The sequence below is a fragment of the Pseudomonas sp. 9.1(2019) genome, assembly GCF_009910445.1.
Lineage (GTDB): Bacteria > Pseudomonadota > Gammaproteobacteria > Pseudomonadales > Pseudomonadaceae > Aquipseudomonas > Aquipseudomonas paraversuta.
Map to the genome: position 1 here is coordinate 1 of NZ_VBWF01000009.1, position 84621 is coordinate 84621.

Genomic DNA, 84621 nt, shown 5'->3' on the forward strand with positions numbered 1-84621 from the left:
CGTGAAACGGCTACCCGCACGCCCACCCGACAATCCCTTGAAGTCCAGACCCAGCAATGGCGTAAAGACGGCAAGCTGACCCAGCGCGAACTGACCCGTGACGGTGTTCTGGTCCGGAGTGAAAGCTTCGACTACGATCTGCGCGGACGGATGATTGCTCACCGTCTGCACGGTGAGGATTTACCGCAGGATGCCCACGGCAAAACCTACCGCGAGCAGCACTTTCAATACGACGCCCTAGACAATATTCGTCGACTGGAAACGGTCTTTACCGACGCCAGTTCCAACAATGTCAGTACATTTACCTATGACCCCGCCGATCTCACCCAGCTGCTCAGTGTCAGCCACAGCCGCGCCGATTACCCGGCACCGGTAACCCTGGAGTACGACGCGCTGGGCAATTTACTGAAGGATGAACGGGGTAATCCGCTGCACTACGATGCCCTGGGCCGACTCATTGGCGTCACCCTGCCTACCGGCCAGCGCCGCTGGCACTACGGCCCGGCGGGCAACATCATCAAGACCGAGGACACTAATGGCCCGCGTTGGCGTTACCACACCGGCGGTCAACTCAGTTGCGAGGTGGGTGAAACCACCCAGACCCGCTGGGTGCGGGCCGGTGACGTTCCGGTGGCTGAAAGCCGTCTTGCAACGGCGGTGCGCGAAGTGATGCTGCTGGGCACCGACGCCCAGGGTTCGATAACCACTGAGGCCAACGACGGGATCAATGCCCCGGTCTACGGCGCCTACGGCCAGAGCCAGCCCGGCACCAGCCGACTGGGCTACGCCGGCGAATTGCGCGAACAGGACAGCGGCTGGTACTTCCTGGGCGATTACCGCATCTATAACCCGGTGCTGATGCGTTTTCACAGCCGTGACAGCCTCAGCCCCTTCGGCGAAGGCGGGCTCAATGGCTATGCCTACTGCGCCGGGGATCCGGTCAACCGCATCGACCCGTCGGGGCATTCGTGGCTGGACTGGCTGTTGCCGGCGGCCGGCATCGCCCTGGCCGTAATCGGCACCGTGGCCTCCCTGGGTGCATTGGCGGCGCCCACTGCGGCGCTGACCGCCAGCTATGTAACGGCGGTCACCACCGCGACCCTGAGCGTGGTGTCGCTGGCAGCGGACGTGGCCTCGATAGCCTTGCTGGCCAGCGGCAATGAAAACGCCGGGCGGATTCTGGGCTGGGTGGGCATGGCAACGGGGCTGGCCTCGGCGGCCCCGTCGATGGCCGGGGCTGCCGCCAAGGGGGTCAAAAAGGCCGGGAAGTTCGTGGGCAGCTGGCAGCACAAACTGCAGCATGCCGGGGGAGCTCCAGGAGGGGGGCGGGCTTTTAACCCTGCGACGCTTCAGCACTCAGCTTTAAATGCAATGGCCCCTAAGGAAGCCTGGCTTGCTACTCGCAGTATGAACCCTTCAGGAGGAGCAAATAATATTATGTACGCTGCTGCTCAACGGTACAGCAGCGTCAGTAGGGAAACTTCTATAGAAGTTCGAAACTTTTACAGGCTCAACCCGACGAAGGCTGCGTTGCCACAGAACACTATTCCATCCACGACCGTTAGAAGTATGGATGGCATTACCGTGATGCCTGTTTTTCAGAACAATCCGGATTATGTTAATGATGTCAGGCAAATAGCTGCCAACATACACCCGGCGTATCCACCTGAGGTCTTGCAGGGCTACAACATAAACACTAACTCTCTAGCCATCACCGCCCCTGAGTTTTACGAAGCGACATTTATTCGTACGCATATATGGGATCTGCCTTACGAAAATGATTTTGTGAAATATGTAACCCAGGATGGATTATGGATAAGGGATCAAACCAGATGGCAGGAGAACTTTATGCTCTGGCGTCTCTAGGAAAGTCTTGACTCGCCACCATTTTTTATATTCCAGCCTTTTGGGAATTCAAAAAATGGTGGCCCACCAAAAGTCAGGTTTGAGCAAGGGCTGACTACGGTTGCCAGCATACTCGCCATCAACGATGTGCATTTGTCTGATGCGCAGCCCGATCGAGGTGTTCAGACCAGACGGCTCCTTGAGCAAAGCCGGTTTTTTTGAATATTGAAGTGTTACCGGAGACGGCAGTACCTATCTGAAAATGATGGGTACTGCCGTACGCTTTGGTTCGAATCTCCAGCCATCAGGCACTGGAACGTCCGGTGGCCTGCCAGCAATCAGCCTCTTTGTGGTTTTCTTGATTCAATATTTTTTCTTGAACAGCCACTTTCTCCGTGATTTTGCGCATCACCGACGCGCCCCCTCCCACAATCAACAATGGTTGGGCATCTTCCCCACGTATTAAAAGATACTTTTTGTGCCGCCCCCCCCCTACAACACTTGCTCATTGTTAGCCCTCAGCGAGGGACCCTATTTTGCTACCCCTTTCTAGCGAAACAAGGAGTAAGACACATGACTGAGCACACCTCCGTACCCCTATCCGCCGCCAGCCTGCTCAGCAGCGGCGACGTATATTCCGGGGCCTACAACTTTATGAGCAGCATCAGTGCCGGGGTCGATGCGCGCACCGGTGCGTTCTCTGCATCGATCAGCCTGCCCACCGGCGCCGCCAACGATTTGCGCGGCCCTATCAGCCAGTTGCGCCTGAGCCATAGCCCGCTGATGACTGCCGATCAGGGCTTTGGTCAGGGCTGGATGCTCGGCACCACTTCCTGGGATGGAGCCAGCCAGCAACTGCAACTCAATTCCGGCGAGCGCTTTCGCGGTGAGATTGTCGGTCAGAGCATGCGCTTCCCGGATGTGCGCTTGCCGGTAGTTGCAGTGGCCGTTCAGCGTCAGGAAATGTGGGTCACGCATAACGATGGCAGCTGTGAACGCCTGATCCCGCTGGCCGGACACCCCAGCCTGTGGGTAGTCAGCACCCTGGTGGGGGCCGATGGCAGCGCCCTGAATTTTGACTGGCGTTCGGTCGGCAATGGGGCGTACCTGCAAAAAGTCAGCGATGCCCAAGGCCGCACGGTGCTGGCACTGGCCTACGAGGGCGTAACAACCCGTCTGACGTTGCAACCGGATACCCCCGCACAGGTGGTGATGTCATTTCATCGGGTCTCCGGGCTGTTGCGCCGGGTAACGGTGGACGGCCTTCCCGACAGTGGCTGGCAGTTTGAGTACAGCACTGCGACTTCCGGATTACTGCTGCTGAGCAAATGTACCCAGCCCACCGGCAGCACCGAGGAAGTGACCTACAGCGAAGCCAACGGCCTCAACCTGCCTGCAGGGGCGCCGTTTGCGCGGATGCCGGTGGTCAGTCAGACCCGCAAGGACCCGGGGGACGGCCAGCCGGTGCAACTGGTTCGTTATGACTACGGTCTGTATGGCAGCAACAACTATTTTGGCTGGCCGGCAGTGCGTCAGTGGCGCAACCGCGAGGACAATCTCTATCACCTGACCGGTGCCGGCGATTTTCTTTATGGCTCCACCGAAACCCTGATGGATGCCCGGGGCACGCCCCTGCAAACCATCAGCCGCACCTTTAACCGCTTCCACCTGCTGACCCGCGAACGCACCTTGCAGGGCCAGACCCTGCAGGAAACCGAAACCACCTATTACGACGAGCCCTGGCTGCCCATTGCCCGGCAACTGCCTTACTTCCAGTTCCCGCGCAAGGTCATTACCCGCAAGGCGCAGCTGGATGGCCAACGGGTGCTGCGAGAACTAGTTACCGAAGAAGAAACCCGCTACGACGAGCTGGGTAACCCGGTGTGGCACCGCAATGCATTGGGGGCCGTTGAAGAGTCCGAGTACTATCCGGTAACCGGTGAGAGCGACGACTGCCCGGCCGACCCTCTGGGCCGCATCGCCCGTCTGAAAAGTCGTACGGTCAGTCCGCCACCCGGCACCGAAGGCCCGGTCAAGCAGACCCGCTACCGTTATCAGGCGCTGCCGGTACGTCAGGATGCTCCGGCGTTTGCCTTGCCTACCTTTGTTCAAAGCAGCGAGGAACAGCTACTGCTGGTCGAAGGTGAAAAATTTAGTGAGCTGGGCCGCTCGACGCAAAATTTCATTAACGATCCGGCCTCGCCCCATCACGCTCGCATGCTCAGCGAAACCCAGACGGTAGAGGGTAAAAGCACTACCCGGGCCTACAGCTACAGCCTGACCCAAGCCCCAAACGCCCGCTCTCTTGAGCGCGCAGTCCTGCAGGAAAATGTGACAGTCACCGGGCACGATGGGCACTCAACTGTTGCCCAATCCTCACAGGATCTGTACTCGGGCCTGATGGTCACCGAGCAGACCGACGAGCAGCTGCGCATGGCCTTTGCCCACGATGCCCTGGGGCGTGTGACTCAGGAAGTCGCGGCCCCGGATTCAGCCTTCGAGGCCAAGGTCAACTGGGCCTATTCCTTGTCAGCGAACGAGCGCTGCCAGACCCGAATCGGCGCTTCCGGGCGTAAGGAAACTGTCTGGCTCGATGGCATGGCCCGGGAAATCCGCCGGGAAAAACAGACCGACAGCGGTGAGACCTATACCGCCTGGACCGCGGAATATGACGTGCTGGGCCGGGTGTTCCGTGAAACGACTTACGATCCCGGTAACGAAGACGTTCCGGCCCTGAGCCTGACCACTGAACGCACCTTTGATGACTGGGGCAATGTGCTGACCGCAACCGGCGCGGACGGTGTCACTCAACACACCCTGGCCGACCCGGTAGCCCTGACCGGCAGCAGCTGGCAGACCGACGCCAAGGGCGTGGCCGGGGCCAAAACCGTGACCACCCATACCCTGGATGGCAAGCCGCTGACCGAGAGACTGTATTGCGCAGACGGCGTACTTCAGCACGAACTGAGCTGGACCTATGACGGCTTGGGCCGCTGTATCAGCCAGTCCGATGCCATGGGCCTGGAGACCCGCCAAGAATGGGATGTGCGGGACCGACTACTGTCCACCACCCTGCCCGACGGCAGTGTCATCAAGCGCACCTACGCCGAAGGCCATGACGGTGAATTGCCGGCCACGGTATCGATCACTCATCCGTCTTTGGGCACTAATGAAGTACTGCTGGGCGAGCGTAAATATGACGGTCTGGGCCGACTGGTGTGGGAAAAGGTCGGGCAGAGTGTCTCTGAATGGGAATATGCCGAAGGCGAAATTCACGCCCATAGCCAAATCCTGCCCGACGGTACCCGGGTGAAGAGTGAGCGCCAACCGGAACTGGGCGGTGCATTGCTGTCGCTGCAAGCCCCCGGCATCAGCGTGTTCAATCAATACGATCCGCTAAGCGGCCTTTTACTGGAATCCCGGGGCAATCTGGGTCTGCAAAAAGATCACTGGTCACCGTCCGGCCAATTGAGCAAAGCCGACTACGCCTGGCACGGCGATCAGCCGCGCTCGCAACAGCAAAGCACCACCCCGGCGGGCACAGTGACGCGCCTGACCGATGCCGACGGTGCCGAACAGCGCTGCCAGTACGACGAATTGGGTCGCTTGATTCAACAGCAAGGCCCTGACGTCACGGTGACCCTCTCCTACGATGCGGCCTCGCGGATTCACCAGCAGCGAACCCAATCAAACGATGGCTCGCGGGATATGACCGTAACCCTGGGCTACGACAGCCTGGGTCGCCCGGCCCGTCGTGAAACGGCTACCCGAACGCCGAATGCACAGCATGTAGAAGTGCAGACCCAGCAATGGCGTAAAGACGGCAAGCTTGCGCAGCGTGAACTGACCCGTGACGGTGTTCTGGTCCGTAGTGAAAGCTTCGACTACGACCTGCGCGGACGGATGATTGCCCATCGCCTTGCAGGCCCGTCGTTACCCGAAGATGCCCACGGCAAAACCTACCGAGAGCAACACTTCCAGTACGACGCCCTCGACAATATTCGTCGACTGGAAACGGTGTTTGCCGACGCCAGCGCCAACAATGTCAGTACATTTACCTATAACCCTGCCGACCTCACCCAACTGCTTAGCCTCAGCCACAGCCGAAGCGATTACCCGGCACCGGTAACCCTGGAGTACGACGCGCTGGGTAATCTCAAACGCGACGAGCGCGGTAATCCACTGCACTACGACGCCCTGGGCCGACTGATCGGGGTAACCCTGCCTACCGGCGAGCGCCGCTGGCACTACGGCCCGGCGGGCAACATCATCAAGACCGAAGACTCTACCGGCCCGCGCTGGCGTTACCACACCGGCGGCCAGCTCAGCTGTGAGATGGGTGAAAACACCCAGACCCGCTGGGTACGGGCCGGTGACGTCCCGGTGGCAGAAAGCCGACTGGCATCGGCAGTGCGCGAAGTCATGCTGCTGGGCACCGACGCCCAGGGTTCGATAACCACTGAGGCCAACGACAGCCTGAACACCCCGGTCTACGGCGCCTACGGCCAGAGCCAGCCCGGCACCAGCCGACTGGGCTACGCTGGCGCCCTGCGCGAACAGGACAGCGGCTGGTACTTCCTGGGCGATTACCGCATCTACAACCCCGCACTGATGCGTTTCCACAGCCGTGACAGCCTCAGCCCCTTCGGCGAAGGCGGGCTCAATGGCTATGCCTATTGCGCCGGGGATCCGGTCAACCGCATCGATCCATCGGGCCACTCGTGGCTGGACTGGCTGTTGCCGGCGGCCGGCATCGCCCTGGCCGTGATCGGCACCGTGGCCTCCCTGGGTGCGTTGGCCGCGCCTACAGCGGCGCTGACCGCTAGCTATGTAACGGCCGTCACCACCGCGACCTTGAGTGTGGTGTCGCTGGCAGCGGATGTGGCCTCGATAGCCTTGCTGGCCACCGGCAATGAAAACGCCGGGCGGATTCTGGGCTGGGTGGGCATGGCAACCGGGCTGGCCTCGGCGGCCCCGTCTATGGCCGGGGCTGCCGCCAAGGGGGTCAAAAAGGCCGGCAAGTTTGTGGGCAGCTGGCAGCATAAATTGCAACATGCAGGGGGCGCTCCGGGGGGTAACCGGGCGTTTCCCGGCAGGGCTCATCGAGTGGCAACGAGCGCCCCACCCCCGCAAATGCAAAATATGAACTTTGCCTATTTACTGGAACAAACACCGATCCGGGACAGCTTTTTGCCGCACTTGTCCCGTGGTGACTTGCAGAACATAGGACAGACCAACAGAGCCAATAGAGCCGCCGTATATAATCCGACATCAAGCACGGCGGTCCAGCCATTAGAGCTGCCTTTTTCCGGGACCAGAGGTATGGAAAATGGAATACAGGTCGAGTACCGGAGGCCGGTTATCAACAACCCAAACTATGTCAACGAAGTGAGACAAATCATTACTGGCAATCACCCGCAGTATTATCCTTGGCAGGTTGCTGTTGAAACAGGTATTAACAACCCGTCCCGATTAAGAATTGTAGAGGCCTCGACTTACCAGGCTTACGAAACAGCAAGGGCTGCGGGTAACAGGTCCTGGCCAACAGGCTTCCAGAATTTTGAAGACGATTACAAATGGTTTGGCCCTCAGGGGGAACTTATGCGCAGAGGATGGGCCAATCGAATGCTGTAAGGGTTTCGATGGGCAACTTTTGATCCATTAAGTTTTTATTCCCCCTCCATCCGGCAATACCGCCAGCACAGCCCAATGCCTCGCATTGGGCTGTGCTGTTTAAAACCTGCTGTTGAAACGACCTGGTCTTTTTAGACACTAAAGACCTTGCCCGTTGTTCGCTATATAGCGGCCACTCCAGGCCGCAACCGGATACGACTTATGGCAAATTGAACGGGGTCACGATCTGCACCTGTGACGGGCTTATCGGACCTGCTTTCCATACCCGGTGATAGTGCAGGATATGCAGGAACACATGCCGGGCATCGACCTGCAGGTTGTGATCGATGATTGCGGCAATTTTTTCTTCGGCCAGCAATTGCCGGTTTTCTTCATCCAGATCATGCCCGATAAACACTTGCAGCGGCCGTCCAAGGGCGGCGAAAGCATCGACAATCGCCCGGTTGCCACCGCCCACGCTGTACACCGCCTGCAATCGCGGATGCTGTTCCAGGGCCAGGGTCACGCGGGCAAAGGTCGGTTCGTAGACCCCGAGCCCTTCACTGATGTCCAGTACCCGCAGGTGCGGCGCCCGCCCACGCAACCACATGCGAAAGCCCATTTCACGTTCTTCCTCGCCGCGAAAACGTTCGCTGCTGATCACCACCGCCACCTCTTGCGCCTCCGTACCCAGCCAGCGTGACAGCAAGTACGCTGCGGTTTGCCCGGCGTTGCGGTTGTCCATGCCGACGTACGCGATGCGATCACTCTGGGGTAAATCGGTGACCAGGGTCACCACCGGAATCCCGGCCGCCACCAGCCGGTTGACCGCAAGGTTGATCAATGGCTCATCCGCCGCCTTGAGCACCACCCCCTGACTGCCCTTCTCTGCGCAGCGCCGGATCAAGTCGTGCATGGCCTGGGGGTCGATCTCTTCGAACAGATGAAAACGCGGCGAAATACGAAACGGCGCCATGCTGCTCAGCTGTGCCGATATGGCTTCTTTTACCGCCGTACTGAAGCGCTCCGGGGTGTGCAGGATGACGTCGACATGAAAAGTGCGACCCATCGCCAGGCCACTTTTCTCCTGAGCTTCCAGCTCGCCCAGGGCCTGCTCGATACGCCGTTGAGTCTGCTGATGAAAACTGCCGCGCTGGTGCAGCACGCGGTCGACCGTGGCTTTGCTGACACCGGCCTGGGTAGCAATTTGCTTGATGGAGAAACGCTTGGCACGGCTGAGCATGATAATCCCCGGGCTTTTTCTTGAGGTTTTTATGAGGTCTTTTCTGCCAGTTATGAGGCTTGGCTGATGCTAGTCTCGGTTTCACGAGGTGTCACCCGACGATCTCGACAACAATAAAAAACCGCAGGAGACGTTCATGTCTGAAGCCGATTTTTCCACCCAGTTCGCAGGCCGTTTTTTTGTCGTTACCGGCAGTACTCAAGGCCTCGGCGCAGCCGTGGCCCATACCCTGGCGCGTCGCGGTGCAGCCGGGCTGATCATTTGCGGGCGCAGCCGTGACAAAGGCGCCGAGCAGGTGCGCCAGCTGGCACAACTGGACTGCCAGGCCTTTTTCGTCGAGGCCGACATGGAGCGTGTGGAAGATTGTCGCGCCGTGATCGAAGCCGCACGCAAACATTTCGGCACCTTGCACGGGTTGGTCAACTGCGCAGGCATGTCTGACCGAGGCAGCATTCTCGACACTTCGCCAGAACTGTTCGACCGCATCTTCGCAGTCAATGTGCGGGCACCGTTTTTCCTTATGCAAGAAGCCATCAAGCTGATGATCCGCCAGGGTGTTGAAGGCGCCATCGTCAATATCCAGAGCGTCAGCGGCCATGGCGGCCAATCGTTTCTCTCGGCTTACTCGACGTCCAAGGGCGCACTGGCGATCCTCACCAGGAACGTGGCCTTCAGCACCCTGCGCAACCGGATCAGGGTCAACGGTCTGAATATCGGCTGGATGGACACCCCCCACGAAGACCAGATCCAGCGCCAATACCACGGCGCACAGGATGGCTGGCTGGCCGAAGTGGAACAGTCGATGCCGTTCGGCCGGCTGCTCAAGCCTGAAGAAGTCGCCCGCAGCGTGGCCTTTTTGCTGTCCGCTGAGTCCGGAATGATGACCGGCTCGGTGATTGACCTGGAGCAAGGCGTGATGGGCTGTGGTGACGGTTCAACCCCGCGCCCGGACGCACCTTTGGCATTGGGTGATGCATGACCGGCGCCAGCGCTTTCGTCCGCCAGAGTGCAGTGGCTCTGAGTGACTTTGCCGCGCTGTGCGGGCAGTCTGCCAAAGCCGCGGATTACCCGGGTTGCGCCGGGGTCCAGAGCAATGTGGTGATCTATCACGCCGATACGCTACACAAGGCATTGCGTGACGACCCGCTACCGCTGATGAACCAGCTGCACCATTTGTTGCGCCATGGCCCCGGGGTGCTGGTGGTGCGCCAGGCCTATGGCGATCTGCAAGTGGTCGATCGCCATAGCCGGGTATTCGAAGCGATTCTTGCCCGCCAGGCACAGGCCGCAACCGGTGCCGATCATTTCGCCAAAGCAGGGAGCAACGGTCGCATATGGAACTCCCTGCAAAAGGCGGCGCTGTATTCACCCGAGTCGTTTATCGAGTACTACGCCAACCCTCTGATCGGGCTGATTGCCGAGGCGTGGCTGGGGCCGCATTTCCAGATCACGGCCCAGGTCAACGTGGTGCATCCCGGCGGCCAGGCGCAGCAGCCCCACCGTGATTATCACCTGGGTTTTCAGTCGGTGGACGAGGTGCAAAGGTACCCGTTGCCACTGCATGTGCTGTCGCAGTATCTGACCTTGCAGGGCGCCATCGCCCACACCGACATGCCGCTGGAAACCGGGCCGACCCTGTTGCTGCCGTTTTCCCAGCAATATGACTTGGGGTATCTGGCATGGCGGGACGAGGCATTTATCGACTACTTCAACCAGCACGCGGTGCAACTGGCGCTGAGCAAGGGCGATATGCTTTTTTTCAACCCGGCGCTGTTTCACGCCGCCGGCAGCAACCACACCGCCAACTGCCAGCGCATGGCCAATCTGCTGCAAATCAGTTCGGCGTTCGGTAAGACCATGGAAAGCCTGGACCGCGAAAGCATGATGCTGGCGCTCTATCCGGCGCTGCTCAAGGGGCTGCAACAGGATGAACTGGACGCCCGGGATCTGGCGGCAGTGATTGCTGCGGTCGCTGACGGCTATGCATTCCCCACCAACCTGGACACCGACCCGCCGCTTCACGGCCTGGCACCGCAGACCGGGCAGCAGTTGATGCTTGAGGCCCTGAACAAGCGCTGGTCGTATGAAGTCTTTGCGCAACAGGTCAGCCTGATGCGCAGCAAGCGTCAGGCCTGATCACCTTCGATACCACCCAACGGAATGATCTGCGCGCTGCCATGCCGCACCCCGCGTTCGGCCATGACGTGGCGCGCCAGTTCCGAAACTTCGCCAATGCTGCCCTTGAGCACCGACACTTCCATGCATTTGCCCTGATCCAGATGCACATGCAGGGTCGAGAGGGTCAGGTCATGGTGCTCATGGAAGGCGGTGTTCAAACGCTTGGACAACTCCCGGGTGCCGTGATCGTAGACATAGCTCAAGGTGGCCACGCAGGGCTCCTGCGGGTTGCGGTTCTGCGGTTCCAGCAAACCGGCGCGCAATAAATCGCGAATGGCTTCGGAGCGTCCCTGATAACCGTGGGTGCCAACCCGCTGGTCAATCGCAGTCAGCAAGGCATCGTCCAGCGTGATTGTGACCCTCTGCATCTAATCGGCCTCGCAGTTATGATCTTTTGACATAGACTTCATACCCAATGAGTGGACAGGCCAGCGGCCATCAACCTGAGGGAGACGCAGTGTGGAGCAGTCAAGGATGAAAAAACAACTTGCCTTATGGATGTCCGGAGTCTGCCTGAGTATGGGCCTGATCGCAGCCCACGCCGCCGACCCGGCCCCCACCCTCACCTATTCGTGGCCGACCAATGCCGGGCCGCTTGACCCCCGGGGTTACTCGCCAAACCAGATGTACGCCCAGGCCATGGTCTATGAGCCCCTGGTGCGGTACACCGACAAGGGCACGCTGGAACCCTGGCTCGCCACCCAATGGACAGTCTCGCCGGACGGCAAAACCTACACCTTTACCCTGCGTGACGCGGTGACCTTCAGCGATGGCAGCCCGTTCAATGCGGCCGCCGCCAAAGCCAGTCTGGACGCCGTACTGGCCAACAGCAAACGCCATCAGTGGATGGAACTGGTCTCCACCCTGGAGGGTGTTGAAGCACCGGACGAGCACACCCTGGTGCTCAAGCTGAAACACCCTTACTACCCGACCCTGATGGAACTGGCGCAAGTGCGCCCGCTGCGCTTCGGCGCACCACACGCCAAACCGGGTGCACCGGTGGGCACCGGGCCCTGGATCCTGGCGCAAACCCGACGCGGCGAATACGACCGCTTCGAGCGCAACGAACGCTATTGGGGGGCCAGACCGGCTTACGGCTCAGTGCTGGTGAAGGTCATCTCCGACCCCGACAGCCGCGCCATTGCCTTGCAGACCGGGGAGCTGGATCTGATTCAGGGCGCCGAGGGTGAAATCTCCCCCGGGACCTTTGTGCGCCTGCGCGACTCAGGTTTCAACACCGCCATTTCCGCGCCCCTGGCTACCCGTTCGGTGGCGATGAACACCGGCCTGGCCCCCACCAACGAACTGGCGGTGCGCCAGGCGATCAATCAGGCCGTGGACAAGGACACCATCATCGCCAAGGTCCTGCATGGTCTGGAACCCCGTGCCGACGCCCTGTTTTCCAACAACATGCCGTACACCGATCTGGGCCTCAAGGCCGCGCCCTACGACCCGCAGCAAGCGCGCCAGACCCTGCTGGCCGCCGGCTGGAAAGCCCCGTCGGGCAAGGGCATCCTTGAGAAGGACGGTCAGCCCCTGAGCATCGAACTGGTGTTTCTGGGCACCAGCGCCCTGCAAAAAAGCCTGGCCGAAATCATCCAGGGCGAGCTGGCCAAGGTCGGAATCGAGGTCAAGCTGCGGGCCGAGGAAGACGGCGCGCTGGTGCAGCGCCAGCGTGAAGGCCGCTTCGGCATGATCTTCGCCGATACCTGGGGCGCGCCTTACGACCCGCACTCCTTTGTCAGCTCCATGCGCTATGCCGGGCACGCCGACTATATGGCCCAGCGCGGCCTGCCGATGAAGGATGCCATCGACGCCAGGATCGCCGAAGTCCTGGGCCAGACCGATGAGCAACAGCGCGCCGAAGGCTACCGCGAAATCCTCACCACCCTGCACGATCAGGCGGTGTATTTGCCGATTTCCTATCTGACCGCCATCAGTGTCAGCCGCAACAATGTGGCTAACGTCCAGTTCGGCAGCACGCTGTTCGACGTGCCGTTCGAAGTCATGCACCCAGCCACCGGGAAGCCCTGAGCCATGCTGCGCTATATCATTTTGCGTCTGGTACTGCTGATCCCGGTGCTGCTGGGGGTGTCGCTGATCGTGTTCATCCTCCTGCACCTGGGCAATGGCGACCCGGCCCTGGATTACCTGCGCCTGTCGCAGATCCCGCCGACCGACACAGCACTGGCAGAGGCACGCCAGGCTTTGGGGCTGGATCGCCCGCTGCCCGAGCAGTACATCAGCTGGCTGTGGAATGCCCTGCACCTGGACTTCGGCACCTCCTACATCACCGGCCGCCCGGTGCTGGACGACCTGCTGTATTACCTGCCGGCCACTCTGCAACTGGGTGGCCTGGCCCTGCTCACCACTCTGCTCATGAGCATCCCGCTGGGCCTGGCCGCCGCGCGCTGGAAAGGCCGCTGGCCGGATCAGGTGGTGCGTTTCATCACCTTTATCGGTGTGTCGATGCCCAACTTCTGGCTGGCCTTTTTGCTGATCGCCCTGTTCTCCCTGTGGCTGGGCTGGTTGCCGCCGATGGGGCGTGGCGGGCCGCAGCACTTGCTGATGCCGGTACTGGCCATCGCGCTGATGTCGATGTCGATCAACGCCCGCCTGCTGCGCGCCAGCCTGCTGGATGTGCGCCAGCAGCGGCATGTGTTCTACGCCCGGGCCCGTGGCCTGAGCGAACGGCGGGTGTGGCGTGATCACATCCTGCGCAACGCCTGGATGCCGCTGGTGACCGCCACCGGCATGCATATCGGCGAACTGCTGGGGGGGGCATTAGTGATCGAAACCATCTTCGCCTGGCCCGGCGTCGGGCGCTTTGCGGTCAGTGCCGTGCTCAACCGCGACTTCCCGGTGATGCAGTGCTTCACCCTGTTGCTCACCACCCTGCTGGTGCTGTGCAACCTGGTGGTGGACATCTGCTACGCCTGGCTCGATCCGCGCACGCGTCTGTCGGGGGTGATGGCATGAGCACCTCAACCATGGCCTTGCCGGGTAAAAAACACGGGATGCGGGTCGGCTATCTGCTGGTCGGCCTGTTGCTGTTGATGGCACTGTTCGGGCCCTGGCTTGCGCCTTACGACGCGACCCTGGTGAGTCTGGATGATCGCCTGCTGCCCGCCAGCGCCAGCCACTGGCTGGGTACCGATCACCTTGGGCGCGACGTGCTTTCGCGCTTGATCGTCGGCACCCAGCTGTCCCTGGGCAGCGTGGTGCTGGTGCTGGCCCTGGTGCTGATCATGGGCGTGGTCATTGGCGGGATCGCCGGGATCGTTGGCGGCAAGGTCGACATGTTTCTGATGCGCCTGTGCGACATGTTCCTGACCTTCCCGACCCTGGTCCTGGCGTTCTTCCTGATTGCGCTGCTGGGCACCGGCCTGACCAACGTCATCATCGCCATCGCCCTGTCCCACTGGGCCTGGTACGCACGCATGGTGCGCGGCATGGTGCTGGCCCAGCGCAACCGCGACTATGTGCTGGCCTCACGCTTGGCCGGAGCCTCGCGCCTGACCCGTCTGCGCCAGCACGTGATGCCCAATGTGGTGGGACAGTTGCTGGTGCTGGCCTCGATGGATATCGGCCACATGATGCTGCACGTCTCGGGCCTGTCGTTCCTGGGTCTGGGCGTGAGCCCGCCGACTCCCGAATGGGGCGTGATGATCAACGACGCCAAGGAATTTATCTGGACCCAGCCGCAACTATTGCTGTGGCCGGGGCTGATGATTTTTATCTCGGTCATGGCCTTCAACCTGCTGGGCGACGCCTTGCGCGACCGGCTTGACCCCAGCGTGCTGGCGGAGATCAAGGAATGAAACATACCCTGAAAATCAGCGGCCTGACCCTCAAGCACCGGCAACGCACCCTGGTCGAGAGTGTCGAGCTGACCCTCAAGGCCGGCGAGGTGCATGCACTGGTGGGGGCCAGCGGTTCGGGGAAATCCCTGACCTGCCTGGGCATCCTCGACCTGTTGCCGCCCGGGGTGCACAGCAGCGGCGCCAGCCTGTTGCTGGACGGGCAGGCAGTTGCCGCCGCCAGCCTGCGCGGGCGCGAAGTGGCACTGGTACTGCAAAACCCGCGCAGTGCTTTCAACCCGGTCCGTTCACTGCGCCAGCACGCCTTGGAAACCCTGCAGGCGCGGGGCATACGGGGCGTCGACGCCGAGCAACTGATCCACGCCACCCTGCTTGAAGTCGGCCTGTTTGACGGCCAGCGGGTGCTCGATTCATTTGCCTTCCAGCTCAGCGGCGGCATGCTGCAACGGATGATGATTGCCCTGGCCCTGCTTGCCGACAGCCGATTCTTGCTGGCTGACGAGCCCACCAGCGATCTCGACGTGGTGGCCCAGGCGCGCTTTCTCGACCTGCTTGAACGACTGATGGTGCACCGTAATCTCGGGGTACTGCTGATCACCCATGACATGGGCGTCGTGGCCCGCTGCGCCGATCAGGTCACGGTCATGGCCCACGGCCGGATCGTCGAGCAGGCCGATGTGCATAGCCTGTTCCATGCCCCGCAGAGCCAGGAGGCGCGCACCCTGCTTGCGGCGCATCACTCGTTAACTATGGAGAGTTGCCCGGCATGAATTTATTCCAGATACGCAACCTCAGCCACGGCTATACCGCTGGCGCAATGTTCAGCAAACGGCATCGGGTGCAGGTGCTCAGCGAACTGAATCTGGACCTGCCCGAGGGCCAGAACCTTGGCCTGCTGGGGGGCAGCGGCAGCGGTAAAAGCACCCTCGCCCGCCTGTTGATGGGCCTGGAAAAGCCCGACCAGGGCAGCATCCACTTCAATGGCCAGGCGTTGCAGGGCACCCATCCGGAGTTTTTGCAGCGGGTGCAGATGGTGTTTCAGGATGCCCTCAGTGCTTTCAACCCCCAGCGCAGCATTGGCTGGAGCATTGCCGAGCCGTTGCGCCACCTTGCGGGCATGCACCGCGAGGCGTGCCAGGCCCGGGTTGAACAACTGTTGCAGCAGGTCAAACTCGAACCGGCCGACATCGACAAACTGCCGGCGCAACTCAGCGGCGGGCAGCTGCAAAGGGCCGGGATCGCCAGAGCCATGGCGGTTGGCCCGCAACTGATCATTCTTGACGAAGCCCTGTCCAACCTTGACCGGGTATTGCAGGTGCAGATTCTTGATTTGCTCGCAGAGGTGCGACGTGAATCCGGGACAGGGTTCTTGCTGATTACCCATGACCTGAGCCTGGTCCGGCGTTTTTGCCAGCGGGTGGTGGTGCTGGCCGACGGCAACCTGGTGGAAGACCGCGAAGTAACGCCGGGGATGCGCTTCGAGCATCCTGCGGCGCGCATTCTGCAGGAAGCCGTGCTGCCGGCGATGCCTGGGGCCCGACAGGTGGCCCCTCGCACGGCCAGCGCCTAGTCGCCGACCAGGCACGAAGCTGCGCCGGACTGCGCAGCAGCCCCCCGGGTGACGGGCTGCGCAGCCAGCCCCCGGGGATAGGGGGCTCAGGTCCCGCTTTTGACCTTGCTCCACAACCGGGTGCGTATCCGCTCCAGTTTGAGTGCCATGGGCTGAAGCGGGAACAGGGTCGCCATCACTGCCTCGGTCGGGTAAATATCAGTGTCATCGCGAATGACTTTGTCCACCAGCTCCCTGGCGTCCTGGTTGCCATTGGGGTATTTGAGGTGGTTAGAGGTACGGGCAATCACTTCGGGGCGCAGCATGTAATTGATAAACGCCAACCCCTGTTGCGGGTTAGGTGCATCATTGAGCAACACCAGGTTCTCGATCCAGATCGGTGCCCCTTCACGGGGGATGCTGTAGCCAATGGTGCGACCATTGCCAGCCGCCAGCGACGCCGTTTTCGCGTCCTGCACCCCGCCTGCCCAGCCCACCACCACGCAGACATTGCCATTGGCCAGATCGGTGATGAACCTCGACGAGTCAAAGTAACGGATATACGGCCGCACCTTGAGCAGCAATGCCTCGGCCTTTTGGTAATCCTGGGGGTTGCTGCTGTTTTGCGGCAGGCCAAGGTAATGCAGGGCAATGGAGATAATATCGCCCGGGGCATCAAGCATGGCCACGCCGCACTGGCTCAGTTTGCTGATGTTTTCTTCCTTGAAGATCAGGTCCCAGGAATCCACCGCAGCATCAGGACCGAGAGTCGCCCTGACCTTGTCCGCGTCGTAACCAATGCCCGTGGTGCCCCACAGATACGGCACCGCATAGCGATTACCGGGATCATTGTTTTGCATTTTCGCCAGAATGGCCGGGTCAAGGTGTGGCAGATTGGGTAACTGCGAGCGATCGAGCTCCTTCAGCACTCCGGCTTTTATCAAATTAGGCAGCACATCGTTGCTGGCGACCACCACGTCGTACCCGCTGCCTCCCACCATGAGTTTGCTCTGCATCACATCACTGCTGTCGTACACGTCATACACCGAGCTGATGCCGGTTTCAGCCTGGAAATTCTTCGTCGCATCCGGGGCAATAAAGTCATACCAGTTGTAGATATGCACCTGAGAATCCGCCGCCTGCACCTGGGCCAGACCGACACTCAACAGGGTGGCCAGGACCCAGTTGACACTGCGTTGACTTTTCATTGTGCAACTCCGGTCAGCAGCTCGCGGAGGCCATCTGGGTGGACGATCTGTTCGCCGGCAAGCAGCACACGGCGGTCCTTGAGATAGTCGTAATCACGGCGGGCGGACCTGAGCAGATCAAGGTCCAGCGCCACCACCTGTCGCACTTCTTCGCGTCCGGCCTCAAAGACCACCTGGCCATGGGGATCAACCACTGTACTGCCACCGGCAAATACCAGGCCGTCATCCCCTGCCCCGACGCGATTGACCATCACGGCAAAGATCTGGTTCTCCTGGGCCCGAGCCATGATGGCGGTACGATGCACCGCACCGTAGGGGTCCATATTGCCGTTGGTGACGATAATCAGATCAGCGCCCAGTTGCGCCAGCGCACGGCTGGTTTCGGGGAACTCGATGTCATAACAGATCAGCAAACCCACTCGAATCCCGCGCCATGGCACCGTGCTGAAACGATCGCCGGGGCAAAAATCACCGCGCTCGGTTGGCCACAGGTGGGTCTTGCGATAAGCCAGCGCTATGCCCTCGGGGGTCACCAGAACCGAGGTGTTGTAGTAGGTACCGTTGTGCTGTTCAGCCATGCCCAGCACCACCGAAACATCCCGCTCGCGCACGGCCTGCAACACCCTTTGCAGGGCCGGGCCATGCACAGGTTCGGCGACGCGGGCCAGCTCATCGGCGCCGACAAAGCCGCTCAGATGGGTCTCGGGGAACACCAGCAAATCGGTGCCGGCCTCACAAGTGGCGATGGCATTGAGGGTACGCGTCAGGTTATAAGCGGTGTCGCCGTCACGGCCTGCCAGTTGCATCAGTTCAATCTTCATCTCAGATCCTTGCACGGGGGATGAACCGAGTATGGAACGCGGCATCGCGCCAATAAATGACATCGATGGGGTAACCCCCTCTAGGTACAAAGATGAGTCTGACATTGCAGGATGTGGCCTGGCATGACGCCATGGGCCGGGTGATTGAAACCCTCGATCGCCCCAATTTCTGGACCGCGCTGGTGCGCTTGCTCGGCCGCTACCTGCCCGTGGACAACTGGGTGGTGCTGATTTACGGCGCCGGCAAGCCCCAGGTACTGGCCGAGTCCCCCGGTGCCGACGGCGCCGTGGACCCGCTGTTCCAGGACTACCTCAAGGGCCTGTACCTGCTGGACCCGTTCTATATCGCCAACCGCGAAGCGCCCCAGAGCGGGTTGTTCCAGCTGCAGGACGTGGCTCCCGAATGCTTTGAACAGACCGATTATTACCAGCGTTATTTCCGTCTGAATATCGTGACCGATGAGGTGCATATCAACGTGCAACTCGACAATGAACGCACCCTCAGCCTGTCCCTGGGCAGCCAGTGCCGGTTCAGCCTGGAACAGACCGCCCTGCTGGGACTGGTCCAGCCGTGGGTCGCGGCGCTGATGCGCCAACGCCTGCTGTTTGAACGCGATCCCGGGGAAGCGCCAGAACTGACGCCCAACTGGCAGGCTCGCCTGGAGGCGGCCACTGCACAGTTGAGTTCGCCCCTCACCGCACGGGAGATGGAAGTGGGCCGGCTATTACTCAGCGGCTGCTCGAACAAGGAAATCGCCCGCAAACTGGCAATCTCGGCCGAAACCGTAAAAGTGCATCGCAAACACATGTACAGCAAGCTGGGAATCAAGTCCCAGTCGGAACTGTTTTCACTGTTCCTGCAAGCCCAGCAATCGGTGTAGGCGCGAGGGTGAAATAAAGGGGGCTGTTTTTGACCCATTTTCGATAATGTTTTGTTACATTCATCCGCTATTCACCCTCAACCACCTGCAAAGGAATGCCCTGCACAATGGATTTCTCACTCAAGCAACTGGCCGCCGCAACCCTGATGATGGCCAGCCTCACAGCGTTCACCCCGGCAGCTATGGCCAATATCACCCCGCAGCAGAGCGAGCTCATTCTCAAGTCCTTCAGTGATAAATCGGTAACGGATTTCAGGCAGTTCCTGACCAGCCTGGCCAAGAGCGATCTGGCTAAAACCGATGACCTGGGCCCTGCGATCAATGCTTTTCTCGACAACAAAACCCTGTCCGCCGAGCAGCAGAACGAGATCTATCGCCTGCTGGGCCTGTACACGCGGATCAAGTACGGCAGCGCGGCCACCCAGACCCTGATCGAGCTGGTGGCCATCCCCACCGTCAACGTGGAAGGCGTGCCATCGTACAAGAACCCTGAATTCATCAAGATCGGCGACAAGATCAGAGACCTGGCCAAGGCCTTCAATCTGAACTATCGCAACGTCGATGGCCGGGTCTACGAGATCTCCCTGGAAGGCAAAGGCGATGAAGTGGTGGGCATCCACGCCCATGCCGACGTAGTACCGGTGAGCCCGGAAAACTGGGTACTGAAAGACGGCACCCGGCTTGACCCGTTCAAGGTCACCCTGATCGGCGACCGCATGTACGGCCGCGGCACCGAAGATGACAAGAACGGCATCGTGGTCACGCTGTACGCAATGAAGGTGATCAAGGAAGAAAACCTGCCACTGGCGCGCAATTTCAAGCTGCTGGTGGACACCACCGAGGAAACCAGTGGCGACGCCATTCCGTATTACTTCGAACACAACCCGACGCCCAACTACAACCTGGCACTGGATGGCGGCTACCCGGTGGTCATTGCCGAAAAAGGCTACGGCACGGTGATGGCCAACTTTGCACGGCGTAAAGCAGAAGGCCAGGGTGCAGAAATCACTTCGCTGACCGGCGGCCTGGCCACCAACCAGATCCCGTCGACATCAGTCGCCACTTTTGTCACTGACAAGCCTGCCGAGCTGGCCGCCAGCCTGCAAAAAGCCGGCATTGAATATGCCAGACGCAATGGTGAGAACTTCGAAGTGAGCGCCAAAGTGGTTGGCAAGGACGTGGTGCTGACCGTGACCGGCGTATCCGCCCACTCCTCCAAACCCGACTCCGGAGTAAACCCGGTGGCGCGGATGCTGGACTTCATCAACAGCCTCGAAGGTCAGGTAGCGCTCAAGCACAACCACATCACCGATGCGGCCCGTTATGCAGCCGACAACTGGGGCCTGGACTATCTGGGCGGCAAGTTGGGGATCGGTTTTGCCGATGATTTCATGGGGCCGCTGACCACTTCCCTGACCTATGTCGGGATGGACGACAACAACTTCAAACTGGCGGTCAACCTGCGCGTGCCCAAGGGTGAATCCCCGGAAGCGCTGAAAGCCGAAATCACCGAAAAACTGACGCAGTGGAGCAAGAACAACCATATCCCGTTGACCCTGGAGACCTCCATTGCCGAGCCGATGTACCGCAACCCTGAAGGCGAGTGGGTCAAGGCGCTGCTGGCGGTGGCCACTGAAAACCTGGGCATGGAACACAAGTTCGGCGCCTCCTCGGGTGCGACTTCGGTGCATGAACTGCCCAATGGCGTGCAATTCGGCCTGGCGATGCCCGGGGTCAAATACACCGGTCACAACGATAACGAGTTCAAGACAGTGAACCAGTTCATGCTGGACCTGCAGATCGTGACCGAAATGATGGCGCGCGTCGGCCAGCTGCCGAACCTCTGACCCGCCTCTGTGGGAGCTGGCTTGCCAGCGATGCATACACCGGGGTTTACCTGGTACACCGCACCGCTGCCATCGCGAGCAAGCTCGCTCCTACAGGTCCACCTGCCTACCCACCTGGCCAGCGAACCATGAATACTGTGGGCGCTGGCTTGCCAGCGATGCTTACACCGGCACCGCTGCCATCGCGAGCAAGCTCGCTCCTGCAGGTGCACCTGCCCACCCACCTGGCCAGCGAACCATGAATGCTGTGGGAGCTGGCTTGCCAGCGATGCTTACACCGGGATCGCTGCCATCGCGAGCAAGCTCGCTCCTACAGGTGCACCTGCCCACCTGCCTGGCCAGCGAACCATCATTACTGTGGGAGCTGGCTTGCCAGCGATGCTTACACCGGCACCGCTGCCATCGCGAGCAAGCTCGCTCCTGCAGGTGCACTTGCCCACCCACCTAGCCAGTGCACCATCATTTCTGTGGGAGCTGGCTTGCCAGCGATGCTTACACCGGGATCGCTGCCATCGCGAGCAAGCTCGCTCCTGCAGGTGCACCTGCCCACCCGCCCGGCCAGCGAACCATCACTATTGTGGGCTCAGGGTTGCCAGCCTACTTTGGCCAGGGCGCTAAGCAGGCGCTCTGGCTTGAGGGAAAACACCTGGCTGGCGCAACCCTTGAGGTCACTGGCAGCCAGCATGGCATTGAGAATGGCCTCTTCTACCGCGTCTGCGGCAGCCACGAACAACGGTGAGATGTAATCGTTATTGACCATCTGCAACTCGGTGGTCGGCGCCCCCGGATGACCAAAATCAGCCGCCGGCAAACTGCTGTTGCCCACCGAAAAGGCAATGAAGATATCGCCACTGGAATCCTCAGTGCCCCCTCCAACACGTGCCAGACCAACACTGGCCCGCTGCGCAAGCCGGGTGCATTGATGCGGCAACAAAGGCGCATCGGTAGCAATGGTAATCACGATGGAGCCCATCCCCGGTTCGCCGACATTGATCTCGCTCCTGAACGGCGACGGCACATCATTCAGTACCTTGCCGACCGGATACCCCGCCACCCGCAGCGCTTCTCGTACGCCGTAGTTGGCCTGCACCAGAGCGCCAACGGTCCAGCCGCCCTGCTCAGTGCTCAGCACCCGCGAAGCGGTGCCGATGCCACCCTTGAATTCATGGCAAATCATGCCCGTGCCACCACCCACATTGCCCTCCTGGACAGGGCCGGACCTTGCATCCTGCAGCGCCAGTTGCACATGCTCGGGGCGCACGTGCTGGCCCCAGATGTCATTCAAGGTGCCATCGTAGGTTTCCAGTACCACAGGCATGCACCAATAGGTGTGCTTCTTGCCCATTTCACGTTCTGCGGCCACCAGCGCATCGCGCACTACACCGACGCTGTGGGTGTTGGTATAGGCGATGGGCGTGGTCAGTAAACCGGCTTCGCGAATCCACTCCAGACCGGTTGCGTCACCGTTGCCGTTCAACACATGGACCCCGGCAAAACACGGCTGCAAATGCGCCGCACCGGCCCGCGGCTCAATGACCGTGACACCGGTATGGATGGAAGCTTCGGCGGTTTCTACATTCAGCGTGTGATGCCCGACCCGCACACCCGCAACATCGGTGATTGCGTTATAGAGGCCCGGGGTGCCCGAACCAATGGTTATGCCAAGCTCACGGATACGCATCGTTCTGCTCTCGTTGTGGTCAGTAAAGTGCGCCCAGTGTAGAAATCCGGGCAACACTTGACGATACCCCCCATTCACTACCCCAAAGAGGGTATGGATCAATCCTTTACTTGTCCGACTTGATGCTGGTCCAGGCCCGGGTGCGTACACGCTCGAGCTTCTGTGGCAGCGGCTGCACCACATACAGGTTGTTCAGGGCTTCGCTGGTCGGGGTCAGGTTGGGGTTGCCGGTAATGTCCTTGCTGATCAAGGGCAGCGAGTCTTTGTTGGCATTGGGATAACCGAGAAAATCGCTGATCGGGGCAATGACCTTGGGCTCCAGCAAGTTGTTGAGGAATTCATGGGCCTCGGCGACATTTTTCGCGCTTTTCGGAATGGCAAAGGTATCGAACCAGATGGGCGCGCCTTCCTTGGGCAGACGCCAGTCAACCACCACACCGTTGCCCGACTCTTTGGCCCGGTTGCCGAACTGGTAGAAGCTGCCGGAATAACCGATGGCCACGCAGATGTCACCGTTGGCAATGTCGGTCATGTATTTGGCCGAGTTGAAATAGGTGATGTAAGGACGAACCTTCAACATCAGTTCCTTGGCTTTTTCATAGTCGGCCGGGTTCTGGCTGTTCGGGTCCAGACCCAGATAGTGCAGGGCCAGCGGCAGGATCTCGGAAGGCGAGTCGAGCATGGCCACGCCGCAGGATTTCAGTTTTTCCATGTTCTCGGGTTTGAACACCAGGTCCCAGCTGTCCACCGGTGCATTGTCGCCCAGCGCGGCCTTGACCTTGGCCGGGTTGAAACCGATCAGCACCGTGCCGTACATGTAGGGCACCGCGTACTGGTTGCCGGGGTCGTTGGTCTGCAACAGCTTGAGCAAGGCCGGATCTTGATGCTGCCAGTTGGGCAGTTTGGATTTGTCCAGTTTCTGGAATACCCCGGCCTTGATCTGGGTATCGAGAAACTGGTTCGACGGCACCACCAGGTCATACCCGGAGTTGCCGGTCAGCAGCTTGGCCTCCAGGGATTCGTTGGTATCAAAGGTGTCCCAGATCACCTTGATCCCGGTTTGTTTGGCGAAGTCCTTGGGCACCGAAGGCAGGATGTAGTCTGCCCAGTTGTACACCCGCAATTCGCGCTGTTCGGCCTGTACGGCACTGGCCAGCAGGGTCAGTCCGCAGACGGTAAGGCCCAGTAAGCGTTTGATTGTGTGCATGCGTGTGTTCCCCGAAGTCGGCGTGAGATCGATATTTTTTATGTTCTGTACACGGCAGCGGCCTGCAAATGGCCAAGGGCAAGCTCGGCAAACTTTCTTGTTAGAGGGCGGGTGCTTTTGATTCTTGCCGACAACCCTGGCGCATCACAGTGGGAGGCAGGCCAAAAGGGGATAGTTATGGCCAATGTTTATGTCCGGATCCAGCCGTCGAGCCTGCAGGAACTGTTGCCCAGCCAACAGTGGATCAGCAAACACCTGCCCCAAAAACAGCAGCCGATGCGCCAACCCCCGCATTCAGGGGCTTTGTCTGTTGGTACGGAGTTTGCTCAAGGGTATTACCTGTCCACAGTCCGCTGCCCAACAGCCAAGGATCAACCATGTCTCAAGCGCTACAAGTCGTCGTCGTTTCCGGGGGAGCATTCAGCCCTTCACGCACCCTGGTGCTGGCCGAGGCGATTCTCGACGAACTGAAAACCCGGCTTACCCTCGAAAGTCACTTGATTGAGCTGGGCGATATCGCCCGGCAATTGGGCGGCGCCCTGTCACGCCAGGAGCTTGGCCCCGAGGTCGAAGCACAGATCCGGGCCATCGAGAACGCCGACCTGCTGATTGTTGCGACACCGGTCTATCGCGGCTCCTACCCGGGGCTGCTCAAGCACCTGTTCGATCTGGTGGATATCAACGGCCTGATCGATACCCCGGTGTTGCTGGCCGCCACCGGCGGCAGTGAGCGCCATGCCCTGGTGCTCGAACACCAGCTGCGGCCGCTGTTCGGTTTCTTTCAGGCACTGACCCTGCCGATCGGGGTGTATGCCGTCGAATCCGATTTTGCCAATTACCAGATAACCAGTGAGCCCTTGAAGACTCGCATCCGCCTTGCTGCAGAACGTGCCGCGCCGTTGTTCGGCGTGTCTGCCAGGAACCTGCTGAAAATCGCTTAAGGACTCTGTCATGGATGTGTTCTGGTTTCTTCCCACCCACGGCGACGGCCATTACCTGGGTACCACCCAGGGCGCCCGCCCGGTCACCCTCAACTACCTGAAACAGGTGGCCCAGGCGGCCGACGATCTGGGCTACCACGGGGTGCTGATCCCCACCGGCCGCTCGTGCGAAGACTCGTGGGTGATCGCCTCGGCACTGGTGCCGCTGACCGAGCGTTTACGTTATCTGGTGGCCATCCGCCCGGGGATCATTTCGCCGACGGTCTCGGCACGCATGGCCGCAACCCTGGACCGGCTGTCCGGCGGGCGCCTGCTGATCAATGTGGTGACTGGCGGCGACCCGGATGAAAACCGTGGCGACGGCAGCTTCCTCGATCACAGCGAGCGCTATGAAGTCACCGACGAATTCCTGAAAATCTGGCGCCGGGTCCTGCAAGGCGAAGCTGTGGATTTCGAAGGCAAGCACCTGCGCGTACAGAATGCCAAGGCGCTCTACCCGCCTGTGCAGAAACCCTATCCGCCGCTGTATTTCGGCGGCTCTTCCGAAGCCGCCCACGAACTGGCTGCCGAACAGGTCGACGTGTACCTGACCTGGGGCGAACCACCGGCGGCCGTGGCCGAAAAACTGGCCGATGTACGCCAGCGTGCTGCCCGCCAGGGCCGTACCCTGCGCTTCGGTATCCGCCTGCATGTCATCGTGCGCGAGACCGAACAGCAAGCCTGGGCAGCGGCTGACAAACTGATCGAACACATCAGCGACGAGACCATTGCCGCCGCCCAGAAGTCCTTCTCGCGCTTTGATTCTGAAGGCCAGCGGCGTATGGCCGCGCTGCATGACGGCCGTCGCGACAACCTGCAAATCGCCCCCAACCTGTGGGCCGGTGTCGGCCTGGTGCGCGGTGGCGCCGGTACTGCACTGGTGGGCAACCCGCAACAGGTGGCAGCGCGGATCATGGAGTACGCCGACCTTGGGATCGAGAGCTTCATCTTCTCCGGCTATCCGCATCTGGAAGAGGCCTACCGCTTTGCCGAGCTGGTATTCCCCTTGTTGCCCGAGCCGTATGCCAGCCTGGCTGGACGCGGCATCACCAACCTGACCGGCCCCTTTGGCGAAATGATCGCCAACGACGTCCTGCCGGCCAAAGCCTGAGGCCTGCCCTGTATCGAACCAACTGTAGGAGCGAGCTTACTGTGTAGGAGCGAGCTTGCCTCGCGAGCTCTTCACAGCAGCGCCGTAGATATAAAACCGCCCCAAACGGCTCGCGAGCAAGCTCGCTCCTACAGAAACACAGGGGCACAGCGGCAGGATTTTTTGAATGGAGGCCATAACCCGTGACAGCCCATCTACAAGACGCAGCACTTACCCCGCTGCACACCGCCCGGGCGCTGGCCAGCGAGTTCGCCCACAGCGCGGTCGAACGCGACGAGCGTGGCGGTACGCCCATTGCGCAACGGGATGCCCTGCGCGCCAGCGGCCTGCTGGCCATGAGTATTCCCCGCCAGTTCGGCGGCCTCGGCGCCAGCTGGAGCGATACCTTTGAGGTGGTGCGCGAGTTCGCCCGGGTCGACAGTTCCATTGCCCACGTATTGGGCTTTCATCACTTGATGCTGGCCACTGTCCGGCTGTTCGCACGCCCCGAGCAATGGCAGCCCTGGTTCGAACTGACCGCCCGCCAGAACTGGTTTTGGGGCAACGCCCTCAACCCGCTGGACACCCGCACCACCGTGCGCAATTTCGGCAGCTGGCGCGAATTCTCCGGTAAAAAAAGTTTCTGCTCCGGCGCCAGCGACTCGCAGATGCTGATCGCCTCGGCGGTGGATGAGGCCGCCGGTGGCAAGCTGTTGATCGCCGCCATTCCCAGCGCACGTACCGGCATTACCTTGCATGGCGACTGGGACAACATGGGCCAGCGCCAGACCGACAGTGGCAGTGCCACCTTCGAGCGGGTACGGGTCGAAGAGTCGGACTTGCTGCTCGATCCGGGACCTTTGAGCACCCCGTTCGCCTGCCTGCGGCCTCTGATTGCACAGCTGCATTTCGCCAACATTTTTCTCGGCATCGCTCAGGGCGCGTTCGAAGAGGCACGCCAGTACACCCTCGGTGAAACCCGCCCCTGGTTTAAATCCGGCGCCACGCAAAACCATCAGGACCCCTATGTACTGGGGCACTACGGCGATTTCTGGGTGGGCCTGGAAAGTGCCCGGCTGCTGGTCGAGCACGCCGCCGCGCAACTGGACAAGGCCTGGGCCAAGGGTCCCAGGCTCAGCGAACAGGAGCGCGGACAGGTGGCCGTCGCCATCGCCACCGCCAAAGTCGCCGCCCACCGCCACGGGCTGGAGCTGTGCAGCAAGGTTTTTGAAGTCACCGGCGCCCGCGCCACCCACGCCGCTGTAGGTCTGGACCGGCACTGGCGCAACCTGCGTACCCAAAGCCTGCACGATCCGCTGGATTACAAGCTTCAAGAATTGGGCGACTGGGCACTGAACCAGAACCTGCCTACTCCCACTTTCTATTCCTAGAGAAGCCTATGCAGCTTTTGACGCTACCGCCCTCACCCGCCCTGGCAACGTCGATCCGCGCCACCGCGCAAGTATTCGAAGACCCGAAATCCAGAGCGTTGCTGGCCCATTTGCAGCAGGTCGCCCCCAGCGAAGCCAGCGTACTGATCATTGGTGAAACCGGAACCGGCAAAGAACTGGTCGCCCGCCATCTTCACAACCTGAGCGCTCGCCGTAACCGGCCGTTCATTGCGGTCAACTGCGGCGCGTTTTCGGAGTCACTGGTGGAAGCGGAGCTGTTTGGGCACGAGAAAGGCGCCTTCACCGGCGCGCTCAGTGCCAAGGCCGGCTGGTTCGAAGAAGCTGACGGCGGCACCCTGTTCCTCGATGAAATCGGTGATTTGCCGATGGCCATCCAGGTCAAGCTGCTGCGGGTGCTGCAGGAGCGCGAGGTGGTGCGCCTGGGGTCGCGTAAAAGTATACCCATCGACGTGCGGGTGCTGGCTGCCACCAACGTGCAGCTGGAAAAGGCGATTAATGCCGGGCATTTTCGTGAGGACCTGTTTTATCGCCTGGACGTGGTAAGCCTTGAGCTGAGCCCGTTGCGCGAGCGGCCCGGCGACATCCTGCCGTTGATCCGGCACTTTATCGAGGCCTACAGCAAACGCCTGGGCTACGGCGAGGTACGGCTAAGTCCTGCAGCGCAAAGCAAGCTGCAGGGCTATGGCTGGCCGGGCAACATCCGCGAGCTGGAAAACGTGATCCATCACACGCTGTTGATCTGCCGCGATGGCCTGATCCAGAGTGGCGATTTGCGCCTGTCCAATATGCGCATCGAACGCCAGGAGGAGCCCGCCGGCACCGACAAATCTGCCGAAGCCCTGCTGGAGCGGGCCTTTCAGCAACTCTTTGAAGAACACCCCGCAGCCCTGCACCAGAAAGTCGAGGAGGTTCTGTTCCGCGCCGCCTACCGCTTCTGTCACTACAATCAGGTCCACACCGCCAACCTGCTGGGCCTGAGCCGCAACATCACCCGCTCCCGACTGATCAACATCGGCGAACTGGCGGTCAACAAACGCCGGCCCAATGACACACCGCAAAGCGAAAGAATGCTAAACCTGTGCATCTGAACTGTCCAAACACCTGCCCCATGAGGATTCGATGACTTATATCGCTGCCGAAAACCGCTATCAATCCATCCCTTATCGCCGTACCGGTCGCAGCGGGCTGCTGCTGCCAGCACTGTCTTTGGGCCTGTGGCACAACTTTGGCGACAGCACGCCGATCGACACCCAGCGCGCGCTGTTGCGTACTGCCTTCGACCTGGGCATCAACCACTTTGACCTGGCCAACAACTACGGCCCGCCCTACGGCAGTGCCGAGATCAACTTTGGCCGTTTATTGCGCGAAGACTTCAAGCACTACCGTGACGAGCTGATTATCTCCAGTAAAGCCGGCTGGGACATGTGGCCCGGCCCGTACGGCCAGGGCGGCGGTTCGCGCAAGTACGTACTGGCCAGCCTGGATCAGAGCCTGCAGCGCCTGGGGCTGGACTATGTCGACATCTTCTACTCGCACCGCTTCGATCCCGACACGCCACTGGAAGAAACCGCCAGCGCCCTGGCCACCGCAGTGCAACAGGGCAAGGCGCTGTACATCGGGATCTCCTCGTATTCCGGGGTAAAAACCCGCGAAATGGCGGCCTTGCTCAAAGAGTGGAAAGTGCCGTTGCTGATCCACCAGCCGGCGTACAACCTGCTTAATCGCTGGGTTGAAAAGGACCTGCTGGACACCACCGAGGAGCTGGGCACCGGCGTGATTGCCTTTACTCCGCTGGCTCAGGGGCTGCTGACCGACAAGTACCTCAACGGGGTTCCGGCCGATGCACGGGTCAATCGTCCGGGGGGTGGCTCGCTGCAAGCCTCGCATCTGTCCGACGCCAATATCGCCCATGTGCGTGCACTGAACGAGATCGCCAAACGCCGCGGCCAAAGCCTGGCCCAGATGGCGCTGGCCTGGACATTGCGCGATCCGCGGGTGACCTCGGCGCTGATAGGTGCCAGCCGGCCGGAGCAAATCATCGAGAACGTCGCGGCGTTGCAGAACCTGAGCTTCAGCGAGCTGGAACTGGCCGAGATCGACCGCTTCGCCCAGGAAGGCGGGATCAACCTCTGGCAGAAGCCCTCGCTGGCCGAATAACCAGGCGCCCACAGGTTCTGTAACCTTCAACATAAAACCCTGTAGGCGCTTGCTCGCGAGCTTTCTATCGAGCCTATATTGATGACCGAATGAACGCGGCCTTCTTGAGAAGCTCGCGAGCAAGCTCGCTCCTACAGGCGAGCTTGCCTGGCCAACCGCTCTGCCAGAGCCTTGGCCTGCAAGGCAACGTCGGTCACCGCAGTGCTTTCCCACCACATTCCGCGCAATGGAGGGCCCATGGCAAACAGCCGTGGCGCAGGCTGTGATGCCGCATCCAGCACGGCACCTGAAGCATCGGCAGCAATCCCCAACCCCAGATTTCCGGGCTGCACCAGCCCACGTCGCAACAGCTGTACCGGCAGCGGTTTATCCACCCGGCGCCAGTCGTACTCGATGCCGGTGGAGTTGATCAGCCCGTCACCTTCGACCCATACCGATTCGGTCTGCCCCCGGTAGCGCAGACGAATCCGTGGCCGACCGCCCACCGCGTCCACCCCTTGCAGGGAGGCTGCGGTAATCGTCAGGCGGCCTTCACTGAGCAGGCGTTGCAGTAACGCATTGCCCTGGGGTGGCGAACGGTGGTGATGACTTTCCCACCAGGGCCGCACATGGCGTACAAACTGACGCCGTTGCGCATCGCTGGCCTGGTTCCAGAGCCTGCCTATATGCACCCGTACCGTATCCAGCGGTGCTTGCCAGTCGATACCCCGGGCCTGTGCCAAACGACATTGGCGGCGCAGTTCACGGAACAATTGCAGGGGGCTGCGCAGCTGTGGTGCCAGGGTCAGAAAGTCTTCCCAAACCGGCGGCTGGCGTCGAACCTGGGGCAATAGCCCGTGGCGCGAGTAGACCTGGATCGGACCGCGATGCCCGGCCTGATGCAAGGTCTCCAGGGCATCGACCATGGTCAGCCCGGAGCCGATGATCAGTACCCGCGCATCCACCGGCAAACCACGCAAGGCTGCAACATCCCAGGGGTCCAGGGCAGCGGCATTGAGCCCGCTGGACTGGCGCTGGGCGGTACGCGCGGCCGGGAACATGCCGGTGGCCAGCACAGCTGCAGCGGCTTGCCATTGGCCACCGTCGCCAAGGGTCACTGTGACCCCCTGTTCATGGGTTTGCAGGTCCACCACGGCATCACGGACGTGGGTCAGGGTTGAACCTGCCGCGGCTCCGATTTGCTGTGCCTGCGCCAGTTTCTGCTGGGCATACAGCCCGAACAGCCCCCGTGGCGGGAACAGCTCGGCCACCGCTACATGCTGTTGATCGGACTCCGGCCAGCCACCAGCGGCGATGTGCGCTTCAAGCCAGCGGGTCAGGTCATCGGGATCGTCCGGCTCGACGCTCATGCGCGCCGCATTGCCGTTCAGGGTGTGCCCCGGTTGCGTCGCACTGTAGGCTTCGCCACGTCCCAGCTCGGGCCGGGGCTCCACCAGCACGATGCGCCGGGCACCTGGCAAGCGCAGCAGTTGCATGGCCAACAGGGTGCCGCTCAGGCCACCGCCAACAATCAAGACATCGGCCTCGCGGATGGCAGGGGTTGCCTGTCCGGCTTGTGGCTCGCTCATGGTATTCACTCGCTTTGGGGTTTTTACAGTTCGACCGGCAGGATCTTCTGCAGATCCTGCGGTGTCCAGCGTTGCGACTCAGGCGCGCTCTTTTTGTCGGCCGCGGTTCAATTCACCGAGGTTGCGCCAGGCCGCCCCCGGATGCCCGTCCGCCAGGCGCGGGCCTTCGCCGAACAGCTTCTCGCGCAAGGTGCCCTTGGTGTATTCCTTTTTGTAGACACCACGTTTTTGCAACTCCGGAACCAGCAACTCCACGGCATCAATAAAGGTCTCGTGGGTCACCGCATAGGCCAGATTGAAGCCGTCGACCCCGGTCTCTTCGACCCATTCTTCAAGCAGGTCGGCCACGGTTTCAGGGCCGCCGACGAACAGCGGGCCAAAGCCGCCGATACCCACCCAGTCGGCCAGTGCATTGGGGGTCCAGAGGGTATCTGGATCAGCGCTGGAGAAGGTTTCCACCGCCGATTTGATCGCATTGGTGGGCACGTTTTCAAGCGCCTGATCGGGCTTGAACTGGCTGAAGTCGATACCGGTCCAGCCCGAGATCAAGGCCATCGCGCCTTCGTAGCTGACATAGCTTTTGTATTCTTCAAACTTGGCTTTGGCCAGGGCATCGGTTTCGCCGAGGATCACCGTTTGCAAGTTGAAGATCAGGATTTTTGCCGGATCGCGGCCCGCCTCGGCAGCACGCCGACGGATATCGCTGACAGTTTTTTTCAGCAAGACCTTGGACGGCGCGGCGACAAACACGCATTCGGCCTGCTCGGCAGCAAACTGGCGGCCACGACTGGAAGCGCCGGCCTGATACAGCAGAGGCGTGCGCTGGGGCGAGGGTTCGCACAGGTGAATACCCGGCACCTGGAAGTGTTTGCCGACATGGCGGATCTCATGAATCTTGCTCGGGTCGCTGAATACCCGCCGCTCGCGATCGCGCAAGATCGCCCCCTCCTCCCAGCTGCCTTCCCACAGCTTGTAGCAAACTTGCAGGTACTCCTCGGCATAGTCGTAGCGCGCATCGTGCTCGGTCAGTGCTTGCTGGCCGATGTTCCTGGCGCCGCTTTCCAGATAGGAGGTGACTATGTTCCAGCCGGCACGGCCCTTGGTCAGGTGGTCGAGGGTCGACAGGCGGCGGGCGAAGGGATACGGGTGCTCGAATGACAGCGAAGCGGTAAGGCCGAACCCCAGGTGCTCGGTCACCAGCGCCATCGGTGGAATCAGCTGCAACGGATCATTGACCGGCACCTGGGCGCCCTGGCGGATGGCAGCATCACCGTTACCGCGGTAGACGTCATAGATACCCAGCACATCGGCGATAAACAGCCCGTCGAACTTGCCTCGCTCGAGGATTTTCGCCAGATCGGTCCAGTATTCGAGGTCCTTGTACTGCCATGAACGGTCACGGGGATGCGCCCACAGGCCGGGGGACTGGTGGCCAACACAGTTCATGTCAAAAGCGTTGAGACGGATTTCGCGGGACATCGAATTACTCCTGAAACTGCGGCGCTGCAACGCCGTTGCGACAATGGAAATCATTGCAGTCGCTATTGCACAGGGCGTGCCGTCAACACCTGTCTTGCAGTCGCTGATGAGGCACATGGCGGCGCAGCAGTCGCAAAACCTGGGCACTCAATAGAGCTGATAAACCTGGGGCCAGGATCAACGACAGCTTCGCTGCCGATCGCAGCCTCGTGACTCGTCAGCGACTACGGGTTGCGGCTGTGCGATTTGGGTACAGGTTGTGGCAGCGATGTTGGCTGGCAGGCAGTTCGCTGTGCACATGGGACGTTTTTAAAGGCCCGGGCAAACGGCACAGACTATGCAATCCCCCAGGCAGGAATCTTTTTCTTCAGGAGTACTGCCATGACCGTCTCACCTCTGTCCCAGGGCACCGACTACGAAACCCTGGCCAATCGCTTCCGCCCGCTGTTTCGGCAAATCGCCACCGGTAACGTCGTGCGTGAACAGGGCCGTGACCTGCCCCGTGAATCCATCCTGTTACTCAAGCAGGCCGGTTTTGGCGCGGTGCGGGTGCCGGTCGAACACGGCGGGGCCGGTGCTTCGGTGCCCCAGCTGTTTGAGCTGCTGATCGAGCTGGCCGAAGCTGACTCCAATATCCCTCAAGCACTGCGTGCCCACTTTGCATTTGTCGAAGATCGCCTCAATGCACCGCCAGGTCCGGCCCGGGATGCCTGGTTCGCACGTTTCGTGGCAGGCGAGCTGGTGGGTAATGGCTGGACCGAAGTGGGCTCGGTCAAGCTGGGCGAAGTCATCACCAAAGTCAGCCCGCAGGCAGCCGGCTTTGTGCTTAACGGCGCCAAGTACTACAGCACCGGCAGTATCTTCGCCGACTGGATTGATGTGTATGCCCGGCGCTCGGACAACGGCGCTGATGTCATCGCGGTGGTAGATGCCCGCCACCCCGGCGTCACCCACAGCGACGACTGGGACGGTTTCGGCCAGCGCACCACCGGCAGCGGCACCTCGGTGTATGTGGACGTGCCGCTGCCTGCCGAGCACCTGATCCCCTTCGAAACCCGCTTCAAATACCAGACCGCCTTTTACCAGCTGGTACTCCTGGCCGTGCTCGCCGGCATCGGCCGTGCGATAGAACGCGATGTGACGCAAGAGATACGCGAGCGCAAACGGGTGTTCAGCCATGGCACTGCCGACACCACCCGCGGCGATGCGCAAATCCAGCAGGTTGTGGGACAGATATCCGCCCAGGTATACGCCGCCGAAGCCGCGACCCTGCGCTGCGCCGGGCCGCTGCAGCGGGCTTATGTCGCGCGGTTTGGCCACGATCAGGCACTCGAGCGCCAGGCCAATATCGACGCCGAGATTGAAACTGCAAAAGCCCAGGTGGTGGTCTCGGAGCTGATTCTGCGAGCGGCCACTGACCTGTTCAACGCCCTGGGCGCTTCGGGTGTCAGCGTCAGCAAGTCACTGGACCGTCACTGGCGCAACGCCCGCACCGCGGCCTCGCACAACCCCTGGATTTACAAGGCGCGGATTGTCGGCGACTGGACAATCAACGGTACCGAGCCGCTGTATGTGTGGCAGATCGGTAATAGCCTGAAGGCAGGATAAGCCCCCTCCTCCGACTGCAGGAGCCAGCTCGCTCCTGCAGGGCTGTTCCTCAGTCTGCGCCAGGTTTCATCTCGTACCTTGTGTCCGGTGCCAACCAAGGCGCCATACCCCACAGGTGATCACGATCCTGTCCACTACCGCGCAGGGAAGCCTCTCGGCTGGCGTTGTCCCGGGGCAATGAAAGCTGGCGTATGCTCACCCCACCTCAATTCATCACACAGGCTGACCCTATGGGCTCGTCTTTCTTTTCATCCTGGAGTTTCTGGGCATTGCTCTCGGCGGTGTTCGCCGCCATGACCGCCATTTTTGGAAAAATCGGCATCACCGGGATCAATTCCGACTTCGCCACGTTTATCCGCACCATCGTGGTACTGGTGAGCCTGGGCTTGATCGTCTATGCCACCGGCCAGTATCAGTCACTGGGCTCAATCTCGACCCGCAGCTATGTGTTTTTGGTGTTGTCCGGCCTGGCCACAGGCGCCTCCTGGCTTTGCTATTACCGCGCCCTGCAACTGGGCCAGGCGTCCCTGGTCGCGCCCGTGGACAAACTCAGTGTGGTGATTGTGGCGGTACTGGGCGTGACCCTGCTGGGCGAAAAGCTCGACCTGCGGCAATGGGCGGGTATCAGCCTGATCACCACTGGCGTGGTATTGCTGGCGTGGCGCCCGTAGCACCCCAAACCGAGCTTGACGGTCTAAACTGATACAAATTATGTAAGAGGCATCAGCGGAACTTGTAGTCCCTGGCCCAGACTGCGATAAGGTTCCGCGCAAATCAGGGCTTGCCCGGCATTCCTGCAGGATCGATCACTGCCTTTGGCGGCATCAGCAAGGTTTATGGCGCTCTACGGTCAATCAACAGCAATCAGGAATCAACACTATGTACAGGGTTATCGCATGAAGTGGCTCAAGAGCATCATTCTGGGCCTGGCCCTGCTCGCCGTGGGCGCAGTGGCGCTGGGGCTGTTCTACTTTCTACCGCAACACGACGTGGTGATGGTCACCGGGGTTGAAGTCAAGCGGGTCGATCACAATGGCGTCATCAACGCTGAGAACCCGGCTGACGGTCCGACCCGGGATGTGTATTTCATCAATACCGAAAACCCTGATACCAAGAATGTCATGGTCTATCGCAACGAGGACACCGGCTGGTCGTTCCCCTGGTATTTCAAGTTCGACTCTGCGGACATCCAGGCCAAGGCCCAGGGCTACTCCCGTGATGCCGAGCAGCTGGCGCTTATTCGCTATTACGGATGGAGGATCAAGATCCTCTCGGTGTTCCCGAATATCACGGCCATTGAGTCCACCACCAGCCGCACTGAACCCTTCCCCTGGTTCAATACGATATTTCTGGGCGGTTTGACCCTGGTGGTGATTTTTATCGCGGTCTCGCTACGACGTCGCTTCAAGCGCCGCAATCAGGTGCCGGCGCACTGATCCTGCCCGTTCGCTCGCTGCAACTGACAAGTTTCAGGCCCCCTGTGGCGGGGGGCCTGAAAACAGCCAACGGGCCAGCTGATAACAGGCCGTAAACCAACGCCATAGTTAGTTCGGTAACAGCCGCAGGATTATTGATCCGGCATAGCGATCCGCGACTCGCAACATAGAAACATTTTGTTTGACTTAAGTTGCCTCAGAACTACGCTGACTCCTCTACTATCCCGCGCTTCAATTTAACTGGCAGGCCAGTGACGGCTGCCGGTACTTCGAATCAATCAGGGCTGAGGCCACTCAGTCCGCTCTGCAAGCTGGCAAGGGACAGTCTGCTTCTGAACGAATAATAGGAATGCCTCGATGTTTCAGCTTGATTTTTATGGAACGCTGGTGGCTGCCTCTTTGGTGCTGTTGCTGGGACGCGGGCTTGTTTCCCGCGTCGGATTTTTGCGTACCTACAATATTCCTGAACCCGTTGCCGGGGGCCTGGTCGTTGCCTTGCTGCTCCTGACTTTGCGCCTGTTCGACGTTGAAGTGCGGTTTGATACTTCACTGCAGATGCCTTTGATGTTGGCGTTCTTCGCCACGATCGGCCTGAATGCGGACTTCGCCAGTCTTAAAAAAGGCGGACGCGTGGTAAGCGTGTTCCTGCTGGTGGTGACCGGACTTTTAGTGGTCCAGAACGCCATGGGCATCGGTCTGGCCACGGCTTTGGGGCTCGACCCCCTGATGGGCCTGCTGACCGGCTCCGTAACCTTGTCCGGCGGCCACGGTACAGGGGCGGCATGGGGCGCGACATTCACCGAGCAATACGGCCTGGCCTCCGCTTCGGAACTGGCAATGGCCTCTGCAACCTTTGGCCTGGTGCTGGGTGGCCTGATCGGCGGACCCGTCGCCCGTCTGCTGATCAAACGGGTCAAGACCCCCGGCCTTACCCACGAAGAAGTGCAACTGCCAAAAGGCTTCGAGCAACCCAACGAAGAGCGTTCGATCACGCCGTTTTCCTTTATCGAAACCCTGGCGCTGATCTCCGTCAGCCTGCTGGGCGGCAACCTCCTCAACGGCCTGCTGCAGGGCACGGCTTTCGAGCTGCCGACCTTCGTCTGCGTCCTGTTTGTGGGCGTGATCTTGCGCAACGGCCTTTCTGCACTGGGCCTGTATCAAGTGTTCGAGCGTGAAGTCTCGGTCCTGGGCAACGTCAGCCTGTCGCTGTTCCTGGCCATCGCCTTGATGTCGCTCAAACTTTGGGATCTGGCAGCCCTGGCATTGCCTATTTTCATCCTGCTGGTGGCACAGACCCTGGTCATGGCCCTGTACGCCATTTTCGTGACCTTCAGGGTCATGGGCAGTAACTACGATGCTGCAGTTCTGGCGGCAGGCCACTGTGGCTTCGGCCTGGGTGCCACACCGACGGCCATCGCCAACATGCAGGCGGTGACACAGCGCTACGGTCCTTCGCAGATAGCCTTTCTGGTGGTGCCAATGGTGGGGGCGTTCTTCATCGACATCATTAACGTCATCGTGATCAAGCTGTACCTGTTGCTGCCGTTCCTCGGCGCCGGCTCCTGATCCACCGCTACCGGGCCTGCTCTGTCAGTGCCCGGACTGCCCGGCCATAAAGGCACCCGGGGCAGCGCAACAACAAATAAACCTTTTTGCGATCGACAGTTGTTGCGGTCGATCGCAACTTGCAGTCTTCAATACCCTGCCCTTTACATCAACTTGTCGCCCTGACTGAAAGTTGCGCAGGTGTTTTATTAAATATAATAATCCTTCGACAAAACCATCCCCATAAAGAGGTGAAACTCTCAACTTCGAGAGATTGCACCGCCCTTTATAATTTATATCCCGCCGCCTTATATAAGCATCACACTTTAGATTGTTCCCGTTTCATCCCCTGCTACAGGGCAATTCTGTAACGCGGGTGTTTTTTTGCAGGTCATACCCTGACATCAGCCCATTCGAAACCGAGCGCGGACTGAGTGCCTGTAACAGTGCAGCGATCATTGGCGCGCGTCGCGTGACCGGCAGGACCTCGTGGTCATGGCGACGAGCCCGTCCGGATCCGCCACCGCCCCTTTGCTGAGCGCGTTCCTTGAGACCTGCGGGCGACATCAGCAACCGACTGAATAATATGAGTATTAAATTGGAATTTTAAAAAAACGCTGCATCCGACGCGCAACACATGGACAGCAGGCCACCTGGAGCCAATGATGCAGGCAACTGTTCCCGTGAACAGGCCTCCAATAAAAACAACCAGGGGACCTTGATCGCCGATGAATATTCTCTACGACGAACGCGTTGACGGTTATCTGCCCGCCGTCGATAAAGATTCGCTGCTACAGGCTCTGCAGCAACGCTTGCCCGATCTGGATCTCCTGCACCAGGTAGAAGATCTCAAGCCCTACGAGTGCGACGGTCTGTCGGCCTACCGCACCACGCCGATGCTGGTGGCACTGCCGCGTACCGTTGAGCAGGTACAGGGCCTGCTCGAACTCTGCCATCAGCGCCGGGTGCCGGTGGTCGCACGGGGCGCCGGCACCGGGCTTTCCGGTGGTGCATTACCGCTGGAAAAAGGCGTGTTGCTGGTGATGGCGCGCTTCAACCGCATTCTGCACATTGATCCCGCCGCCCGCAGTGCCCGGGTTCAGCCCGGGGTGCGCAACCTGGCAATCTCCCAGGCGGCCGCCGCTACAGGTTTGTACTACGCGCCGGACCCGTCTTCCCAGATCGCCTGCTCCATCGGCGGCAACGTGGCCGAAAACGCCGGTGGCGTGCATTGCCTGAAGTACGGACTGACCGTACACAACCTGCTCAGGGTCGAGATTCTTACCGTCGAAGGGGAACACCTGAGTCTGGGTTCTGACGCCCTCGACGCCCCCGGTTTCGACTTGCTGGCGCTATTCACCGGCTCCGAAGGCATGCTCGGGATCATCACTGAGGTCACGGTCAAACTGCTGCCCAGGCCGCAAGTTGCCAAGGTACTGCTGGCAGCTTTCGACTGCGTGGAAAAAGCCGGGCTTGCAGTGGCCCGGATCATTGCCGAGGGCATCATTCCCGCGGGCCTGGAGATGATGGACAACCTGGCGATCCGGGCCGCTGAAGATTTCATTCATGCCGGGTATCCGGTAGACGCCCAGGCCATTCTGCTGTGCGAGCTGGACGGCGTCGAAGCCGATGTACATGACGATTGCGAGCGGGTGCGCAGGGTTCTGCTACTGGCCGGTGCCACCGAGGTGCGTCTGGCCCGCGACGAAGCCGAGCGGGTGCGCTTCTGGGCCGGACGCAAAAATGCGTTTCCGGCAGTGGGCCGGTTATCCCCGGACTACTACTGCATGGACGGCACCATTCCCCGCCGCGCCCTGCCCGCCGTGCTCAAGGAGATCGCCACCCTGGCCGGGGAGTACGGGCTGCGGGTCGCCAACGTGTTTCACGCCGGCGACGGCAATATGCACCCGCTGATCCTGTTCGATGCCAATCAGCCCGGCGAGCTGGACCGGGCCGAGGCCCTGGGGGGCAAAATCCTTGAACTGTGCGTCAAGGTCGGCGGCAGCATCACCGGCGAGCACGGGGTTGGCCGTGAAAAAATCAATCAGATGTGTGCCCAGTTCAACAGCGATGAGCTAACCCTGTTCCACGGGGTCAAGGCCGCATTCGACTCGCGGGGCCTGCTCAATCCCGGAAAAAATATCCCGACCCTGCAGCGCTGCGCCGAGTTCGGGGCCATGCATGTGCACATGGGCCAGTTGCCCTTCCCTGAACTGGAGCGTTTTTGATGGATGCCGAACACAGTGTCGATGACAGCCAGGCGTTGCTGGAGCAGGTCAACCGGGCGCTGGCCAATGCCACGCCATTGCTGATCCAGGGCTCCAACAGCAAGGCGTTTCTCGGGCGTGCGGTGGCCGGTGAAGTCCTCGATACCCGCAGCCATCGCGGCATTGTCAGTTACGACCCCACCGAGCTGGTGATCACCGTCCGCGCCGGCACCCCTCTGGCTGAGTTGTCCGCAACCCTGGCCGCAGCCGGGCAGATGCTGCCCTGTGAACCGCCGTCCTTCGGTCCGGGAGCCACAGTCGGCGGCATGGTCGCTACCGGCCTGTCGGGCCCGCGCCGGCCCTGGTCCGGCTCGGTGCGCGACTTCGTCCTCGGCACCCGGGTGATCACCGGTCTGGGCAAACACCTGCGCTTCGGCGGCGAGGTGATGAAGAACGTTGCCGGTTACGATCTGTCGCGCTTGCTGACGGGCAGTTACGGCTGCCTTGGGCTGATCACCGAAGTGTCGTTGAAAGTGCTGCCAAAACCCCGACGCTGCTTCAGTGTTTCGCTGGAGATGGATCGCCCCCGGGCACTGGAAAATCTTGCCCGATGGGGCCAGCAGCCCCTGCCTGTCAGCGCCGCCTGCCATGACGGGCAGCGCCTGCACCTGCGTCTGGAAGGTGGCGAAGGATCGGTGGCGGCTGCCCATGAACGCCTCGGCGGCGAAGCGCTGGACCCCGGTTTCTGGAACGACCTGAATGAACAGCAGTTGGCCTTTTTCGACGTTGGCCCGCCGCTGTGGCGCTTGTCAGTGCCCAACAACAGCGGCGCCCTTGATTTGCCCGGCGCACAACTGGTCGATTGGGCCGGCGCCCAGCTGTGGCTGAAGTCCGACGCCGATGCCGGGGTCATTCGCGCTATTGCCCAAAAGGCCGGCGGCCATGCCACCTGTTACAGCCACGGTCTGATCGACAGCCCCTTTCAACCATTGCCCGCCGCGTTGCTGCGCTATCACCGCCAGCTCAAGGCGCAACTGGACCCGCAAGGGATCTTCAACCCGGGCCGAATGTACGCGGAGTTTTGAACCATGCAGACCCTCCTCAGCGAGCAGGCCGCACTGCTGCCACGGGCAGCAGAGGCCGAAAGCATTCTGCGCAGCTGCGTGCATTGCGGCTTCTGCAACGCCACCTGCCCCACCTATCAATTGCTCGGTGATGAGCTGGATGGCCCGCGCGGGCGCATCTACCTGATCAAACAAGTGCTGGAAGGCCATGCGCCCACGGCCAGGACCCAGCTGCACCTGGATCGCTGTCTGTCATGCCGCAACTGCGAAACCACCTGCCCGTCCGGAGTGGATTACCACAACCTGCTGGATATCGGCCGCGCGGTGGTCGACGCGGCCGTACCGCGCCCCCTGGGCCAGCGTCTGCTGCGCAAAAGTCTGCTGGGAATGGTGCCAAACCCCGGGCTGTTCAAAGCGGTGATCAATACCGGCGAAGTCTTTCGGGCCCTGTTACCCGAGGTGCTCCAGGCCAAGCTGCCGCGCAGCGTGCGCCCGGCCGGGTTGCGCCCCGCGACCCGGCACCGGCGTCAGGTGCTGATACTCGAAGGCTGCGTGCAGCCGAGCCTGGCCCCCAATACCAACGCCGCTGCGGCCCGGGTACTGGACCGCCTGCACATCAGCGTTACGCCGATCAGCCAGGCCGGATGCTGCGGTGCCGTGGACTATCACTTGAATGCCCAAGAGGCGGGACTCAATCGTGCCCGACGCAATATCGACGCCTGGTGGCCGGGTATCGAAAACGGTGCCGAAGCCATAGTCCAGACGGCCAGCGGCTGCGGCGCCTTCATCAAGGATTACGGGCATTTGCTGCGCCACGATCCGGCCTATGCCGCCAGGGCCGCACAGGTCAGCGCCCTGGCCAGGGATCTGGTGGAGGTGCTGCGTGACGAGCCCCTGGAGCAACTCGGGGTCAAGGCTACAACGTCCATCGCCGTCCATTGCCCCTGCACCTTGCAGCACGGACAAAAACTCGGCGGCGCGGTCGAACAGCTACTGACCGGCCTGGGTTTCAACCTTACGCCGGTCCCGGACAGCCATATGTGTTGCGGCTCGGCGGGTACCTATTCGCTGACCCAGCCCGAACTGTCGCGCCAGCTGCGTGACAACCGGCTCAACGCCCTGGAGAGCGGCCAGCCGCAGCTCATCGTCAGCGCCAACATCGGCTGCCAGAGCCACCTCGACGGCGCCGGCCGTACCCCTGTCCGGCACTGGATCGAACTGCTGGATGACACCCCGGGTTGAGCCGCTCGGGCCCGGCATCAAGCCAGGGCCATTGCCTGCATCCGGCGCTTCAAGGTGTCGGAAGGCAACTCGGCGAACTGCCGGCGATACTGTTCGGCAAATCGCCCCAGGTGGACAAAACCATAATCCAGGGCCAGCTCGGTGACGCTGCGCACGTTGCAGCTGGGATCGGCCAGGCACGCCTGGATCCGTAGCAGTTTCTGCTCACGGATAAAACGTTGCGGCGTGGTGCACATGTGCTTCTCGAACAGGGCGTACAACGAGCGCACGCTCAGTTGCGCCTGATCGGCCAGGCTCTGGACACTGATGTCTTGCTGCAGGTTGCAAGTGATGTAATTCACCAGTCGCTCGAAGGTGCTGCTGGAACAGGCCAGGTGCTCGCGCCGCACGTTATTGCGCATCAGGGTCAACATCTTGCTGGCAACTATATGGGCGTAATGCTCCTGAACCCGGGCCAGCGCAGCACCGTCCTCGGCTTCGGTGCAGATGGTGGCCAGCAAGGGCACAAAGGCTTGCAGTTGATCCAGTGCATAGCGCTGTTGCAGAAAACGGATGCCTTCGCCCGGGTAAAGCCAGCGCTGCTCCTGGCAGATCTGCTCCAGCAGCCTGCTCGGCACTTTCAGGATGAATTTTTCGCAGTCATGGGAATACGTCAGGTCTACCGGATCATCGGGGTTGATCAGCAACAGCTCCCCCGGCACCAGATGGTGTACCCCGTTGGGGCCACGCCACAGGCAGTCACCGCGCAGCAGAACCTGCAGATGGAAGATGTCCTCCAGCGCATCGGATACCACACGCACGCTGGAGCCATAGCTGATCCGGCACAGATCCAGGCTGGCAAACTTGCGGTGATTCAAGTGCGCCTGGGCAGTGGCTTTGCGCGGCAGGTGAATACAATGGCTGCCGACATGCTGATTCACATAGCCGGATACCGCATGGGGGTCGGCGTTCTTGAACACCTCACTGCGTTCGCTTAGCAGGGGCATATTCATGGCGGTCACTCTTATATTATTTTTATCAATCAGGCGCAGTACAAATGTGACAGTTACAAGCAGGCCTCGGGATTCTCGGCCAGGATCCGTCTTAATACCAATACAAATAAGGTTCGGCACGATACCTCAAAGGTATTCGAACAGCCTGCCGGGCTGTACAAGCACCCAGGCTAACCCTCGGTGGATGTTGCGCACACACTGACCGGCCGCCGTTTGAGCATCACCACATGCACCGTCAACCCCAGCAGCAAGCCCCAGAAAGGGGCTGACAAACCCAGAAAAGAAACCCCCGATGCGGTCACCAGAAAGGTGAACAGGCCGGCATCACGGTCCTTGGCATCTGACACGCTGCGTACCAGAGCATCATTGATCGCGCCATACAACGCCAGGCCGGCCAGGCCCGCGATCAACGCCTGGGGAAAGGCTGCGAATACCGACACCACTGTTGCCCCTGCCATGCCCAGCAACAGGTACAACAAACTGCCCGACAGCGCTGCGACGTAGCGCTTGCGGGGATTCTCATGGGCTTCGCGCCCGGTGCACAGGCTGGCAGTCACTGCGGCAAGGTTGAGCCCGTGACAGCCGAAAGGGGCCAGTAATGCACCGACCAGGGCACTGGCAGTGATCAACGGGCTTGCCGGCGTGGTATAGCCGGCGCCGCGCAGGACGGCTATACCGGGCATGAACTGCCCGGTCAGGGCCACCAGCAGCATGGGTAACGCCAGACTCAAAGTGGCAGACAGGCTGAACTCGGGCACTATCCATTGCGGCGTCGCCCACGCGAACACCAGGGCCTCGCCCCGAAACTCGCCACTGATCAGGGCAATGCCCGCCCCCACCACCAGCACAGCCGCCACTGCATAGCGGGGCCACAGCTTGCGAAAACCGATATAGGTCAGAAACATCGCGCCGATCAACAGCGGCGCCTCAGGTGCCGAGCGAAAGGTTTGAATACCGAAGCTGAACAGAATGCCGGCCTGCATCCCGGCAGCAATCGACCCCGGCAGATGGGCCAGCAATTTATCGAACACAGCGCTGTAACCTATTACCCACAGCAACAGGTTCGCCACCAGGTAGGCACCCACGGCCTGATTCAGGCCGATCTGGGGCAACGCCGTCACCAGCAGCGCCGAGCCTGGAATCGACCAGGCCACCACCACCGGAACTTTGTACTTGAGGGACAGGAAAGCGCCGAGCACTGCCGAGCCGATGGAAATCGCCCAGACCCACGACGACAACTCAACGGCTGACAGATGCGCCTGCTCAGCAGCATGGAAAATGATAACCAGCGGGCCCGCGTAGGAAATCAATGTTGCGATAAACCCGGCAATCACTGCCGACAATGACAGGTCGCGAAACAGAGTTGGCATAGGTACCTCATGGTCGCCGGGATTTGAGTGCCGGCGCACCCTCACCCGGCCCGGGATAAGCATTCGGCGTGGTCTCAGCTGTCCTGCAACACCCGCGGACGCTGGCTGCGCTGCTCGCCGCACGGACTGGCGGCCGGCTGCAACTGGAAGTCGAACTCAAGCTCTGCATGACGGCCATCCACTCCCCGGTTGCGGGCAGCTGCCTGGTCGTCGACAAACACCACCTGGCCGACCAGGCCGTCGCGGGTGGCGAAAGCAAAGTCATCCCACAGGTACTTGTCCCCTGACAGATTGATCTGGGTGGTCAGGTGCCGGTAGCCCGCAGCCGAGATGAAGTAGTGGATATGCGCCGGGCGCTGGCCGTGGCGTCCGAGCAGGTCCAGACACTCCTGGGTCGGGCCGGCCGGGTTGCAGCCGTAGCCGGACGGCACAATGGAGCGCGCGCGATAGCGGCCCTGGGCATCGGTGACGATGCGTCGGCGCAGGTTGTACTCCGACTGGCTGGAGTCGAAGTACGAATAGGTACCCCGGGTGTTGGCATGCCAGAGATCGACAATCGCCCCCGGGACAGGATTACCGTCGGTATCGCGCACCACACCCTCGAGAAACAGTACCGTCGCCACCCCATCTTCGCTGCCATCGTCGAGCCTCGCCTCGCCCTGACTGATCGGCGCCCCGGCCACGTACAGCGGTCCTTCGATGGTGCGCGGGGTTCCGCCGACGTATCCGGCACTGGCGTCTTTGGCGTCTTGCAATAGATCGAGAAAATGCTCGACACCAAGACCGGCGACCAGCAGCCCGGCCTCGCTACGGGCACCCAGGCGATTGAGATAATCCACCGCCGCCCAGAACTCGTCATCCGTCACTTCCAGGTCTTCGACGATCCGCGCCACCTCGTTCACCAGGCGCAGCAGCAACTGTTTGGCCCGCGGGCTGCCCTGGTCGTTGCCCGTACCGCTGACCTCCTTGAAAAAGGCCTGGAGCTCAGGGGTCTGGGAAATTTTCACGGTCATTCTGACTACCTCTTTTATTGATTTATATTGCCCGGGCCGGCAACGCAGGGGCACACGTGCGCCGTCTGGCGCTGACAGCAAAGACCGCCATGGCCAGCGCAGCCACCACGCCGGGGATGGCAAAGGCGACAAAGTTCAGGTGCAGCGGCAGGCCCAGGCCCATTAACAGCCCGCCCAGCACCGGCCCGACAATCGCACCGTTACGGCCGATGCCCGAGGCCCAGCCCAGGCCAGTGGAGCGGATGGACAGGCCATAGAGCTGGGCGGCACCGGCGTACAACAGGATTTGCGTGCCGATGGTGGTAGCGCCCGCCACACCGATCAGCAGGTACAGCAGCGGCGTCGGGCTGTTGAAGCCCAGCAGACTGATGGCCGCAGCGGCGATCAGGAAGTAGACGACCATGACTTTCGTCAGGTTCAGCCGATCACCAAGCCAGCCGCCACTGATGGCACCCAGCATGCCCCCCAGGTTCAGTGCCACCAGAAACGACAGGCTCGAGCCCAGGCTGTAACCGGCGCTGGCCATCAACTTCGGCAGCCAGGAACTGAGCGCATAGACCATCAGCAGACAACAGAAAAATGCCACCCAGATCGCCACTGTCCGCACCGCCCGGCCTTCGCGAAACAGCTCCAGCACCGACGCCGCTGCCTGCTTGCGGTCATCAACCAGCAGCCGGTCACCCGCTGCAATCACAAGGCCTGGCTGCAGGCGCTGCAACAGTGCCCGGGCTTGTTCATCACGCCCTTGGCGCACCAGAAAACCAATGGATTCGGGCATGTAATAAAGAATCAGCGGCAGCAACAACAACGGTAACGTCGCCAGCAGAAACATCGACTGCCAGCCGAAGGCGGGCAACATGTAAATTCCGGCGCCGGCACAAATCAGGCCGCCCAGGGAGTAGCCGCTGAACATCACGGCCACCAGGGTGCTGCGCATGCGTTTGGGTGCATATTCATTCATCAGCGCAACCACATTCGGCATCAAGCCACCGCAGCCAAGGCCGGCTATAAAGCGCCAGACTGCAAACTCGGTGGGCGTACTGGCAAAGCCATTGATGATGGTCGCGACACTGAACAGGACAAAGCAGATCGCGATGCCTTTTTTGCGCCCGATGCGATCCGCCAGACTGCCGAACACAAGTGCGCCGAACATCATGCCGAACAAGGCATAACTGCCCAGCGCCCCGGCCTGCAGTGGCGTCAGCCCCCACTCCTGCATGATCACCGGCAGTACCACGCCGTAGATGAACAGGTCATAACCATCAAAAATCAGCAGCAGAGCGCACCACAACATGACCATCCAGTGGAATCGGCCAAACCGGGCATTGTCGACAATTGCATGAACATCCAGAGTTCCCATGGCTTTTATTCTCTTGTTGTTATTGGGCGCCTGTGTTTCGGGTACCGCTGTGTATCGGGCTCAGCCCAGGTCGCCACCGCCTACGGGCAAGGTAACGCCGGTGATATAGGACGCGTCATCGGACGCCAGGAACAGGATGGCCCCCACCTGTTCGTCGATCGAACCGTAGCGTTTCATCAAGCTGCTGTCCTTGGTCTGCTCGACGATCTGCGAGTACCACTGTTGCTCTTGCTCGGTGGCGGCAGCACTGTTGCGCGGAATCCGGCGCGGCGGTGCATCTGTGCCACCGGGGGCGGTGGCATTGACCCGCACACCGCGCCCGGCGGTTTCAAAGGCCAGGCAGGCGGTCAGTGCATTCACCCCGCCCTTGGCTGCGCCATAGGGCACACGGTTGACCCCGCGGGTGGCGATCGAGGACACATTGACGATCACACCGCTGCCTTGTTCCAGCATATGCGGCAGCGCGCTGTGACAGCACCAAAGGGTCGGAAACAGCGAGCGCCGCACCTCCGCCTCGATCTCCGCGTGCAGATAATATTCGAAGGGTTTGGCCCAGATAGTGCCGCCTACGTTATTGACCAGAATATCCAGCCTGCCGAAGTGCTCGACGGCCCTGGCCATCACCTGCTGGCAATCTTCATAGCGCTCCAGGTCTGCGGTCAGCGTCAGGGCTTGGGGTGCCAGTTCATGCACCAGCTCGCTGCGGTCAACCGCAACCACCCTGGCCCCTTCCAGCAGCAAGCGTTCCACCACCGCGCGGCCTATGCCTTGCGCCGCGCCGGTGACCAGCGCGACTTTATCCTTGAATCTCATGCTCATGATGATCTCCAGACCCGTTGTCGTAGCCGCGTGTTCAAGCAGCGCTGGCGGCGAATTTTTCGTAGTAGAAGTTGGCGGGGGAAATGCCCTGCTCGCGGATGTACTGGCTCACGGCTTCAACCATCGGCGGCGGTCCGCACAGATAAATATCCACATCACCGCCATTCAGATGCTCCGGGGCAATGTGCTGGGTGACATAGCCCTTTTGCGGCCATGCGCTCTGCGGGTTGGCCACGCAGGCACTGAAGGTGAAGTTGGGAATGCTCGCTGCCAGGGCTTGCAAGCGGTCGATTTCCACCAGATCGAAATCGTTGGTCACGCCATAGATCAGGTGCAGTGGATGCTCACTGCCCTTTTGCGCGATGGTCTCGAGCATGGCCGTAAACGGCGCCAGACCGGTACCGCCGGCCAGCAACAGCAAGGGCCGCTTGATCGGGCGCAGGTAAAAGCTGCCCAGGGGGCCGGCCAGGCTCATGTGGTCGCCGACCCTGGCCAGCTCGGTGAGAAAATGGCTCATCAGGCCGCCGGGGACATTGCGAATCAGGAAGCTGACACGCCCGTCTTTCTGCACCGAGCTGAAAGAGTAGGCACGGGTCTGATCACTGCCCGGCACCTGCAGGTTTACGTACTGACCCGGCAAGAATGTCAGGTCAGCCAGCCCGGCCCCCTGAATCGACAACGACAGGGTGCTGTCTGACAGGCGTCGCACTTCCTGGATGGCGCCTTCATAGGAGGACTGGCGGGTTTTGCATACATCCGATGACGTCGGGATGTGCACCACGCAGTCACCCCTGGCGCGCATCTGGCAGGTCAGGACAAAACCTTCAGCGGCCTCGGCGGCGGTCAGGGCATCGTCGATGTATTCCTCACCCAGGTCATATTCACCGGATTCGGCGAAGCATTTGCAGGTACCGCAGGCACCGTCACGGCAGTCCAGGGGAATGTTTATCCCCTGGCGGTACGCTGCGTCAGCCACGGTTTCGCTGGCGCTCGCGTCGATAAAACGGGTCACGCCGTCTTCGAAATTCAGGGCAATCTTGTGGCTCATGGCATACCTCGCATGACTGCACTCCCCCCGCACGCTTGGCGGGCGCTGGAATGCAGCCCGGTTTACAGGTGGTAGATATCGATGACCTGGCGCACATAGTCGTTTTTCAGCACCACTTTCTTGGCCTTGATCAGCGGCTGTTCACCGCGGGTGTCGAGGGTGTAGAAGCTGGTGCCGAAATAACTGTCGACGGTCTTGTAGCGAAAGCTCAGGGTGTGCCAGTTGAAACGCACCACGCACTGGTCCGCGCTGCGCTCGACAATCTCGATATTGCTCAAGTTATGGGAGGTGCGGGTGTCCGGGATGCTGGCACTGGAACGCTCGGTCTTGATCCGGAAAATGCGGTCTTCCAGACCTTCCCTGCTGCCGTACCAGATCAGCGATATTTCGCTTTGCGGGTCCTCGGTCAGCGCGTCATCGTCATCCCAGGACGGCATCCAGAACGTCGCATCGGCGGCGTAGAGTTCCAGCCACTGGTCCCACTGTTTATCGTCCAGATGCCGGGCTTCGCGATACAGGAAATCGCGTACGGTGTCGTATGACAGGCTCATTGGACCTCCCGCGCAGGGATCTTGCCTGCCTGTTCAGCGGCCACGGCCTGCAACATGGTGTCTTGCCAGTACTTGTGCTGTTCCACAAACAACCCTTCGTCTTCGGTGCGCACGCCGCTGAGCAACGGCTGCAAATCAATTTCCAGCGCCGCCTCGTCCGGCCCTTCGACCCAGTGTTCGGCGCCACGGGACATATCGTTCCAGGCGGTGGCACTGCCTTGGTAACCGATCTGGCAGGAACGGAATTCCTCCAGATCATCGGGGGTGGCCATACCGCTGACGTTGAAGAAGTCTTCGTACTGACGAATGCGCAGGGCTCGGGCTTCTGCACTCTCGCCCACCGGGGCAATGCAGTAGATGGTGATCTCGGTCTGGTTGACCGAAATCGGCCGGGCAATGCGGATCTGCGAGCTGAACTGGTCCATCAGATAGACATTGGGGTACAGGCACAGATTGCGCGAGTTGCCGATCATCCAGTCGGCGCGGGCCTGTCCGAAATCACTGACCAACTGATCACGGCGCTCATACAACGGCCGGTCCTCGGGGTTCGCCCAGCGCGTCCAGAGCAGCATGTGGCCCTTGTCGAACGAGTAGAAGCCGCCACCACTTTTGGCCCAGCCACCGGCACTCATGGTGGGGTTGGCATCACCGCTCTGGCGCTCTTTGCGCTGGTTCTGGGTGGCGGCATAGTTCCAGTGCACCGAACTGACGTGGTAACCGTCGGCACCGTTTTCGGCGGTCAGTTTCCAGTTGCCTTCGTAGATGTAGCTGGAGGAGCCGCGCAGGACTTCCAGGCCATCGGGGGACTGATCGACGATCATGTCGATGATCTTTGCCGACTCCCCCAGGTGTTCGGCCAGGGGTACCACATCGGCATTCAGGCTGCCGAACAGAAAACCCCGGTATGACTCAAAGCGGGCGACTTTGGTCAGGTCGTGGGAGCCCTCGCAGTTGAAGCTGGCGGGATAGCCTGCGTTGCCCGGGTCCTTGACCTTGAGCAGCTTGCCGGAGTTGTTGAACGTCCAGCCGTGGAACGGGCAGGTATAGGACGACTTGTTGCCGCGCTTGTGCCGGCACAGCATCGCCCCGCGGTGGCTGCAGGCATTGAGGAAGGCATTGAGCACCCCGTCTTTGTTGCGCGCGATAAAGACCGGCTGACGACCCATCTGCAGGGTGATGTAGTCGTTGTTCTGCGGGATCTGGCTTTCATGGGCCAGGTACAGCCAGTTGCCTTCAAAAATGTGCTTCATTTCAAGGTCGAACAAGCGAGGGTCGGTGAACATCTCACGCTTGCAGCGGAAGCGGCCTTCATCACGGTTTTCTTCAAGCAAGGAATTGAGATACTCGACGCCTATGGACATGGCCTGAGCCTCCGTTGTTGTTATGGGGTATTGGCAGTGTCCACGACCTGCGCGCCGGGCAATATCCGTTACCTGCAGACCGCTATCCGCTTTGTGCAAAGTGGCACGCCGGCCATCGGCGTCTTGCCTCGCAGGGCCCGGCGCAGCGTTGCCAGGATGCTCCAAGCCCTTGATTTATAAGTACTTAACAACAGATCCCGCGCTTCGAAATGGCGCTGCGGGGCGGGCAAAATGTCACCTAGCGTTCGTTAATCGCACGACATCGCATGCAGCACCGCCCTCTCGGGCTGAATGTTTGGCACCCTAGGCACATGCTCTGTCGGACCGTGCCCCAGTGGTCGGCCATGCAGATTGATCTGTTCACTCAAACCAAAAACAGGAGCACGCCTTGATCAACAAAACCTTCGAATCCATCGCTGCCGCACTGGATGGAATTGCCGATGGCTCGATCATCATGGTGGGTGGCTTCGGCACTGCCGGCATGCCGTCGGAACTGGTGGACGGGGTCATTGCCTCGGGCGCTCGCGACCTGACCATCATCAGTAACAACGCCGGCAACGGTGAAATCGGCCTGGCCGCACTGCTCAAGGCCGGACGGGTCGCCAAGGTGATTTGCTCGTTCCCGCGCCAGTCCGACTCCTATGTGTTTGACGAGCTGTACCGGGCCGGGAAAGTGCAGCTGGAGGTGGTACCCCAGGGCAACCTGGCCGAACGCATCCGTGCGGCCGGCTCCGGAATCGGTGCGTTCTATTCCCCGACCGGGTACGGCACGTTGTTGGCCGAAGGCAAGGAAACCCGGGTCATCGAGGGCCGCAACTATGTGCTGGAAATGCCACTGCACGCCGATGTCGCGCTGATCAAGGCCGAACAGGGCGACCGCTGGGGCAACCTGACCTACCGCAAAGCCGCGCGTAACTTCGGACCGATCATGGCCATGGCGGCGACCACGGCCATCGCCCAGGTCAACCGGATCGTCGAGCTGGGTGAACTGGACCCCGAGCACATCATCACCCCGGGGATCTTTGTCCAGCGTGTGGTCCAGGTGCCATCCGCCCGCTCCCCGATCGCCAACGTCAACTGAGGCCCACCATGACCGTCATGAAAAAACTTTCGCGCAATGAAATGGCCCAGCGCGTGGCCGAGGATATTCTCGAGGGTGCTTATGTAAACCTGGGCATCGGCGTACCGACCCTGGTGGCGAACTACCTGGGTGACAAGGAAGTGTTCCTGCACAGCGAGAACGGCGTGCTGGGCATGGGCCCGAGCCCGGCCCCGGGGGAAGAAGATGATGACCTGATCAACGCCGGCAAGCAGCATGTGACATTGCTCGCCGGTGGCGCCTATTTCCATCACGCCGATTCGTTTTCGATGATGCGCGGCGGCCACATCGACATTGCCGTACTGGGTGCTTTCCAGGTCTCGGTCAAAGGCGATCTGGCCAACTGGCACACGGGCGCCGAGGGTTCGATCCCTGCGGTGGGCGGCGCGATGGACCTGGCCACCGGCGCGCGCCAGGTATTCGTAATGATGGATCACCTGACCAAGACCGGCGAAAGCAAACTGGTGCCGCAGTGTACCTACCCGCTGACGGGCATCGGCTGCGTCAGCCGGATCTATACCGATCTGGCGATTCTGGACGTCACCGCCCAAGGCCTGCTGGTACGTGAAATTCTGGCGGATATCAGCTTCGAAGCCTTGCAGGAACTCAGCGGCGTGCCGTTGCTTCAATAACACCCCAGTCCAACTGCATGGGGTCGCCTGCGGCCTCACTGCCCCTCACCGCCAGCGGATCAGAGCACCGGTCTGCATGGCCGGTCTTAACCGCCCCTGCGCCAGCCATACCTTTGAGGTATTGCACGCCACCCAAATGATATTAGACGCCCACGGCAGCGGCATTTAGCCTCTGCCCCGGCAGGCTGTGCCTGCCCATAACTATAAAAATCCTGGAACTGCCGGAGCCGCCATGAGCACGCACTATTCCATTCCCGAATTGATCGACAGCAGACCCATCAGCGCCTTTCAATGGCGGGTTTTTGCCCTGTGTTTTTTCGTGGCGATTCTCGACGGTTTCGATACCCAGGCGATTGCCTTCACCGGCCCTTCAATCATTCAGGCGTTCGGGCTGGGGGCTGGTGCGCTGGCACCGATCCTGACCGCCGGGATTGTCGGCATGGTGCTCGGGGCAATGGCTCTGGGGTTAATGGCCGACAAGCTCGGGCGCCGGCCGATCATCATCACTGCAGTCGCACTGTTTGCCATTGCATCCCTGGCGACCGCCTTTGCCCGAACGACGGAACAGATCCTGGTCTTGCGCTTTATTGCAGGCATCGGCATGGGCGGCGCGACCCCCGTGGTGCTATCGCTGGCAGCCGAGTACGGCAGCGCCAGACAGCGTGGCACGATCATGACTACGGTATTGCTGGGGTTGCCTGCCGGGGCCATTCTGGGCGGCTTGCTGGCCGCCTGGATGCTGCCGTCCATTGGCTGGCAAGGCATCTTTGCAGTGGGTGGCATCGTGCCGCTGTTACTGCTGGCGGTACTGATCTTCGCCCTCCCCGAATCCTTGTATTTTTTAACCAGGCGCCAAAGCGTTGTCAGCCGCAACCAGATCGGAAAAATCCTCACAGGCATCACAAAAACCCGGATTGACCCGGACAGTACCTACAGTGTTCCGGAACTGGAGGTTAAAACCGGGGTGAGCTCTTTGTTCCGCACAGGGCTGGCCCGCAACACTCTCGGGATATGGACGGTGTACCTGTTCAACTGGATTGCATGGTTCATGCTTCTGTCCTGGCTGCCTACCGTGCTCAAAGCCACCGGCCTGCCGGCAGAGCAGGCGCCCATGGGCACGGTGGCGGTCAATACGGTGTTTGTGGTTTGCGCGATCCCGCTCTCGATCATCCTGCCGAAAATCAATACCCGACTGTTGCTGCTGATCCTGTTCGGATTTGGCATTGCCCTGTGCCTGGGCCTGGCTAACAGTGGCAACCACTGGGCACTGGTATTCACCCTCGCCGGTTGCGCAGGCCTGGGTATTGGCGGTCAGCAAATCGTATTGAACTACATGGTTGCCCAGGCGTATCCCACCGCATTGCGCGCAACTGCCACCGGCTGGGCCATTGCGCTGGGGCGTGTGGGAGCCATCATCGGTTCTGCGAGCGGCGGCTGGTTTCTCGAACACGGCGGCCCCGCAGGCTATTACAGCGCGCTGGTGGTACCGTTGGTGATTGCCACGGTCGCCCTGCTGATCATTCGCCCCCGGCCCGAAGCCGCCGGCTGCCAGCCGCTGGCGGCCCATTGAGACTTGCATCTGCCTGGACCTCATGACCGGTTTCGGCGGCCTGATGCGGTTCAGCGCCCACCGCGCAACCATTGCAGCAAGGAGCCAGCACTGGCGTACTGCCGAAAAATGGCCTGATAGCCGTCGAAACGACTGCTGATCTCGCTGACCTGATTACTGAAGTGATCGCTCTCGGCACTCAGTACATCCAGAAGCGTACGTTTACCCAAGTGGTACCACTGTTGGTAAAACGCCTGGCGTATCTGGTCGGTTTCAGCCGTCAAGTCCCGGTACAGCTCGGCGCGTTCGAACAGGGTTCGGGCATCGTGACTGGCGTTGCGGATGTAGTACTCAAGATCCAGGCGCTGCTGCTCGGCTTCCTGGCGACCGGCCTCGGCACGATGCAATGCTGCGCGCTCGGCGGCCCGTGTCGAGCCGCCCCGGAACGCCGCCCAACTTACCGCCAGCGACGTTTGCAGTGGCTGGCTGCGGCCAATGCCATCTTCGGCAGTGGTCTTGCTGATCACCCAGTTCAGTTGTGGCAACGAGGATGAACGTACGACTTGCGCCTGCAATTGAGCCGCCCGGGCGCTGGATTGAGCCCGCTGGATATCGGGATGATCATCCAGGTGCTGCAACAACCCGTCCAGGCTGGCCAGGCGGATGTTCCATTGGCGGGTGCGAGGGATCATGATCGGTCGTTCACCGATCAGTTTGCGCAACTGTATCTCGGCGCCCGAGGCCTGGGTTTGCGCATTATCGCGTGCCGACTGCGCCTGGAGCAGACGCGCCCTGGCCTGAGTCAGTTCGCTGGAGCGACCTTTGTCGACCGCAACGATCCCGGCGAGCATCTGTACCAGATCACTCATGCGATTTTCGTACTGCTGGCCAAGATCGATGATGATGCGCTGTTTACCCAATTCAACCATCGTAGCCAGCACTTCGAATGCCGTGTTTTCCAGCTGCGCCTCAATGCTCGCATTAGCGGCCTGCGCCAGATGCTGGCGGCTGGCGATGGTCTTGCCGATACGGCCCCAGTCATACACTGGCGTGCTGAGATTGAAATTGATCCCCGCCGAGCCGGTGCTGATATTGTCTTTCCCCGGGCCGAGCCCGGCGGTTTTTGACTGCATGGCAATACCCAGCTGCGGCCAGCGCTGGCCTTTGGCTTCATCGATATCGTCCACTGCGGCCTGGTGTTCGGCTTGGGCACGACGGACCAGCGGGCTGAGCTCGACCGCCGACTGTACGGCGCGCCAGAACATATCCCGCAATTCATGTTCTGACGGCCCCGGCACTGCACCGGGCGTACGCACAGCAACACGTTCCGGCAACCCTGCCAGCGCAACGGCGGACACGCCTGCAAGCGTTTGGACCCTGACGGGCTGGCTGGCTACCGCTTGAGATATTGGCGGTTGCTCTTCGGCTTGCAGGGGCGCCGAATTCAAACAGGCCGCCAGGCAGAGGGTGAATAACCAGCTCACGCAAATGGGCCACTTACTCTCCAGGTGGCCCGGCGCAACATGCCCCGAACGGGCAAGATTTAACATCATGATTAGCGCTCCCGGAACGCTTCGCGAGCCTTTAAGACGGGCTTGAGCAAATAGTCGAGGATGGTTTTTTCACCCGTACGGATTTCCACCGACGCCAGCATCCCCGGAATGATCGGCAGGCTTCTGCCACCGGCTTCAAGTGTGCTGCTGTCGGTCAGTACCAGCACCCGGTAATAGGTGTCGTCGGCGCGTCCCGCAGCGACTTTTTGATCGTCCTTGAGTGTGTCCGGGCTGATGTACTGGACAACGCCCTTCAGGCCGCCATAAATGGCGTAATCGTAAGCCGTGACTTTTACCGTGGCCGGCAAACCTGGATGCAGGAACGCCACGTCGCCGGGACGAATCTTGCCCTCGACCAGCAACTGCTCCTCCAGCGGAACGATCTCGAGGATATTTTCGCCTGGCTGGATAACCCCGCCGATGGTATTGACCCGCACGTTTTTCACCGTTCCGCGTACCGGCGCAATCACAGTGGTGCGATCAACGATGTCCGCTCTGCCGATGAGGTTTTCATGGGTCTGGCCCAGTTCCATCTCCATTCTGCTGAGCTCCGAATTGGCATCGGCACGGAACTTGTTGGTGCGCTCGACGATTTGCGATTTGATGTCATTGGCCTGACGCTGCATGCGCAATAATTCAACCTCCGACATCAAGCCTTTGGCCGCCAGCGGTTCTGCCAAGCGGATCTCACGCATAGTCAAGGTATGGCTGCGCTCCAGCGCTGACACGCTTTCATTCAACGCTCGCTGGCGCGCATTGAACGCCTGGGTTTCCTGGGCCACGACGCTTGGGTCCTGCTTGACCGTGTCATCGAAATCCAAAGGTGTCTGATACGCTTCAGCGCGCAAACGGGTGATGCTGGCCCGCAAGCCGATGACTTTGGACAAGGCCTCGCGATAACTCGACCGGGCACGGGTCGGGTCAATTTTGAGCAGCACTTCACCCTTCTCGACCACCGCGCCTTCGCGAACATACATGTGTGCCAGGATCCCGCCTTCCAGGCTCTGGATCACCTGTTCACGACTCATGGAAATAATTCTCGCCTCTGTCTGGGTGATTTCTTCAACCCGCGCATAACTGGCCCAGACAAGCCCGCTGACCAGTACACCCAGGATCAGGTACAGCACCAGTTTGGAACCAGGCGTGGTCTGGGCCAGTAACGATTCCTGGACGTCATTCATGAACGCCGCATCGCCGGGCGCGAGCGCGGCCTCACCCTTGTAGCGGCGGAAAATTTTGCTGATCATTGCGACGTGTCCTTGCGAGCGGGCTCGCCAACCGCTGTTACCTGGCCTGGATTACCGGCCGCTTCAGGGCCTGGCGCGGTGAATGGCCGTGGCGGGCCGACCTTGACTCTGGCGGCGCTGCCCGGGGCCTCGCCGCCGACTGCGGACAGTCCTTGGGCGTTGCCCGACAAGGTCGCTAGGACTTTGTCTTTGGGACCGTCGGCGACAATCTTGCAGTCGTCGACCACGATGATGCGTGTGACCAGGGCCAACAGTGATGGCCGGTGAGTAACGACCACCATGGACTGACCTTCGGTGGCCCGCTTGAGGTGCTCGAGGAACAGCACTTCAGTCTGGGAATCCATCGCGCTGGTGGGCTCATCCAGCAACAGCAATTGCGGACGGGAAATCAGGCTGCGTGCCAGCGAAACCAGCTGGCGCTGCCCGCCGGAAAGGCCTTCGCCCATCTCGCCGATCGGCAGGTTGATACCGCTGGGATGCCTGGATGCAACATGGTCCAGGCCGGTCAGGCGCAACACTCGAAGAAACTCTTCAGCGCTGGCCTGGGGACGGCCGATCATCACGTTTTCACGCAAGGTGCCATAGAACAATCGGGCGTCTTGCCCCACGTAGCCTACCGCTTGGCGCCAGTCGGCCGGGTCGATCTGGCTGACGTCCAGACCATCACTGAACATTTGCCCGCTGACCGGTTGATAAAGGCGCGCCATGATCCGCAACAGCGTCGATTTACCGCTGCCGATGCGGCCCAGAATTGCCACACGCTCACCGGCCCGGATCTTCAGGTTGATGCCTTGGAGTATCGGCGGGTTAGGTTGCATCGGCGGCGCCGGATAAGAGAAACCAACACCTTTGAGAGTCAACTGGCCAGTGAGGTGCGGCTTGGCCAGGTACTCGGTCCCGGGGGCGCGATCCACGGGCATGTCCATCAATCGATTAAGCGACTGCATGGCCGCCTTGGCCTGCTGAAAACGTATGGCCAGCCCTACTACCTGACCCAGCGGTGCAGTCGCGCGACCAGCCAGCATCACGGTAGCAATCAACGCCCCCATACTCAGGTCACCGGCATCAATCAGGTAAACCCCGGTGATGATCAGCACCACGGTTTGAAACTGCTGGAAAAACGCGACCATGCCAGTGGCCGAGTTGTTCATCTGGCGCGATTTAAGCGAGGTATTGGCCGCCAGTGCACTGAAGTGCTCCCAGCGCCGCTGCATGTAGGCTTCACCGCCCACGGCTTTCAGGGTTTCCAGACCTTCTACCGACTCGATCAGCACGCCTTGCTTGAGCGACGACTCCCGCAGGTTTTCTTTCATGGTGCGTGCGAGCGGCCATTGAATGGCAATGCTGATGATCAGAATCAATGGAATCAGCATCACCGGAATCCAGCCCAATGGGCCCCCGATGGCGAAAATCACCGCTACGAACAGCAACACGAATGGCAAATCAGAAATAGTTGCCAGGGTTGCCGAGGTTGCAAAATCACGCACCGACTCAAATTCACGCAACTGGTTGGCAAACGAGCCGGATGACGCCGGTTTATGCTCCATCTGCACCGACAACGCTTGGCGAAACAACATGCTGCCCAGCACCAGATCCGCCTTTTTACCAGCGACATCCAGCAGGTAGGCCCGCACATAGCGTGCAATGGCCTCAAAGATCATCGCGATCGCCACACCGATGCCCAGCGACCACAAGGTGATAAAAGCCTGGTTGGGCACCACCCGGTCATAGACGTTCATGGTGAAAAAGATGCTGGCCAGCGCCAGCACGTTCACCAGTACCGCGCCGATGGCTGCACTGCGGTAGTAGCGGCGATAGCGCCACAGGGTGTTGAACAGCCAGTGGCCGGCAGGCCGAGGCGTTTGATCGCCGGCGCGGGTATCGATCCTGGCGGTTGGCTTGACCAGAACGGCATGACCGGCATACATCGCGTCCATCTCTGCCTGGCCGAGTTCGACAGGCTCATTGCCCAGCTCCGGCAAGACCAGCTGGTAGCGGTAACGGGATTTTTTTTCGCTATCGGTATCAATCCGTCGATCCAGCAAAATGCAGGCACCCTGCTCCTTGCGCAGCAGGATCATTGGCATCAACTGCTTTGGCAGGGCATACAGGCGCCGGTCCACCAGACCAGCCGTGAAACCGGCATTGGCCAGCGCTGCCAAGGCCAGCGATGGCGAGAGCAAGCTGCCCTTGGGCAAGCCGGCGGTGAGAGCCTGGGGCGACTTGCCCAAACCATAGTGGTCACAAATCCATGACACGCTCTGCAAGAGCGAATCCTCGATAGTGGTCGAAGGCTCAGGCACCGCCCGAGCCTCCATGCTTGAATTGACAGGCATGTCTGTGGCCATCACATGCTTCCTGAAGAGGGTTCGCCATACGGCGAAATTGGTATTGGACGATCACCCGCAGCAGTAGGGCGATCGCTTGCGGGGACCTTGGGTCCATTGGGAATAGAGTTCGATAAGCTTTGAAGACATGCTGACTGCGGTTAAACAAACGCTGAACCCTGCCGCTGAGCAGCCTGGACGGTTGGCAGTCGAGCCTGGAGAAACGCAAGGCAAAAAAACCGCGATACCGGCTACCGGCATCGCGGAATTCCCGCTTATACAACTGAGTCGGTGTTCAAAGACCGGCCGACCTGCAGCATGTTTTCAGGCGAGAACCATCACAGCGGCGGTTGCAGCAACTCCTCAACAGGTAGTAACAGCTCCGGTGTAAAAGCCATGCAAGTGAAGCCCGCGACGTTGCCAGACGGCGCATGCCCGGCTTCGGAAAGAAAGGCGTCCATCAGCCTCAGGGTCTGCACGGGATCCAGCTCAGCCACAGGCGCAACGGTTTCGCCAAACACATCGAGGTGGCTATCGGCCAATACATTGTCGAGTGACAGCGCGTGGCTGTATTCGTCCGCTACGGGCTCTTGCAACGGGTCAACGATAGTGAGGTCGAACGGCTCACTGCTGACACCGCCGACCACCGCCGTGAGCGTATGCTCCCCATATGGCAGCCAGGCTGTGAAACCCCAGTACCCTGTATCGTTGGCCTGCAGGGTATGGATCAGTTGGCCATTGGAGTAGATCTGAACGATTGCGTGCGGGCCTGCTGTACCGGCCAGCACGGGCGAACGATCGTCAATCGTATCGCCACTGTAGCGTTGCCCGACATCACTGCCGAAATCGTCATATACATATTCGATGGCAGGCCGGATCGGCTCACCCACTTCGGCCGGCACCTGAACATCAATTATGTAGCTGTCGCTGAACTGGCCCTCGGAGGCTACTTTCAGCACCTGCTGGCCGTTTTCCAGAGCGGAAGTGGTGATGCTCCAGTTGCCGTTGCTGTCGGCCTGGGTGCGACCGACTTCGCGACCATTGGCATACAGCTGAACAATTGCACCCGGCCGCGCATTACCCGAGACCGTCGGAGTGTTGTCATCGGTGATGGCGCCCTCGCCCACCAGGCCTGACGAACCCTGATTGTCGTAGACGCTCTGAATGCTCAGTGGAGGGGTTGTGAAAGCCTCGACATTGATGGTGAAACCGTCGCTGAACTGGCCTTCGGAGGCTACTTTCAGCACCTGCTGGCCGTTTTCCAGTGCGGAAGTGGTGATGCTCCAGTTGCCGTTGCTGTCGGCCTGGGTGCGACCGACTTCGCGACCATTGGCATACAGCTGAACAATTGCACCCGGCCGCGCATTGCCCGAGACCGTCGGGGTGTTGTCGTCGGTGATGGCGCCCTCGCCCACCAGGCCTGACGTACCCTGATTGTCGTAGACGCTCTGAATGCTCAGTGGAGGGGTTATGAAAGCCTCGACATTGATGGTGAAACCGTCGCTGAACTGGCCTTCGGAGGCTACTTTCAGCACCTGCTGGCCGTTKTCCAGWGCGGAAGTGGTGATGCTCCAGTTGCCGTTGCTGTCGGCCTGGGTGCGACCGACTTCGCGACCATTGGCATACAGCTGAACAATTGCACCCGGCCGCGCATTACCCGAGACCGTCGGAGTGTTGTCATCGGTGATGGCGCCCTCGCCCACCAGGCCTGACGAACCCTGATTGTCGTAGACGCTCTGAATGCTCAGTGGAGGGGTTATGAAAGCCTCGACATTGATGGTGAAACCGTCGCTGAACTGGCCTTCGGAGGCTACTTTCAGCACTTGCTGGCCGTTTTCCAGTGCGGAAGTAGTGATGCTCCAGTTGCCGTTGCTGTCGGCCTGGGTGCGACCGACTTCGCGACCGTTGGCATACAGCTGAACAATTGCACCCGGCCGCGCATTGCCCGAGACCGTCGGGGTGTTGTCGTCGGTGATGGCGCCCTCGCCCACCAGACCTGACTCACCCAGATTGTCGTAGACGTTCTCGATGGTCGGTTTGACCGTGGTCGCTGTCTCAATATTAAGTGTGAAAATTTCGCTGTATTGCCCCTGCGACTTGACGCTAAGGATATTCAGCCCTTCTGACAACGTCGGGGTGATGCTCCAGTGGCCTTCGGCATTGGCCTGGACAACGCCAACGGACCGACCGCTGGAAAAAATCTCGACATAGGCGTTAGGGGCTGCAGTGCCGGACAGGGTGGGCGATTTATCGCTGATGGTCGCGCCATGCTCCACCTGACCCGAGTCACCTTGATTGTCGACAACACTGGTAATGACTGGACGACCAGTGGAGGCACCGCTTGCCTCAACAGTGATAATTAGCGGCTCGCTCATTTTGCCGTGAGCCATAACGGTGAGAGCATGTAAGCCGGTGCCAAGTTCGCGATCAGGGGTGAAACTCCAGTTCCCACTCCCGTCCGCCTTTGCACTACCGATCAGTTTCCCACCGTCATATATATATACAGGGCTGTTGGCAGGCGCCCTGCCGCTCAACTGGGGAGTTGGGTCGACTGTGATTCCACGATCAAAAATATCGCCAGTGTAGTCAATGCACTGATCAACTATTTGCGTAATAAAAGCAGGCGTATTCGGAGTTGCCATCTATCTAGACCCTTATCATCTTAAAAAACATTGCGTATTAATTATTACGGCCAATATCAGTTAATAAGGCAGCGTTAAAATTAACGCCGAAAAGTCTAAAGCACTGCCCAACGTTAAAAACACTCAAGCAGCGTTGATTTATGTAACCCCAAGTTGCTAGCGGGCCGAAAACCACAGACAACAACTTATAACAATCAGAGCACTCTTAAAAACTCGTCAATCACCCACAGCTCTACTATAGCGCCTGCATACAGCACCGGACTTCTCAAAATCCCCTGTATTATCAATACGATCCGTGGACGACTAATTAGACATAAAACAGATAATCAATGCAGGCCGTAAACCCTGCCGAATTTGGCACCCATATTTTAAACGCAATAACCAACAGACTGTTCGAAGGCACAAATACAGATTTAACAAACCATCAAGTTCATTACAGAGAAAAGCAGAATACTGTCATGCGCACAATAAAGCCGGACACCTGCCGAACAACCGTTAGGGCCCTGTCAACGTATTAAAGCCCGGACATATAACGAACGATACAACCCTGTTGCCTAGAGAGTTTACAAAGATTAATATCTTGGACCATCAAAGCGCGCTTGTATGAGGCTAGTTTGCCGGCATGGCTTCAATACCCGCGATACGGACACACTCAATAAAGATTTCTGATAATGCCCGCGCGAAGGCTTGATCAGAGTCAGGGGCCAACGGCTATTTTTGCTGGCTGAATTGCTCCGCCAACAATCTGCCTTTCCCTGTGCGCCATCCTCCCGGACCGAATACAGGACACACCGGACAGTGCTGGATTTCAGTGGTTTTCGCCGCAACGAAAAAAGGACCCGAAGGTCCTTGTTTCAATCACTTGCAGATCGGTAAAAATCTGCAGTGCAATGTTTGGAGCGGGAAACGAGACTCGAACTCGCGACCCCGACCTTGGCAAGGTCGTGCTCTACCAACTGAGCTATTCCCGCGTCTTGGTGCCGGCATTCTATATGAATCAAAAAATGCGTCAAGCCCTTGATTCAAAAAGTTTTATTTATTTGGTCGAGGTGGTCTTCAAATGCGGCCAGGCAGCCCGCAAATACTGCACCATCGACCACAGGGTAAGCCCCGCAGCGACCAGCAGCAGTGCATAACCCACCACTACCCAGAAGCTGAAATCGGACGGATTGGCCAGCAGGATGATCAACGCCAGCATTTGTGCCGCGGTCTTCCACTTGCCCATGTTGGACACGGCAACTTGTGCCCGCGCGCCCAGCTCTGCCATCCATTCACGGAGCGCAGAGATTACGATTTCACGGCCAATGATCACTGCGGCAGGCAGGGTCAGCCACACGTTGTGATGTTCCTGCACCAGCAAAACCAGGGCTACTGCGACCATCAGCTTGTCGGCAACCGGGTCCAGGAAAGCGCCAAACGGGGTGCTTTGCTCCAGCCGCCGGGCCAGGTATCCGTCGAGCCAGTCCGTCGCCGCCGCAAATGCGAAGACTGAACTGGAGGCCACATAGCTCCAGCTATAGGGGAGATAGAACAACAGAATAAAGAAAGGAATCAGCAGAACGCGTAGTACGGTGATCAAATTAGGGATATTCATCGGCACAACTGGCTACGAGGTGAGGGGGGCAGTCTACTCGGTGTTGCGGTCTGAGAGACAAATTCTAGGAGCATTCCCGGTGCATGTCTAACGGAGTTCCCACACAAGTCGGATAATGTGACAGACCCCAACCATACCAGAATCGGCTGCCCTGCTGAGCAGCCAGTTTAAGCGACAAGGGCAGGTTTGAGGTCTTGTGAAGAGAACCCGGGGGCCAAGGGTTATTTATTCGCTGTGCAGATTCGCATAAATCAGCTCTGCGAGTTTTTTGCTGATCCCCGGCGCCTTGGCGATTTCTTCGATGCTGGCACGGGTCAGCTCCTGCAGCCCGCCAAAATGCTTCAGCAAGTCGCGACGGCGGGTCGGCCCTACCCCGGCGATGCCTTCCAGGGTTGAGGTGCGCCGGGTTTTGCCACGCCGGGCACGATGCCCGGTAATGGCAAAGCGGTGAGCTTCGTCGCGGATCTGCTGGATCAGATGCAAGGCCGGCGAATCACCTTTGAGCGTGAACTCATGGGCCGCGTCGTTCAGGTAGAGGGTTTCGAAGCCTGCCTTGCGGGTGGTGCCCTTGGCCACACCGAGCAACACCAGGTCCGGGATTGCCAGTTCATTGAGCACATCCCGGGCCATCGACAACTGCCCCTTGCCGCCATCCACCAGCAGAATGTCCGGCAGCTTGCCCTCGCCCTCTTTTAGCCGGCTAAAACGGCGCATCAGTGCCTGATGCATGGCGCCATAGTCATCGCCAGGGGTGACACCCTCGATGTTGAAACGCCGGTAGTCGGACTTGATCGGACCTTCAGGGCCAAATACCACGCAGGACGCAACCGTTGCTTCGCCACTGGAGTGACTGATGTCATAGCACTCCAGCCGTTGCGGGATCTCATCGAGTTTGAGCACTTGAGCCAGGGCTTCAAAGCGCGCCGCCACATGCAGACGGTTGGCCAGGCGGGCCCCCAGAGCCTGCTCGGCATTGGTCACCGCCAATTGCTGCCAGCGGGCACGGGTGCCGCGCACACGGTAACTGATGGCCAGTTCCCGTCCACGCAGGGCCTCGATGGCATCGATGATTGCGTCGAAACTTTCATGCTCGACGTTAACGATCAATTCGCTCGGCAGATCGCGCTCAGGGCTGCTGATGTAGTACTGCCCGAGGAAGGCGGCCATGACTTCGGCAACGTCCTCCTCGATACCGACCTGGGGGAAGAAGTTCTTGCTGCCCAGCACTCGCCCGCCGCGCACATTGATTAAATGCACACAGGCACCGCCCGGGTTGACGAACGCGGCGATGACATCCACATCGCCGGTGCCGCCCTCCATGCTTTGCTGATCCTGAACCCGGCGCAGCAACGATATCTGGTCACGCACTTCGGCAGCGCGTTCAAAGTCCAGGGTGCTGGCGGCCTGCTCCATCTCGCTGTTCAACTCGTCGGTCAGCGCACTGCTGCGGCCTTCAAGGAACATCACTGAGTGGCGCACATCTTCGGCATACACCTGGGGGTCAACCAGCCCGACGCAAGGCCCCTTGCAGCGCTTGATCTGATACTGCAAGCAAGGACGGGTGCGGTTTTTGAAGTAGCTGTCTTCGCACTGGCGCACCATAAAGGTTTTTTGCAGGATGCTCAGGCTTTCACGAATGGCCCCGGCGCTGGGGTAAGGTCCGAAATACTTGCCCTTCAGTTTTTTGGCGCCGCGATGAATGCTCAGGCGCGGGTACTGGCCGTCCGACAGAAATACGTAGGGATAGGACTTGTCGTCGCGCAACAGGATGTTATACGGCGGCCGCCACTCTTTGATCAGGGTCTGCTCAAGTAGCAGCGCCTCGGTTTCGTTAGCCGTAATGGTGGTTTCAATTTGCGCGATACGCCCCACCAGCGCCGCTGTTTTGGGCGCCAGGCCGGTTTTGCGGAAATAGCTGGCCAAGCGCTTTTTGAGGTTCTTGGCTTTGCCCACGTAAAGCAGTCGCGCATCGCCATCGAACATGCGATACACGCCGGGCCGACCGCTGCAGGTCGAAAGAAACGCACTGGCATCGAACTTGTCAGTCATCGTCAACCAGCGTCTACCATGCCATGCCGGACAGCCAGCAAGGCCAGTTCCACATCACTTTTGACTGACAGCTTCTCGAATATCCGATAGCGATAGGTGTTGACCGTTTTCGGGGACAGGCAAAGTTTGTCGGAAATCACCTGGACCTTCTGGCAGCCGACAATCATCAGGGCAATCTGGATTTCTCGCTCGGACAAGGCATCGAACGGCGAGTCGCTGGCAGGCTGGAACGACTTGAGCGCCAGCTGCTGAGCCACTTGCGGGCTGATATAGCGCTGGCCGGCGAACACCAGGCGAATGGCCTGGACCATTTCTGCGAGACCGGCACCCTTGGTCATGTACCCGGCAGCCCCAGCCTGTAACAGCCGCGTCGGGAACGGATCCTCTTCGCACACAGTCACTGCAACCACTTTGATGTCAGGGTGGCTGCGCATCATTTTGCGGGTAGCTTCGAGGCCGCCAATACCGGGCATTTTGACATCCATCAAGACCACATCCGGTTTTAGCTCACGCGCCTTGATCAGCGACTCCTCACCGGACTCGGCTTGACCGACCACTTGCAGGCCCTCGATATCGGCCAGCATTCTGGTGATGCCTGTACGCACAAGATCATGGTCATCGACCACTAGAACCCGAATCAAGTCGACACCTCGCAAATTGGTCTTGGTTGATTGCCGACACCTTAGCAAAAAACTGTTAACCCAACCTACCTATCATGAGCCAATGATCCATGGCAAAACTGCAAAGCAAGCGCAAATCCGTGACCTTGCAGGACACAAACGTGACCGGTTGTGGTTGCCACCCCTTCCCTGCCCCCTGCGCGCGCCCATAGTTTTGCCAGCTCGGGCCCATAGTATTTTTTGATTGAACAGGTCCGGGGGAGTCGAGTAAGCTCCCAGCACTTATCGGAGACAGCACATGTTGCATCACGCCCCCACAGACATTTGTAAGACCACAGGCGAATCTCGCGTGGCCGAATCTGTGTGCGCGAACGCTGCACGATTTTATTTTGGGTATTGGTTTAGCCACTGGCGCGCCTGATACCCACACGGCGCCCACTACTTAGGGGTCGCCTACCAGAGAATTCTCACCCCCGGTCGGCTTCCCGACCGGGGGTTTTGTTTTTTCAGGCCCCGAAAATCATTAATTAAAGGAATCTTCCCCATGAACTACGCCACTTATTACCGCTTCGACCTTTGCACTGCATGGCGATTTATCAGCCGCCGCTCGGGACAGTCAGCCGCCTCCGAACGGACCCATATTGGTGGCACGCATGCACTCACAGCCAGTCTGGCCAATTGTCGAACACCCCAGTAGGGCCGAGCGCGCGGAACAATCCGCCGCCTGCCCAGGACGTACACCATGAACGCATCCATTTCTGCTCTGCCGGTACACCAGTCTCCTGCATCCGTATTGACCCGACGCCTGCCCGGCGCGGCGCAGCTCAAACAGCAGCTGCCCCTCAGCGACACCCTTGGCCGTCAGGTCAGCCAGCAACGCCAGGCCATTCGCGCCATCTTGAACGGTGAAGACTCCCGCTTACTGATAGTGGTCGGCCCCTGCTCCATCCATGACCCGGTCTCTGCTCTGGAATACGCCAGCAACCTTGCCGCTCTGGCCCACGATCTGCGCGACGACATGTTGCTGGTGATGCGTGCCTACATCGAAAAACCTCGCACCACTGTGGGCTGGAAAGGCCTGGCCTACGACCCGCACCTGGATGGCAGTGATGACATGGCCCACGGCCTTACCCTGTCCCGCGAACTGATGCTCGAGATGCTGGGCATGGGCCTGCCAATTGCTACGGAACTACTGCAACCCATGGCTGCCGGTTACTTCGACGACCTGCTGGGCTGGGTGGCCATTGGCGCACGCACCACCGAGTCGCAAATTCACCGCGAAATGGCCAGCGGCCTCGCGATGCCCGTAGGATTCAAAAACGGCACCGACGGCGGCGTGGCGATTGCCAGCGATGCCATGCGCTCTGCCGCCCATGGCCATCGTCACTTCGGGGTCGACAGCCAGGGCCATCCGGCAATCGTCCAGACCCCGGGCAACCCCGACACCCATCTGGTGCTGCGCGGCGGCCATAGCGGCCCGAACTACGACCGCAGCAGCGTGGCCCGCGCCCGGGCCGGGCTTGAGAAAAATGCCATACCCGCCCGATTGATGGTGGACTGCAGCCACGCCAACAGCAGCAAAAATCCACTGCGCCAGCCCGAGGTGTTCAATGACGTACTTGCCCAGCGCCTGGAAGGCGACAGCTCGCTGATCGGCATGATGCTCGAAAGCCATCTGTTCGAAGGCTGCCAGCCGTTGAGCGCAACCCTGCGTTACGGTGTGTCCGTGACCGACGGTTGCCTGGGCTGGGATGCGACCGAACAACTGCTGCGCCATGCAGCCGGACAACTGCAGGCGCAGCGCCTCTGCGCCAAGGCTAGCGCCTGAGAGAGCCGGGGCGGCAGCAAAAATGCCGCCCCGGGAACTTTTGCCAGGAAAAACCCCACTGAATCCGGTAGGCTCAGCACTTTCTTGAAAGGAGTACTCTCTCATGGCTAAAGCCACTGCCCGTCACATCCTCGTTGCCAGCGAAGACAAGTGCAACGAACTGAAAGCACAAATCGAAGGCGGCGCTGATTTCGCCGAAGTCGCAAAAGCTAACTCCACTTGCCCGTCCAGCCGTCAAGGCGGCGATCTGGGCTCGTTCGGCCCGGGCCAGATGGTCAAGGAATTCGACACTGTCGTATTCAGCGCGCCAATCAACGTGGTGCAAGGCCCGGTTAAAACCCAGTTCGGCTACCACCTGCTGGAAGTCACCAGCCGCCAGGACTGATCCCGGCCCTGCGTGAAAACGGCCCGCCTTTGGCGGGCCGTTTCGTATCCGCGATTGCAAGCCTCGTGCTACGTTTCCTCATTCACGAACCCGTCGTGTCTCACCTGAGGAATTGATCATGAGCCTTAAGGGTAAAACTGCCTTGGTTACCGGTTCCACCAGCGGCATCGGCCTGGGCATCGCACAGAGTCTGGCCAGAGCTGGAGCCGACCTGATACTCAACGGTTTTGGCGACGCCAGCAAAGTCGTTGCCGAGATGGAACAGTTCGGCGGCAAGGTTGGCCATCATCCGGCAGATGTCAGTGATCCCGCACAAATCGCCGACATGCTCAGCTACGCCGAACGTGAATTCGGCGGCATCGACATCCTGGTCAATAACGCCGGCATTCAGCATGTCTGCAGCGTTGAAGAATTCCCGGTGGAGCGCTGGGACTCGATCATCGCCATCAACCTGTCTGCGGTCTTCCACAGCACCCGCCTTGCCTTGCCGGGCATGCGCAAACGTGGCTGGGGTCGCATCGTCAATATTGCCTCGGTGCATGGGCTGGTGGGCTCGGTCGGCAAAGCTGCTTATGTGGCCGCCAAACATGGGGTCATCGGCCTGACCAAAGTCGTGGGCCTTGAAACTGCCACCAGCAACATCACCTGCAACGCAATTTGCCCTGGCTGGGTATTGACCCCGCTGGTCCAGAAGCAGATTGACCAGCGTATCAGCCAGGGTATCGACCCCTACCAGGCGCAGCACGATCTGCTGGCCGAGAAACAACCCTCACTGGAGTTCGTCACCCCGCCGCAACTGGGTGAACTGGTGCTGTTCCTGTGCAGCGAAGCCGGCAGTCAGGTGCGCGGTGCGGCATGGAATGTCGACGGTGGCTGGCTGGCGCAGTAAGCCTGCGCATTGCTGCACACCCGACATGCAAAAATGCACACCAACCCTGCACTTATCAGGGTTGTACAGTGCAAATTTGCACTGTTAGCATCGACTATCGTTCGCCCGCGAACACACCTAATAACAAGACAAAGCAGGGAGTTAGTGATGACTGCTCAGGTTTCATCCTCACCGACACAGGATGTCGAGCCGACTCAAAGCACGGTCCTGGCCCAGGTGCGCAACCAGATTGGCCACCTGACCCTGAACCGCCCCGCCGGCCTCAACGCAATCGACCTGGAAATGGTGCGCAGCCTGCAACATCAGCTCGATGCCTGGGCCCAGGACTCAAGGATCAAGGCAGTCGTGCTGCGCGGAGCAGGCGAAAAAGCCTTCTGTGCCGGCGGCGACATTCGCTCGCTGTATGACAGTTACAAGAGCGGTGGCACCCTGCACAAAACCTTTTTCGAAGAAGAGTACGCCCTCGACCTGACCCTGCATCACTACCCCAAACCGGTGCTCGCGCTGATGGACGGCTACGTTCTGGGTGGCGGCATGGGACTGGCCCAGGGCGCCGACCTGCGGCTGGTGACAGAGCGCAGCCGACTGGCTATGCCCGAAGTTTCGATCGGTTATTTTCCGGACGTGGGCGGCAGTTATTTCCTGACCCGAACCCCGGGCCAGCTGGGCACCTACCTGGGGGTCAGCGGCGTGCACATCCGCGCCGCTGACGCGCTGTATTGCGGCCTTGCCGACTGCTACACCGAAAGTGCCCGACTGCCTGAACTGGATCAAAGCCTCGACACCCTGCAATGGCAGCAAAACCCCCTTGAAGACCTCAAGGCGCTACTGGCCACTTTCGCCGTGCCCAACTTGCCTGAGGCACCGCTGGCCAAATTCCGCCCCTTGATTGATCAGGTTTTCGCCCTCGACAGCGTGCCCGCCATCGTCGCCGCACTGCGCGCGACAACAGCTGCCGAAAGCCGCGAGTGGGCGCTTGAAACCGCCGACCTGCTGCAGACACGCTCGCCTTTAGGCATGGCTGTGACCCTGCAAATGCTGCGCCACGGCCGCGAACTCAAGCTGGAACAGTGCTTCGCCCTTGAACTGCATCTTGACCGTCAGTGGTTTGATCGCGGCGACCTGATCGAAGGCGTGCGAGCGCTGATTATCGACAAAGATAAAACCCCGCACTGGAACCCGGCCACCCTCGACGAGCTTGATCCGGCCCATGTCGCCAGCTTCTTCACCCACTTCAAACAGCACGGAGTCTGAGCCATGCAAGACCTCGAACTGACTGAAGAGCAGGTCATGATCCGCGACATGGCTCGCGACTTTGCCCGCCGCGAAATCGCCCCCCATGCCCAGGCCTGGGAAAAGGCCGGCTGGATCGACGACGCACTGGTGTCGAAAATGGGCGAGTTGGGCCTGCTGGGCATGGTGGTGCCCGAAGAATGGGGCGGTACCTATGTCGATTACGTGGCCTACGCCCTGGCCGTGGAAGAGATTTCCGCCGGCGATGGCGCCACCGGCGCACTGATGAGTATCCATAACTCGGTCGGCTGCGGCCCCATCCTCAAATATGGCAGCCAGGCACAGAAAGAAACCTGGCTGGCGGACCTGGCAAGCGGCCAGGCCATTGGCTGTTTTTGCCTGACCGAACCCCAGGCCGGATCGGAAGCGCACAACCTGCGCACCCGCGCCGAGTTGCGTGACGGTCAGTGGGTGATCAACGGCGCCAAGCAGTTCGTCAGCAATGGCAAGCGCGCCAAGCTGGCGATTGTGTTTGCTGTGACTGATCCGCAGTTGGGCAAAAAAGGCCTTTCGGCATTTCTGGTGCCCACCGACACCCCGGGTTTTATCGTTGACCGCACCGAACACAAAATGGGCATTCGCGCCTCGGACACCTGCGCTGTCACCCTGAGCAACTGTACGGTCCCTGAAGCCAGCTTGCTGGGTGAGCGCGGCAAAGGCCTGGCGATTGCCCTGTCCAACCTTGAAGGCGGCCGCATAGGGATTGCCGCTCAAGCCCTGGGGATCGCCCGTGCCGCTTTTGAAGCGGCGCTGGGGTATGCCCGTGACCGGGTGCAGTTCGACAAAGCGATCATCGAGCACCAGAGTGTGGCCAACATGCTGGCGGACATGCAAACCCGGCTCAATGCAGCGCGGTTGCTGATCCTGCATGCAGCCCGACTGCGCAGCGCGGGCAAACCGTGCTTGTCGGAAGCCTCGCAAGCCAAGCTGTTTGCCTCGGAAATAGCTGAGTTTGTGTGTTCCAAAGCCATACAGATCCATGGCGGCTATGGCTACCTTGAAGATTATCCGGTGGAGCGTTACTACCGCGACGCGCGAATCACCCAGATCTATGAAGGCTCGAGTGAAATCCAACGCATGGTGATTGCCCGGGAGCTGAAGAACTATCTGATCTGACAACAAACCTGCAGGAGCGAGCTTGCTCGCGAGCCTCTAAAGCTCGCGAGGCAAGCTCGCTCCTACAGAGGATTGGGGCTTGCCGCGGCGTGCCAGTCAGCCGGATTCACTCAGCGCATGGTGATTCTCCGGGGGGCTGAAGAAATGTCTGATCTGACAACAAACCTGTAGGAGCGAGCTTGCCTCGCGAGCCTCTAAAGCTCGCGAGCAAGCTCGCTCCTACAGAGGATTGGTGCTTGCCGCGGCGTGCCAGTCAGCCGGATTCACTCAGCGCATGGTGATTGCCCGGGGGCTGAAGAAATGTCTGATCTGACAACAAACCTGTAGGAGCGAGCTTGCCTCGCGAGCCTCTAAAGCTCGCGAGCAAGCTCGCTCCTACAGAGGATTGGTGCTTGCCGCGGCGTGCCAGTTAGCCGGGTTTACTCAGCGCATGGTGATTGCCCGGGACCTGAAGAAATGTCTGATCTGGCAACAAACCTGTAGGAGCGAGCTTGCTCGCTCTTACAGGGGGGGTTACTGATTTTTGAACTGTGCTGCGCGCTTGCCTACGAATGCGGCCATGCCTTCTTTCTGGTCCTGGGTCGCGAACAAGGAGTGGAATACCCGGCGCTCAAAGCGCACGCCTTCCGTCAAGCTGACTTCAAACGCGCGATTGACGCTTTCCTTGGTCAGCATCAGCACCGGCAACGATTTGCTGGCAATGGTCGCGGCGACTTTCAAGGCTTCTTCCAGCAACTCATCAACCGGTACCACACGGGATACCAACCCTGAACGCTCGGCTTCTTCAGCGCCCATGAAGCGACCGCTGAGGCACATGTCCATCGCCTTGGCCTTACCCACTGCGCGGGTCAGGCGCTGGGTTCCACCCATACCCGGAAGCACCCCGAGATTGATTTCCGGCTGGCCGAACTTGGCGTTATCGCCAGCCAGGATAAAGTCGCACATCATCGCCAGTTCGCAGCCGCCGCCCAAGGCAAAACCAGCCACCGCGGCAATGATCGGCTTGCGCCGGGTAGCCACTCGGTCACTGTCGCAAAACAGGTCTTCCAGATAGATTTGCGGGTAAGTCAGGTCGGCCATTTCCTTGATATCTGCGCCCGCAGCAAAGGATTTTTTCGAACCGGTGATAACAATGCAGCCAATGCTGTTGTCGGCTTCCAGCTGGTCCAGCGCATGATTCACTTCACTGATCAGTTGCGCATTCAGGGCGTTCAGCGCCTGCGGCCGGTTCAGGGTGATCAGGCCAACATGGTCGTGGATGTCCAGCAGAATGGTTTCGTAGCTCATCGATCAAGTCCTCAATTCAAAGATTGCGCGCAATAACCATGCGCTGGATATCGCTGGTGCCTTCGTAGATCTGGCATACCCGCACATCGCGATAGATCCGCTCCAGCGGGAAGTCGTTCAGGTAGCCATAACCGCCCAGGGTTTGCAACGCCCGGGAACAGACGCGCTCGGCCATTTCCGAGGCGAACAGCTTGGCCTGGGAGGCCTCGACCAGCGCCGATTGCCCGCTGTCCCGCAGGGCAGCGGCGTAGCGCACCATTTGCCGGGCGACAGCGATTTCGGTGGACATGTCGGCCAGGCGAAACGCTACCGCCTGATGCTCAATCAGCGGCTGACCGAACGTCACGCGCTCGCGGGCATAATCACGGGCGGCCTCAAAGGCTGCACGAGCCATGCCCACCGCCTGTGAGGCGATGCCGATACGACCGCCTTCCAGGTTGCCCAGGGCAATCTTGTAGCCCTGCCCTTCTTCGCCCAGGCGGTTGGCGAGCGGAATTTTCAGGTCAGTAAACAGGATCTGGCAGGTGTCCGAGGCATGCTGCCCCAGCTTGTCTTCAACCCGCGCCACGCTGTAGCCCGGCGAATCAGTGGGCACGATAAAGGCCGTAATCCCGCGCTTGCCCGCCGCAGGATCGGTGACGGCAAACACTATCACCACGCCGGCATTTTGCCCCGAGGTGATGAACTGCTTGCAGCCATTGAGCACGTAGTAGTCGCCTTCGCGGCGAGCCCGGGTTTTCAGGTCGCTGGCATCTGAGCCGGCTTGTGGCTCGGTCAGGGCAAAGGCCCCCAGCATTGCACCACTGGCCAGCGGGATGAGGAACTCGCGTTTCTGCTGCTCGGTGCCGTACTTGAGGATAGGCACACACCCCACCGAGTTGTGCACGCTCATGATGGTCGAACAGGAACCATCGCCAGCGGCAATTTCTTCAAGGGCCATGGCGTAAGCCTGGTAGCCGGTGTCACAGCCGCCCCACTCTTCGGGCACCAGCATGCCGAAAAAACCCAGCCCGGCCATCTCGTTGATGGCTTCGCGCGGGAAGCGATGCTGCTTGTCCCACTCGGCTGCAAAGGGCTTCAAACGCTCCTGGGCAAACTGCTGCGCCGCGTCGCGAATCTGTAATTGTTCTGATGTGGCAAGCATACGAGTTCCTTAATCCAGACATTCCACGGCAATTGCCGTGGCTTCACCGCCGCCGATGCAGATCGCTGCTACGCCGCGCTTGAGCTTGTGCTGGCGCAAGGCCGAAATCAGAGTCACCAGAATCCGCGCGCCCGAGGCGCCAATCGGATGGCCCAGGGCACAGGCGCCACCGTAGACATTGACCTTGCTGTGGGGGATAGCCAGCTCGTCCATGGTGACCAGACTGACCACCGCAAAGGCTTCGTTGATTTCGAACAGGTCGACTGTATCCAGGGTCCAGCCGGTCTTGCTCATCAGCCGCTTGATCGCCCCCACAGGGGCCGTCGGAAATAGCCCGGGCTCATCGGCAAAGGCCGCATGGCCGTGGATGACCGCCAATGGTTTGAGGCCGCGTTTTTGCGCTTGCGAGCTGCGCATCAACACCAGGGCCGCCGCGCCGTCGGAAATCGAACTGGAGTTGGCTGCCGTCACCGTTCCGCCTTCGCGAAAAGCCGGTTTGAGGCTCGGGATTTTTGCCAGATTGGCTTTGGGCGGCTGCTCGTCATCACTGATCAGGTGCTGCGCTTTGCCGACAGTCACCTGCACCGGCACGATCTCGGCGCTGAAGCTGCCGTCCTTGATCGCTTGCTGGGCACGGGTCAGCGAAGCCACGGCAAAGGCGTCCTGGGCTTCACGGGTGAAGCCGTGGGCCTGGGCACAATCTTCGGCAAAAGTGCCCATCAGACGTCCTCGCTCGTAAGCGTCTTCCAGGCCGTCGAGGAACATGTGGTCCAGTACCCGGCCATGCCCCATGCGGTAACCGCTGCGGGCACGGTCGAGCAAATAGGGGGCGTTGGACATGCTTTCCATGCCCCCGGCCACCACCACATCGACACTGCCGGCCAGCAGCCGGTCGTGGGCCAAAATGGCGGCCTCCATACCCGAGCCGCACATCTTGTTGAGGGTGGTACAGCGCGTCCCCTTGTCCAGCCCTGCCCCCAGGGCGGCTTGTCGGGCAGGGGCCTGACCGAGACCGGCCGACAGTACGCAACCGAACAGCACTTCTTCCACGCCATCGGGTGCTACGCCGGCGCGCTCGACCGCGGCACGTATGGCAGCAGCGCCCAGTTGCGGTGCAGTCAGGCCTTTGAAGTCGCCCTGAAAACCACCCATGGGCGTACGCGCCACACTCACAATCACTACCGGATCATTGGCAATTGTCATTTCATACCTCTTATTTGGCGGCCATGCGCAAGGCACCGTCGAGACGGATCACCTCGCCATTGAGCATGCTGTTTTCAATGATGTGCCGCACCAGCGCAGCGTACTCGGCAGGTTTGCCCAGGCGCGCAGGGAACGGCACGCCGGCGGCCAGCGATTCACGCACCTGCGGGGTCATGCCGGCCATCATCGGCGTTTCAAAAATGCCCGGGGCGATGGTCATCACCCGAATCCCGAAACGCGCCAATTCACGCGCCGCAGGCAGGGTCAGACTGGCGATTGCACCTTTGGAAGCGGCATAGGCCGCCTGGCCGATCTGACCGTCAAAGGCGGCAGCCGAGGCAGTATTGATGATCACCCCGCGCTCACCCTCTGCATCGGCAGTGGCTTGCGCAATCGCCTCGGCGGCCAGGCGCAGCATGTTGAAGCTGCCGATCAAGTTGACGTTGATCACCTGGCTGAAGCTTTCAAGGGCATGGGGACCATTTTTGCCGAGGATTTTTTCGCCGCGCACGATCCCCGCGCAATTGACCAGCCCGTTGACGGCGCCGAAGGCCGCTAGCGTGGCCTCAACGGCCGCCTGCGCCGCGCCTTCCTGGCTGATATCCGCTACCGCGCTGCGGGCCTGGCTGCCAAGCCTGGTGGCTTGTGCGGCCACGGCGTCGGCGTTCATGTCCACCAGCATGACCCTGGCGCCGGCCTGGACCAGCATCTCGGCCGTTGCAGCCCCCAGTCCCGAGGCACCGCCGGTGACGATAAAAACCTTGTTCTCGATTTGCATGATATGTCCTGAAATTTTGCCTGACGGTCAAGCCGTGACTTTGGCGCTTGCGGCCAGTTCGGCCTTGGCGATTTCCTGATTGCGCAAAATAAAACGCTGCAATTTGCCGCTCGGGGTTTTGGGTAATTCGCTGACGAACTCGATTTCGCGGGGATAGGCATGGGCCGACAGACGCTGACGCACATGCAAACGCAGGGCTTCAGCCAGTTGCGCATCGCCCAGGTACTGCGGGCCGAGTACGACAAAGGCTTTGACCAGCTCGGTACGCTCGGGGTCCGGCTTGCCCACCACGGCGGCTTCGATCACTGCGGGATGCTCGATCAGGGCACTTTCAACATCGAAAGGTCCGACCCGATAACCGGAAGTGGTGATCACATCATCGCTGCGTCCGACAAAGCTGATGCTGCCGTCCGGATTCAACTCCACGGTGTCGCCGCTCAAGTAGTAATTGCCGACAAATGCCTTGGTGTTGAAGCCCTGATAGCCGGCGAACCAGCACATCGGCGACTGGCTGCGGTCCACGGCCAGAATCCCCGGCTGGCCCACCGGCAGCTCCTGATGATTGTCATCGAGCACCACAATCCGGTGGCCCGGCGAGGCGAAGCCGGCGGCACCCAGATGCACGGGATGATCCAGGCCGTGGTGATTACACAGCACCATGCCGAGTTCGGTCTGGCCGTAGTGATCGTGAATGGTGACGTTGAGCTCATCGGCGAACCAGCGAATGACTTCCGGGTTCAGCGGTTCACCGGCGCTGCTCACGGCACGCAACTGGCCTTTGACCTTGCTTGAGAATGCACTTCCGGCGGCAATCAGCATGCGGTAAGCCGTGGGCGAACCGGTGAGGTTGGTGATGCCGTACTTGGTGATCACCCGACAGGTGCTTTCAACCGTGAACGGACCATCGTAGAAGGTGATGGGATGGCCCATCGACAGCGGCCCGGCAATTCCGAAATAAATGCCGTAGGCCCAGCCCGGATCGGCCAGGTTCCAGAATGAATCCTCGGGGCGCAAATCCACCGCATCGCGGGTATAGCTCTGGAACGCGACAATTGCCTTGAGCGGAACCAGAAGCGGCTTGGCCGGCCCGGTAGTGCCCGAGGTGAACATCAGCAAAAACGGATCTTCGCCGGTCAGCATCACCGGTTCACAGACCGGCGGGTAGTTGTCCAGCTCGGCCCAGAAACTGAAATCACCGCGAACCAGGCCCTGCCCCTTGGCACCGGCCACCGTGACAATCGGCGGGCAAGCATTGACCTCATCGAGTTTGTAACGGTTAGCCGCATCGGTGACCACCAGCGCCGCCCCCGAACTGTTGATACGGTGCTCGATGGCCTTGGGACCGAACGCGGTAAACAGGGGCTGGTAGATGGCGCCGATACGCCAGGCGGCGAAGGCCACCACCAGCAGCTCGACATTGCGTGGCAGCAAGCCTGCCACTTTGTCGCCGCGCCGGACCCCTTGAGCCAGCAGGAAATTGGCAAAGCGTGCTGCCTGTTCCTGTAACCGGCTGAAGGTGTAGGTCGCGCTGGTGGCATCGCGCCCTTCCCAGAACAACGCAATACGGCCCGGCAGGGCGTGGCGGTCGCAGCATTCGACGCAGGCATTGAGTGCTGCCAGATGACCGTCCAGTGCTCCAGTCACCGTTCGCTGGTAATCAAAGTCAGCCATCGTGGTCAGATAGTCGCGCATCAGCAGAATCCCTCGGTCTTTATTTTTAGGATGGGAACCGTGAAAAATCCTGCTGATGATCGCCTCGGGAGGGCTCTGCAACAATAGTCAAACCGCTCAAGCTGAGTGACTGGTTTGGCCAATGCGCAACTAGCTTCGCAGGTACTCCAGCACGGCCGCCTGATCGCCGGCAAAGACAATGCGCGAACCTTTTTTCTCCCGCTGAAAGCTATACATCGGGTCGTAATATTCGCGCAGCAAAGCCTCGATCCAGACCCGGTGCAGATCAACCGCCCCGCAACTCGCCTGTTCTTTGAGCGCCGCTTGCATCACCGCCTGCAAACGCTGATGACGTTCGCCGCCCAGACGTCGCTGAATATTGGACAGGCTTTCCAGCAAGCGTTGTGAAAACAGGGTGAAGCCGTGCTCACCGTTTTTGGCGGTGAATTCGGCACACAGCTGCACCACGTAGTCACGCAAAATGCGCTCGACGCGGCTGTCCAGACTGTCTTCGAGCCAGACCATCGGCGCGTCTTGCATGCGCTGATAGAGGGCTAACGGCAAGGCACAGCTACCGACCGTGCGGCTTTCATCTTCCAGCACCAAACGTTCGTGGCCCCGGGCGCGCTTTTTCAGCACATCAATGGCCAGACGGTTTTCAAAGTCGATGTTCGAAGGCTGTCCGGTAGCGCGTTTGCCGAAGCTTGAACCCCGGTGATTGGCGTGCCCTTCGAGGTCCAGCGCATTGTCGAGCTGCACCAGCACGTCGGTTTTACCGGTGCCGGTCATGCCGCCAAGTACGGTGAGGCCACACTGTTGCACAGCGTCGTCGACGGTCTGGATCAAGAAGGTACGCAATGCCTTATAGCCGCCGGTAACCCGCGGGTAGTCGATCCCGGCGTCCTGCTTGAGCCATTGCTGGACGATTTGCGAACGCATGCCGCCCCGAAAGCAATACAGGCAGCCATCCGGGTTGGCGCGGGCAAAGTCGGCCCAGGCCTCAAGACGCTCGGCCCTGGCCTGGCCCGACACCAACTGGTGCCCGAGCACCACGGCGGCCTGCTGGCCCTGTTGCTTGTAGCAGGTGCCAACACGCTCCCGCTCGTGGTCGGTCATCAGCGGCAGGTTGACCACGCCGGGGAAGGCGCCCTTGTTGAATTCGATCGGCGCCCGGGTGTCCATCATCGGCCGGTCATTAAGGAACAGCTCGCGGAAGTCGGTTACGTCATGAGCCATCATGACACCTCAACCGCGTACGTCTGTCGCTCTACCAGCTGGCCGATCGATTCCAGTTCCAGCCCGTGCTCGCGAGCCATCTCAATGAACGCCTGATTACCCTGCGCAGTGACGGCCACCAACAGTCCGCCACTGGTTTGCGGATCACAGAGCACCAGCTTGTGCAGCTCTTGCAACGGCGCAAGCTTGCTCGCGTAACTGTCAAAATTGCGCAAGGTGCCGCCGGGCACGCAACCCTGTTCAAGGTAGTACTCGACCGAGGCCAGTTTCGGCACTTTGGCGTATTTGATCTGTGCAGTCAGATGACTGCCGTCGGCCATTTCCACCAAATGCCCGAGCAGGCCAAAACCGGTGACATCGGTCATTGCCGTGACCCCTTCGAGCCTGGCGAACTGGCTGCCGATTTTGTTCAGGCTGCACATCCAGTCCCGTGCCACGCCGACGTCTTCAGTGCGCAATTTGCCCTTTTTCTCGGCAGTGGTAAGGATGCCGATGCCCAAGGGTTTGGTCAGGTACAAATGGCAACCTGCGGTGGCTGTGTCGTTGCGTTTCATATGGCGCTTGTTGACCACACCGGTCACCGCCAGACCGAAAATTGGCTCCGGGGTGTCAATCGAGTGGCCGCCCGCCAGAGGAATGCCCGCTTCGTCACAGACCGCACGGCCGCCGCGAATCACTTCACGGGCCACTTCCGGGGGCAACAAATGTACCGGCCAGCCCAAAATCGCAATCGCCATCAACGGATCACCGCCCATCGCGTAGATGTCACTGATGGCATTGGTGGCCGCAATCCGCCCGAAATCATAGGGATCATCAACAATTGGCATGAAGAAATCGGTGGTTGAAACCACACCGCGCTCCTCATCCAGGGCATAAACAGCTGCATCGTCGCGGGACGCATTGCCTACCCAGAGTTTGGGGTCGAGGTTCTGCGCCCCGCTGCCGGCAAGGATCACTTCCAGTACCTGAGGCGAAATCTTGCAGCCACAGCCCGCACCGTGGCTGTACTGGGTCAGGCGAATCGGCTCGCTCATGGGTACCTCTAGTCGTTGTCAAAGCGCCAGATACTAGCAGAGCGGGTACAGGCAGGAGCCGCTATATCAGGCAGCACAGGGTGCAATCGTCGCCAGACAGGCCCGCTCCCGGGCAATTCGCCCCGCCCCTGACGATGACCGGCATGCAGAAAACAGACTGCCGAGTCACATATGTAGTGCCTTAAAATAATCACTACATATGTATTGACGACTCACTTTTCCCCCAGCATTATGCAGACGTCTTCCCCACCGGAAGCGCTGGAAAGGGTTGTTGTAAGCATGTTCGACGAGCTGTCGAGCTGTTCCGGGATAGGTACTGCCCACAAGGCAGAATTGATGAAGCTGACCTGGCTTGATCGTCCACGTTCAGGGCGTGAGTTGCTAGCGAAACGTCCTCAAGACGCTTGTGGCTGATGTGTCATGTCACCCTTGCATCCTGGTTCACGCTGCTCTCCCTCGCTGTACGCTGTTTGTGTAGTGCTTTAGATATCCACTACACAGGACTGACTCAAGGCCGGATCTGCTTTAGATAGACACTACGTAGCGCTGCAGGTGCAGTTGCGCGAATCAATTAGACAGATCAACGAGTGGTCAAGGAGTTAGCTATGAACCTGAATAATCAACCGACTGTTAATGAGCTGGCTCGACTCTTCGCCGCCCAGAAAGACACGTTGAACGACCACATCCTGTGGATCAGCGAAGCTGGTGATGTTCGCATCGACCCGGTCGCTGCCTGCAAGGAAGAAACCGCATTCGAGAAGGACCGCCCACAAATGCGCGCCCATCTCAAGATGTACCGCCGTGGCCAGGGCTACGTGGGCAAGAAGGCCGCTGCCGATACCGACTACATGGCGCGCGTACTGCAAACCCTGACCCTGACCTGGGAAAAGGCTCAAACCGAGCCGGTACTGGTCAAAGTTAACAGCTACAGCTGATAACCTTCGGTAATGCAAAACCCGGGTGGAACAGTTTTACACCCGGGCCCAAGGGCTGAGTTCCGTACGGAACTCAGCCCTTCTTGTTTCAAAACATCTGCACAAGCCGGCGATGCACTACCACGCAACTATGACAAATAGATGTACGACTCGAAACCAGCAACAAACTATCAACCCCCCTCATACTGCCTGCTCTACAAAGACCTGAAGTCATATCACTCCAGTGCCGCCTACTTGATAGTTAAACCCGCAACTCGGCTCCAACTTTCTCTCAACCATTAATAACCGGTAGCTTGCCATTCGAATACTGTCTATATGCTGTCTAGATAAGACAGTTGTCATCAGAAAAATACACTTACATTTTACCCCATACCCGCCCATCTCCAGCACACGCCTATAACCCGTGCCCTGCAGCCATGAGCGACGGGGGAAATCGGCAAATACACACTCTGCCGCCAACAACTTTCCAATTTACAGTTTTATCTTTTCCTGTTTATTATCTCGGCGCCTTATTAATAGCGGAGACCTTTGTGGGTACTTGTTCGAGCGACAGTGACCGACCAGTTAAAACAATCGGTAAAATCTCAGCGAGATAACGCGTAGCCTTTCTTCTGCCGTTTCTCGCCAAGATCGAGATACGGCTTCTTATAGCGCTGGGCAACCAGACTACGCACTTTTAGCCAACTCCAACTGTTTCCGGCATTACAACTCCGACCGGGTTGCAATGCCGCGGATACTGCGCGCAATTTTCAGCGCCCAGGTCATGCCGATCCCTGCCGCACAGGTTATTGGCCGACAGTACCAGCAAGGCCTTTTTCATCGACTCAGGGTCAGCCTGCGGCGTGTTCGCCCCTGCTTGTCCCCCACTCACCAGTGCTTAGTACGTTCAGCGCATCAGTGAACCATGGAGGTGTCTCATGGACCCCGACCCCGATAGATCAACGCCACCCATAGTCCTTTTTATTTCCAGTCCAATTGTCTGGCTCCATGCCAGAGGCGCGCCTTGATTTCACCCGGGCCCCTCTGCATGGGCAGCCAGCCAGGAGAAAGTCATGCCTTTGAGCTTTTCCTCTGCCTGCCTGAGTAATTTGCAGCGTTCAGCACGCCCACTGATCCGCTCCCATGCACGTCACACCGTCCAGTCCCACACCGCGGGAGAAAAATAATGAACCGCGAAGATCTGCTGTTTGCTGTCCGCACCCTCGCTCGCTCACTTGATGCCAAGGTATTTGCCCAGATCGTCAGCACCACCCCTGCCATCGACGTGATCGATGCACTGGATCATTGCGATACGGTCCAGACCGCCAGCTTGCTCCTGCTTTTGAGCGCCGAACAACGCGCAACGCTTTTTGCTTACTTCCCGGCGGCCCGCCAGGACTTGCTCCTGCAAGCAATGCCGGCAGATGAAGTGGTTGCTCTGTTCGAGCAGCTCCCTTCGGATGACCGGGCCGACATATTCAACCGCTTGAGCAAAGATGCCCGGCAGAAACTGCTGCCGGAACTGACCAAGAGCGAACGTGATGACATCCTTAAGCTGGCGGCCTATCCGGAGGGCACCGTTGGCTCCGCCATGTCCTCCGACTACGCCGCACTGGCTGTTGAAATGAACGTCGAACAAGCCATCGCATCCCTGCGCGCGATGGCTCCGGACAAAGAGACCCTTGATGTGCTTTTCGTGCTCGACACTGAGCGGCGTCTACTGGGTACAGTTGCCCTGCGCGATCTGGTACTGGCCACCCCGGCCACCCGGATCAGTGATTTGATGAAGCACGAGCCGGTACTTGCCCAGGCCCAGCAGCCGCTGGAAGCCGCTGTCGAACTCATTCGCCGCTATGACCTGCTGGCACTGCCGGTGATCAATGCAGACAATCGCATGATCGGCATAGTCACCGTCGACGACGCCATGGATATCGAAAAAGAGCAGGATGCTACCCAGCTGGCGCGGTTCGGGGGTACAGCTTCACTGGGCGGGCCTGATCTGGATGTGCGCAACTCGCCTTTCAAGAAAATGTTCGGCGTGCGGGTCTTCTGGCTGGCGATCTTGACCTTCTTCGGCATCATCACCAGCAACTTCGTGGCAGCCCAAGAGGAAATCCTGTCCCAGGCAATCATCCTGGCCGCCTTTATCGCCCCCATTGTCGACATGGGCGGCAATACCGGAAGCCAGTCTGCGACCCTGGTGATCCGCTCCATGGCGCTGGGTGAACTGAAACTGCGCTGGCGTGACGTGTGGTTCATTCTCAAGCGCGAACTGCCAGTGGCGGCAGCACTGGGTATTGCCATCGCGGTTCTGGAAATCGTTCTGGCGCACTTCAGCAAGGGTGTAGGTTTCGACATCCTCATGGTGGTGGGTCTGAGCATGCTGGTGTGCACCACACTGGGCGGAATAATCGGTGCACTGCTGCCCTTCCTGGCCCGCCGGATCGGTACCGACCCGGCCACCCTGAGTTCACCGCTGATCACCTCAGTGATGGACCTGGTGGGTGTATTCATTTACTTCGGATTTGCCTATGCCTTCCTCGGTGACCTGCTGACTCAAACAACCGCCTGAGTTGCGCAACACCCCCGCAGCATTGCGCTTTAGCCCTTTCGGCCCTCCTGCTCAGGAGGGCCTTTTACATGGGACAGTTCAGACCGCAGATTCCAGCTCGGGAACGGCTTCGAACAGGTCCGCAACCAAGCCGTAATCGGCCACCTGGAAGATCGGCGCTTCTTCGTCCTTGTTGATCGCAACGATCACTTTGGAGTCTTTCATACCGGCCAGATGCTGGATCGCGCCGGAGATACCGACCGCGATGTATAGCTGTGGCGCAACGATTTTGCCAGTCTGGCCGACCTGCATGTCGTTCGCTACAAAACCGGCATCAACCGCCGCACGGGAGGCGCCGACACCTGCACCCAGCTTGTCGGCCAGTGCATACAGGTATTTGAAGTTATCGCCGTTCTGCATGCCGCGACCGCCGGAAACGACGATTTTGGCAGCTGTCAGCTCCGGACGATCCGACTTGGCAAGCTCTTCACCAACGAACGAGGAAATGCCTGCATCGTGCACTGCTGCCACCGCTTCAACGGCTGCCGAACCACCCTGGGCAGCAACCGGGTCGAAACCGGTGGCACGCACGGTGATCACCTTGACTGGCGCAGTGGACTGCACGGTGGCAATGGCGTTACCGGCATAGATCGGACGGGTGAAGGTGTCAGCGCTTACAACCGAGATGATCTCGGAGATCTGGTCAACGTCCAGCTGCGCAGCAACCCGCGGCAGGATGTTTTTACCGTTGGAAGTAGCGCCAGCCAGGACGTGACTGTAGCCCGCAGCCCCCGCTCCTTGTACAAGAGCGGCCACCAGCGGAGCAAGGTTTTCCGGCAACTGATGGGCGTAAGCCGCGTTGTCAGCCACCAGCACTTTAGCCACACCGGCAATTTGCGCAGCAGCTTCAGCCACAGCACCAATGCCCTGGCCTGCAACCAGAACGTTGATCTCGCCACCGATTTTTGCGGCAGCGGCCACGGTGTTCAGCGTGGCCGGAGCCAGCGCCTTGCCATCCTTTCCTTCTAAAAAGTCGGCGATTACCAGGATAGTCATCTTTAGATTACCTTCGCTTCGTTTTTCAGTTTCTCGACCAGTTCAGCCACCGACTTGACCTTGATGCCGGCGCTGCGTGCCGCCGGCGCTTCAACTTTCAGGGTCTTGTTGGTCGAAGCGGTCGAAACGCCCAACGCCTCTGGCGTCAGCACTTCAAGCGGCTTCTTCTTGGCCTTCATGATGTTTGGCAGGGACGCATAACGCGGCTCGTTCAAACGCAGGTCGGTGGTGACGATGGCCGGCAAGCTCAGCGAAACAGTTTGCGCGCCGCCGTCAACTTCACGGGTAACGGCAACCTTGTCGCCCGCCACTTCAACTTTGGAAGCGAAGGTGCCCTGACCGTAGCCGGTCAACGCAGCCAGCATCTGGCCGGTCTGGTTGTTGTCGCTGTCGATGGCCTGTTTGCCCAGGATCACCAGTTGCGGCTGTTCCTTGTCGACCACGGCCTTGAGCAACCTGGCCACGGCCAGCGAGGTCAGGTCTTCGGCAGATTCGACGAGGATGGCGCGATCGGCACCCAGAGCCAGCGCGGTACGCAGCTGTTCCTGAGCCGTGGTCGGGCCGATGGAGACGACGACGATTTCAGTCGCAACGCCTTTCTCTTTCAGGCGCACGGCTTCTTCCACAGCGATTTCGCAGAAGGGGTTCATCGACATCTTGACGTTGGCGAGGTCAACGCCGGAGTTGTCCGCTTTGACGCGAACCTTGACGTTGTAATCGACCACTCG

65 protein-coding genes, 1 tRNA gene and 1 pseudogene are annotated in these 84621 nt (G+C 60.1%); 33 read left to right on the forward strand and 34 right to left on the reverse strand.

The genetic code is table 11. From position 1 onward, the window contains the following. Both FEZ21_RS13295 and FEZ21_RS13300 read left to right on the forward strand, forming a co-directional pair. Positions 1-1866 (forward strand): RHS repeat domain-containing protein (locus tag FEZ21_RS13295; RefSeq protein ID WP_160627416.1); only part of this gene is annotated, 1866 nt, incomplete at its 5' end. Between the two features lie 552 nt (positions 1867-2418). Then, positions 2419-7479, forward strand: a complete 5061-nt coding sequence (locus tag FEZ21_RS13300) for an RHS repeat-associated core domain-containing protein (protein WP_160627418.1) — start codon at positions 2419-2421, stop codon at positions 7477-7479. Positions 7480-7678: 199 nt separating this feature from the next. Here FEZ21_RS13300 and FEZ21_RS13305 read toward each other — a convergent pair whose 3' ends face one another. Continuing rightward, the gene (locus FEZ21_RS13305) at positions 7679-8701 is read right to left on the reverse strand and encodes a LacI family DNA-binding transcriptional regulator (protein ID WP_127197076.1); all 1023 of its coding nucleotides are present in this window, start codon (positions 8699-8701) and stop codon (positions 7679-7681) included. Positions 8702-8837: 136 nt separating this feature from the next. On the opposite strand from FEZ21_RS13305, the gene FEZ21_RS13310 reads away from it, so the two are divergent. Next, positions 8838-9680: an SDR family oxidoreductase gene (locus tag FEZ21_RS13310; protein ID WP_003446400.1), complete on the forward strand. Its 843-nt coding sequence runs from the start codon at positions 8838-8840 to the stop codon at positions 9678-9680. Further along, a complete protein-coding gene (locus FEZ21_RS13315) occupies positions 9677-10837 on the forward strand; it encodes a phytanoyl-CoA dioxygenase family protein (RefSeq protein ID WP_160627420.1) in 1161 nt (386 codons plus the stop codon). Before FEZ21_RS13310 ends, FEZ21_RS13315 begins: the two co-directional genes overlap by 4 nt. Here the strand turns inward: FEZ21_RS13315 and nikR are convergent. Next, on the reverse strand, positions 10828-11247 hold the full coding sequence (nikR, locus tag FEZ21_RS13320) for a nickel-responsive transcriptional regulator NikR (protein ID WP_003446397.1): 420 nt from the start codon (positions 11245-11247) through the stop codon (positions 10828-10830). The genes FEZ21_RS13315 and nikR overlap by 10 nt on opposite strands. Before the next feature lie 106 nt (positions 11248-11353). On the opposite strand from nikR, the gene nikA reads away from it, so the two are divergent. Genes nikA through FEZ21_RS13345 form a run of 5 tightly spaced genes read left to right on the forward strand, consistent with a single transcriptional unit; the run spans position 11354 to position 16270 of the window. Continuing rightward, positions 11354-12913 carry a nickel ABC transporter substrate-binding protein gene (gene nikA / locus FEZ21_RS13325; RefSeq protein WP_165439698.1) on the forward strand — a complete coding sequence of 520 codons (1560 nt, stop codon included), beginning with the start codon at positions 11354-11356 and terminating at the stop codon, positions 12911-12913. Positions 12914-12916: 3 nt separating this feature from the next. Then, positions 12917-13858, forward strand: coding sequence for a nickel ABC transporter permease subunit NikB (gene nikB, locus FEZ21_RS13330; RefSeq protein WP_003446393.1), 942 nt, complete (start codon positions 12917-12919; stop codon positions 13856-13858). After that, complete coding sequence (nikC, locus tag FEZ21_RS13335) at positions 13855-14700, forward strand: nickel ABC transporter permease subunit NikC (protein WP_003446390.1); 846 nt, start codon at positions 13855-13857, stop codon at positions 14698-14700. Before nikB ends, nikC begins: the two co-directional genes overlap by 4 nt. Continuing rightward, on the forward strand, positions 14697-15470 hold the full coding sequence (locus FEZ21_RS13340) for an ATP-binding cassette domain-containing protein (protein WP_160627424.1): 774 nt from the start codon (positions 14697-14699) through the stop codon (positions 15468-15470). The genes nikC and FEZ21_RS13340 overlap by 4 nt, the downstream gene beginning before the upstream one ends. Beyond that, positions 15467-16270: an ATP-binding cassette domain-containing protein gene (locus tag FEZ21_RS13345; RefSeq protein ID WP_003446388.1), complete on the forward strand. Its 804-nt coding sequence runs from the start codon at positions 15467-15469 to the stop codon at positions 16268-16270. Before FEZ21_RS13340 ends, FEZ21_RS13345 begins: the two co-directional genes overlap by 4 nt. An 86-nt stretch (positions 16271-16356) precedes the next feature. Here the strand turns inward: FEZ21_RS13345 and FEZ21_RS13350 are convergent, their stop codons facing one another. Then, entirely contained in the window at positions 16357-17457 is a 1101-nt protein-coding gene (locus FEZ21_RS13350; RefSeq protein WP_127197080.1) for a polyamine ABC transporter substrate-binding protein, read from the reverse strand. Beyond that, positions 17454-18278, reverse strand: coding sequence for a carbon-nitrogen hydrolase family protein (locus tag FEZ21_RS13355; protein ID WP_160627426.1), 825 nt, complete (start codon positions 18276-18278; stop codon positions 17454-17456). Before FEZ21_RS13355 ends, FEZ21_RS13350 begins: the two co-directional genes overlap by 4 nt. Positions 18279-18370: 92 nt before the next feature. Here FEZ21_RS13355 and FEZ21_RS13360 point away from each other — a divergent pair, with 92 nt between their 5' ends. Together FEZ21_RS13360 and FEZ21_RS13365 are read left to right on the forward strand one after the other, a co-directional pair. Next, positions 18371-19159 carry a helix-turn-helix transcriptional regulator gene (locus tag FEZ21_RS13360; protein WP_003446382.1) on the forward strand — a complete coding sequence of 263 codons (789 nt, stop codon included), beginning with the start codon at positions 18371-18373 and terminating at the stop codon, positions 19157-19159. Positions 19160-19266: 107 nt separating this feature from the next. Then, complete coding sequence (locus tag FEZ21_RS13365) at positions 19267-21006, forward strand: dipeptidase (protein ID WP_127197082.1); 1740 nt, start codon at positions 19267-19269, stop codon at positions 21004-21006. 583 nt (positions 21007-21589) lie between these two features. Here the strand turns inward: FEZ21_RS13365 and FEZ21_RS13370 are convergent. Continuing rightward, positions 21590-22687: a P1 family peptidase gene (locus FEZ21_RS13370; protein ID WP_003446379.1), complete on the reverse strand. Its 1098-nt coding sequence runs from the start codon at positions 22685-22687 to the stop codon at positions 21590-21592. Positions 22688-22793: 106 nt separating this feature from the next. Further along, positions 22794-23894, reverse strand: a complete 1101-nt coding sequence (locus FEZ21_RS13375) for a polyamine ABC transporter substrate-binding protein (RefSeq protein ID WP_003446378.1) — start codon at positions 23892-23894, stop codon at positions 22794-22796. A gap of 377 nt (positions 23895-24271) precedes the next feature. On the opposite strand from FEZ21_RS13375, the gene msuE reads away from it, so the two are divergent. The 5 genes from msuE to mgrA all read left to right on the forward strand — a co-directional run bounded on the left by msuE (position 24272) and on the right by mgrA (position 29533). After that, the gene (msuE, locus tag FEZ21_RS13380) at positions 24272-24835 is read left to right on the forward strand and encodes an FMN reductase (protein ID WP_003446376.1); all 564 of its coding nucleotides are present in this window, start codon (positions 24272-24274) and stop codon (positions 24833-24835) included. Positions 24836-24845: 10 nt separating this feature from the next. Then, positions 24846-25985: an FMNH2-dependent alkanesulfonate monooxygenase gene (gene ssuD, locus FEZ21_RS13385; RefSeq protein WP_160627428.1), complete on the forward strand. Its 1140-nt coding sequence runs from the start codon at positions 24846-24848 to the stop codon at positions 25983-25985. A 182-nt stretch (positions 25986-26167) separates the two neighbouring features. After that, on the forward strand, positions 26168-27355 hold the full coding sequence (locus FEZ21_RS13390; protein ID WP_127197048.1) for an acyl-CoA dehydrogenase family protein: 1188 nt from the start codon (positions 26168-26170) through the stop codon (positions 27353-27355). A gap of 8 nt (positions 27356-27363) precedes the next feature. Then, complete coding sequence (locus FEZ21_RS13395) at positions 27364-28464, forward strand: sigma-54-dependent Fis family transcriptional regulator (protein ID WP_160627430.1); 1101 nt, start codon at positions 27364-27366, stop codon at positions 28462-28464. A gap of 31 nt (positions 28465-28495) precedes the next feature. Further along, positions 28496-29533 carry an L-glyceraldehyde 3-phosphate reductase gene (gene mgrA, locus FEZ21_RS13400; protein ID WP_003446361.1) on the forward strand — a complete coding sequence of 346 codons (1038 nt, stop codon included), beginning with the start codon at positions 28496-28498 and terminating at the stop codon, positions 29531-29533. A gap of 131 nt (positions 29534-29664) precedes the next feature. Here mgrA and FEZ21_RS13405 read toward each other — a convergent pair whose 3' ends face one another. Both FEZ21_RS13405 and FEZ21_RS13410 read right to left on the reverse strand, forming a co-directional pair. Then, on the reverse strand, positions 29665-31101 hold the full coding sequence (locus FEZ21_RS13405) for an FAD/NAD(P)-binding protein (RefSeq protein ID WP_160627431.1): 1437 nt from the start codon (positions 31099-31101) through the stop codon (positions 29665-29667). Positions 31102-31179: 78 nt separating this feature from the next. Continuing rightward, complete coding sequence (locus tag FEZ21_RS13410; RefSeq protein WP_003446341.1) at positions 31180-32580, reverse strand: LLM class flavin-dependent oxidoreductase; 1401 nt, start codon at positions 32578-32580, stop codon at positions 31180-31182. Between the two features lie 381 nt (positions 32581-32961). On the opposite strand from FEZ21_RS13410, the gene FEZ21_RS13415 reads away from it, so the two are divergent. From FEZ21_RS13415 to glcF, 7 genes are all read left to right on the forward strand, one after another. Next, positions 32962-34188, forward strand: a complete 1227-nt coding sequence (locus tag FEZ21_RS13415) for an acyl-CoA dehydrogenase family protein (RefSeq protein WP_003446339.1) — start codon at positions 32962-32964, stop codon at positions 34186-34188. A 230-nt stretch (positions 34189-34418) separates the two neighbouring features. Beyond that, the gene (locus FEZ21_RS13420; protein ID WP_160627455.1) at positions 34419-34859 is read left to right on the forward strand and encodes an EamA family transporter; all 441 of its coding nucleotides are present in this window, start codon (positions 34419-34421) and stop codon (positions 34857-34859) included. Between the two features lie 225 nt (positions 34860-35084). After that, a complete protein-coding gene (locus FEZ21_RS13425; RefSeq protein WP_003446335.1) occupies positions 35085-35624 on the forward strand; it encodes a DUF1523 family protein in 540 nt (179 codons plus the stop codon). Between the two features lie 357 nt (positions 35625-35981). Further along, positions 35982-37190, forward strand: coding sequence for a sodium/glutamate symporter (gltS, locus tag FEZ21_RS13430; RefSeq protein ID WP_010657222.1), 1209 nt, complete (start codon positions 35982-35984; stop codon positions 37188-37190). Between the two features lie 707 nt (positions 37191-37897). Next, entirely contained in the window at positions 37898-39397 is a 1500-nt protein-coding gene (glcD, locus tag FEZ21_RS13435; RefSeq protein WP_160627433.1) for a glycolate oxidase subunit GlcD, read from the forward strand. Further along, positions 39397-40461 (forward strand): glycolate oxidase subunit GlcE, encoded by a 1065-nt coding sequence (gene glcE, locus FEZ21_RS13440; RefSeq protein WP_160627435.1) that lies wholly within the window; start codon positions 39397-39399, stop codon positions 40459-40461. The genes glcD and glcE overlap by 1 nt, the downstream gene beginning before the upstream one ends. A 3-nt stretch (positions 40462-40464) precedes the next feature. Continuing rightward, positions 40465-41682, forward strand: coding sequence for a glycolate oxidase subunit GlcF (glcF, locus tag FEZ21_RS13445; protein WP_160627437.1), 1218 nt, complete (start codon positions 40465-40467; stop codon positions 41680-41682). 17 nt (positions 41683-41699) lie between these two features. On the opposite strand, the gene FEZ21_RS13450 is transcribed toward glcF, so the two are convergent. The 8 genes from FEZ21_RS13450 to benA form a co-directional block, all read right to left on the reverse strand. Further along, complete coding sequence (locus FEZ21_RS13450; protein ID WP_003446329.1) at positions 41700-42674, reverse strand: AraC family transcriptional regulator; 975 nt, start codon at positions 42672-42674, stop codon at positions 41700-41702. Between the two features lie 170 nt (positions 42675-42844). Then, positions 42845-44044, reverse strand: a complete 1200-nt coding sequence (locus FEZ21_RS13455; RefSeq protein WP_010657219.1) for a benzoate/H(+) symporter BenE family transporter — start codon at positions 44042-44044, stop codon at positions 42845-42847. Positions 44045-44118: 74 nt separating this feature from the next. After that, positions 44119-45057 (reverse strand): catechol 1,2-dioxygenase, encoded by a 939-nt coding sequence (gene catA / locus FEZ21_RS13460; protein ID WP_160627439.1) that lies wholly within the window; start codon positions 45055-45057, stop codon positions 44119-44121. A 22-nt stretch (positions 45058-45079) separates the two neighbouring features. After that, positions 45080-46417 (reverse strand): MFS transporter, encoded by a 1338-nt coding sequence (locus tag FEZ21_RS13465; protein ID WP_010657217.1) that lies wholly within the window; start codon positions 46415-46417, stop codon positions 45080-45082. A gap of 60 nt (positions 46418-46477) precedes the next feature. Then, the gene (locus FEZ21_RS13470) at positions 46478-47236 is read right to left on the reverse strand and encodes a 1,6-dihydroxycyclohexa-2,4-diene-1-carboxylate dehydrogenase (RefSeq protein ID WP_127197054.1); all 759 of its coding nucleotides are present in this window, start codon (positions 47234-47236) and stop codon (positions 46478-46480) included. A gap of 34 nt (positions 47237-47270) precedes the next feature. After that, positions 47271-48284: a benzoate 1,2-dioxygenase electron transfer component BenC gene (gene benC, locus FEZ21_RS13475; protein ID WP_160627441.1), complete on the reverse strand. Its 1014-nt coding sequence runs from the start codon at positions 48282-48284 to the stop codon at positions 47271-47273. A gap of 62 nt (positions 48285-48346) precedes the next feature. Further along, positions 48347-48835, reverse strand: coding sequence for a benzoate 1,2-dioxygenase small subunit (gene benB / locus FEZ21_RS13480; RefSeq protein WP_127197055.1), 489 nt, complete (start codon positions 48833-48835; stop codon positions 48347-48349). Next, complete coding sequence (gene benA / locus FEZ21_RS13485; RefSeq protein ID WP_003446307.1) at positions 48832-50196, reverse strand: benzoate 1,2-dioxygenase large subunit; 1365 nt, start codon at positions 50194-50196, stop codon at positions 48832-48834. Before benA ends, benB begins: the two co-directional genes overlap by 4 nt. 388 nt (positions 50197-50584) lie before the next feature. On the opposite strand from benA, the gene FEZ21_RS13490 reads away from it, so the two are divergent. The 3 genes from FEZ21_RS13490 to FEZ21_RS13500 all read left to right on the forward strand — a co-directional run bounded on the left by FEZ21_RS13490 (position 50585) and on the right by FEZ21_RS13500 (position 53497). Then, entirely contained in the window at positions 50585-51277 is a 693-nt protein-coding gene (locus FEZ21_RS13490; RefSeq protein WP_003446305.1) for a 3-oxoacid CoA-transferase subunit A, read from the forward strand. 8 nt (positions 51278-51285) lie between these two features. Then, positions 51286-51927, forward strand: coding sequence for a 3-oxoacid CoA-transferase subunit B (locus tag FEZ21_RS13495; RefSeq protein ID WP_003446304.1), 642 nt, complete (start codon positions 51286-51288; stop codon positions 51925-51927). Positions 51928-52159: 232 nt separating this feature from the next. After that, a complete protein-coding gene (locus FEZ21_RS13500; protein ID WP_003446303.1) occupies positions 52160-53497 on the forward strand; it encodes an MFS transporter in 1338 nt (445 codons plus the stop codon). Positions 53498-53547: 50 nt separating this feature from the next. On the opposite strand, the gene FEZ21_RS13505 is transcribed toward FEZ21_RS13500, so the two are convergent. From FEZ21_RS13505 to uvrY, 9 genes and pseudogenes are all read right to left on the reverse strand, one after another. After that, entirely contained in the window at positions 53548-55029 is a 1482-nt protein-coding gene (locus FEZ21_RS13505; RefSeq protein WP_003446302.1) for a TolC family protein, read from the reverse strand. Positions 55030-55031: 2 nt separating this feature from the next. Beyond that, positions 55032-56276 (reverse strand): HlyD family type I secretion periplasmic adaptor subunit, encoded by a 1245-nt coding sequence (locus tag FEZ21_RS13510; RefSeq protein WP_160627443.1) that lies wholly within the window; start codon positions 56274-56276, stop codon positions 55032-55034. Beyond that, on the reverse strand, positions 56273-58624 hold the full coding sequence (locus tag FEZ21_RS13515) for a type I secretion system permease/ATPase (protein WP_003446300.1): 2352 nt from the start codon (positions 58622-58624) through the stop codon (positions 56273-56275). Before FEZ21_RS13515 ends, FEZ21_RS13510 begins: the two co-directional genes overlap by 4 nt. A gap of 317 nt (positions 58625-58941) precedes the next feature. Then, complete coding sequence (locus FEZ21_RS13520) at positions 58942-60978, reverse strand: Ig-like domain-containing protein (protein ID WP_160627445.1); 2037 nt, start codon at positions 60976-60978, stop codon at positions 58942-58944. Positions 60979-60999: 21 nt separating this feature from the next. After that, positions 61000-61245: pseudogene (locus tag FEZ21_RS22865) on the reverse strand (Ig-like domain-containing protein); the annotation flags it as partial. An 895-nt stretch (positions 61246-62140) separates the two neighbouring features. After that, positions 62141-62216 (reverse strand) — tRNA-Gly (locus tag FEZ21_RS13525). A gap of 65 nt (positions 62217-62281) precedes the next feature. After that, positions 62282-62839, reverse strand: a complete 558-nt coding sequence (pgsA, locus tag FEZ21_RS13530) for a CDP-diacylglycerol--glycerol-3-phosphate 3-phosphatidyltransferase (protein WP_003445025.1) — start codon at positions 62837-62839, stop codon at positions 62282-62284. A gap of 225 nt (positions 62840-63064) precedes the next feature. After that, positions 63065-64888 (reverse strand): excinuclease ABC subunit UvrC, encoded by a 1824-nt coding sequence (gene uvrC, locus FEZ21_RS13535; RefSeq protein ID WP_010657433.1) that lies wholly within the window; start codon positions 64886-64888, stop codon positions 63065-63067. Between the two features lie 2 nt (positions 64889-64890). Then, positions 64891-65529, reverse strand: a complete 639-nt coding sequence (uvrY, locus tag FEZ21_RS13540; protein ID WP_003445030.1) for a UvrY/SirA/GacA family response regulator transcription factor — start codon at positions 65527-65529, stop codon at positions 64891-64893. Positions 65530-66250: 721 nt separating this feature from the next. Here uvrY and FEZ21_RS13545 point away from each other — a divergent pair. From FEZ21_RS13545 to FEZ21_RS13565, 5 genes are all read left to right on the forward strand, one after another. Then, positions 66251-67336, forward strand: a complete 1086-nt coding sequence (locus FEZ21_RS13545; RefSeq protein ID WP_003445032.1) for a 3-deoxy-7-phosphoheptulonate synthase — start codon at positions 66251-66253, stop codon at positions 67334-67336. Between the two features lie 103 nt (positions 67337-67439). Then, positions 67440-67721, forward strand: coding sequence for a peptidylprolyl isomerase (locus FEZ21_RS13550; RefSeq protein WP_003445034.1), 282 nt, complete (start codon positions 67440-67442; stop codon positions 67719-67721). Positions 67722-67839: 118 nt separating this feature from the next. Further along, the gene (gene hbdH / locus FEZ21_RS13555) at positions 67840-68610 is read left to right on the forward strand and encodes a 3-hydroxybutyrate dehydrogenase (RefSeq protein ID WP_003445036.1); all 771 of its coding nucleotides are present in this window, start codon (positions 67840-67842) and stop codon (positions 68608-68610) included. Between the two features lie 147 nt (positions 68611-68757). Continuing rightward, on the forward strand, positions 68758-69864 hold the full coding sequence (locus FEZ21_RS13560) for an enoyl-CoA hydratase/isomerase family protein (protein ID WP_003445038.1): 1107 nt from the start codon (positions 68758-68760) through the stop codon (positions 69862-69864). 3 nt (positions 69865-69867) lie between these two features. After that, entirely contained in the window at positions 69868-71019 is a 1152-nt protein-coding gene (locus tag FEZ21_RS13565) for an acyl-CoA dehydrogenase family protein (RefSeq protein ID WP_127197063.1), read from the forward strand. 513 nt (positions 71020-71532) lie between these two features. Here the strand turns inward: FEZ21_RS13565 and FEZ21_RS13570 are convergent. The 7 genes from FEZ21_RS13570 to selD form a co-directional block, all read right to left on the reverse strand. Beyond that, a complete protein-coding gene (locus FEZ21_RS13570) occupies positions 71533-72306 on the reverse strand; it encodes an enoyl-CoA hydratase (RefSeq protein WP_003445046.1) in 774 nt (257 codons plus the stop codon). 16 nt (positions 72307-72322) lie between these two features. Further along, on the reverse strand, positions 72323-73450 hold the full coding sequence (locus tag FEZ21_RS13575; RefSeq protein WP_160627447.1) for an acyl-CoA dehydrogenase: 1128 nt from the start codon (positions 73448-73450) through the stop codon (positions 72323-72325). 9 nt (positions 73451-73459) lie between these two features. Further along, the gene (locus FEZ21_RS13580) at positions 73460-74653 is read right to left on the reverse strand and encodes an acetyl-CoA C-acyltransferase (protein ID WP_127197064.1); all 1194 of its coding nucleotides are present in this window, start codon (positions 74651-74653) and stop codon (positions 73460-73462) included. 10 nt (positions 74654-74663) lie between these two features. Further along, positions 74664-75431, reverse strand: coding sequence for an SDR family NAD(P)-dependent oxidoreductase (locus tag FEZ21_RS13585; RefSeq protein WP_003445049.1), 768 nt, complete (start codon positions 75429-75431; stop codon positions 74664-74666). A gap of 27 nt (positions 75432-75458) precedes the next feature. Next, complete coding sequence (locus FEZ21_RS13590; RefSeq protein ID WP_003445050.1) at positions 75459-77123, reverse strand: AMP-binding protein; 1665 nt, start codon at positions 77121-77123, stop codon at positions 75459-75461. A 129-nt stretch (positions 77124-77252) separates the two neighbouring features. Beyond that, positions 77253-78338 (reverse strand): tRNA 2-selenouridine(34) synthase MnmH, encoded by a 1086-nt coding sequence (mnmH, locus tag FEZ21_RS13595; protein ID WP_160627449.1) that lies wholly within the window; start codon positions 78336-78338, stop codon positions 77253-77255. Then, a complete protein-coding gene (selD, locus tag FEZ21_RS13600; RefSeq protein ID WP_003445053.1) occupies positions 78338-79372 on the reverse strand; it encodes a selenide, water dikinase SelD in 1035 nt (344 codons plus the stop codon). The genes mnmH and selD overlap by 1 nt, the downstream gene beginning before the upstream one ends. Before the next feature lie 605 nt (positions 79373-79977). Between selD and FEZ21_RS13605 the strand changes: the two genes are divergently transcribed. Together FEZ21_RS13605 and mgtE are read left to right on the forward strand one after the other, a co-directional pair. After that, positions 79978-80307 (forward strand): hypothetical protein, encoded by a 330-nt coding sequence (locus tag FEZ21_RS13605; protein WP_003445056.1) that lies wholly within the window; start codon positions 79978-79980, stop codon positions 80305-80307. A 1165-nt stretch (positions 80308-81472) separates the two neighbouring features. Continuing rightward, positions 81473-82858, forward strand: coding sequence for a magnesium transporter (gene mgtE / locus FEZ21_RS13610; protein WP_010657429.1), 1386 nt, complete (start codon positions 81473-81475; stop codon positions 82856-82858). 78 nt (positions 82859-82936) lie between these two features. Here mgtE and FEZ21_RS13615 read toward each other — a convergent pair whose 3' ends face one another. Beyond that, positions 82937-83893 carry an electron transfer flavoprotein subunit alpha/FixB family protein gene (locus FEZ21_RS13615; protein ID WP_160627452.1) on the reverse strand — a complete coding sequence of 319 codons (957 nt, stop codon included), beginning with the start codon at positions 83891-83893 and terminating at the stop codon, positions 82937-82939. A 2-nt stretch (positions 83894-83895) separates the two neighbouring features. Then, positions 83896-84621: electron transfer flavoprotein subunit beta/FixA family protein (locus FEZ21_RS13620; RefSeq protein ID WP_160627453.1), on the reverse strand; the 726-nt coding region annotated here is incomplete at its 5' end.

What these genes read in the sequence shown, in the direction of transcription:
- FEZ21_RS13550 (WP_003445034.1), top strand. Translation starts at nt 67,440, where the DNA reads ATGGCTAAAGCCACTGCCCGTCACATCCTCGTTGCCAGCGAAGACAAG.
- FEZ21_RS13310 (WP_003446400.1), top strand. Translation starts at nt 8,838, where the DNA reads ATGTCTGAAGCCGATTTTTCCACCCAGTTCGCAGGCCGTTTTTTTGTC.
- FEZ21_RS13360 (WP_003446382.1), top strand. Translation starts at nt 18,371, where the DNA reads ATGAGTCTGACATTGCAGGATGTGGCCTGGCATGACGCCATGGGCCGG.
- glcD (WP_160627433.1), top strand. Translation starts at nt 37,898, where the DNA reads ATGAATATTCTCTACGACGAACGCGTTGACGGTTATCTGCCCGCCGTC.
- FEZ21_RS13500 (WP_003446303.1), top strand. Translation starts at nt 52,160, where the DNA reads ATGAGCACGCACTATTCCATTCCCGAATTGATCGACAGCAGACCCATC.
- glcF (WP_160627437.1), top strand. Translation starts at nt 40,465, where the DNA reads ATGCAGACCCTCCTCAGCGAGCAGGCCGCACTGCTGCCACGGGCAGCA.
- FEZ21_RS13545 (WP_003445032.1), top strand. Translation starts at nt 66,251, where the DNA reads ATGAACGCATCCATTTCTGCTCTGCCGGTACACCAGTCTCCTGCATCC.
- FEZ21_RS13565 (WP_127197063.1), top strand. Translation starts at nt 69,868, where the DNA reads ATGCAAGACCTCGAACTGACTGAAGAGCAGGTCATGATCCGCGACATG.
- nikR (WP_003446397.1), bottom strand. Translation starts at nt 11,247, where the DNA reads ATGCAGAGGGTCACAATCACGCTGGACGATGCCTTGCTGACTGCGATT.
- mnmH (WP_160627449.1), bottom strand. Translation starts at nt 78,338, where the DNA reads ATGGCTCATGACGTAACCGACTTCCGCGAGCTGTTCCTTAATGACCGG.
- benA (WP_003446307.1), bottom strand. Translation starts at nt 50,196, where the DNA reads ATGTCCATAGGCGTCGAGTATCTCAATTCCTTGCTTGAAGAAAACCGT.
- FEZ21_RS13510 (WP_160627443.1), bottom strand. Translation starts at nt 56,276, where the DNA reads ATGATCAGCAAAATTTTCCGCCGCTACAAGGGTGAGGCCGCGCTCGCG.
- FEZ21_RS13470 (WP_127197054.1), bottom strand. Translation starts at nt 47,236, where the DNA reads ATGAGCATGAGATTCAAGGATAAAGTCGCGCTGGTCACCGGCGCGGCG.
- FEZ21_RS13585 (WP_003445049.1), bottom strand. Translation starts at nt 75,431, where the DNA reads ATGCAAATCGAGAACAAGGTTTTTATCGTCACCGGCGGTGCCTCGGGA.
- FEZ21_RS13420 (WP_160627455.1), top strand. Translation starts at nt 34,419, where the DNA reads ATGGGCTCGTCTTTCTTTTCATCCTGGAGTTTCTGGGCATTGCTCTCG.
- FEZ21_RS13560 (WP_003445038.1), top strand. Translation starts at nt 68,758, where the DNA reads ATGACTGCTCAGGTTTCATCCTCACCGACACAGGATGTCGAGCCGACT.
- FEZ21_RS13375 (WP_003446378.1), bottom strand. Translation starts at nt 23,894, where the DNA reads ATGCACACAATCAAACGCTTACTGGGCCTTACCGTCTGCGGACTGACC.
- FEZ21_RS13415 (WP_003446339.1), top strand. Translation starts at nt 32,962, where the DNA reads ATGACCGTCTCACCTCTGTCCCAGGGCACCGACTACGAAACCCTGGCC.
- selD (WP_003445053.1), bottom strand. Translation starts at nt 79,372, where the DNA reads ATGAGCGAGCCGATTCGCCTGACCCAGTACAGCCACGGTGCGGGCTGT.
- FEZ21_RS13495 (WP_003446304.1), top strand. Translation starts at nt 51,286, where the DNA reads ATGACCGTCATGAAAAAACTTTCGCGCAATGAAATGGCCCAGCGCGTG.
- FEZ21_RS13355 (WP_160627426.1), bottom strand. Translation starts at nt 18,278, where the DNA reads ATGAAGATTGAACTGATGCAACTGGCAGGCCGTGACGGCGACACCGCT.
- FEZ21_RS13410 (WP_003446341.1), bottom strand. Translation starts at nt 32,580, where the DNA reads ATGTCCCGCGAAATCCGTCTCAACGCTTTTGACATGAACTGTGTTGGC.
- FEZ21_RS13405 (WP_160627431.1), bottom strand. Translation starts at nt 31,101, where the DNA reads ATGAGCGAGCCACAAGCCGGACAGGCAACCCCTGCCATCCGCGAGGCC.
- hbdH (WP_003445036.1), top strand. Translation starts at nt 67,840, where the DNA reads ATGAGCCTTAAGGGTAAAACTGCCTTGGTTACCGGTTCCACCAGCGGC.
- FEZ21_RS13340 (WP_160627424.1), top strand. Translation starts at nt 14,697, where the DNA reads ATGAAACATACCCTGAAAATCAGCGGCCTGACCCTCAAGCACCGGCAA.
- uvrC (WP_010657433.1), bottom strand. Translation starts at nt 64,888, where the DNA reads ATGACTGACAAGTTCGATGCCAGTGCGTTTCTTTCGACCTGCAGCGGT.
- FEZ21_RS13575 (WP_160627447.1), bottom strand. Translation starts at nt 73,450, where the DNA reads ATGCTTGCCACATCAGAACAATTACAGATTCGCGACGCGGCGCAGCAG.
- nikB (WP_003446393.1), top strand. Translation starts at nt 12,917, where the DNA reads ATGCTGCGCTATATCATTTTGCGTCTGGTACTGCTGATCCCGGTGCTG.
- FEZ21_RS13395 (WP_160627430.1), top strand. Translation starts at nt 27,364, where the DNA reads ATGCAGCTTTTGACGCTACCGCCCTCACCCGCCCTGGCAACGTCGATC.
- glcE (WP_160627435.1), top strand. Translation starts at nt 39,397, where the DNA reads ATGGATGCCGAACACAGTGTCGATGACAGCCAGGCGTTGCTGGAGCAG.
- FEZ21_RS13450 (WP_003446329.1), bottom strand. Translation starts at nt 42,674, where the DNA reads ATGAATATGCCCCTGCTAAGCGAACGCAGTGAGGTGTTCAAGAACGCC.
- mgtE (WP_010657429.1), top strand. Translation starts at nt 81,473, where the DNA reads ATGAACCGCGAAGATCTGCTGTTTGCTGTCCGCACCCTCGCTCGCTCA.
- mgrA (WP_003446361.1), top strand. Translation starts at nt 28,496, where the DNA reads ATGACTTATATCGCTGCCGAAAACCGCTATCAATCCATCCCTTATCGC.
- FEZ21_RS13580 (WP_127197064.1), bottom strand. Translation starts at nt 74,653, where the DNA reads ATGACAATTGCCAATGATCCGGTAGTGATTGTGAGTGTGGCGCGTACG.
- FEZ21_RS13300 (WP_160627418.1), top strand. Translation starts at nt 2,419, where the DNA reads ATGACTGAGCACACCTCCGTACCCCTATCCGCCGCCAGCCTGCTCAGC.
- catA (WP_160627439.1), bottom strand. Translation starts at nt 45,057, where the DNA reads ATGACCGTGAAAATTTCCCAGACCCCTGAGCTCCAGGCCTTTTTCAAG.
- FEZ21_RS13370 (WP_003446379.1), bottom strand. Translation starts at nt 22,687, where the DNA reads ATGCGTATCCGTGAGCTTGGCATAACCATTGGTTCGGGCACCCCGGGC.
- FEZ21_RS13350 (WP_127197080.1), bottom strand. Translation starts at nt 17,457, where the DNA reads ATGAAAAGTCAACGCAGTGTCAACTGGGTCCTGGCCACCCTGTTGAGT.
- ssuD (WP_160627428.1), top strand. Translation starts at nt 24,846, where the DNA reads ATGGATGTGTTCTGGTTTCTTCCCACCCACGGCGACGGCCATTACCTG.
- FEZ21_RS13305 (WP_127197076.1), bottom strand. Translation starts at nt 8,701, where the DNA reads ATGCTCAGCCGTGCCAAGCGTTTCTCCATCAAGCAAATTGCTACCCAG.
- FEZ21_RS13365 (WP_127197082.1), top strand. Translation starts at nt 19,267, where the DNA reads ATGGATTTCTCACTCAAGCAACTGGCCGCCGCAACCCTGATGATGGCC.
- benC (WP_160627441.1), bottom strand. Translation starts at nt 48,284, where the DNA reads ATGAGCCACAAGATTGCCCTGAATTTCGAAGACGGCGTGACCCGTTTT.
- FEZ21_RS13615 (WP_160627452.1), bottom strand. Translation starts at nt 83,893, where the DNA reads ATGACTATCCTGGTAATCGCCGACTTTTTAGAAGGAAAGGATGGCAAG.
- FEZ21_RS13315 (WP_160627420.1), top strand. Translation starts at nt 9,677, where the DNA reads ATGACCGGCGCCAGCGCTTTCGTCCGCCAGAGTGCAGTGGCTCTGAGT.
- nikA (WP_165439698.1), top strand. Translation starts at nt 11,354, where the DNA reads ATGAAAAAACAACTTGCCTTATGGATGTCCGGAGTCTGCCTGAGTATG.
- FEZ21_RS13465 (WP_010657217.1), bottom strand. Translation starts at nt 46,417, where the DNA reads ATGGGAACTCTGGATGTTCATGCAATTGTCGACAATGCCCGGTTTGGC.
- FEZ21_RS13455 (WP_010657219.1), bottom strand. Translation starts at nt 44,044, where the DNA reads ATGCCAACTCTGTTTCGCGACCTGTCATTGTCGGCAGTGATTGCCGGG.
- FEZ21_RS13570 (WP_003445046.1), bottom strand. Translation starts at nt 72,306, where the DNA reads ATGAGCTACGAAACCATTCTGCTGGACATCCACGACCATGTTGGCCTG.
- FEZ21_RS13505 (WP_003446302.1), bottom strand. Translation starts at nt 55,029, where the DNA reads ATGATGTTAAATCTTGCCCGTTCGGGGCATGTTGCGCCGGGCCACCTG.
- FEZ21_RS13515 (WP_003446300.1), bottom strand. Translation starts at nt 58,624, where the DNA reads ATGGCCACAGACATGCCTGTCAATTCAAGCATGGAGGCTCGGGCGGTG.
- benB (WP_127197055.1), bottom strand. Translation starts at nt 48,835, where the DNA reads ATGAGCCTGTCATACGACACCGTACGCGATTTCCTGTATCGCGAAGCC.
- FEZ21_RS13425 (WP_003446335.1), top strand. Translation starts at nt 35,085, where the DNA reads ATGAAGTGGCTCAAGAGCATCATTCTGGGCCTGGCCCTGCTCGCCGTG.
- FEZ21_RS13345 (WP_003446388.1), top strand. Translation starts at nt 15,467, where the DNA reads ATGAATTTATTCCAGATACGCAACCTCAGCCACGGCTATACCGCTGGC.
- pgsA (WP_003445025.1), bottom strand. Translation starts at nt 62,839, where the DNA reads ATGAATATCCCTAATTTGATCACCGTACTACGCGTTCTGCTGATTCCT.
- gltS (WP_010657222.1), top strand. Translation starts at nt 35,982, where the DNA reads ATGTTTCAGCTTGATTTTTATGGAACGCTGGTGGCTGCCTCTTTGGTG.
- FEZ21_RS13605 (WP_003445056.1), top strand. Translation starts at nt 79,978, where the DNA reads ATGAACCTGAATAATCAACCGACTGTTAATGAGCTGGCTCGACTCTTC.
- nikC (WP_003446390.1), top strand. Translation starts at nt 13,855, where the DNA reads ATGAGCACCTCAACCATGGCCTTGCCGGGTAAAAAACACGGGATGCGG.
- FEZ21_RS13590 (WP_003445050.1), bottom strand. Translation starts at nt 77,123, where the DNA reads ATGCGCGACTATCTGACCACGATGGCTGACTTTGATTACCAGCGAACG.
- msuE (WP_003446376.1), top strand. Translation starts at nt 24,272, where the DNA reads ATGTCTCAAGCGCTACAAGTCGTCGTCGTTTCCGGGGGAGCATTCAGC.